Origin of the sequence: Celeribacter sp., from assembly GCF_048266405.1 — a bacterium.
In the GTDB taxonomy this organism is placed as follows: Bacteria; Pseudomonadota; Alphaproteobacteria; order Rhodobacterales; family Rhodobacteraceae; genus Celeribacter.
In genome coordinates this window covers 57672-167646 of record NZ_JBLWZO010000005.1, presented here as the reverse complement: position 1 = coordinate 167646, position 109975 = coordinate 57672, and the positions used below count along the sequence as shown (strand labels likewise).

General features: G+C 57.8%; 117 protein-coding genes and 2 pseudogenes (2 of these 119 only partly in view). 55 read left to right on the top strand and 64 right to left on the bottom strand.

All coding sequences use genetic code 11. The features are described 5' to 3' along the window. On the top strand, nt 1-233 hold the end of the coding sequence (locus tag ACN0TS_RS11710; protein WP_417259541.1) for an alpha/beta fold hydrolase. Its footprint begins 550 nt before the window's first position; 233 of the gene's 783 nt are visible here — the last part of the coding sequence; the start codon falls outside the window, past its left edge; the stop codon is at nt 231-233. An 85-nt stretch (nt 234-318) separates the two neighbouring features. Here ACN0TS_RS11710 and ACN0TS_RS11705 read toward each other — a convergent pair whose 3' ends face one another. Further along, nucleotides 319-501 carry a CTP synthetase gene (locus ACN0TS_RS11705; RefSeq protein WP_417259540.1) on the bottom strand — a complete coding sequence of 61 codons (183 nt, stop codon included), beginning with the start codon at nt 499-501 and terminating at the stop codon, nt 319-321. Nucleotides 502-668: 167 nt separating this feature from the next. Here ACN0TS_RS11705 and ACN0TS_RS11700 point away from each other — a divergent pair, with 167 nt between their 5' ends. Further along, a complete protein-coding gene (locus ACN0TS_RS11700) occupies nt 669-1010 on the top strand; it encodes a type II toxin-antitoxin system Phd/YefM family antitoxin (protein WP_417259539.1) in 342 nt (113 codons plus the stop codon). 235 nt (nt 1011-1245) lie between these two features. Here the strand turns inward: ACN0TS_RS11700 and ACN0TS_RS11695 are convergent, their stop codons facing one another. Both ACN0TS_RS11695 and lepA read right to left on the bottom strand, forming a co-directional pair. After that, nucleotides 1246-2271: a hypothetical protein gene (locus ACN0TS_RS11695; protein WP_417259538.1), complete on the bottom strand. Its 1026-nt coding sequence runs from the start codon at nt 2269-2271 to the stop codon at nt 1246-1248. Nucleotides 2272-2376: 105 nt separating this feature from the next. Beyond that, on the bottom strand, nt 2377-4176 hold the full coding sequence (gene lepA, locus ACN0TS_RS11690) for a translation elongation factor 4 (RefSeq protein ID WP_417259537.1): 1800 nt from the start codon (nt 4174-4176) through the stop codon (nt 2377-2379). 235 nt (nt 4177-4411) lie between these two features. Between lepA and ACN0TS_RS11685 the strand changes: the two genes are divergently transcribed. The 4 genes from ACN0TS_RS11685 (at nt 4412) to ACN0TS_RS11670 (ending at nt 7695) form a co-directional block, all read left to right on the top strand. Then, nucleotides 4412-5701, top strand: a complete 1290-nt coding sequence (locus ACN0TS_RS11685; RefSeq protein WP_417259536.1) for a hypothetical protein — start codon at nt 4412-4414, stop codon at nt 5699-5701. 187 nt (nt 5702-5888) lie between these two features. Next, a complete protein-coding gene (locus tag ACN0TS_RS11680) occupies nt 5889-6263 on the top strand; it encodes an arginine transporter (protein ID WP_417259535.1) in 375 nt (124 codons plus the stop codon). A gap of 5 nt (nt 6264-6268) precedes the next feature. After that, nucleotides 6269-7003 carry a DUF4336 domain-containing protein gene (locus ACN0TS_RS11675; protein ID WP_417259534.1) on the top strand — a complete coding sequence of 245 codons (735 nt, stop codon included), beginning with the start codon at nt 6269-6271 and terminating at the stop codon, nt 7001-7003. 2 nt (nt 7004-7005) lie between these two features. Further along, nucleotides 7006-7695, top strand: coding sequence for an NAD-dependent deacylase (locus tag ACN0TS_RS11670; RefSeq protein ID WP_417259533.1), 690 nt, complete (start codon nt 7006-7008; stop codon nt 7693-7695). Nucleotides 7696-7784: 89 nt separating this feature from the next. Here the strand turns inward: ACN0TS_RS11670 and ACN0TS_RS11665 are convergent, their stop codons facing one another. The 4 genes from ACN0TS_RS11665 to meaB form a co-directional block, all read right to left on the bottom strand. Next, entirely contained in the window at nt 7785-8309 is a 525-nt protein-coding gene (locus ACN0TS_RS11665; RefSeq protein WP_417259532.1) for a copper chaperone PCu(A)C, read from the bottom strand. Between the two features lie 86 nt (nt 8310-8395). Continuing rightward, nucleotides 8396-8743, bottom strand: a complete 348-nt coding sequence (locus ACN0TS_RS11660) for a hypothetical protein (protein WP_417259531.1) — start codon at nt 8741-8743, stop codon at nt 8396-8398. Between the two features lie 161 nt (nt 8744-8904). Further along, nucleotides 8905-9192, bottom strand: a complete 288-nt coding sequence (gene rpmB, locus ACN0TS_RS11655; protein WP_417259530.1) for a 50S ribosomal protein L28 — start codon at nt 9190-9192, stop codon at nt 8905-8907. Between the two features lie 294 nt (nt 9193-9486). Next, on the bottom strand, nt 9487-10464 hold the full coding sequence (gene meaB / locus ACN0TS_RS11650; protein WP_417259529.1) for a methylmalonyl Co-A mutase-associated GTPase MeaB: 978 nt from the start codon (nt 10462-10464) through the stop codon (nt 9487-9489). A gap of 183 nt (nt 10465-10647) precedes the next feature. Here meaB and hrpB point away from each other — a divergent pair, with 183 nt between their 5' ends. Continuing rightward, a complete protein-coding gene (gene hrpB, locus ACN0TS_RS11645; RefSeq protein ID WP_417259630.1) occupies nt 10648-13077 on the top strand; it encodes an ATP-dependent helicase HrpB in 2430 nt (809 codons plus the stop codon). A gap of 78 nt (nt 13078-13155) precedes the next feature. Here hrpB and gndA read toward each other — a convergent pair whose 3' ends face one another. Beyond that, nucleotides 13156-14592, bottom strand: a complete 1437-nt coding sequence (gene gndA, locus ACN0TS_RS11640; protein ID WP_417259528.1) for an NADP-dependent phosphogluconate dehydrogenase — start codon at nt 14590-14592, stop codon at nt 13156-13158. 213 nt (nt 14593-14805) lie between these two features. On the opposite strand from gndA, the gene ACN0TS_RS11635 reads away from it, so the two are divergent. After that, entirely contained in the window at nt 14806-15267 is a 462-nt protein-coding gene (locus ACN0TS_RS11635) for an NUDIX hydrolase (RefSeq protein WP_417259527.1), read from the top strand. A gap of 276 nt (nt 15268-15543) precedes the next feature. After that, nucleotides 15544-17022 carry an inorganic phosphate transporter gene (locus ACN0TS_RS11630; protein WP_417259526.1) on the top strand — a complete coding sequence of 493 codons (1479 nt, stop codon included), beginning with the start codon at nt 15544-15546 and terminating at the stop codon, nt 17020-17022. Between the two features lie 90 nt (nt 17023-17112). Here ACN0TS_RS11630 and argF read toward each other — a convergent pair whose 3' ends face one another. From argF to ACN0TS_RS11605, 5 genes are all read right to left on the bottom strand, one after another. Continuing rightward, nucleotides 17113-18036 (bottom strand): ornithine carbamoyltransferase, encoded by a 924-nt coding sequence (gene argF, locus ACN0TS_RS11625; protein WP_417259525.1) that lies wholly within the window; start codon nt 18034-18036, stop codon nt 17113-17115. 62 nt (nt 18037-18098) lie between these two features. Beyond that, nucleotides 18099-18584, bottom strand: a complete 486-nt coding sequence (locus ACN0TS_RS11620) for a GNAT family N-acetyltransferase (RefSeq protein WP_417259524.1) — start codon at nt 18582-18584, stop codon at nt 18099-18101. Continuing rightward, nucleotides 18577-19755 (bottom strand): aspartate aminotransferase family protein, encoded by a 1179-nt coding sequence (locus tag ACN0TS_RS11615; RefSeq protein WP_417259523.1) that lies wholly within the window; start codon nt 19753-19755, stop codon nt 18577-18579. Before ACN0TS_RS11615 ends, ACN0TS_RS11620 begins: the two co-directional genes overlap by 8 nt. A gap of 251 nt (nt 19756-20006) precedes the next feature. Further along, nucleotides 20007-20867: a trypsin-like serine peptidase gene (locus tag ACN0TS_RS11610; protein WP_417259522.1), complete on the bottom strand. Its 861-nt coding sequence runs from the start codon at nt 20865-20867 to the stop codon at nt 20007-20009. Between the two features lie 109 nt (nt 20868-20976). Beyond that, a complete protein-coding gene (locus ACN0TS_RS11605; RefSeq protein WP_417259521.1) occupies nt 20977-21789 on the bottom strand; it encodes an ABC transporter permease in 813 nt (270 codons plus the stop codon). Nucleotides 21790-21971: 182 nt separating this feature from the next. Here ACN0TS_RS11605 and ACN0TS_RS11600 point away from each other — a divergent pair, with 182 nt between their 5' ends. The 4 genes from ACN0TS_RS11600 to ACN0TS_RS11585 all read left to right on the top strand — a co-directional run bounded on the left by ACN0TS_RS11600 (nt 21972) and on the right by ACN0TS_RS11585 (nt 25239). Beyond that, entirely contained in the window at nt 21972-22577 is a 606-nt protein-coding gene (locus tag ACN0TS_RS11600) for a GcrA family cell cycle regulator (protein WP_417259520.1), read from the top strand. 182 nt (nt 22578-22759) lie between these two features. After that, nucleotides 22760-23710, top strand: coding sequence for an ABC transporter ATP-binding protein (locus ACN0TS_RS11595; protein WP_417259519.1), 951 nt, complete (start codon nt 22760-22762; stop codon nt 23708-23710). Then, nucleotides 23707-24468 (top strand): ABC transporter permease, encoded by a 762-nt coding sequence (locus ACN0TS_RS11590; RefSeq protein ID WP_417259518.1) that lies wholly within the window; start codon nt 23707-23709, stop codon nt 24466-24468. Before ACN0TS_RS11595 ends, ACN0TS_RS11590 begins: the two co-directional genes overlap by 4 nt. A 195-nt stretch (nt 24469-24663) precedes the next feature. After that, nucleotides 24664-25239, top strand: coding sequence for a YceI family protein (locus ACN0TS_RS11585; RefSeq protein WP_417259517.1), 576 nt, complete (start codon nt 24664-24666; stop codon nt 25237-25239). Between the two features lie 108 nt (nt 25240-25347). Here the strand turns inward: ACN0TS_RS11585 and ACN0TS_RS11580 are convergent, their stop codons facing one another. Further along, complete coding sequence (locus tag ACN0TS_RS11580; protein WP_417259516.1) at nt 25348-26553, bottom strand: cytochrome b/b6 domain-containing protein; 1206 nt, start codon at nt 26551-26553, stop codon at nt 25348-25350. Between the two features lie 164 nt (nt 26554-26717). Here ACN0TS_RS11580 and rimO point away from each other — a divergent pair, with 164 nt between their 5' ends. From rimO to ACN0TS_RS11555, 5 genes are all read left to right on the top strand, one after another. Further along, nucleotides 26718-28145, top strand: coding sequence for a 30S ribosomal protein S12 methylthiotransferase RimO (gene rimO, locus ACN0TS_RS11575; RefSeq protein WP_417259515.1), 1428 nt, complete (start codon nt 26718-26720; stop codon nt 28143-28145). Nucleotides 28146-28259: 114 nt separating this feature from the next. Beyond that, nucleotides 28260-29393, top strand: a complete 1134-nt coding sequence (locus ACN0TS_RS11570; RefSeq protein ID WP_417259514.1) for a hypothetical protein — start codon at nt 28260-28262, stop codon at nt 29391-29393. Beyond that, nucleotides 29390-31213: a hypothetical protein gene (locus ACN0TS_RS11565; protein ID WP_417259513.1), complete on the top strand. Its 1824-nt coding sequence runs from the start codon at nt 29390-29392 to the stop codon at nt 31211-31213. Before ACN0TS_RS11570 ends, ACN0TS_RS11565 begins: the two co-directional genes overlap by 4 nt. After that, nucleotides 31206-32255 carry a hypothetical protein gene (locus tag ACN0TS_RS11560; RefSeq protein ID WP_417259512.1) on the top strand — a complete coding sequence of 350 codons (1050 nt, stop codon included), beginning with the start codon at nt 31206-31208 and terminating at the stop codon, nt 32253-32255. The genes ACN0TS_RS11565 and ACN0TS_RS11560 overlap by 8 nt, the downstream gene beginning before the upstream one ends. A 55-nt stretch (nt 32256-32310) precedes the next feature. Continuing rightward, nucleotides 32311-33375, top strand: coding sequence for a hypothetical protein (locus ACN0TS_RS11555; RefSeq protein ID WP_417259511.1), 1065 nt, complete (start codon nt 32311-32313; stop codon nt 33373-33375). Nucleotides 33376-33421: 46 nt separating this feature from the next. Here ACN0TS_RS11555 and glf read toward each other — a convergent pair whose 3' ends face one another. Beyond that, the gene (gene glf, locus ACN0TS_RS11550) at nt 33422-34558 is read right to left on the bottom strand and encodes a UDP-galactopyranose mutase (RefSeq protein WP_417259510.1); all 1137 of its coding nucleotides are present in this window, start codon (nt 34556-34558) and stop codon (nt 33422-33424) included. A gap of 327 nt (nt 34559-34885) precedes the next feature. On the opposite strand from glf, the gene ACN0TS_RS11545 reads away from it, so the two are divergent. Further along, nucleotides 34886-35278, top strand: a complete 393-nt coding sequence (locus ACN0TS_RS11545) for a rhodanese-like domain-containing protein (RefSeq protein WP_417259509.1) — start codon at nt 34886-34888, stop codon at nt 35276-35278. A gap of 36 nt (nt 35279-35314) precedes the next feature. Further along, a complete protein-coding gene (locus ACN0TS_RS11540; RefSeq protein WP_417259508.1) occupies nt 35315-35743 on the top strand; it encodes a thiol-disulfide oxidoreductase DCC family protein in 429 nt (142 codons plus the stop codon). Here ACN0TS_RS11540 and ACN0TS_RS11535 read toward each other — a convergent pair. Together ACN0TS_RS11535 and ACN0TS_RS11530 are read right to left on the bottom strand one after the other, a co-directional pair. After that, nucleotides 35734-36081 (bottom strand): YigZ family protein, encoded by a 348-nt coding sequence (locus ACN0TS_RS11535; RefSeq protein ID WP_417259507.1) that lies wholly within the window; start codon nt 36079-36081, stop codon nt 35734-35736. The two genes, ACN0TS_RS11540 and ACN0TS_RS11535, sit on opposite strands and share 10 nt — an antisense overlap. Nucleotides 36082-36099: 18 nt before the next feature. Beyond that, on the bottom strand, nt 36100-36459 hold the full coding sequence (locus ACN0TS_RS11530) for a diacylglycerol kinase (protein ID WP_417259506.1): 360 nt from the start codon (nt 36457-36459) through the stop codon (nt 36100-36102). 155 nt (nt 36460-36614) lie between these two features. Here ACN0TS_RS11530 and ACN0TS_RS11525 point away from each other — a divergent pair, with 155 nt between their 5' ends. Further along, nucleotides 36615-37115, top strand: a complete 501-nt coding sequence (locus ACN0TS_RS11525; RefSeq protein ID WP_417259505.1) for a DUF4405 domain-containing protein — start codon at nt 36615-36617, stop codon at nt 37113-37115. 64 nt (nt 37116-37179) lie between these two features. On the opposite strand, the gene ACN0TS_RS11520 is transcribed toward ACN0TS_RS11525, so the two are convergent. The 4 genes from ACN0TS_RS11520 to ACN0TS_RS11505 form a co-directional block, all read right to left on the bottom strand. After that, a complete protein-coding gene (locus tag ACN0TS_RS11520) occupies nt 37180-37458 on the bottom strand; it encodes a DUF6455 family protein (RefSeq protein WP_417259504.1) in 279 nt (92 codons plus the stop codon). Continuing rightward, nucleotides 37455-37760 (bottom strand): DUF6455 family protein, encoded by a 306-nt coding sequence (locus ACN0TS_RS11515; RefSeq protein WP_417259503.1) that lies wholly within the window; start codon nt 37758-37760, stop codon nt 37455-37457. Before ACN0TS_RS11515 ends, ACN0TS_RS11520 begins: the two co-directional genes overlap by 4 nt. Before the next feature lie 181 nt (nt 37761-37941). Continuing rightward, nucleotides 37942-38658, bottom strand: a complete 717-nt coding sequence (locus ACN0TS_RS11510) for a M48 family metallopeptidase (RefSeq protein WP_417259502.1) — start codon at nt 38656-38658, stop codon at nt 37942-37944. A gap of 100 nt (nt 38659-38758) precedes the next feature. Beyond that, entirely contained in the window at nt 38759-39037 is a 279-nt protein-coding gene (locus tag ACN0TS_RS11505) for a DUF167 domain-containing protein (protein WP_417259501.1), read from the bottom strand. 172 nt (nt 39038-39209) lie between these two features. On the opposite strand from ACN0TS_RS11505, the gene ACN0TS_RS11500 reads away from it, so the two are divergent. Together ACN0TS_RS11500 and ACN0TS_RS11495 are read left to right on the top strand one after the other, a co-directional pair. Further along, nucleotides 39210-39788 carry a nitroreductase gene (locus ACN0TS_RS11500; protein ID WP_417259500.1) on the top strand — a complete coding sequence of 193 codons (579 nt, stop codon included), beginning with the start codon at nt 39210-39212 and terminating at the stop codon, nt 39786-39788. Continuing rightward, nucleotides 39788-40492 carry an EI24 domain-containing protein gene (locus tag ACN0TS_RS11495; protein ID WP_417259499.1) on the top strand — a complete coding sequence of 235 codons (705 nt, stop codon included), beginning with the start codon at nt 39788-39790 and terminating at the stop codon, nt 40490-40492. The genes ACN0TS_RS11500 and ACN0TS_RS11495 overlap by 1 nt, the downstream gene beginning before the upstream one ends. Before the next feature lie 16 nt (nt 40493-40508). On the opposite strand, the gene ACN0TS_RS11490 is transcribed toward ACN0TS_RS11495, so the two are convergent. Then, nucleotides 40509-40790, bottom strand: a complete 282-nt coding sequence (locus ACN0TS_RS11490; RefSeq protein WP_417259498.1) for a DUF1467 family protein — start codon at nt 40788-40790, stop codon at nt 40509-40511. A gap of 24 nt (nt 40791-40814) precedes the next feature. After that, nucleotides 40815-41219 (bottom strand): methylmalonyl-CoA epimerase, encoded by a 405-nt coding sequence (gene mce / locus ACN0TS_RS11485; protein WP_417259497.1) that lies wholly within the window; start codon nt 41217-41219, stop codon nt 40815-40817. Between the two features lie 161 nt (nt 41220-41380). Here mce and ACN0TS_RS11480 point away from each other — a divergent pair, with 161 nt between their 5' ends. Next, complete coding sequence (locus ACN0TS_RS11480) at nt 41381-42100, top strand: response regulator (protein WP_417259496.1); 720 nt, start codon at nt 41381-41383, stop codon at nt 42098-42100. Nucleotides 42101-42184: 84 nt separating this feature from the next. On the opposite strand, the gene aspS is transcribed toward ACN0TS_RS11480, so the two are convergent. Beyond that, on the bottom strand, nt 42185-43978 hold the full coding sequence (gene aspS, locus ACN0TS_RS11475) for an aspartate--tRNA ligase (RefSeq protein ID WP_417259495.1): 1794 nt from the start codon (nt 43976-43978) through the stop codon (nt 42185-42187). A 125-nt stretch (nt 43979-44103) separates the two neighbouring features. Next, nucleotides 44104-45210 carry a phosphatase PAP2 family protein gene (locus ACN0TS_RS11470; RefSeq protein ID WP_417259494.1) on the bottom strand — a complete coding sequence of 369 codons (1107 nt, stop codon included), beginning with the start codon at nt 45208-45210 and terminating at the stop codon, nt 44104-44106. A gap of 329 nt (nt 45211-45539) precedes the next feature. Here ACN0TS_RS11470 and carB point away from each other — a divergent pair, with 329 nt between their 5' ends. From carB to ACN0TS_RS11455, 3 genes are all read left to right on the top strand, one after another. Continuing rightward, complete coding sequence (gene carB / locus ACN0TS_RS11465; protein ID WP_417259493.1) at nt 45540-48899, top strand: carbamoyl-phosphate synthase large subunit; 3360 nt, start codon at nt 45540-45542, stop codon at nt 48897-48899. Nucleotides 48900-49505: 606 nt separating this feature from the next. Next, nucleotides 49506-50834 carry a DEAD/DEAH box helicase gene (locus ACN0TS_RS11460; protein WP_417259492.1) on the top strand — a complete coding sequence of 443 codons (1329 nt, stop codon included), beginning with the start codon at nt 49506-49508 and terminating at the stop codon, nt 50832-50834. A gap of 87 nt (nt 50835-50921) precedes the next feature. Continuing rightward, on the top strand, nt 50922-51512 hold the full coding sequence (locus ACN0TS_RS11455; RefSeq protein WP_417259491.1) for a thymidine kinase: 591 nt from the start codon (nt 50922-50924) through the stop codon (nt 51510-51512). A 4-nt stretch (nt 51513-51516) separates the two neighbouring features. On the opposite strand, the gene ACN0TS_RS11450 is transcribed toward ACN0TS_RS11455, so the two are convergent. The 4 genes from ACN0TS_RS11450 to ACN0TS_RS11435 form a co-directional block, all read right to left on the bottom strand. Then, nucleotides 51517-51858 (bottom strand): tRNA-binding protein, encoded by a 342-nt coding sequence (locus tag ACN0TS_RS11450; RefSeq protein ID WP_417259490.1) that lies wholly within the window; start codon nt 51856-51858, stop codon nt 51517-51519. Next, complete coding sequence (gene proC, locus ACN0TS_RS11445) at nt 51855-52667, bottom strand: pyrroline-5-carboxylate reductase (RefSeq protein WP_417259489.1); 813 nt, start codon at nt 52665-52667, stop codon at nt 51855-51857. Before proC ends, ACN0TS_RS11450 begins: the two co-directional genes overlap by 4 nt. Before the next feature lie 136 nt (nt 52668-52803). Continuing rightward, nucleotides 52804-53304, bottom strand: coding sequence for a YbjN domain-containing protein (locus ACN0TS_RS11440; protein ID WP_417259488.1), 501 nt, complete (start codon nt 53302-53304; stop codon nt 52804-52806). A gap of 315 nt (nt 53305-53619) precedes the next feature. Then, the gene (locus ACN0TS_RS11435; RefSeq protein WP_417259487.1) at nt 53620-53886 is read right to left on the bottom strand and encodes an accessory factor UbiK family protein; all 267 of its coding nucleotides are present in this window, start codon (nt 53884-53886) and stop codon (nt 53620-53622) included. Between the two features lie 105 nt (nt 53887-53991). On the opposite strand from ACN0TS_RS11435, the gene lgt reads away from it, so the two are divergent. The 5 genes from lgt to ACN0TS_RS11410 all read left to right on the top strand — a co-directional run bounded on the left by lgt (nt 53992) and on the right by ACN0TS_RS11410 (nt 58110). Continuing rightward, on the top strand, nt 53992-54861 hold the full coding sequence (gene lgt, locus ACN0TS_RS11430) for a prolipoprotein diacylglyceryl transferase (protein WP_417259629.1): 870 nt from the start codon (nt 53992-53994) through the stop codon (nt 54859-54861). Continuing rightward, nucleotides 54858-55928, top strand: a complete 1071-nt coding sequence (locus tag ACN0TS_RS11425; RefSeq protein ID WP_417259486.1) for a class I SAM-dependent methyltransferase — start codon at nt 54858-54860, stop codon at nt 55926-55928. The genes lgt and ACN0TS_RS11425 overlap by 4 nt, the downstream gene beginning before the upstream one ends. Further along, entirely contained in the window at nt 55925-56683 is a 759-nt protein-coding gene (gene pgeF, locus ACN0TS_RS11420; RefSeq protein WP_417259485.1) for a peptidoglycan editing factor PgeF, read from the top strand. The genes ACN0TS_RS11425 and pgeF overlap by 4 nt, the downstream gene beginning before the upstream one ends. 232 nt (nt 56684-56915) lie before the next feature. Next, complete coding sequence (locus ACN0TS_RS11415; protein ID WP_417259484.1) at nt 56916-57065, top strand: hypothetical protein; 150 nt, start codon at nt 56916-56918, stop codon at nt 57063-57065. A 211-nt stretch (nt 57066-57276) separates the two neighbouring features. Beyond that, nucleotides 57277-58110, top strand: a complete 834-nt coding sequence (locus tag ACN0TS_RS11410; protein WP_417259483.1) for a Hint domain-containing protein — start codon at nt 57277-57279, stop codon at nt 58108-58110. Nucleotides 58111-58193: 83 nt separating this feature from the next. Here the strand turns inward: ACN0TS_RS11410 and ACN0TS_RS11405 are convergent, their stop codons facing one another. Further along, nucleotides 58194-58694 carry an Lrp/AsnC family transcriptional regulator gene (locus ACN0TS_RS11405; protein WP_417259482.1) on the bottom strand — a complete coding sequence of 167 codons (501 nt, stop codon included), beginning with the start codon at nt 58692-58694 and terminating at the stop codon, nt 58194-58196. Nucleotides 58695-58970: 276 nt separating this feature from the next. Between ACN0TS_RS11405 and trxB the strand changes: the two genes are divergently transcribed. Both trxB and ACN0TS_RS11395 read left to right on the top strand, forming a co-directional pair. Then, on the top strand, nt 58971-59912 hold the full coding sequence (trxB, locus tag ACN0TS_RS11400) for a thioredoxin-disulfide reductase (RefSeq protein WP_417259481.1): 942 nt from the start codon (nt 58971-58973) through the stop codon (nt 59910-59912). Nucleotides 59913-60151: 239 nt separating this feature from the next. After that, entirely contained in the window at nt 60152-61864 is a 1713-nt protein-coding gene (locus ACN0TS_RS11395) for a bifunctional sulfate adenylyltransferase/adenylylsulfate kinase (RefSeq protein ID WP_417259480.1), read from the top strand. Between the two features lie 86 nt (nt 61865-61950). On the opposite strand, the gene ACN0TS_RS11390 is transcribed toward ACN0TS_RS11395, so the two are convergent. The 4 genes from ACN0TS_RS11390 to ACN0TS_RS11375 all read right to left on the bottom strand — a co-directional run bounded on the left by ACN0TS_RS11390 (nt 61951) and on the right by ACN0TS_RS11375 (nt 64674). Further along, nucleotides 61951-63570, bottom strand: coding sequence for a hypothetical protein (locus ACN0TS_RS11390; RefSeq protein WP_417259479.1), 1620 nt, complete (start codon nt 63568-63570; stop codon nt 61951-61953). 54 nt (nt 63571-63624) lie between these two features. Next, entirely contained in the window at nt 63625-63903 is a 279-nt protein-coding gene (locus ACN0TS_RS11385) for a hypothetical protein (protein ID WP_417259478.1), read from the bottom strand. Between the two features lie 126 nt (nt 63904-64029). Next, a complete protein-coding gene (locus ACN0TS_RS11380; protein ID WP_417259477.1) occupies nt 64030-64257 on the bottom strand; it encodes a DUF1150 family protein in 228 nt (75 codons plus the stop codon). 3 nt (nt 64258-64260) lie between these two features. Next, a complete protein-coding gene (locus tag ACN0TS_RS11375) occupies nt 64261-64674 on the bottom strand; it encodes an Hsp20 family protein (RefSeq protein WP_417259476.1) in 414 nt (137 codons plus the stop codon). Between the two features lie 188 nt (nt 64675-64862). On the opposite strand from ACN0TS_RS11375, the gene ACN0TS_RS11370 reads away from it, so the two are divergent. The 3 genes from ACN0TS_RS11370 (at nt 64863) to ACN0TS_RS11360 (ending at nt 66730) form a co-directional block, all read left to right on the top strand. Then, on the top strand, nt 64863-65081 hold the full coding sequence (locus tag ACN0TS_RS11370) for a YdcH family protein (protein ID WP_417259475.1): 219 nt from the start codon (nt 64863-64865) through the stop codon (nt 65079-65081). An 81-nt stretch (nt 65082-65162) separates the two neighbouring features. Then, nucleotides 65163-65651, top strand: coding sequence for a 5-(carboxyamino)imidazole ribonucleotide mutase (purE, locus tag ACN0TS_RS11365; RefSeq protein WP_417259628.1), 489 nt, complete (start codon nt 65163-65165; stop codon nt 65649-65651). Between the two features lie 5 nt (nt 65652-65656). After that, nucleotides 65657-66730 (top strand): 5-(carboxyamino)imidazole ribonucleotide synthase, encoded by a 1074-nt coding sequence (locus tag ACN0TS_RS11360; protein ID WP_417259474.1) that lies wholly within the window; start codon nt 65657-65659, stop codon nt 66728-66730. Between the two features lie 300 nt (nt 66731-67030). Here the strand turns inward: ACN0TS_RS11360 and groL are convergent, their stop codons facing one another. The 4 genes and pseudogenes from groL to ACN0TS_RS11340 form a co-directional block, all read right to left on the bottom strand. Next, entirely contained in the window at nt 67031-68677 is a 1647-nt protein-coding gene (groL, locus tag ACN0TS_RS11355) for a chaperonin GroEL (protein ID WP_417259473.1), read from the bottom strand. A 45-nt stretch (nt 68678-68722) separates the two neighbouring features. Next, nucleotides 68723-69010 (bottom strand): co-chaperone GroES, encoded by a 288-nt coding sequence (locus tag ACN0TS_RS11350; RefSeq protein ID WP_417259472.1) that lies wholly within the window; start codon nt 69008-69010, stop codon nt 68723-68725. A 544-nt stretch (nt 69011-69554) separates the two neighbouring features. Beyond that, nucleotides 69555-70193, bottom strand: coding sequence for an IS110 family transposase (locus ACN0TS_RS11345; RefSeq protein WP_417259471.1), 639 nt, complete (start codon nt 70191-70193; stop codon nt 69555-69557). 17 nt (nt 70194-70210) lie between these two features. Then, a pseudogene (locus ACN0TS_RS11340) lies at nt 70211-70606 on the bottom strand (transposase); the annotation flags it as partial. A gap of 82 nt (nt 70607-70688) precedes the next feature. Between ACN0TS_RS11340 and ACN0TS_RS11335 the strand changes: the two are divergent. Further along, nucleotides 70689-70802: a hexameric tyrosine-coordinated heme protein gene (locus ACN0TS_RS11335; protein ID WP_417259470.1), complete on the top strand. Its 114-nt coding sequence runs from the start codon at nt 70689-70691 to the stop codon at nt 70800-70802. Nucleotides 70803-70866: 64 nt separating this feature from the next. Here the strand turns inward: ACN0TS_RS11335 and ACN0TS_RS11330 are convergent, their stop codons facing one another. From ACN0TS_RS11330 to ACN0TS_RS11310, 5 genes and pseudogenes are all read right to left on the bottom strand, one after another. Continuing rightward, complete coding sequence (locus ACN0TS_RS11330; protein WP_417259469.1) at nt 70867-71457, bottom strand: TetR/AcrR family transcriptional regulator; 591 nt, start codon at nt 71455-71457, stop codon at nt 70867-70869. 87 nt (nt 71458-71544) lie between these two features. Then, nucleotides 71545-72465, bottom strand: a complete 921-nt coding sequence (locus ACN0TS_RS11325; RefSeq protein ID WP_417259468.1) for an MYG1 family protein — start codon at nt 72463-72465, stop codon at nt 71545-71547. Nucleotides 72466-73057: 592 nt separating this feature from the next. Beyond that, nucleotides 73058-73293: pseudogene (locus ACN0TS_RS11320) on the bottom strand (hypothetical protein); the annotation flags it as partial. Nucleotides 73294-73739: 446 nt separating this feature from the next. Continuing rightward, the gene (locus ACN0TS_RS11315; protein ID WP_417259467.1) at nt 73740-74393 is read right to left on the bottom strand and encodes a DUF2161 domain-containing phosphodiesterase; all 654 of its coding nucleotides are present in this window, start codon (nt 74391-74393) and stop codon (nt 73740-73742) included. 79 nt (nt 74394-74472) lie between these two features. Beyond that, nucleotides 74473-74646, bottom strand: coding sequence for a hypothetical protein (locus tag ACN0TS_RS11310; protein ID WP_417259466.1), 174 nt, complete (start codon nt 74644-74646; stop codon nt 74473-74475). A 329-nt stretch (nt 74647-74975) separates the two neighbouring features. Between ACN0TS_RS11310 and ACN0TS_RS11305 the strand changes: the two genes are divergently transcribed. The 7 genes from ACN0TS_RS11305 (at nt 74976) to ACN0TS_RS11275 (ending at nt 80411) form a co-directional block, all read left to right on the top strand. Further along, complete coding sequence (locus ACN0TS_RS11305) at nt 74976-75896, top strand: manganese-dependent inorganic pyrophosphatase (RefSeq protein ID WP_417259465.1); 921 nt, start codon at nt 74976-74978, stop codon at nt 75894-75896. A gap of 86 nt (nt 75897-75982) precedes the next feature. After that, nucleotides 75983-76459 (top strand): GNAT family N-acetyltransferase, encoded by a 477-nt coding sequence (locus ACN0TS_RS11300; protein ID WP_417259464.1) that lies wholly within the window; start codon nt 75983-75985, stop codon nt 76457-76459. 58 nt (nt 76460-76517) lie between these two features. Continuing rightward, nucleotides 76518-77396 carry a TIGR01459 family HAD-type hydrolase gene (locus ACN0TS_RS11295; RefSeq protein ID WP_417259463.1) on the top strand — a complete coding sequence of 293 codons (879 nt, stop codon included), beginning with the start codon at nt 76518-76520 and terminating at the stop codon, nt 77394-77396. A gap of 130 nt (nt 77397-77526) precedes the next feature. Further along, entirely contained in the window at nt 77527-77970 is a 444-nt protein-coding gene (locus tag ACN0TS_RS11290) for a MaoC family dehydratase (RefSeq protein ID WP_417259462.1), read from the top strand. Nucleotides 77971-78000: 30 nt separating this feature from the next. After that, on the top strand, nt 78001-78927 hold the full coding sequence (locus ACN0TS_RS11285; RefSeq protein ID WP_417259461.1) for a bifunctional riboflavin kinase/FAD synthetase: 927 nt from the start codon (nt 78001-78003) through the stop codon (nt 78925-78927). Then, nucleotides 78924-79382, top strand: a complete 459-nt coding sequence (locus ACN0TS_RS11280) for a YcgN family cysteine cluster protein (protein ID WP_417259460.1) — start codon at nt 78924-78926, stop codon at nt 79380-79382. The genes ACN0TS_RS11285 and ACN0TS_RS11280 overlap by 4 nt, the downstream gene beginning before the upstream one ends. Beyond that, nucleotides 79383-80411, top strand: coding sequence for a threonine aldolase family protein (locus ACN0TS_RS11275; protein ID WP_417259459.1), 1029 nt, complete (start codon nt 79383-79385; stop codon nt 80409-80411). Between the two features lie 4 nt (nt 80412-80415). On the opposite strand, the gene ACN0TS_RS11270 is transcribed toward ACN0TS_RS11275, so the two are convergent. Continuing rightward, on the bottom strand, nt 80416-81027 hold the full coding sequence (locus tag ACN0TS_RS11270; protein WP_417259458.1) for a 2-hydroxychromene-2-carboxylate isomerase: 612 nt from the start codon (nt 81025-81027) through the stop codon (nt 80416-80418). Between the two features lie 314 nt (nt 81028-81341). Between ACN0TS_RS11270 and ACN0TS_RS11265 the strand changes: the two genes are divergently transcribed. Continuing rightward, complete coding sequence (locus ACN0TS_RS11265; RefSeq protein ID WP_417259457.1) at nt 81342-82361, top strand: ribose-phosphate pyrophosphokinase; 1020 nt, start codon at nt 81342-81344, stop codon at nt 82359-82361. Nucleotides 82362-82454: 93 nt separating this feature from the next. Here the strand turns inward: ACN0TS_RS11265 and ACN0TS_RS11260 are convergent, their stop codons facing one another. The 7 genes from ACN0TS_RS11260 to ACN0TS_RS11230 all read right to left on the bottom strand — a co-directional run bounded on the left by ACN0TS_RS11260 (nt 82455) and on the right by ACN0TS_RS11230 (nt 89112). Beyond that, nucleotides 82455-82802, bottom strand: a complete 348-nt coding sequence (locus ACN0TS_RS11260) for an H-type lectin domain-containing protein (RefSeq protein WP_417259456.1) — start codon at nt 82800-82802, stop codon at nt 82455-82457. Between the two features lie 121 nt (nt 82803-82923). Continuing rightward, the gene (locus tag ACN0TS_RS11255) at nt 82924-83337 is read right to left on the bottom strand and encodes a F0F1 ATP synthase subunit epsilon (RefSeq protein ID WP_417259455.1); all 414 of its coding nucleotides are present in this window, start codon (nt 83335-83337) and stop codon (nt 82924-82926) included. Nucleotides 83338-83471: 134 nt separating this feature from the next. Then, nucleotides 83472-84896, bottom strand: a complete 1425-nt coding sequence (gene atpD, locus ACN0TS_RS11250) for a F0F1 ATP synthase subunit beta (protein WP_417259454.1) — start codon at nt 84894-84896, stop codon at nt 83472-83474. A gap of 18 nt (nt 84897-84914) precedes the next feature. Next, nucleotides 84915-85793, bottom strand: coding sequence for a F0F1 ATP synthase subunit gamma (locus tag ACN0TS_RS11245; RefSeq protein WP_417259453.1), 879 nt, complete (start codon nt 85791-85793; stop codon nt 84915-84917). Nucleotides 85794-85811: 18 nt separating this feature from the next. Continuing rightward, a complete protein-coding gene (gene atpA / locus ACN0TS_RS11240; RefSeq protein ID WP_417259452.1) occupies nt 85812-87350 on the bottom strand; it encodes a F0F1 ATP synthase subunit alpha in 1539 nt (512 codons plus the stop codon). Beyond that, nucleotides 87351-87917 (bottom strand): F0F1 ATP synthase subunit delta, encoded by a 567-nt coding sequence (locus tag ACN0TS_RS11235; RefSeq protein WP_417259451.1) that lies wholly within the window; start codon nt 87915-87917, stop codon nt 87351-87353. It lies immediately after the preceding gene. Between the two features lie 445 nt (nt 87918-88362). Continuing rightward, complete coding sequence (locus ACN0TS_RS11230) at nt 88363-89112, bottom strand: methyltransferase domain-containing protein (protein WP_417259450.1); 750 nt, start codon at nt 89110-89112, stop codon at nt 88363-88365. Between the two features lie 64 nt (nt 89113-89176). Between ACN0TS_RS11230 and gloB the strand changes: the two genes are divergently transcribed. The 3 genes from gloB to ACN0TS_RS11215 all read left to right on the top strand — a co-directional run bounded on the left by gloB (nt 89177) and on the right by ACN0TS_RS11215 (nt 93513). Continuing rightward, complete coding sequence (gloB, locus tag ACN0TS_RS11225) at nt 89177-89941, top strand: hydroxyacylglutathione hydrolase (protein WP_417259449.1); 765 nt, start codon at nt 89177-89179, stop codon at nt 89939-89941. Between the two features lie 252 nt (nt 89942-90193). Next, nucleotides 90194-92527, top strand: coding sequence for an ATP-dependent Clp protease ATP-binding subunit ClpA (clpA, locus tag ACN0TS_RS11220; protein WP_417259448.1), 2334 nt, complete (start codon nt 90194-90196; stop codon nt 92525-92527). 11 nt (nt 92528-92538) lie between these two features. Further along, nucleotides 92539-93513, top strand: a complete 975-nt coding sequence (locus ACN0TS_RS11215; RefSeq protein ID WP_417259447.1) for a peptidoglycan DD-metalloendopeptidase family protein — start codon at nt 92539-92541, stop codon at nt 93511-93513. A 26-nt stretch (nt 93514-93539) separates the two neighbouring features. Here the strand turns inward: ACN0TS_RS11215 and ACN0TS_RS11210 are convergent, their stop codons facing one another. The 3 genes from ACN0TS_RS11210 to ACN0TS_RS11200 all read right to left on the bottom strand — a co-directional run bounded on the left by ACN0TS_RS11210 (nt 93540) and on the right by ACN0TS_RS11200 (nt 97058). Further along, nucleotides 93540-95183 (bottom strand): peptidoglycan -binding protein, encoded by a 1644-nt coding sequence (locus ACN0TS_RS11210; RefSeq protein ID WP_417259446.1) that lies wholly within the window; start codon nt 95181-95183, stop codon nt 93540-93542. Between the two features lie 3 nt (nt 95184-95186). Beyond that, complete coding sequence (locus tag ACN0TS_RS11205; protein ID WP_417259445.1) at nt 95187-96401, bottom strand: biopolymer transporter ExbB; 1215 nt, start codon at nt 96399-96401, stop codon at nt 95187-95189. Nucleotides 96402-96509: 108 nt separating this feature from the next. Then, on the bottom strand, nt 96510-97058 hold the full coding sequence (locus ACN0TS_RS11200) for a gamma-glutamylcyclotransferase (protein ID WP_417259444.1): 549 nt from the start codon (nt 97056-97058) through the stop codon (nt 96510-96512). Between the two features lie 80 nt (nt 97059-97138). On the opposite strand from ACN0TS_RS11200, the gene ACN0TS_RS11195 reads away from it, so the two are divergent. Beyond that, nucleotides 97139-98140 (top strand): DUF2125 domain-containing protein, encoded by a 1002-nt coding sequence (locus ACN0TS_RS11195; RefSeq protein ID WP_417259443.1) that lies wholly within the window; start codon nt 97139-97141, stop codon nt 98138-98140. Between the two features lie 3 nt (nt 98141-98143). On the opposite strand, the gene ACN0TS_RS11190 is transcribed toward ACN0TS_RS11195, so the two are convergent. From ACN0TS_RS11190 to ACN0TS_RS11160, 7 genes are all read right to left on the bottom strand, one after another. After that, nucleotides 98144-98926 carry an extensin family protein gene (locus ACN0TS_RS11190; protein ID WP_417259442.1) on the bottom strand — a complete coding sequence of 261 codons (783 nt, stop codon included), beginning with the start codon at nt 98924-98926 and terminating at the stop codon, nt 98144-98146. After that, nucleotides 98926-99849: a prephenate/arogenate dehydrogenase family protein gene (locus tag ACN0TS_RS11185; RefSeq protein WP_417259441.1), complete on the bottom strand. Its 924-nt coding sequence runs from the start codon at nt 99847-99849 to the stop codon at nt 98926-98928. Before ACN0TS_RS11185 ends, ACN0TS_RS11190 begins: the two co-directional genes overlap by 1 nt. Beyond that, the gene (hisC, locus tag ACN0TS_RS11180; RefSeq protein WP_417259440.1) at nt 99846-100934 is read right to left on the bottom strand and encodes a histidinol-phosphate transaminase; all 1089 of its coding nucleotides are present in this window, start codon (nt 100932-100934) and stop codon (nt 99846-99848) included. The genes ACN0TS_RS11185 and hisC overlap by 4 nt, the downstream gene beginning before the upstream one ends. 223 nt (nt 100935-101157) lie before the next feature. Further along, nucleotides 101158-101778 carry a 30S ribosomal protein S4 gene (gene rpsD, locus ACN0TS_RS11175; protein WP_417259439.1) on the bottom strand — a complete coding sequence of 207 codons (621 nt, stop codon included), beginning with the start codon at nt 101776-101778 and terminating at the stop codon, nt 101158-101160. Nucleotides 101779-101990: 212 nt separating this feature from the next. Beyond that, entirely contained in the window at nt 101991-103049 is a 1059-nt protein-coding gene (locus ACN0TS_RS11170; RefSeq protein WP_417259438.1) for a Hint domain-containing protein, read from the bottom strand. Nucleotides 103050-103239: 190 nt separating this feature from the next. Then, complete coding sequence (locus ACN0TS_RS11165; RefSeq protein ID WP_417259437.1) at nt 103240-103845, bottom strand: DUF6161 domain-containing protein; 606 nt, start codon at nt 103843-103845, stop codon at nt 103240-103242. A 3-nt stretch (nt 103846-103848) separates the two neighbouring features. Further along, complete coding sequence (locus ACN0TS_RS11160) at nt 103849-104571, bottom strand: hypothetical protein (protein WP_417259436.1); 723 nt, start codon at nt 104569-104571, stop codon at nt 103849-103851. A 166-nt stretch (nt 104572-104737) separates the two neighbouring features. Between ACN0TS_RS11160 and ettA the strand changes: the two genes are divergently transcribed. The 4 genes from ettA to ACN0TS_RS11140 all read left to right on the top strand — a co-directional run bounded on the left by ettA (nt 104738) and on the right by ACN0TS_RS11140 (nt 108426). Beyond that, on the top strand, nt 104738-106393 hold the full coding sequence (ettA, locus tag ACN0TS_RS11155; protein ID WP_417259435.1) for an energy-dependent translational throttle protein EttA: 1656 nt from the start codon (nt 104738-104740) through the stop codon (nt 106391-106393). A gap of 164 nt (nt 106394-106557) precedes the next feature. Then, complete coding sequence (locus ACN0TS_RS11150; protein ID WP_417259434.1) at nt 106558-107172, top strand: type VI secretion system-associated protein TagO; 615 nt, start codon at nt 106558-106560, stop codon at nt 107170-107172. A 371-nt stretch (nt 107173-107543) separates the two neighbouring features. Then, nucleotides 107544-107891 (top strand): hypothetical protein, encoded by a 348-nt coding sequence (locus tag ACN0TS_RS11145; protein WP_417259433.1) that lies wholly within the window; start codon nt 107544-107546, stop codon nt 107889-107891. Then, complete coding sequence (locus ACN0TS_RS11140) at nt 107881-108426, top strand: DUF6680 family protein (RefSeq protein WP_417259432.1); 546 nt, start codon at nt 107881-107883, stop codon at nt 108424-108426. Before ACN0TS_RS11145 ends, ACN0TS_RS11140 begins: the two co-directional genes overlap by 11 nt. Before the next feature lie 368 nt (nt 108427-108794). Here ACN0TS_RS11140 and ACN0TS_RS11135 read toward each other — a convergent pair whose 3' ends face one another. Beyond that, nucleotides 108795-109208 carry a BrnA antitoxin family protein gene (locus ACN0TS_RS11135; RefSeq protein ID WP_417259431.1) on the bottom strand — a complete coding sequence of 138 codons (414 nt, stop codon included), beginning with the start codon at nt 109206-109208 and terminating at the stop codon, nt 108795-108797. 23 nt (nt 109209-109231) lie between these two features. Then, the gene (locus ACN0TS_RS11130) at nt 109232-109357 is read right to left on the bottom strand and encodes a hypothetical protein (RefSeq protein WP_417259430.1); all 126 of its coding nucleotides are present in this window, start codon (nt 109355-109357) and stop codon (nt 109232-109234) included. Between the two features lie 148 nt (nt 109358-109505). Here ACN0TS_RS11130 and ACN0TS_RS11125 point away from each other — a divergent pair, with 148 nt between their 5' ends. Beyond that, the gene (locus tag ACN0TS_RS11125; RefSeq protein ID WP_062220053.1) at nt 109506-109712 is read left to right on the top strand and encodes a cold-shock protein; all 207 of its coding nucleotides are present in this window, start codon (nt 109506-109508) and stop codon (nt 109710-109712) included. A gap of 136 nt (nt 109713-109848) precedes the next feature. Here ACN0TS_RS11125 and ACN0TS_RS11120 read toward each other — a convergent pair whose 3' ends face one another. Continuing rightward, nucleotides 109849-109975 carry the end of an alkylphosphonate utilization protein gene (locus ACN0TS_RS11120; protein ID WP_417259429.1) on the bottom strand. 383 nt of this gene lie beyond the right edge of the window, so only the last 127 of its 510 coding nucleotides appear in the window; its start codon lies beyond the right edge, outside the window — the gene reads right to left on this strand; the stop codon is at nt 109849-109851.

Here is a 109975-nt window from a genome sequence, read left to right as displayed (position 1 = left end):
AGATCGTGGGCTTTCCTGAGGTCGCAACACAATACGATGGCCCCGCCTTTTTCGTGTCGGGCGGCGAAAGCACCTATGTGTCACGCGACCATAGAGACGCGACTAAAGCATTGTTTCCTAATGCAAAATTCGCATCTATTCCCGGCACGGGCCACTGGCTTCACGCGGAAAAACCGCGCGAATTCGAGGCGGCGTGCCGCGCATGGATGGACGCGATTGACGCGCGGAGCTAGGCGGACATGGCCCCTCCCCGCGCCAGAAATCACGCAGATTTTGCGGCGCGACGGACGTGAAATCCGCAACTAAAAATGGTGTGATTTAGAGATCGACGATCTTTTTCGAGATCACCCAAGTCACTGGAATCGCTACAACAAATCCAATGGCCGCAGCCGTCAAAATGGGTTTGAGCGTGTCCATTCCGATGGTCAGGGCCACCACCACGCCAACCCCCATCAACGTCGTTGCAATCAGGGAAAAAAGAATACCGGCAAGCCTGTTCATGGCTGTCTCCTATCTCTCGTGTTCGCGCATCCATAGGGGTAGCGACAGGCCGCCTGACGTGCCTTGATCTAAAACAATCGTCAAACGGAATGCGTACGCCATTGTGACACGATGTTTAAACTTTTGCCCGACTTTGTGACCCGATGTTGCAAAAGGGACAGAGCATTATGGCCTACATTGGAATCAAATTGAGCCAGTTGCGCCCACGGCTGACCACGCTTTTGGAGCGCGTCACACAGGGCGATCACGTCATCATCCGCCGCCACGGACGCGCGGTCGCCGCCATCGTGCCGATGGTCGATCTGGAACGCATCTGGGATCACCAAGACGAAGAAGAAAACGGCCCCCGCAACCCGCGCACAGGCCGCCGTCCGGGGCGAAGCATCGGGCCGTGGGACAGAAAACTGGCCGAGGCCGACGCAGAACGTGACGCCGCACGACGCGAAGGACGCGACAAGAAATGGGTGGCTTTTTGGGTCTGGGTGCGGTCGCTGCAAAGCAGCGATTGAACGCCGTGGGGCGGCGTTCAAAGCACCCAGACGCGTTCGCACACTTGCGAACGCCGGTTTAGGTTCGCCAACGCTCGGAAGCCAAAACAGCAGTTAACGGCCCGCTCGCAACCTTATGGTGTCTTTAAAATATGACACCCCAGCGCCTGACCCGAGGGTGGGTGCTGAAAGCGCCCGCCCTGTGGGGCGGGTCGGGCGCTGGCCGATGCTTTGCGGGCCTTCGCCTGACATCAAGTTAGAAAGTGATTTCCCCTTTGAGAAAACTGCTCACGCTTTTGAACTCAATGTTCTTCACTCCAAGGCGCTCTTTCACCTTAAATGCGAGCTTTTGCGTGTCCACGATGCATTGTTGAATTCGGTCAACATCAGAAAGGTCCAACTGCATTGATACCACGGTTCCCGCTATTCTCGATCGGAAGTCTTCTATGGCACCGCCTCTCTCAATCAAAATTGCCTGATTTCCAGATGCCATAGCAAATTTTCCCAACTGGCCAAAAAGACGATGTGCAAAGAAGAGCCCGTGCCCCGTGTTATCCCAATCAGACCTTTGATGAGCTTTCTTCTTTTTGTGTCGCCAAGCCTTAGAGGATATCCCCGGCATCAATGACATATAAAGAGCTTCTCTATCAGAAAGGCCTTCCAGTCGCGGATTCTCGGCCAATGATTCCGCAAGCCCCATACCTCGATCCGAAATACAAATCTCGACAGTTTGTTTTGTAGGCCAGTATTGTGCGCAGAACATAGCACCACTAACCCCAGCATGCTCAAACGTGTTCCTGAAAATTTCCCTAAAGGAGTCAGCTAACGCATTTTGTAATTCTGGTGAACGCAACTGCGATACAACCTCGGCTATTTCCGCACTTCTGATCTGAATTGCATCCCCGAACTCAATACCTTTTTCCGCTGCAAGGCTTTCCAACCTTGTTCTGCGAAGTGCGCTCATTGGATGGTAAGTACTTCCTCCAAATGCGCCTTGAGGATAAGGATTCCCTTTCAAATTCAAGGCTTCTGAGAAACCAAGATTGTTTGCATAGTCGTGCTTTCTTAGGCCAGTATAGAATATCTGCTCCGTTTTGAATTTTCGGGCTCTGGCTCTGCATGTTTTTGCAAACATGGTCATGCTTGTTGGTGTAAAAAACCTTAACTTCTCGGTGCCAAACTGCACTTTCTCTTGCTGCGGGATGTCATCAACTTCACAAGAGAATGCACACAAGTCTCGGAAGCGAATACTTGTGGGAAACTCAACTCTTTTAAACGTCAATTGAATACTCGCATGCAGAAATTTACTTTTTCGCCTCACTCTAAGCCACTTGAGCTTACCCAAGAACATATAGTAAAAAAAGCCCCGCAAAAGCGGGGCCTTTTTTTAATCATCCATTTTCAACGCGTTAATAAACGCTTCCTGCGGGATCTCGACACGCCCGAACTGACGCATCTTCTTCTTCCCCGCCTTTTGCTTCTCAAGCAGCTTCTTCTTGCGCGTGGCGTCGCCGCCGTAGCATTTGGCGGTCACGTCTTTGCGCAGCGCCGAGAGGGTCTCGCGGGCGATGACTTTGCCGCCGATGGCCGCTTGGATCGGGATTTTGAACATGTGGCGCGGGATCAGGTCTTTGAGCTTTTCGCACATGGCGCGGCCACGCATTTCGGCGCGGTCGCGGTGAACCATGGTGGAGAGCGCGTCCACGGGTTCGTCGTTCACGAGGATGGACATTTTGACGAGGTTGTCCTCGCGGTAGTCCATGAACTGATAGTCGAAGGAGGCGTAGCCCTTGGTGATGGATTTGAGACGGTCGTAGAAGTCGAAGACGACTTCGTTGAGCGGCAGGTCGTAGACGACCATGGCGCGGGCGCCTGCGTAGGTGAGGTCCATCTGGATGCCGCGGCGGTCTTGGCACAGTTTGAGGACATCACCGAGGTAGTCGTCGGGGACCATGATGGTGGCCTTGATGCGCGGTTCTTCGATGTGGTCGACATGGGTGAGGTCGGGCATGTCGGCGGGGTTGTGCAACTCCTGCACCGTGCCGTCGCGCATGAAGATGCGGTAGATCACCGAGGGCGCGGTGGTGATGAGGTTGATGTCGTATTCGCGCTCAAGGCGGTCACGGATCACCTCAAGGTGCAGCAACCCGAGGAAGCCGCAGCGAAAGCCGAAGCCAAGCGCTGCGGAGGTTTCCATCTCGGAGGAGAAGGAGGCGTCGTTGAGTTGCAGTTTCTCGATGGCGGCACGCAGGTCTTCGAAGTCGTTGGCGTCCACGGGGAAGAGGCCACAAAAGACCACGGGCACGGAGGGCGCGAAGCCCGGAAGCGCTTCGGCGCAGGGCTTCTTCTCGTGGGTGATGGTGTCGCCCACCTTGGTGTCGCGCACCTGTTTGATCGAGGCGGTCAGAATGCCGATTTCCCCCGGGCCAAGCTCGGGGATATCGACCATCTGCGGCTTGAGGACGGCGAGTTTGTCGATGCGGTAGGTGGCGTTGGTCTGCATCATCTTGATCTGGTCGCCCTTTTTGATGGTGCCGTCGATCACGCGGATCATCACGACAACGCCGAGATAGGGGTCGTACCAACTGTCGACGAGCATCGCCTTGAGCGGGGCGTCGCGCTCGCCCTCGGGGGCGGGCAGACGGGTGACGATGGCTTCCAACACGTCGGGGATGCCCAGACCGGTTTTGGCGGAAATCTCAATCGCGTCGGAGGCGTCGATACCGATCACGTCCTCGATGTTGGTGCGCACGGCGTCCACATCGGCGGCGGGTAAATCAACCTTGTTGAGAACGGGGACGATCTCGTGGTCCGCGTCGAGCGCGTGATAGACGTTGGCCAGCGTTTGCGCCTCGACCCCTTGGGAGGCGTCCACCACCAGAAGCGAGCCCTCAACGGCCTGCATCGAGCGGCTGACCTCATAGGCGAAGTCGACGTGGCCGGGGGTGTCGATCAGGTTGAGGATATACAGCTCGCCGTCATTGGCGGTGTATTCGATACGCACCGAGTTGGCCTTGATCGTGATGCCGCGCTCGCGTTCGATGTCCATGCTGTCAAGCATCTGCGCCTTCATATCGCGATCCGCCACGGTGTTTGTGGACTGGATCAAGCGGTCGGCGAGGGTCGATTTCCCATGGTCGATGTGGGCGACGATGGAGAAGTTACGGATGTTTTTCAGCTCGGTCATGGGAGGCCCTTGGACGGATGCAAATGGAGCGCGGTCAACTGTGCGGTCAGGGCGCAAAACACTCCCGACGCGCGCGCGTGAATTTAGCTGATTTCTATGGGGGGAAAGCGGGGGAAAGGCAAGGCCTGTGCGATTGGCAGGCTTAACTTTAGCCGCATCACCGCAGGCGCGGCTTGCAATCTCGCCCTCACATCGCCAATTTACCCAAAAGGGCGCGTAGGTGTGAGGGTGTGGTATGGCCGACGACTTTGATTTTGAGGCGTTTCAGGCGGAAATCTTGGCGTGGGCCGAGGGCGTTGACCAAGAGACGCGCAGTGCCTTTGCCTTTAACGCCTCGGCGCGAGCTTTAGTCGAGATCGGCGGATCACCGCGCTCTATGGCAGACACAGGGTCTTCATTTGATATTGCGCTGTGTCGTGCCATCCTCACATCAGCGGCTGCGAGCAAATTGCCAACCGCTGATGTGCTGCATGCCGCCAATTCCGCCGCCGATTCCGCCCAATCCGGCGCCCGTTCCGCCCTTTTCGCCGCCGATTCCGCCTATTCCGCCGCCCGTTCCACCCATTCCGCCGCCCATTCCGCCCGTTCCGCCCGATCCGCCGCCCGCTCCGCCCGATCTGCCGCTCTTTCCGCCCGCGCCACCCGTTCCGCCACCGACTTACTCGACACTGCGGGCATTGATGCGCTGTTTGCGGCACCGCTGTGGTTGGATGTTGGAATGCCTGAGGTGGTTCAGGCCCAATGGGAGGCCTTGCGCACAGACTGGTCCACCTCCCCCGCGATGGCGTTTTGGACCGATTGGTACGAAGGACTGCTTGTTGGCCGCACGCCTGATTGGGACCTGTGGGAACAGATCGTTTTGATCGACGATGAAGTGTGGAACAGTGGCGAAGAGGCGGTTGCTGCGGCGATTGAGGGGATACAGGAAAAGCTACGTGAGGAACGCGCTAAGCCGTTTGAAGATCATGCCCGATCCCTCTTGTCTCGCGCGTCTGCCTTGTCAAAACAAGCGGATCAACTTTCCAAGTGCATTGAAGAGGCACTCAACAAAATCAATGAGGAATTGGGCTTTCCGAACCAGACACCCGACAGTCTAGAACCGCTCTACAAAGTGCCACAAATTTTGCGTAGCATAAGTCTGGAACTGACATCGACCAATTCAGACGACATGCGCGTCAAAGAACTGGCAAAGCTTTCCCAAGCCCTAATTTGGACAGTGAATGACCTGAACGAACGCCTAAAACGCGCGAACAATATAATGCCAAAGCACGTCAAAAAGAGATGGCATGAAAGTAATGCGTGGAGTGGGGTGGCAACCAATACAATCACAGCTTTGCTAACATCCGCCGTGACGATTTTTGCGGGTTCTTCGGGCGACACGTATAATATCGACCTGCACGTTCTGAACGACAGCGGCATTTGTTTGGAAAGCATCGAAATGGAGCCCCCAAAGCCTCTCGCACCAAAGGGATCTTCAAAAGAGCCCCCTGAAAACATTCCAGAACACAAGCGTAGGCAAGTTTAAACGCCACGCCTTTGGCGTGACGAGCAGTCACATGTCGATGCGTTGCATCGGCGGATTAGACCACAGGTAAACGTGGGCGAGTAAGCTTTTGCCGTCCCCAACAAACCGTGAATTGCCCCCGCGGTGATTTTCACGCATACTGGGGCAAATCACGCCAGAGAGCGGACATATGGGCAGAGGGCAACTCATGGGTATTACGACTTCCACCACCGTTACCAAAACATTCAAGGGCATCGTCTTGGTGTCCTGCTTGGCGCTTGTGGCCTCTTGTGGGCAGCGCGGGACTGTGAGCCGCGGGGCATCGACCCTGTCTTTTGCCGCGGGACCGATCTATTCGGCCTGTATCGCCACAAAACGCAAGGCCGCGACCCCGTCCACCTGTGGCTGTGTGCAGGCGGTGGCGCATCAAAAGCTGTCAGCGAGCGAACAGTTCAAAGCGGTGGCCTTCTTCAAAGACCCGCATAAGGCACAAGAGGTGCGTCAGTCGGACAACCCGTTCAACGAGACCTTCTGGAAGCGCTACAAGGCCTTTGGCGCCTCGGCGGCAAGCACCTGTGGCTAAGGCCCGTGGCCAAGCCTCGAAACCTTTATGACCCTCTGAACACGCTCAAGCCCGTTGGGCGCGAGATCTGGATTGCCGACGGGCCGCCCGTGCCGTTTTACGGCGTGGCCTTCCCGACGCGCATGACCGTGGTACGCATCGGGGCGCAGCTTTGGGTGCATTCCCCGATTGCGCCTGATGAGGCGCTATTGGCGGAGATGGCCGCGCTTGGCGAAGTGGCGTGGCTGATCGCGCCCAACCCGATCCATTATGTTTCCGTGGCCGACTGGGCGAAGCGGTTCCCCAAGGCGCAGGTCTACGCCGCACCGGGTGTGGCCGCGCGAGCGCGAAAGTTCGCGATTGCCTTCCCGCCGCATCAGGTATTGAGCGACGAGGCTCCTGCGGCGTGGGCGAGCGACATCCGTCAGCGCGTGGTGGCAGGGCATCGGTTCTTGCACGAGGTGGTGTTTTTTCACGAGGCGTCACAGGTGTTGATCCTCACCGACCTGATCGAGAATTTCGAGGCTGCGAAGGTCAGCCCGCTCAAGGCGGCATTGTTTCGCATGGCGGGGATTTTGGACCCCGATGGCAAGGCCCCGCTCGATATGCGGTTGTCGTTCAAGTCAAAGAAGAAAGCCCGCGCGGTGATGCGAGAGGTGATCGCATGGGCGCCCGAAAAGGTGATTTTGAGCCATGGGCGGTGGTATGACACCAATGGCACAGCAGAGTTGAAACGCGCTTTTGCATGGTTGGGAGTGTAGAGATGAGTGGTGGAATTTTCATTTTGTCGGGTGCGGGATTGTCGGCGGAAAGCGGGCTGAAAACCTTTCGCGCCGAAGACGGCTTGTGGGAGGAACACCGCGTCGAGGATGTGGCGACGCCCGAGGCCTTTGCTCGCGATCCTGCCTTGGTTCAGCGGTTCTACAATGGACGGCGCGCAGCGGTGGCCGCCGCGCAACCCAATGCGGCCCATGAGGCGCTCGCACAGCTGCAAGCGGCCTATGATGCGCCCGTGCATCTGGTGACGCAGAACATCGACGACCTGTTGGAACGCGCCGGCGCAGCGGCTGTGATCCATATGCACGGCGACGTCACATTGGCGCTCTGTGCGGATTGCGGGCATCGGTGGCGCGCGCCGGTGGAGATGGCCGTGGGCGAACAGTGTCCTGCCTGTGACGCACCCGCAGCCCGTCCCGACATCGTCTGGTTCGGTGAAATCCCCTATCACATGGACCGCATCCAAGCGGCGTTGGAGGACAGCGATCTGTTTGTAGCCATCGGCACATCGGGCAATGTCTACCCTGCGGCGGGCTTTCGACAACTGGCGCAACAGTTGGGGATCAAGACGTTGGAATTGAACCTCGACGCCTCGGGTGCTGCGTTCGACGAGGTGCGCACGGGGCCCGCCTCAAAGGTTGTGCCCGCATGGGTCGCGGAGGTTCTGGCGCATTAAGGTCCTCTCCCGAACCGCGCCGTTAAAATGAAAACACCCGCCACGTGATGCACGGGCGGGTGTTCTTTTATCATCAGGAAAGCTGCGGCTTATTTGTCGCCCATTTTGTCATGGTCCATCTTTCCATGATCCATGTCGCCGAGGTCCATTTTGCCATGCTTCATGCCCATACCGTCTTTGCGCTCCAGATCGACAGGAATATCAACGGTGATGTCGCCTGCCTTTTCAAAGGTCAGGGTCACGGTCACTGTATCGCCCTGCTCGAAGCCCTTGTTGAGGCCCATGAACATAACGTGATCGCCGCCACGGGCCAACGCGTGTTCGCCACCTGCAGGGATGGTGAAGCCTTCGGGGACGTGCATCATTTTCATCACGCCATCGCCCATGTCTTTGTGGGTGTGCAATTCAACCACTTTGGCCACATCGGATGTGGCGTCGATGAGTTGATCATCCTCGGCCCCTGCGTTGTGAACGACGAAAAATGCAGCGCCCGCTTTGGCGGACATGCCCGAGGACCGCGCATAGGCGTCTTCGATGGTGATGTCGCCCGCAAAGGCAGGAAGAGCGAAAGCAAGGGCAGAGAGGCCCGCGAAAAGGGTCGTTTTGAGTGTCATAGGTCTGATCCTGTAAAAATGCGCGTCCTCCCATCGGGTCAGGGCGCGGCGTATCTGGTGTCTGTGTGGAAATGCGTGGTGTCAGATCAGACGACAGGAGGTCCACGTGCGAGCGGGGTCAGCGTCTGTGCGGTCCGACGCAACGTGACGCTTTGGTCCGCGCGAAGCGGTGTGACGCGGGATTGGGGCGCCGAAAGGACAAAGGCGCTGCCCGCATCCGCGAAGACACTCATGGCGCAATCGGGACAGATTTTCGGGGGGCCGACAGGCTGCCCGTCATCATCAATCAGGACCGTAATCGGCCCCGTGCCCGTACACAGAACCACAGCCCCCGTGGCGTCGCGCATGGTTCCGCGCGTCACGGCCATTGTCTGGCTCGTGGCGAACAACAGAACCGCAAAAACGACGGCTATGAGAGGGCGTAAACTGCGCATGGGCGGACATTACGAGGGAAGCGTGTGAATGAAAAGACTGTGCCCTGCGACCTTTCGCGCATCGGCAGACTGCGGCTTAGACGCAAAACAGCGGACAAGCGAAAACCCCGTGCGGGCGCGCCACACGGGGTTTTAAATCTGTCGAGATCGAAAAAGACGGCTTAAGCGGCAGAAACGGCTTTCGCGATGTCTTTTTTGATTTTCAGAGCTGCATCAGAAAGCTCTTCGTCTTTGGCTTTTGCAAGGAACGCGTCGAGGCCACCACGGTGGTCGACGGTGCGCAATGCAGCCGCAGAGATTTTCAGCTTGAAAGAGCGGCCGAGTGCATCCGACATCAACGATACGTCGTTGAGGTTCGGAAGAAAGCGGCGGCGGGTACGGTTTTTGGCGTGGCTGACATTGTTGCCAGTCATCGGGCCTTTACCAGTCAATTCGCAACGGCGTGCCATGTGGTCATCCTCGTCTTACAGTCGGGGGGCAGCAAGGCGCGGCCCGCGGGTTGTTCAAAGTCCTGTCTGGATCGGCGCTCTCTATGAGCCGCATTCGGATGGAAATCAAGTGCAACCACACCCAAGTTCCCACGAAAACCACCGATTTAAACAGAAATAGGCCCAGCACAGGTGCGGAGCCCGAAATTCAGTTCGCGGTGGATAGGCGATAGCGGGAGAATCGTCAAGCCCTCGCGGTGCGTGACGCGGGGGATTCGCTTCGGATTCGCGGGTGGCGCCGAAACTGCGCGGGGCCTAGCCGTGGCGCAGCGCCTCAAGCACATCGCGGGCGGCGTGGCTTGGCGTGATCTCGCCCGAGGCCACCTGCCCCGCCAGATCGTCGATCATGGATTTGAGCGGCTCACGAGCCAGTTGGCTCATCAGGCCGTGGCGGATTTCCTGAGCAAACCAGTATTTCGCCTGTTCGGCGCGGCGGCGGTCGAAGTGCCCGTGGTCGCGACGCCATGAGATCAGGGTCTGCATATCGGTCCATGCCTGCTCCAAGCCGTCCTCTTCGAGAGCGGAGACAGTGGTGGCCTTGGGGAAGCCTTCGGGGTCATAGGGGCGCTTGCGGATGAGACGTAGTGCGCCCGCGTAATCGGCGCAGGTGCGTTTCGCAGCGGCTTTAAGATCGCCGTCGGCCTTGTTCACCAAGATCATATCAGCAATTTCCATGATGCCGCGTTTGACGCCCTGCAACTCGTCACCACCCGCAGGGGCCAAGAGCAGCAAGAACAGGTCGGACATTTCCGAGACCACGGTTTCGGATTGGCCGACGCCCACGGTCTCGATCAGGATGATGTCGTAGCCCGCTGCTTCGCACAGGCTCACGGCCTCACGGGTGCGCCGCGCCACACCGCCCAGTTCGGACTGCGAGGGCGAGGGACGAATAAAGGCGTGTTTTTCGCGGCTGAGCAATTCCATGCGGGTCTTGTCGCCCAAGATCGACCCACCCGAGCGAGACGACGAGGGATCAACGGCCAGCACCGCGACCTTATACCCCTCGCGGATCAGCATCATGCCGAAGCTCTCGATAAAGGTGGATTTGCCGACACCGGGCGTGCCCGACAGCCCCACCCGCATGGCCACACGGCCTGCGGATTTGATCGCGTCCATCAGCACAATCGCCTGTTCACGATGATCGGGGCGGGCACTTTCGACCAATGTGATGGCGCGTGCGAGGGCGCGACGGTTGCCTGCGATCACCTGTGCGGCCAATTCGGTGGGGTCCATAGGCGGGCCTCTTTGTCTTTTGCTTTGGTCTGCCAAAGCGATAGGGGGATGGGCAAGGAATGCCCGATGCCACCGCCCCTGTCCAGTGTGGCATTTTGCATCGCGGGTGCCGCACCGCGTGATTTTGAGTGCCACACCATGACGGTGCTTTTTCTTCGGGCCGCAATCGGGGATAAGGGCGGCATGGATAGATTGCCGATAGATGATGTGTTGGACGATGTGGTCGCGGCTGTGACCTCCGCCGGTCGTGTGGTGTTGATGGCTCCTCCGGGGGCAGGGAAAACAACCCGCGTGCCACTGGCCTTACTGCCGCATGTCACGGGCCGGATTTTGATGTTGGAGCCACGTCGTCTGGCCGCGCGGGCCGCCGCCGAACGCATGGCGCAAACCTTGGGAGAGACGGCGGGCGAGACCGTCGGCTACCGTATGCGCGGGGCGAGCAAAGCATCCAAAGCCACCCGCATCGAGGTGGTGACGGAAGGCATCCTGACCCGCATGTTGCAAAGCGACCCCGAGTTGAGTGGCGTCGGCTGTGTCATCTTTGACGAATTTCACGAACGCTCTTTGAATGCCGATTTCGGACTGGCCTTGGTCCAAGAGGTGCGCGGGGCGCTGCGTGACGATCTGGCCGTGGTGGTGATGTCGGCAACGCTCGACGCGCAACCCGTGGCCGATCTGCTCGACGATGCTCCCGTGGTACTCTCCGAGGGTCGCGCCTTTCCCGTCGAGACGCGGTGGCTCGCGGCACCCGTTCCCAAAACGACGCGACTGGAACAGGCCACCGCCGACCTCGTGATCGAGGCGGTCACGGCGGAGCATGGATCGGCTTTGGTGTTCCTACCCGGTGAGGGGGAAATCCGCCGAGTAGAGGGATTGCTCAAAGGCCGCGTGCCTACGGATTGCGCCGTGCGGCCGCTGTTTGGTGCGATGAAATTTGCCGAGCAACGCGCCGCCATTGCGCCCTGCCCCACGGGGCGCAAGATCGTGCTTGCCACCTCCATCGCAGAGACCTCTCTAACCATTGAGGATGTGCGCATTGTGATCGATGCAGGCCGCGCCAGACGCGCACGGTTTGACGCCGCCTCTGGCATGTCGCGCCTCGTGACCGAACGGGTGTCCAAGGCCGAAGCCGAGCAACGTCGAGGCCGCGCGGGGCGCGTGTCCGAGGGCGTGTGCTACAGACTTTGGACCAAGGGCGAAGAGGGTGCATTGGCGACATTCCCGCCCGCCGAGATCGAAACCGCCGACCTCACGGGCTTGGCCTTGGAACTGGCGATGTGGGGTGCGAGCGAGGACGATCTGGCGTTCCTGACCCCGCCGCCCGTGGGGGCCTTGGCCGAGGCGCGGGCGCTGCTGCACGGGCTTGAGGCCTTGGACACCGCCCATCACATCACGGCCCACGGACGGGCTTTGGCGGCAATGCCGCTGCATCCACGACTTGCACATATGTTGCAAAAAGCGGGGCCAAAGGCGGCAGAACTGGCGGCCCTCTTGAACGAACGCGATCCGTTCATCGGCGCGGGACGCAACGCGGGCGTGGACCTCGCAACACGCATCGCCGCCCTGTCGCGCCCTGATCCCCGCGCCGATCGCGGCGCGGTGGAGCGGATCAAGCAAGAGGCCAAACGCCTGCGCCCGATGGCGGGCAGCGCCGCGTTGCACGATCTGAGCCTGGGCGCGATGGCCGCCCTCGCCTACCCCGACCGTATCGGATTGCGCCGCAAGGGCGACCAAGCCCGCTTTGTCATGTCAGGGGGCAAGGGGGCTGTGATGGATGACGCCGATGCGCTTGCAGGCGCACGTCTGATCGTCGTGACAGACACTGACGGGGCACCACGAGAGGCACGGATCAGACAGGCGGCACAGATTTCAGAGGCCGACATTCGCGCCTTGTTTGCGGATCAGATCGCATGGCAAGAGGTCTGTCAGTGGGACAAGCGCGCAGGCCGAGTGGTGGCGCGCAAACGCGAGATGTTTGGCGCTGTCTGCCTTGATGATCGCCAATGGCCCGACGCACCCAAAGAGGCGGTGGCGCGTGGGGCGCTTGATGGCATTCGCCACATCGGTCTGCCGTGGAGTGCTGCCGCCAAACGCTTTCAGGCGCGGGTGATGTTGATGGGGGATGATTTCCCCGACCTCTCCGAAGAAGCGCTGATACAATCCTTGGAGACGTGGCTCCTGCCCTATCTCAAGGGCGCAAAAACCGAAGCGGCGCTGCGCAATCTCGACATTACCGACGCGTTGCGCGGGATGCTTGATTGGGATCAGATGAGCCGTTTGGACCGCGAGGTGCCGGGATCATGGACAAGCCCCTTGGGCCGCAAGCTGCCGATTGATTATAGTGGCGAGGCCCCCGAGATCACCGCCCGCCTGCAAGAAATGTTTGGCACGACCACCCACCCCACCGTCGGCGCGCGGCGGGTGCCGTTGCGGGTGACGCTGACCTCGCCCGCGCATCGCCCCGTGCAGGTGACGATGGATATCCCTGCGTTTTGGACCACCTCCTACGCCGATGTGCGCAAGGACATGCGCGGAAAATATCCCCGCCACCCGTGGCCCGAAGACCCGACACAGGCCGATCCGACACTGCGGGCGAAACCGCGCGGGACGTGAAATGTTGCAGATAGACAAATAAACGGCGCTCGGAGGTCTCTCCCAGCGCCGTTTTTGTTGGAATTGTGTACGTCGTGCTTAGTCGGTCAAAGCCGCCGAATGCGCGACGTCGGACGCCCAAGGACCATGATGGCCCTTGCCGCCATCGGTGCGTTCAAAGCTGTGCGCACCAAAGAAGTCACGCTGACCTTGGATCAGGTCAGTGGTGCCGCGCCCCTTACGCATGGTGTCGAAATAGGCGAGCGCGTTGGAGAAGGCGGGAGTTGGCAGACCGCGCAACGCAGCCGAGGCCACAACGCGGCGCAGTGCCGAGGAGCCTTCGCGCATGATCTGCGCAAAGCGCGGTGCGAAGATCAGTTGCGTGTGGGGCAGACCTTCGCGCACAGCGGCGGCCATGTCGTCGAGCAATGCGGAGCGGATGATACAGCCCGCACGCCAGACCTCGGCGCAGGACGCCAGATCGAGATCCCATTTGTATTCCTCGGACGCCGCAGCGAGCAGTTTGATGCCTTGATCGTAGGCGATGATTTTCGCGGCCAAGAGTGCCTTTTCGAGATCGGAATCGGCGAGGACTTCGGCACCCGCTTGTGGTGTGATGTCGGCGAAGATCTCTTCGCCCGCTTCACGGGTTTCTTTCTCTGCCGACCATGAACGCCCCGCCACGGCGGCCTCGATGGTGGAGGGCGATTGACCCAGTGACAATGCCTCAATCGCGGTCCAGCGGCCTGTGCCTTTCTGACCCGCTTTGTCGACGATCATATCTACGAGCGGCTTGCCGGTTTTCTCGTCAACGGCCTGAAGCACCTTGCCCGAAATCTCGATCAGGTAGGAATTGAGCGGGCCTTTGTCCCAGTCTTCGAACAGCTTGCCGATCTCGGCGGTGGGGCGTTTGTCGCCGTCGCGCAGCAGACCATAAACCTCTGCGATCATTTGCATGTCGGCGTATTCGATACCGTTGTGCACGGTTTTCACGAAGTGGCCCGCGCCATCGGGACCGAAATGGTCGGCGCAGGCTTGGCCTTTGTGCTTGGCAGAGATTGCCTCAAGGATGTCACGGATCACCTCAAAGGAGGCCAGATCCCCCCCCGCCATGATCGACGGACCAAAACGCGCGCCCTCTTCGCCACCAGAGACACCCATGCCGATGAAGTTGAGACCGTCACCTTTGAGCGCGGCTTCGCGGCGGCGGGTATCGTGGAAGTTGGCGTTGCCCGCGTCGATGATCATGTCGCCCTTGTCGAGATGCGGTTTGAGATCTTCGATCACCGCGTCCACGGCACCAGCGGCAACCATAATGATCACGGCGCGCGGTTTGGTGAGCGAGGCTGTCAGCGCCTCAAGGGTATGCACAGGCGTGAGGCGCTCGGCCAATTCACCCGCGGAAGCCACGAAGTCATCGGTGACGGAGCTTGTCCGGTTATACACTGCGACGGGGAAACCGTTCTCCGCAATATTGAGAGACAGGTTAGCGCCCATGACGCCAAGACCGATGAGGCCGATACGAGCCTGTGACATTATATAGGGTCTCCTTTTGTCGCCCATGCGGGCGATACACATCTGGTATAATGAGATTATCGACGCGAATTTGCCGCCAAAGCCACAGGTATACAAGTGGATACCACACCCGAATCATCGCGATTCGCCGCATGATCTTGATTTTTACCAAAAAATAGCTATATTGAGGTTTAATCACAAAGCGCAACAAAGCGCACACACACAGGTTTCCTAATGGTAACGATATTAAAATCCTTCTGGGAAGGCGTCTTTACGCCTTTGTTCCGTCGCCCCAAGCGGGTGCAATCTGCGGCTCTTTGCTATCGCAAGGGCGACCGTGGGAAAAAGGAAGTGCTTTTGATCTCGTCGCGCGGAACGGGACGTTGGATCTTGCCCAAAGGCTGGCCCATTGACGGCAAAGACGGCGCAGGTACAGCCGCGCAAGAAGCGTGGGAAGAAGCTGGGGTTCAACCCGCGAAGGTTAAAGAGACCCCCTTGGGCCAATACAATTACGACAAGCAGTTCGACAACGGGGCCACGGCACCCGTCACCGCCACGGTCTATTCGATCAAGGTCGAGGGTCTGGCGGATACCTTCCCCGAATGCGACGAACGGACCCGTAATTGGGTCGCACCCGAAGCCGCAGCCGAACTGGTGGACGAACCCGAACTCAAAGACATCCTGCGCTCGTTTTAAGACCGCGCAGGATGATTCCACGCGGCACACCACAGGCTGACATATTGGCCTGTGCCCTGCCCCGCTTCCCCTCTGGTTATTCTCATATTACCCCTGCAAATGCCGCGCCGGTGCGTCACTCGCAGGCGTATTCGTGTCAAGTTTCAACTAATGCTTGATCGCGCGGGCCGCGCAGGTTAGCGCTTCGCGCAATTGGTCCGGACACGGGACGTGTTTGCGACAGACGTTTGGCGACCCCCACGGGGGCGTGAGACGCGCCACGACAGGGGACAAAGTATGAGCGGGAATACCGACAAACAGTGGGCCACACTGGACAAAGACCTCAACCGTATCAGTCAGGTTGAATATGGCCTCACAGTTGTGGCGCGTCCGATGGTTGGCTTGGGTGTCGCTCTGGCCTTTATCATCATTGCGGGAATCGCCGCGGCCTTCCTGTTCGGCGGCCAACCCGGAAGCGCTATCATCATCGCCGCAGCGGCGTTGGGCGCCTATATGGCAATCAACATCGGCGCGAATGATGTGGCCAACAACATGGGCCCCGCCGTCGGTGCCAAGGCCCTCACGATGGGCGGCGCGATTGTCATCGCGGCGCTTTGTGAAAGTGCGGGGGCCTTGCTCGCAGGTGGCGACGTTGTATCGACCATCTCCAAGGGCATCATTGATCCTGCCGCTGTTGCCGACACCAGTATCTTTGTCTGGGCGATGATGGCCGCGCTTTTGTCCTCGGCGCTTTGGGTGAACCTCGCGACGTGGATCGGAGCGCCCGTCTCCACCACCCACTCTGTTGTGGGGGGCGTAATGGGCGCAGGGATCGCCGCCGCAGGGTTTTCCGCCGTCAACTGGACCTCCATGTCGCTGATCGCGGCCTCTTGGGTGATCTCTCCGGTCTTGGGCGGCGTAGTGGCGGCAGGGTTCCTTGCCTTCATCAAAGCAAAAATCATCTACCAAGAGGACAAAATCGCCGCTGCCCGCAAATGGGTGCCTGTCCTGGTCGGTATTATGATGGGCGCATTTGCGGCCTATCTCGCTGTGAAAGGTCTCAAAAAGATCATCCAGATCGACCTGCTCAGCGCCTTGATTATCGGGGCTGTTGTCGGGGCGGTATCCTATGTCGTCTCCGCGCCTTTGGTGCGCAAGCAATCCGAGGGACTTGAGAACCGCAACAAATCGCTCAAGGCGCTGTTCGGCCTGCCGCTGGTGATTTCCGCAGCCTTGCTGTCCTTTGCTCACGGGGCCAATGATGTGGCCAACGCCGTGGGCCCGCTTGCCGCAATCGTCCATGCCCAAGAGTTCGGTGAGTTCGCAGGCAAAGTGTCCATCCCGCAATGGGTCATGGTCATCGGCGCCTTCGGCATTTCCTTTGGTCTGTTGTTGTTCGGTCCGAAACTGATCCGCATGGTTGGCAGCCAGATCACCAAACTGAACCCGATGCGCGCCTATTGTGTCGCGCTGTCGGCGGCGATCACGGTGATTGTGGCCTCATGGCTGGGCCTGCCTGTATCCTCCACCCATATCGCCGTGGGCGGTGTGTTCGGGGTCGGTTTTTTCCGCGAATGGCACCACAACCGCCGCGCTCGCGAAAACTCGGCCAAGCGCGCGCCTGAAATGCGTATCGCCGCCGAAGAACGCCGCCGCCGCAAGTTGGTTCGTCGCTCGCACTTTATGACCATCGTGGCCGCGTGGGTGATCACCGTTCCCGCCGCTGCGGTCTTGTCAGGGGTTGTGTTTTACCTGCTGACGCATCTGTTCCACTAAGGCGCCTCGGGTTCAGCCCGATAGACCCAGACAGAAAAGGCGCATCCTCACGGGTGCGCCTTTTGAGTTCGAATTGAGGGGGTCTGCGGGTTATTCAACACACCATTGCATCACGGCTTTTTGCGCGTGCAGACGATTTTCCGCCTCATCAAAGATCACCGATTGCGGCCCGTCCATGACGTTGTTTGTCACCTCGTCGCCACGGTGCGCGGGCAGGCAATGCATGAACAGCGCGTTCTCATTGGCCTGCGCCATCAGCGCACGGTTGACACGGTAAGGGCGCAACTGGTTGTGGCGGCGTTCACGGGCAGAAGCCGGATCATGCATCGACACCCATGTATCGGTCACAACCAGATCGGCCCCTGCAACGGCCTTATCCGCATCGCGTTCAATCTCGATCTTGGAGCCTTTGCCGCGGGCTTCCTCAATGAACTCCATCTCGGGATCAAGCGGCTTTGGACCTGCAAAGGTCAGATCAAATCCGAACTGGCCTGCGGCGTGGATGAACGACGCGCAGACGTTATTGCCATCACCGAGCCAGACGACTTTCTTGCCTTTGATCGAGCCGTTGTGCTCCTCGAAGGTTAGGATATCGGCCATGATCTGGCACGGGTGGGTGCGATTGGTCAGGCCGTTGATCACGGGCACGGAGGCATATTCGGCCATCTCCAGAAGCGTCTGTTCCTCAAATGTGCGGATCATGATCATATCGACGTAGCGCGACAACACGCGGGCGGTGTCGGCAATGGTTTCGCCGTGACCAAGCTGCATGTCAGAGCCAGACAGCACCATGGTCTGCCCGCCCATTTGGCGCACGCCCACGTCAAAAGAGACGCGGGTGCGCGTGGACGGCTTTTCAAAGATCAGCGCGACCATTTTGTCCTTGAGCGGCAATACATCGTCCAAGGCGGCTTTGGGCTTGCCTTGGCGGGCAGTCTTCGTGGCCTTTGCTGCCTCGATGATGCGGTGCAACTCATGGGAGTCGATTTTGTTGATGTCGAGGAAGTGTTTCATGGCTCTTGTCTTTCTTACTATCGGGCGCGACGCGCGCGCCGCTCTCTATCTGTGTTCGCGTGTCAATTGGGGCGTGTCATGACGGTCACGGGATCGCCCTCTTCACCAATACAGGTCTTTCGTTGCACGAAGCCCGCCGCCGCATAGGCACGGATCGCACGGGTGTTGTCGGGGGCAGGATCGACCGCGACGAGCGAGTAATCGGCCAACAAGGCATCGCAGCGCTGACGCAGGTAGCGCGCCGCGTGTCCTTTGCCGAGGAACGCCACATCGCCCAAAAACGTGTCGAGCGCGCGGGCGCGCCGCGGCAAGTCGGCGTATTGTGGCATTTCCCATTCATGCACGCCGTAGTCCTGCACATAGGCGAAAGGGGTGCCCCCCTGTTCGACCACGCGCATATCGACGCGGCCCGTGCCAAACTCCTGCGCCACGAGCGCCCATTCCGTCTCCCCGTCCTGCCACCAGCCGCCGATGTGCGGCGCGGCAAGCCACGCGACAAAAAGCGGCTTGTCGGCAGGGGTCAGGGGTCTGAAACGGTAATCAGCCATCGCCGCGCACCGCCTTCGCCGCCGCATCAAGACGTTTAACGGCCTCGGCGATGTCCTCGTCAGAGATATTGAGGGCGGGCAAGAGGCGCACCACATTGTCAGCCGCAGGCACGGTCAACAGACCTTGCGCGTAGCCTTTTCCCACCAGATCGGCAGGCGCGATTTTGAGTTTGAGGCCGAGCATAAGCCCCTGCCCGCGCACCGCCTCGAACACATCGGGATGGGCGGCAATCAGACCTTCGAGCTTTTGACGCAACAGCGCGGATTTGCGGTTCACCTCGGCCAGAAAATCGGGATCGGAGACGATTTCCATCACTTTGAGGCCGATAGCACAGCCCAAAGGGTTGCCGCCATAGGTCGAGCCATGCGTGCCCGCGACCATACCGCTCGCCGCGTCTTCGGTGGCCAGAACCGCACCGAGCGGGAAGCCCCCGCCGATACCTTTCGCGACCATCATAATGTCGGGTGTAACACCTGCATATTCATGGGCGAAGAGCTTGCCTGTACGAGCGACACCGCATTGTACCTCATCGAAAATCAGCAAGGTGCCAGTCTCGTCACACAGCTCGCGCATGGCCTTGAGATCGGCATCTGGCACAACGCGAATCCCCCCCTCGCCCTGAATAGGCTCGATCAGGATTGCGGCAGTTTTATCCGTTACGGCGGCTTTGAGCGCCTCGGCATCACCGAAAGGCAGATGCACAAACCCCGGCATCAAGGGGCCAAAACCATTCACCATTTTCTCGGCGCCCGATGCGGCAATCGCACCAGTGGAGCGGCCATGAAAACAGCCGTCAAAGGTAATGATTTCAACCCGCTCGGGCGCACCTTTGTTGTGGTGGTATTTACGCGCCATTTTGATCGCCAGTTCGGCGGCTTCGGTCCCCGAGTTGGTGAAGAAGCAGGTGTCAGAAAAGGTCGCATCGACAAGCTTGTCGGCAAGCGCCTGTTGCGCGGGGATTTGGTAGAGGTTGGAGACATGCCACAGCGTGTCGGCCTGTGCTTTGAGCACGTCTGCCAATTCGGGATTGGCATGGCCGAGCGTGTTCACAGCGATGCCCGCACCCAGATCGAGAAAGCGTCGACCATCCGCCTCCACAAGCCAGCTGCCTTCGCCTTTGACAAAGGAAAGCGGTGCGCGGTTGTAGGTCGGAAGAACGGACGTAATCATCGGTAGGGTCCTTTGGGATGCAGAAAGCCTTTTGAACGCCCGACGGGGCAAGACTGTCAACGTTTGAGATGGGTTTTTAAGGGATTTGCGCCTGTTTGGCGCAGGTTGTGCCATGCGGGTCACGCACAGACACAGATGAACGGACGCGGATCGGCGCGTTAGCGTCGGCGTCGGGCGATGGTGTTATGATCTGTCATCGTGTTCATGGCGTCGCGTTTACGCCTGTACAGACGGCTCTGTCAAAGAAAAACTCATTTCGACGAAAGGAATTTCGCCCCACCGACCGAACGCGTCCCCACGGATGTGCCCGACTTGGCCCCGCCCACCGTAATGCGGCGCGTGACCACAGGTTTGAGCGCCTGTTGTGGCGCGCCGAGGGCAATCTCGCGTTTGAGAGTGGGGATGATGTCGATCACATCCATGCCAACGCCGATCCTTTTATTGCCTTCTTGGCGCAGTGCAGAGACCACGGAGACCACGGCCAAGCGCCCACCGTCATAGGCCAGAACGGGTGAACCGGACGAGCCATAGGTGATGTCGCAATCGAAGGTCATCACGCCGCTTTTGAACTTTTTCAGCACGTTACAGGCACGTTGAATTGAGAGGGTCGAATTGCGCCCGCGCCCGTAAGAGGCAACCATGAGTTCGCCGCGCGAGGTGCGCACACGGTGGATTTGGAACGGTTGGATCAGCGCACGGGCCACGGGTTTATCCAACTGGATCAGCGCCACATCGCGGGCAATATTGGCCGTGCTGATACGGCCGTCTTCTTCCTGTTTGAACCCTGACGCATAGGCCACGGCACGCCCTTTGGAGGCGGCGATATAGTCCCCATTGCGCAGGCCTGCGCGGAACGTGATTTTGTTGGCGGCGATCTTTTGCCCGTTATCATCAAGCACACAGTGCGCCGCGGTCAGCACAAGATCCTGTTCGATCAGCGCCCCCGTGCAGGTGCCATGCCCCGCCATATCGAGACGGCCAACGGCTTCCCATCCGATCAACTCGGCGCGACGGTCCACGCGGTCCAACTCGGACGGCAGGCTATCTGCGGCGAGGACCGCATTCGCAGAAAATACAGCAATGAGGGCACAGAGAAAGGAAGCGATACGCATAGGTGTCCCTTGGGTTTGTGAAAAGAACCAAGGGCAAGATCGCGTCAGAATGGGGCAAGAGTGAGGAGGACGCGCGGCGAAGACGGGAAATTCCCCACCGCGCACCGGATCAGGATTTGAGCTTCGTGCCGCGTCTGAACAGCACCCAGACCCACAAGACCACCGCCGCAGTCACGGAAGAAACCACCGCGAGGCCGAGCCACGGCGAGCTGTCCGATTGCCCGATCACGCCATAACGCACCCCGTCGATGAGATAGAATACGGGGTTAAGATGGGTAAGAACGCGGAACCAATGCGGCAGGTTTTCCACCGAATAAAACGTTCCCGACAAGAACGACAGTGGCGTGATGATAAAGTTGGTGATCGCTGCCATCTGGTCAAATTTCTGACTGACAACCCCCGCCATAATTCCGAGCCCGCCGAGCAAAAGTGCGCCAAGCGTGATGAAGGTCAGCGCAAAGAACGGATGCGCGAGGCCAAGCCCGACGAACAACGCCATGGCCGACCAGATCGCCACAGCAACGATCAATCCACGCACCAATCCGCCCGCGAGATAGCCCAGAACCAGTTCGATAGGCGAGAGCGGCGGCATGAGCGTATCGACGATATTGCCCTGAACCTTTGAGATCACAAGCGACGAGGATGTGTTGGCAAAGGCATTCTGGATCACCGTCATCGTCAGGATGCCGGGGGCCAGAAAGTGGATGAAGGGCACGCCCATCACCTCACCACGGCTCGGACCTATGGCAAGTGTAAAGATGGTCAGGAACAGACCCGCCGTCACCAAAGGCGCGGCCAGTGTCTGAGTCCACACGGCAAGAAACCGGCGGATTTCACGGTGCGCCAAAGTGCGCAATCCAAGCCAGTTGACGCGACCGAACCGCCGCACACCCATCGCAATCTCGTTTGTGCCTGTTTCCATCACCGAAATCCTCTGATAAACCTTATGTCTGTCCCGTTTGCGTGCTTGTAACCGCTCGCACGCCGTTTAAATAGAGGGACAAGAGAATTCTACAAACAGTGCGCGCGCACAAGTGTGTTGCGTGACTGAATGTGACAGATTGCGGGGCCACCGCGATTTATACAGATGCTAAGGAAGACACTATGTCCTGGACCGATGAACGCGTCGAGATACTGAAGAAAATGTGGGGCGAGGGTCAATCCGCCTCGCAAATCGCCAAGGAACTCGGCGGTGTGACGCGAAATGCGGTCATCGGCAAGGTGCACCGTTTGGGTCTGTCCAATCGGGCTGGATCGGGAGCCGCCGCCAAAACGGCAGCACCGAAAGCCAAACCTGCGACCCCTGCCGCAGCGAAGGCCAAGCCCGCCGCGCCAAAGGCCAAAGCGAAACCCGCAGCGGCCAAGCCCGCCGCGATGGACAATGAGCCCAAAACAGAATCAGCGACGCCAAAAGCCGTACCGCACAACCGTCGTCAGATCATTCCCGCAGGCCAACCCCTGCCACCTCAGCCCTCGACCAACGAAATTCCTGCCGAGGCTTTGGCCAAGGTGAACGAAGTCGAGAAGAAGGCCAAGAAAATCTCCGTGATGGATCTGACCGAAAAGACCTGTAAATGGCCAATCGGGGACCCCGCCACGGATGCCTTCTGGTTTTGCGGCCTGCCTTCGCAACCGGGCAAGCCCTATTGCGAGGCCCATGTCGGCGTGGCGTTCCAGCCGATGTCGGCGCGCCGTGACCGCCGCCGCTAAACCCGCACCACAACAATCAATGCCAAAGCCGTCCTTCGGGGCGGCTTTTTTATACGCCCTCAAAGCGCGAAAACGCGTACCCTTATGTGCGCGGGCGACGGGCGTCAATTACATCACGGTGGTTCAAAATCACATGATGCCCCCCTATCTTGGCAGGACGCACTGAACAGAAAGGCCCGCACATGGCCCCTATCATTTCCATCAAAGAGCTGACCAAAAGCTATTCAAACGGGTTTCAGGCGCTCAAAGGCGCCACCCTCGACATTGAAAAAGGCGAGATCATCGCCCTGCTCGGCCCCAATGGCGCGGGCAAAACCACCCTGATCGGCGCGGTCTGCGGCCTCGTCAAAATCACGTCGGGATCAGTCACCGTCGGCGGATTTGACGCCGTGACACAGCCCCGCGACGCGCGGCGCATGATCGGCCTCGTGCCACAAGAAATCGCCCTCGATATATTCGAGACCGTCTGGAATTCGGTGAAATTTTCGCGCGGGTTGTTCGGCTGTCCTCCCGATGATGCCTATCTCGAAAAGGTGCTTAAATCCCTGTCCTTGTGGGACAAAAAGGATGAACAGAACCGCGCCCTTTCGGGCGGGATGAAGCGTCGCGTGATGATCGCAAAGGCGCTAAGCCACAATCCTGAAGTCTTGTTCCTCGACGAACCAAGCGCGGGGGTCGACGTTGCTCTTCGCCGCGACATGTGGGAGGTGGTACGTGGATTGCGCGAGGATGGCGTGACCGTCATCCTCACAACGCACTACATCGAGGAAGCCGAGGAAATGGCCGACCGCGTGGCCGTCATCAACAAGGGTGAAATTTTGCTGGTCCAAGACAAGGATGCGCTGATGCGCGCCTTTGGCAAGAAACATCTGGTGATGGACCTCAGCGCGCCGCTTGCCGCGCTGCCTGCGGGACTTGAGGCCTATGACCTCACCCTGTCAGAGGACGGCACGCAATTGACCTACGCCTATGACATCAATGCGGAGCGCACCGGGCTGACGCGGATGATCGCGGATTTGGCCGAGCGCGGCGTTTCCGTCCATGATCTGGCCAGCCGCGAACACTCTCTCGAAGAGGTGTTTCTCACCTTGGTTGAGGACGCGCCCGCCGCGACACAGGAGGCCACAGTATGAACTGGCTCGCAATCAAATCCATCTATCGCACTGAAATGTTGCGTTTCTTTCGCACACTCAGCCAATCCATTATCTCGCCCGTTCTCTCCACAGTGCTGTATTTCGTCGTCTTTGGCGCGGCCATTGGCGGGCGCATCGATACTGTGAACGGCATCGAATATGGCGCTTTCATCGTGCCGGGTCTGGTGATGCTCACCGTGTTGCAAAACGCGCTTTCCAATGCCTCCTTCGGGATTTATTTCCCGAAATTCACCGGCACGATATTCGAGCTGTTCACCGCACCGATCAACTACGTCGAGATTGTGATCGGCTATGTCGGGGCGGCGGCGACCAAATCGCTGTTCATCGCGATCATCATCCTGATCACTGCGAACTTCTTTGTCGATCTGCCCGTGGCGCACCCGTTTTGGGCCGCGGCGTTTTTGATCCTCACCGCCATTAGTTTCTCGCTGATGGGATTCATTATCGGGATATGGGCGGGCAATTTCGAGCAGTTGCAAATCTTCCCGCTGTTGATCGTCACGCCGCTCGTGTTCTTGGGCGGGGCGTTCTATTCCGCCGATATGTTGCCGGGCGTTTGGCAGGTCGTGGTGAAATTCAATCCCGTCCTCTATCTGATCTCGGGGTTCCGGTGGTCCTTCTTTGAAGTGGCCGACGTGCCCGTGGCGGTCTCCATCGGGGCCATCACGCTGTTTCTGGCGATCTGCTTGGGCTTCATCGGATGGATTTTCAAAACGGGCTGGCGGATAAAAGAATGATCTAGGGCGGAAAACCGAAACAGTTTCCTATTTTACGCACAGAATTGTGCGCAGAAATACCAATCAACCGAAACTCGTGTGCGCGGGCGAACAGACTTTGTTTGCCCGCGTCGAATTGTCTAACGGCGCAAAAGACCTAAATCTCTGGGTAGTGCAACCAAACGCAATGCAACCCAACAACAAATGAGACATTCAATGAAAACGCTTCTCCTCGCTTCCGTCGCCGCTCTCGGCCTGTCCTCCGCCGCCCATGCCGAAGCTGTCCCCTATGTGTTCGACGCTTCGCACAGCCAGATCGTGTTTGAATACAACCACCTTGGATTCTCCAACACCGTCGGCGTGTTCTCGGGCTTTGATGGCAACATCCAGTTTGACGAAGAAGACCCTGCGGCGTCCTCTGTCGAGGTCTCCTTTCCCACCGATAGCCTCTATACAGGCTGGGACGAACGCACCACGCACTTCCTGAGCGGTGACTTCTTCGGCGCCGAAGAGAACCCGACGATCTCTTTTGTCTCCACTTCCATCGAGGTGACAGGCGAGAACACGGGCGTGATCACGGGCGACCTGACCCTCAACGGCATCACCAAGCCCGTGTCGCTTGACGCTGTGCTGAACCAGAAGGGCGATCATCCAATGGCAGGTAAAGCATGGCTCGGCTTTGACGCGACAACCACCGTGCTGCGTTCCGAGTTCGACATGGGTATGTTCACACCGTTCGTTGCAGACGAAGTGGCCGTGAACATTTCCATTGAGGCCATGCGCGCCGAATAAGCCGCCAGTCTCGTATAACGGCTCAAACAAGATAGGCCGCTCCTGCGAGGGAGCGGCCTTTTGTGTGCGTGAGGTAGAGGTGGGCTACGCCGCGTGACGTGTTGCGCCCTAGTCGGCGCGGGTGGCGGTGAGGTTTACCGTGACCGTGACGCCAAAGCCCACCGTGCTTTCATCGGTATAGCCCGCGCCCATCCCGAAATCGCGGCGGTCCAGTTCGACCGAGCCCGTCATCGTGGCCACATCCCCGTCGACCAACAGCTCAAACGGCAAGGTTACGGGCACAGTCGCGCCCGCAAGGGTCAGATTGCCTACGGCGTGATGGGCCTCGCCTGTGCGGGTGATGTCGGCGGCAAAGGTCGCGGTGCTATAGGCCGCAACGTTGAAGAATTCCTCGCTCTTGGCATTATCCGTCACAGAGCCGAGGGTGAGCGTGGTGGTGTCGATATTGACCGTCACAGCCCCGATGCCCGTGGTGTCGTCATAGGTGATCGCGGCGGACCACGTGTCGAAATGGCCTTCGACGGGGGTGCCCATTTGCACGACGGAGAATGTCAGATCGCCATTTTGCACTTCCCATGTCGGCCCATCGGCGGGAACGACAGATGCCGCCTTGCCCGTCACTTCCGCCCTTGCACCCTCTGCCTCAGGCGCGGGGGTGGAGGGGGCGGCAAAGAGGGCCACGCCCAGAACAATAATCCAAAGACCCACCGCCAAAAGAGGCGCGGCGCGTCCGTGCGTGGCGGAGGCATCGCCCGCGTCCCGTCCGTGGCTCATCCGTGCCAAGGTCGCGTCCTTATCGATGATTTGGTGTTTGAGTGCGCCCGCGATATGCGCCGCAATGCTCAGAATGATCACCCACGCAGACAGGCCATGCACGGCCCCCGCAGTATGAGCCACGGCCTCGGATTTCGGCACGAAGGGCAAGCCCTGTCCGAACGGCCACCAGATCGGGGCAAAGCCGCTCTCGGCGGCGTGCATCACCCATCCCGACAGCGGCATGATGAGGATCGCACCATAGAGCGCCCAGTGGACCACTTCGGCGGCGAGTGTCTCGGCTCGGCGTTCCGGGTGTAGCGGCACGGGGCGCGGTTGTGTCACCGCCCAACCGATGCGCAAGATCGCAAGCAACAGCACCGTAATGCCGATGGTTTTATGCGCCGAGTAAATCGTTTGTAGGCGGGCAACCGTGTCGGCATTGCGCGGCGTGTTATCCCCGATTAGGCCAAGGGCAATGGCGGTCAGGATCAGAAGCGCGATGCTCCAGTGAAAGAAACGAGCAAGCGAGCCGTAGCGCGTAGCGGTGTTGGTCAACATGAGGTGGTCCATCTGATATGTATTTATTGGCGAAGGTACGTTGTGATCCGTGCCTCTGCATCCTTTGTGCGCGCACAGAAACTGTGCAATGCGGCGACATCCGTGCGGAATACACAGAACCGCTCTCCCTTCCCGCGCGACCACATTGCGGCTAAAAGCGGTCCATGAGCACAAATCCTCCGAATCTCCGCCCCGATCTGGCCCCTAAGCCTATGTTTGATGTCACCGCCCGCGACGGTCAACCGACCATTGGCATGGTGTCCCTTGGCTGCCCAAAGGCCTTGGTCGACAGCGAACGCATCCTGACGCGGCTGCGTGCAGAGGGCTATCAGATCGGGTCCGATTATGCGGGCGCGGATGCGGTGATTGTGAATACCTGCGGGTTTCTGGATAGCGCCAAGGCCGAGAGCCTTGAGGCCATCGGTGAGGCGCTGAACGAGAACGGAAAAGTGATCGTGACGGGCTGTCTCGGCGCGGACCCTGAATACATCACAGGCGTTCACCCCAAGGTTCTGGCCGTGACTGGGCCGCACCAATACGAGCAGGTTCTCGACGCGGTGCATGGCGCAGTGCCGCCCGCGCCCGATCCGTTTATTGACCTGTTGCCCGCAAGCGGTGTGAGCCTGACACCGCGCCATTTCAGCTATCTAAAAATCTCCGAGGGCTGCAACCACGCCTGTAAATTCTGCATCATCCCCGACATGCGCGGCAAGTTGCAGTCGCGTCCCGTTCATGCGGTGCTGCGCGAGGCGGAGAAGCTGGTGGAGGCAGGCGTCAAAGAGTTGCTCGTGATCTCGCAAGACACCTCAGCTTACGGGCTTGACCGTCGCTATGACACCCACCCGTGGGCCCCGAAAAATGGCGATGCCCGCGAGGTGCGCAGCCACATCACTGACCTGACACGCGAGTTGGGACAGTTGGGTGCTGCGGACGATCTTTGGGTGCGCTTGCACTACGTCTACCCCTACCCGCATGTGCGCGAGCTGATCCCGCTCATGGCGGATACATCGAATGCGGTTTTGCCCTATCTCGACATTCCCTTCCAACACGGCCACCCCGATGTGCTCAAACGCATGGCGCGTCCGGCGGCCTCGGCCAAGGTGCTCGACGAGATCGCGGCGTGGCGGGCCGATTGCCCCGAGATCACCCTGCGCTCGACCTTTATTGTTGGCTATCCTGGGGAGACCGAAGCCGAGTTCCAATATCTGCTCGACTGGATGGACGAGGCACAGCTCGACCGTGTGGGCTGTTTCAAATACGAGAATGTCGCGGGCGCTCGCTCGAACGCGCTCCCCGATCACGTGGATGAGGCCGTCAAACAAGAACGTTGGGAGCGGTTCATGGAGAAGGCTCAGGCCATTTCCGAAGCCAAATTGGGGGCCAAAGTCGGCCAGACCATGCAGGTTATCGTGGATGATATCGACGAAGACGGCATCGCCACCTGCCGCACCAAAGCCGACGCACCAGAGATCGACGGCAACCTGTTCATCGACGAAGGGACCGAGGGCCTGAGCGTTGGGGATTTGGTGCGCGTCGAAGTGGACGAAGCGGGCGAATACGACCTTTGGGGGCAACTGCGCCACGACGGATAAAGCCCCCTCCCCGTCGCTCAAACTGTGATCTCTTAACCTTTCGCTCATATCCCCGAGGGTATGATTGGACAGGTGTAGAACGCACATTCGAGAGATCGACGGGGAGCCTCGGGAATGAAGGCCATTTTTTACATCGGGCACCACAAGGTTGGCTCGACGTCCTTACAAAAGTTTTTGTCTGAAAACGCCTACGCGCTGCTAAAATCAGGCATTTTATACCCCGCCGTCGAAAGCCGCGGATTGGCGCATATGACCCGCAATGCACTTGCGGGGAAAGATACGGAAACCGACCTGCCGATCAACCTGCGCGAGCCACATAACGCCTTGGCCTTTCGAATGCTGTCACAGCTCGAGGGCGTAACGGTGCCGCCGTACCATAAAGAGCTGCCCGCAACGCCACAGATGAAATTTGCGCTGCGCAACCAGATTGCCGAGTTGGAGCCGCATACGGTGATCCTATGCTCTGAGGTGATGTCGAATTTCGGGGTGTTAGCCCCCGATATGATCGACCAGCTTATGCGGATGTTCGACACCTCGGATCTCGATCTTTACTGCACACTGCGCCGTCCCGACGACTACCTTGCCTCGTGGCACGGTCAGCGGTTGAAGTTTAACCACAAGATGCGCCCCTTGCGCGGGGGGGCAACTGCAAACTATTTCGAGGGCATCCATTTCGATTATGAAAAGATGCTCCGCCCTTGGGTCGAGAAATGCCCACATGCGACCCTACATATACGTTCCTATTCGGACGTCGTGGCCTCGGGTGGTTCTGTTGAAGATTTTGTGGCGCAGGTGCCTGTCACCTTTCCAAAGAAGCTCAAGACAACTGCCTCTGCGAACCCCTCCATCCCGCGGGCCCTGATGGAGTTTGCCCGCATCGGCAACCATAACCTGTCTCCCGAAGACGCTCATTTCCTGCGCCAGTTTCTGATCCGCGCAGGCAGTTCGATGGACATCCCGCCTAATGGCGAGGTTGAATTGTTCGGCGCCGAAAATCGCGCATTGATGATGGACGCCTTCGCGCCCATTCATGCCTACCTGTCCCAAATCACCGGCAAGGACGCATTTTTCGCTGATATTGCAGACATGGCTCATGTGCGCCCTGTGTCCGAACGTGAGGCCAATGAACAGGGGCTGCGCCAGATTCTTATGGCACTTCAGCACACCACCATCCCCGACAACATCCGCGCCTTTTTTGAAACATTCGAATTCTCGGACGAGTACCAATTACCGGAAACGCACTTATGACACGCACAACTCTCCAATCCCTGATGTGGCCCGAAGTCGGTTTGAACACCGAAGTCGACACCTACATGCGCCTGTTGGAGGGATCTGCCTTCTCACTACGCGATCAGAAGATTCTGTTTGGGGAGAAAGGTCAGGCAGAGTTCAGCACCTATGCAAACCTGTTCAACATCGGCAAATGGAAACGTTGCTGTGCGCTCAACGATTTGGCCCTCACGCTTGAGGGGGAAGGCACATTTGAACTCGTTGTCTTCAACGCACCCCGTCATCGCTCGTGGCGTCTTTTGGCCAATGAGGTCATCACTCTGAAGGCAGGCGAGCCTTTGACCACCACGCTCGACATCTCGGGCACGGCTTTTTCAACATCAGTGATCTTCTTCAAATTGCGAGCCTTAAGCACGGACGGGAAACTGTCCGCAGCCCGTTGGGAAACAGAACAAGCGCCCCTACGCACGCCCGAATTGTGTCTCGCCATCACGACGTTCAAGCGCGAAGAAGCCGTGGCCAAAACCGTTTCGCGCTTTAATCAGTTCTTCGAGACATCGCCCTTGGCCGATCACATCCACCTTGCTGTTATCGACAACGGCCAAAGCACGGACTTGGGCTCAACCGACAATATTACCGTGATCCCCAATGAAAATCTGGGCGGCTCGGGCGGTTTTGCACGTGGCCTGCTTGAGGCCAAATCACGCGGGGCGAGTCATTGTTTGTTTATGGACGATGACGCCTCAACCCATATGGAATCCATTGAGCGGACATGGATGTTCCTCGCCTATGCCACCGACCCAAACACAGCCGTGGCAGGGGCGATCACCGATGCCGATGTAAAATGGCGGCTATGGGAAAACAGCGCGGTCTTCAAAACAGTGTGCCAACCAAAATTCTGCGGTTTGGACCTGCGTGACCAGCACAGCGTTCTGGCGATGGAATACGACACGACCCCGCGCCGTGCGCCCAATGCCTATGGAGGATGGTGGTATTTCGCTTTCCCCGTCGAAAGCGTGGAGCATATGCCCTTCCCCTTCTTTGTGCGTGGGGACGACGTCAGCTTCAGCCTCGTGCATGACTTTGACATCGTCACTCTGAACGGTGTTGTGTGTTTTCAGGATGACAACTTTTCCAACAAGGAATCCCTACACACGCTCTACCTCGACTTGCGCAGCCACCTCGCGCATCACATGGCGATTCCGCATATGGATATCGGGCGCAAGGCCACTTTGAAAATCGCCGCGCGATTTGTGCTGCGTTCCATCGTCCAATGCCATTACGAGACAGCTAGGGCGCTCAACATGTCCTTTGCCGATTTCATGGAAGGCCCAGATTTCTTCGCGAAAAATGCAGATATGGCCAAGCGTCGCGCCGATCTGACCGCGATCCGCCATGACGAAACTTGGGTTGATACCGTGTCCCTGCCCGAGCCAAGCAAACGCCGGTTCAACCCCGACAAAGGCTGGCTGCGCAGGTTGATGAAATTCACGTTGAACGGCCATTTTATTCCGTTGTTCAAACGCTTTGGCGACCATGTCGTCATCGACGCAGGATTGCGCGGCCAACTCCACGCCATATGGGGTGCAGCTCAAATCACCTATGTCGACACCGACAATCGCAAACACATGACCGTGCGCCATTCAAAGCGCAAAATGGCCCGCGAACTGTGGACCTTTCTACGGCTTGCATGGACGTTCTGGCGCAGCTACGCGCCCCTAAAAAAATCTTGGCAGTCGGGGTATTCAAACTTCGCAAGCGAGGCATTCTGGCAGGAGAAGCTGGCACCATCCCTAACCAATGGAACCCACGCAGAGCCGGAGGTCGAACATGCATAAGCCCAAGACAGGCCGTTTGATCATCCACGCGGGAGACCACAAACTTGAATCCACAGAGCTTCAAACAGCTCTCGCAACACAGCGCGTGTCTCTGGTCGGCCAGTCGCTATATTACCCGGGAAACAGCGATCACACCTCGCTATACCATCAGTGGAAGCAGAAAGATGCGTCCACACTCAACACCCTGTCCCGAGGCATTCAAAATGTGTCCGCTGACGTGACTATCCTTTCCGGTGAATGGCTTGAGGACGCGCCTGCACGGTTTTTGAAATCCGTTCTGGACGGCCATCTGGCCGCGACCTGTGAGGATTACAAAATCATCACCTATGTGCGACCTCACGCGGCGCGTTTCATTGCGACGCGCGTAGAACAAATCAAATCCGGTTTCCACCCCGAAGAGACGCTTGATCAATTTTTCGAACGCAGCCTCGCCAACAAACGCTTCTTTTATGCGCCCCGCTACACCGATTGGCGCAGCACATTTAACGATGCGTTCGTCGTCCGGCCACTGATCGAAACCCAACTTCAGGGCGGTTCAATTGTGACCGATTTCATGACAACCATTGCGGATGGGCAGCCCTTTAAAGTGGCGGAAATGGCTACAACCGATCCGAAGCTCAATCTGCGCGACTTGATGGTTCTAAAACTGGTCCACAGACGCACCAAATCGCTAGATCGCGCCGATCATATCGGTTTAGGACGATCCATAGCACGTCACATGAGAGCCTTGGGCAGCTTCGAAAGCGAGCCTTTGCGGATACATAAGTCATTGGCGGAAGCGATTGCCAAAGCCTATCGCGAACACGCGCAGACCGTGGACAGGCTCCTGTTTGGTGGCAAAAAGGTACTCGAGGCAGAGTTGGATCGCGCCATTGATACCGCGCTGCCTCAGCCACAAAGCCTACGCCCTGCCGACCACCTGAGCGCAGACGAGCGCCGCACTATTCTGGCCTTGGCGGACATGGTGCATGAATTGAGCGGAAACGGAAAGAATTGGAACTTCCATTTCCGCAAAACCCACGCCGCGGCATTGGCAAACTAATTTCAACGCTCATCAAGCCCGCACAACCCGTTGATTCAGATCAGGGATAGGAATTATGGCCCTCGGCAAAACAAAAACTTTGGTACTTCACACTGGCGACCATAAAACGGGATCAACCTCGATCCAATACGCATTGGCGGCGGGGCGCATCCGCCTCACGGGCCGTACGCTGTGCTATCCCTCACGCCTGGCCCATAACCATCTTGCGGTGAGATTTAGAAATCCCCAAAGCCCTGATGCCGCCGCACAATTTAACCCATTGGCCGAAACCATTGGCAAAAAAGCAGCAGACGTCTCAGTTATTTCGGCAGAGCACCTTGAGGGCGCAAAACCCGAAAACGTCAAAACTGTATGGAACACCTACTTCACCAAAGTAGCCGAGCAACTTCGCATCGTCTCATATGTACGCCCTCACGCATCGCGCACGGTTTCCACCTGCGCCGAAGTGATCAAAGTCGGGGCCTTTATGGGCGACTCGCTTGAAGAGTTTTTCGACAAGCGCAACATGACAAAGCGCTTGAACTATACGCCACGTTGCCAATCGTGGCGTAAGGAGTTCGGGGAGGCCTACACGCTGCGCCCCTTTGTGCGAAGTGAGTTGCATGAGGGATCGGTCGTGGCAGATTTCCTCAAGTCGGCGCTAGGCGACACCGATTTCACAATCGAAACGGGAAAATCAGCCAATGAGTCTTTGTCCCTGAAAGATCTGATGGTCATCAAACTTGTGCATCAGAGTTTTCAAGACCAATCCACTCATGTGCGGTTGGGAATGGGATGGGCCCTCGCCCGTCACCTCAATGCGCATGAAAGCTCAAAGGGTGAAAAGCTTGCCCTGCACAGATCACTGGCAGAAAAAATCGCCACGGTCTTTCGAAATGATGCAAAGGCGATGGATGCGGAGTTCTTCGACGGTCGCCCGCTTTTGCAAGACGCCCTCGACCGCTCAGTTGAGACCTCCATTGCCGAACCACAAAGTCTGCGCATTGAGGATCACCTGAGCCCCGCTCAACAACGCGATGTCGCCGCGATGGCCCTGACCATGCGAGAGATGTTCGACAATGGGAGCGGTTGGCAGGGCTATTTGCGAGAAAACAAGATCAAGGCCATTAGCTCGCTTTAAACCGCCTGTCCCCGCCCGCGGCACACTTTCTGTAAGAAGGGTGGAGTTAGAGCGGGGAAATGACAAAGGCTGGGGTCTGTTTGCCCTGCGCCAGGAACACATCCGCCGTGTCGAGCGCTTCGCGGATGGTCACATCCATATCGAGATAACGGTAGGTGCCCAACCGCCCGACAAAGGTAACGCCACGCGTCTCTTCGGCCCGTTTGATGTATTCGGCCAAGAGAGCTTTCTCTTTCACCTGACGAATGGGGTAATAGGGAATGTCGTCGGGACCGCAGTCCCGTGAGAACTCACGATAGCAGACCGATCCCTCATGGCTTTCCCACGGCGAGAAATGCTTATGCTCGGTGATGCGGGTATAGGGCACATCGACCTCACCGTAGTTCATCACAGCGCACCCTTGGTAATCACCCTCAAAGTTGAACTTTTCGAAATCGAGCGTGCGGTAGCCAAGGCGGCCCAGTTCGAAATCGAAGTACCCATCAAGGGGGCCAGAGTAGAACACGTGATCAAAACCGGCAGCAGCGTCGCGATCGAATTCGGTGTTCAGATGCACAGTAATCCCGTCGTGATCCAGAATACGTTCGATCATCGCGGTGTAGCCGTTTTCTGGCATCCCTTGGTATTTATGGAAGAAATAGTTGTCGTCGTAGTTAAATCGGACGGGAAGGCGTTTCAGGATCGAGGCGGGAAGTTCGGAAGGTTGAATGCCCCACTGTTTGATCGTGTAGCCTTTAAAAAACGCTTCATAGAGGTCATTGCCCACCAAACGCTGGGCCTGTTCCTCAAACGTCTGAGGGTCGGTAATCGTGGTGTCCGCCTGTGTCTCGATAAAGGCCTTTGCCTCATCGGGACGCATGGTCTTTCCGTAGAACTGATTGATCGTATGCAGGTTGATCGGCAGGGAAAACACTTGCCCTTGCGATGTGGTTTTTACACGGTTTTTGAAGGGCATGAAGGTTTCGAACCCGTTGACGTAATCCCAAACCTCGGCGTCATCTGTGTGAAAAATATGCGGCCCATAGACATGAACCATCACGCCCGTCTCGGGGTCGCGCTCGGTGTGGCAATTGCCGCCGACATGGGAGCGGCGTTCAACGACTGTAACTTCGTGACCTGCCTCTGCGAGCTTCCGCCCGATCACAGCCCCCGACAGCCCCGCGCCGACCAACAAGACTTTCATACCCACCTCGTTTGTCCAGTGTTTCGTCCTGAGACAATGTGGCGGGACTTTGGTTTCAAAGCCGTTAACCAAGAACAGAAAATGAGAGGAAAATGGCGGCGTGTAAGTTAGGTCATCTTGGGGAGGAGGGGGGGGCGTTTTCAATAAGATACCAAATAATCTATGAAACTCTATTTGCTCCTGCTGAGTTCGAGACTGAGAGTGAAGGAACATTTTGCATCGTAATTGCCTGACTGAGTGCCGCCGTTCACAATATGTGCAGACTCGGGTGCTCCTCTTGACGTCGCTGAGAACCTTCCTCACTCTCCCAACCAAACGGAGATCCCCATGACCAAGACATACCAAGAGCTGCTCACTGAGGCCTATGACCAGATCACCACGATTCCGACCGAGATTGCGGTGGACTTGGTGGACGATCCTGACACCTTGATTGTCGATCTGCGCGACAGGCGGGAGTTGGAGCGGGAGGGCAAGATTGCGGGGGCGTTTCATTGTCCGCGCGGGATGCTTGAATTCTGGATTGATCCGAGCAGCCCCTACCACAAACCCGTCTTGGCGGAGGCAAAACAGATCGTGTTTTACTGTGCCTCTGCGTGGCGCTCGGCCTTGGCCACCAAAACCGCGCAGGACATGGGGTTTGACAATGTCGCCCATATCGAGGGCGGGTTTTCGGCGTGGCGCGACGTGGGCGGCGCGGTGGAACAGGTCGCCGCAAAATAGCGTGGGCTTTCGACCCATCCGCGCTAGATGAGCGTCATGACACAGACCGACACACATCCCGCAGAGCCGCCAATGTTGGGCCAAGACACCCCGAAAGACACCGCCGTGTTGTTCAATGCGCAGTGTCCGATCTGTTCCTTCGAGATTGGGCATTACGCGGCCTATGCCGACAAAAACGCCCTGCCGATCCGCTTTGACGACCTCAGTTGCGCCGCACAGGCATGGGGTATTGATGCGGATCAGGCGGCGCGGCGGTTGTACGTGATCCATGACGGGGCGCTCATGTCGGGGATGCCCGCGTTTCGGGTGCTTTGGGCGCAGATGCCGCGCTTCCACTGGCTGGCGCGGATCACGGGGTGGCCGATTGTGCGCCCTGTGACGGTGTTCCTCTATGATCGGGTTTTGGCACCGACCATCTATCGGTGGCATATCCGGCGTCAGGCCCGCAAGACGCGTCAAAGCTGATCAAGGTAGTGGCGCACCGCCGTTTGCACGTGGCGGAAACGATCCCCGCCGAGGTGTTTGCCGCCATACCACCGCGTCACCACAACGATATGATCGGTGAGCCCTTCGCGCTCCAACATCCGCACGATCACCATGCCCGCGCCGCTTTCGCCGTCATCGTTTTTGATCGGGCCGTCTGCGCCGATAAGGCCCCATGTGTTGTGGGTCGCTTTGGCGAACTTCTTGGTCTTGCACAGGGTTTTGACAAAGGCTTTGGCCGCATCGGCGTCGGGGCAAGGCCCACCCGAGACGGCGTATTTCGATCCACGGTCGGTAAGGATATTGTCGAAAACCTGCATGGGGTCTGTGTAGCGGGGTCAGCCGATGAGTACCACCACCCACGCCACACCCACCGCAAGCGAGGTCACGAACACGCCCGCCGATCCTGCGTCTTTGGCGCGTTTGGCGAGCGGGTGTTCCTCGGTCGAAATGTAATCCACGGCGTCCTCAATGGCGGTGTTGAACAGTTCAGCGACAAGCACCAACAGCCCAAGCGCGAGGATCAAACCTCGTTCCCCCGCCGTCAGATCAAGCACACAGGCCAGCAGCGCCGAGGCGAGATTGGCCCAGACCCAAGAGCGAAAAGAATGTTCGCCCACCCAAGTGGCGCGTATCCCCTGAAGGCTCCAGATCGTGCGCAAGATGAGCCGTTTGTAGGTGTAGATCAGCTTTTGCATTCTGCCTGCCTCATTGTCCGTGTGTCGTGGCGCATAGGTTCGGAAATGGCGATGCTTGGCGCAAGGTTTTTTTAGAATTTTCTCCGGCACGCGCGACGGGATATGCGGGCCAAACCGTATAATGGGCATAAGAAATTCATAGAAAGCCGAAAGCCATGTCTATCAATTCAACCCTCCGCAAATTCGCGACACCACTCACCGTTGGGACCTTTCTCGTCACGGGCGTGACGGGAACGCTGTGGTATTTTCACATCGTCACCGATGCGGGTCGGTGGCTGCATGAGATCATCGGGTTGGTGATGATGGGAGCGGTGGCGTTGCACCTCATTCTCAACTGGCGTGCCTTTCTCACCTATTTCAAACGTCCCATCGCGCTTGTCTTGATGATCGGGTTTCTGGCCATGACCATCGGCGGCTACGTGATGCCTGAATCCGAGACAGAGGGCGGACCTCGCGGCGGCGCGGCAGCCATCATGATGCTCGGTGAAAAAGACCTCGCGACACTCGCCCCAGTCTTTGGCGTCGATGCTGACGGCCTTACCAGCAAAATGATCGCTGCGGGTTATGAGGACGCAACCGCGACAAGCACTGTGATTGATCTGGCTGGCGCAGAGCCTGGCAAGCTGTTGAGCGCCTTTGCAGTGATGGGCGAATAGACCTAACACAGACCAAGAACGGCCCTACACATGGCGGGCCGTTTTGCGTGCGATAGGATTGGAATCAGCCCGCGGCCTCACCCGACTGCGCCACCCGCAGGTAGTTCAACTCTTGGGTGTTGAGGCAATAATCGGGAGCAGCCTTTTGCGTCCCTTGGTGCTCCAGAAGCCACAAAATACACGGATCGTGTTTTGAACACCGTTCGCAGCGCGAGATCATCTCCGACAGTTCCGTGGCAGAGATATCGCCAGAGTTGACGGCCGTGGTAACATCGGTGCCAAGGCGCTCGGCCATGCCATGCAACAAACAGGCTTTTCCGGGTTTGATCGCGTCATTGATCATCGCTTATCTCTCCTTGCCCGCGTGGAGGGGGTTGCCTCAACACGCGCCATTTGTTCAAGCGCTTCCTTGTTTCGACAGTAACACGGGGCCAATCGTGCGCCCGTTTGCTTATGCGCTGCGATGAACTTGCTACAGATGTCGGGTGAGGAGCAGCTCTGGCAGCGATAAACGCGGTTGATCATCTCGAGCGGCGCGATGTCGCCACGGCGCACCGCCCCTGCCAGATCAACCCCGAGTGTTTCGGCCATCTCGCTCAAAAGCATCGAATGGCCTCGAAAGGTCGGATTTACAGACATTGGCATATCGGCCCCCTAACGTCGTCAGGCTATGGCCCGACGTTGCGCGGTCAAGACACCACGGGGATGGGTTGCGGACCTTGATCCGTGTCAAAGCCACCCGTTTGAAGCGGGGTTTGGCGTGATTTGGGCGGGATTGGTGCGTAGCAGGACAACGCGGCGTGGGCACAATAGGGCTGTGCCCTGCCTACATATTCGCCATCGTTCGCTTTACGGTCTCGATTCGTTGCGCATTTGGCGGGTGCGAGCCCAAGAACTGATCGCCCGGATCAGGAATACGCGCAAAATACTGTGCCCCGCGCACAGGGTTGTAGCCCGCACGGGCGGCAATGATGGTGCCCAACTGATCGGCTTCCAATTCATAGGCCTTGGAGTAGGTGCGTGAGCCAACCGTGGCGCCAAGGTTTTGCAAGGTTTGCAGGCTCTGCGCATCCGCGCCAAGCGCCGCGCCAAGCAGACCTCCGATCACCGCACCCGCAACAGCGGTGTCCTGTGTCCGTCCAAGGTGGCCGCGAATATGGTGCGCCGCCTCATGGCCCATGACAAAGGCCAATTCGTCAACGTTATGGACATCGGCAATCAATGCGACGGTAAAGGTGATGGTCGGTTGCCCGCTCTCCGTGACCGATTGATAGGCATTGGCGGGCGCATCGGCGCGACGATCCACAAGGATTTTGTAATCGCAATTCGCCTGTGGCGCACGGGCCCGACATTCGGCCTCGGCCACCGGTTCCATCCGGGCCACCACCGATGTGAACTGTGAAACGGTCACGCCCTTGCCCGTATTCGAGACGGGGTTTTCGGAGGGCTGCGGAGTAGAGGACGGTGGCGTTGAAACAGGTGTCACACAGGCCGACAGGCCAAGCGCGACACCAAAGGCAAGAACAAGACGGGAAGTGATCATGTGTTTGTCTACTCGAACTGCGTTTCCAAAGACGTAGTGTAGGCAGGTCAACGCCCCATTGCCAATCGCGAAGTCGTGACAACAAAGGACGGATCGCGCCCTAATCGCACAAGCGAAAAACCTTATCGCGCGAGGTTTCCCCTCGCACCAAGGTCAAAGTCGATTTAGCCCGCCCCATGGATTTTGCAAGCAGCTTAACCACCGCTTTGGTGGCCTTCCCGTCCTCAGGGACAGTCGTGACATAGACGCGCACAGCGGGGCCATCCTGACCTTGCTCCACCACGACCGTATTGCGTGAGGCTTTGGGTGTGACGCGCACCGACAGTTGGCCGTCCTTAACCGCATCATTGAGCGCCGTTTTCAATTCCGCTTTGTCCAATGGAGCATCCTGCGTGTTGCGATGTTGTATGCGATGTGGCCGATTATACGCCTGCGATTTGAGATAGGTAGCTTGAAATCACCTGTAAAAGCCACGACATAACAAGGCAGATAAAACCACGCACCGCACATCGCTTGCGAACACTCGCAACGTGACCGCAAAGGGACGCCCTATGCCGACATCAAACCCCGCCGCCCTCGACTTTTTGCTCACGCGCCGGTCACGGCCCGCAAAAACGCTCACCACACCTGTGCCAACGCGAGTGCAATTAGAGCCGATCCTGACTGCGGCAGCCCGCACACCCGATCACGGGAAACTGGAACCATGGCGCTTTATTGTGTTGGAGAACGCCGCCCTTGATCGTTTGGCCGATGAGGTGGTGCAATTGGGCGAGACGCTCGACTATCCCGCCGACAAGGTCGAAAAGAACGCCAGACAATTCGCGGACGGCCACCTCGCCGTTGTCGTTGTGGCCTCCCCCGTAGAGAGTGAAAAAGTTCCGCAGATTGAACAGCTCTATTCCGCAGGGGCCGTGTGCCTATCGCTTCTGAATGCCGCATTGGCCTCGGGATGGGGTGCTAACTGGCTATCGGGATGGGCCAGCCATGAGCGTCGTTTTTGTGAGGACGCACTTGGCCTTGCGCCCCATGAACAAATTGCGGGTCTGATCTACATCGGCACCGAAAGCTGTGCCCCGCCAGAACGCCCGCGTCCTGATCTGGGCGCCATTACCGAATGGGTAAGCGACTGATGTTTAGCGATTTTGCCAAGGCCTTGGCGCAGATGACAGACCCGCGTTTCCGTGCGGTCTTGGGTAAGGGGATCGGGCTGGCCCTCGCGCTTTTGATCGCCGTTTATATCGCCTTTGTCTGGGTGTTGGGGTTGTTCCTACCTGACACTGTGACGCTACCTTGGATTGGGGAAATCGGCCTCGGCCTTGCCCTCTCCATCGGCTCGTTCTTTGTGATGATCGGGCTATCGGTATTCTTGATGGTGCCTGTAGCTTCGGCCTTCACAGGTATTTTTCTCGACGAAGTTGCCGAAGCCGTAGAAGACCGCCACTACCCTGCACTGCCCCCAGCACCGCAGATGTCTCTGTCCGATACGATCATGGATTCGCTCGGATTTATGGGAGTATTGATCGCAGCCAACATCGTGGCACTTGCGCTTTATCTGCTGCTCAATATCGCCGCGCCGCTGATCTTTTGGGGGTTGAACGGCTATCTGCTGGGTCGCGAGTATTTTCAGATGATCGCCATGCGCCGCTTGGGCCGCGAGGGCGCAAAGGCCGCGCGAAAGCGGCACATGGGCGAGATTTGGGTCGCGGGCGCACTGATGGCGGTGCCGCTGTCGATCCCGCTTGTGAACCTGCTGATCCCCGTTTTGGGCGTTGCGACCTTCACACATATGTTCATGCGTCTTGAGGGGGACACGCCCCGCCCTACGCCGCGCTAGGCCCGTAGGTAGGGTCTTAGCTATCGGCAACAGACGGCAGGCGCGCGGTCCAGTCCAGATCGTGCCATGTCAGATCAGTTAACGTGATGAACGTCACCAGACATACCCAGATCACGCAGGTGACGAGGGTCACAATCACGGCCTTGCGGCGCGGATTGTAATTGGCTGGCGCCCCGTCATGGGTGCCTTCGACTTTCTCGCCCATGTCGCCTTGGGTCTTTAACCCGATGGGAAGCGCGATGAGCATGGTCATAAACCACGTTACCGCAAATAGAACTATTGCTGATGTTATCGCCATCGCGTTTCCCTCTTTGTCAGGTTCTTAAACTTGTTCTAGTTCGATCAAGCAGCCATTGAAGTCTTTGGGGTGCAAAAACAACACGGGTTTGCCATGTGCGCCGTTTTTTGGCTCGCCTGAGCCCAAAACCCGCGCTCCGTCGGCCTTGAGTCGGTCACGGGCCGCAAGAATATCATCGACCTCATAACACATATGATGGATGCCGCCCGCAGGATTCTTCTCCAGAAAGCCATTGATCGGAGAGTCGTCACCCAGAGGATAGAGCAATTCGATCTTGGTGTTGGGCAGCTCAATGAACACCACCGTGACGCCGTGATCAGGCTCGTCTTGGGGTGGATTTACCTTTGCGCCCAAGGTGTTTGCGTATTGCGCGGATGCGGCCTCAAGATCGGGCACTGCAATCGCAACGTGGTTGAGACGGCCAATCATGTCTCTCTCCTCTAGATAAAGCTCTCTAGGGGTAGGTTATCACCCCTCCCCCCAATGCTCGCAAGCGGCAAAGGCGCGCAGGGGCTAAAATCCACGTTAGGTTAACGGAGCGTTCACCATTCCTGCGTTTAGATTGGACAACCCAACCGGAGACCTGCCCAATGTCCGATATATTCGATGAATTTATACCCCCCCAAAAACCGACGCCACAGCGCCCGCTGCTTGGCCTTACTGTCCTTGTGGTCGAAGACAGCCGCTTTGCCTCTGAGGCTGTTCGCCTGTTGTGTCTGCGCTCGGGTGCTCGCATTCGCCGCGCGGATAGCTTGATGGCTGCGCACAAACATCTGGGGGTTTACCGCCCCAATGTGGCGATCGTGGATCTCGGCCTGCCCGACGGATCGGGCGCGGATCTAATAGACGAGTTGATCCATATGCACTCCCACGTGGAATGCGTCATCGGCATGTCGGGCGACAGCGATGCGCGCGCAACGGCTCTGGCAGCAGGGGCGCACGGATTTATCGAAAAGCCCATCGCCAATCTCGGCGCGTTTCAGGAAATGGTGTTAGATGCCCTGCCCGAGAGCGCTCGACCAAGCGGGCTACGGGCAGTCAACGACGAGACAATCGACCCCGACCCCATCGCGCTGCAAGACGACTTTTCCCATGTTGCGGACATCCTCACCGCACATAACGGTGACGAAATGCTCGACTACATCGCGCAATTCCTTGCGGGAGTTGCCCGCACGGCGGGCGACAGCGAAGTGGTCGAGGCGGCCCAGACCCTTGCGCGGCACCGTGAGGCGGGCAAACCCTACCGCACCGATGTGGCGCGTATTGCGGGACTTGTCCAAAATCGCATCACCATGAGCCAAGCGAGCTGAGCAGGCCTTAGTCGCCAAAGGCAAACGGCGCGAAGGTTGCCCCTCGCGCCGTTGTATTATTCGCACCGCCAAATCGGGACTGCGTCAGTCTTCGCGCGGGATGACGCGCAGGCTCAATTCGCGCAACTGTTCGTTTTGCGGATCGGACGGTGCGTTCATCATCAGGTCTTCGGCGCGTTGGTTCATCGGGAACATGATGACTTCGCGGATGTTATCCTCATCAGCGAGCAACATCACGGCGCGGTCGATTCCAAGGGCGCAGCCACCGTGGGGCGGTGCGCCGTATTGGAAGGCATTGACCAAAGCACCGAAGCGTTTGCGCACTTCCTCTTCGCCGTAACCCGCAAGTTCGAAGGCCTTGAACATGATTTCCGGCTTGTGGTTGCGGATCGCGCCAGACACCAATTCGTAGCCGTTACAGGCAAGGTCATATTGCCACCCCAAAACGTCGAGCGGATCGCCGTTGAGCGCATCCATTCCGCCTTGTGGCATCGAGAACGGGTTGTGCTCAAAATCGATTTTGCCAGTCTCTTCGTCCTTCTCGTAGATCGGGAAGTCCACAATCCACGCGAACTGGAAGCTGTCGCGCCAGTTTTCGTCTTCGGGCGCTTTGGGTGTTTCTTCCCAGATCACTGTACGCGCCTTGCCCGCAACACGTTCAAAGGCTTTAGGCTTGCCGCCGAGGAAGAAGGCCGCGTCGCCAACCTCAAGGCCGAGTTGTTGACGGATCGCCTCGGTGCGCTCTGGCCCGATGTTCTTGGCCAATGGGCCTGCGGCTTCCATGCCCTCGCCCTGATCACGCCAGAAGATGTAACCCATACCGGGCAGACCCTCTTGTTGCGCGAATTTGTTCATGCGGTCACAGAATTTGCGCGAGCCGCCTTTAGGGGCTGGAATGGCGCGGATTTCGGTGCCTTCATTTTCGAGCAAGGAGGCAAAGATCGCGAAGCCTGAGCCACGGAAATGCTCAGACACGTCCTGCATCTTGATCGGGTTGCGCAGGTCGGGTTTGTCAGTGCCATACCACAGCGCCGCGTCCTTGTAGGAAATTTGCGGCCAGTTGCGGTTGGCTTTGCGGCCCTTGCCGAACTCGTCAAACATCCCCGCGATCACGGGTTCCATCGTGTCGAAAATGTCCTGCTGCGTGGCAAAGGACATTTCCATGTCGAGTTGGTAGAAATCGGTGGGCGAACGGTCGGCACGCGGGTCTTCGTCGCGGAAACACGGTGCCACTTGGAAATACTTGTCAAAGCCGGACACCATGATCAGCTGTTTGAACTGCTGCGGTGCCTGAGGCAGGGCATAGAATTTTCCTGGGTGCAGACGTGACGGCACGAGGAAGTCGCGCGCACCCTCTGGCGAAGAGGCCGTGATGATCGGAGTCTGGAATTCATTAAAACCTTGATCCCACATGCGTTTGCGCAGATCGGCCACTACTTTGGAGCGCAGGATCATGTTTTGCTGCATCGCCTCGCGGCGCAGGTCGAGATAGCGGTATTTCAGGCGGGTTTCTTCGGGGTATTCCTGATCGCCAAAGACGATCAGCGGCAGTTCCTCGGAGGAGCCAAGCACTTCGAGATCGCGCACAAAAACTTCGATTTCGCCTGTGGGCAACTTATCGTTGACCAGCTCTGGATCCCGCGCTTTGACGTTGCCGTCGATGCGGATACACCATTCCGAACGCACCTTTTCCATGTCCTTGAACACAGGGCTATCGGGATCGCAAAGCACCTGAGTGACGCCGTAATGGTCGCGCAGGTCAATAAACAGGATGCCGCCGTGGTCACGGATGCGATGCACCCAGCCCGACAGACGGACGGTATCGCCGACGTTGGATTTGTTCAGTTCGGCGCAAGTGTGGCTACGGTAGGCGTGCATGTAATCATGTCCCTTTGGTCGATGTCTCTGTGACGTTCTGCGTCACGGACGCTTGCGCCGATACACAATTTGAGAGGCGGAAAGTCAAGCCTGTAACGAAAATCTCACGGGACGGACAGTGGCACTTAGGCTGCGTAGGCCTGTCCGAAGAACGCCGAATCTCGTTGAACACGGCGCTGCATCATCCAGTACAGGCCTGTCATAACGACAACGGAGGCGTAGCCGTCTACCGCGTAATGCCATCCCAGATAGACCGAAAGCACCATAAACACACCGACAATCACGACACTGGCAAGACAGCTTGTGACCCGTACAACGTGACGCAACGGCGCGGCAGGCAGGACCGTTTGCAAATCACGGCCAAGACGCAGGATGTAAAGCCCGACCACAGTTGCCATGCCGACATGCACGGAGGGAAATGCCGAAATCCCCGATGCAGCTTGGCTTTGGTCTTCGGCATATGCATGCCAAAGCACGTCGCGCACGGAATGAAGCATGGACGCATCATCACGTGCCAACATGCCCATGACTGCGGCATGATCCGACGGCGAGATGCTTGGCAGGAGTCCTGCAAAAATAGGCCCCGCGGACATAAAGACCACAGCGATAAAATTGCCCAAAACGACCCAGCATGCCGCCCAAAGCAAGGTGAACGTCCGCGCACGTTGTTTGCTTGTGTCGAAGGCCACCAGAAGCACAGGCAAATAGGTCGCAAAGAATACCCAGCCATTGAAATAAAACGTTGAGAGGTTTCGAGTAGACGCAAAGGACAGCCACTCAAGAAAATCGCGCGGGTTCATTCCGAAATGCAGCATCTTATCCAGTTCCGTAAACATCGGATCTGCCCAAAACGAATTTACCAGCGGGAGTTTGTTTTTCACCAAACTGAACATGAAGGTGAAGACAGTGCAGTAGACAATGGCAACCATAACCTCGCGCAGCTTCCCCAAATCCATGTTCCTGATACGGCACAGCCAAACAAACCCCACGCAGAGCAGGACAAGCGCCCACGCAGGCACCAGAAGCATCGCCAGTGCAATGAATTGCGGGAAAGCAAACACAAAGCTCTGGAATACCTCGATCGGATTATCACCCAATGCGATCAGATAGATTATCCCCAATGAGATGTAAGCGGCAGTAATAAGTCCTAGAAGATTCACAACGGACATCTCGCGCAGTCCCGCGCTTAAAGCCGAGACACGCACACGAGACGTATTAGAAATTAGCTGCATTTTGACGCCCCTCATCGCGATTAGTAGTTTGATATTCTGAAACAAACACGTGTTTTGGCACAGGCTGTTTCACATACTGCTACAGACCGAATGCGGCGAGAAATGGCCTTAGATTTTGGAAAAAGTGAGGCACGGACATACGATGCGTCATTTTCAACGGCTTTCCCAAAAACGAAATCGCAAAAGCACGATGAAGATTTGCGATGGGAAATGGCGCAAAAAACCTGTGCTCCCCCTTGCGCCGACGGCCGTCATAGCTATAACCCACGACAATTTGCTCGCCCCCGCATAGGGACTGGCAAAGCTGCTTAACATCATTGGGGTCCGCCATGCCAAAGAGAACCGATATTCAATCGATCATGATCATTGGAGCGGGGCCTATTGTTATTGGCCAAGCCTGCGAGTTTGACTACTCGGGCGCCCAAGCCTGTAAGGCGCTGCGCGAAGAGGGCTACCGCGTCATTCTGGTCAACTCCAACCCAGCGACCATCATGACCGACCCCGACATGGCCGACGCGACTTATATCGAGCCGATCACCGCAGAGGTTGTCGCAAAAATCATCGAAAAAGAGCGCCCCGATGCGCTCCTGCCCACGATGGGCGGTCAGACAGGCCTCAACACCGCGCTCGAACTGGATGATCTCGGCATACTGGAAAAATTCAATGTTGAGCTGATCGGGGCCAAGCGTGAGGCCATCGAGATGGCCGAGGACCGCAAGCTGTTCCGCGAGGCAATGGATCGTCTGGGCATCGAAAACCCCAAAGCCACCATTGTGACCGCGCCCAAACTGGGCCACGGCTCCTATGACATCTCCGCAGGTCTCAAAATGGCGATGGATGCGCTCGAAGAGATCGGCCTGCCCGCGATCATCCGCCCGGCCTTTACCCTTGGCGGTACCGGCGGTGGCGTGGCCTATAACCGCGACGATTACGAACACTTCTGCCGCTCGGGCATGGAAGCCTCCCCCATGGGGCAAATCCTCATCGACGAGAGCCTGCTCGGGTGGAAAGAATACGAGATGGAAGTTGTGCGCGACACCGCCGACAACGCCATTATCGTCTGTGCGATTGAGAACGTTGACCCGATGGGCGTCCACACGGGCGACTCTGTCACCGTGGCGCCTGCGCTCACGCTCACCGACAAAGAATATCAGTTGATGCGGACCCATTCGATTAACGTGCTGCGCGAGATCGGTGTGGAAACGGGCGGTTCCAACGTTCAGTGGGCCGTGAACCCCGTTGATGGCCGCATGATCGTGATCGAGATGAACCCGCGCGTGTCGCGCTCGTCTGCACTGGCCTCCAAAGCCACCGGCTTCCCGATTGCCAAAATCGCCGCGAAACTGGCCGTGGGCTATACGCTCGACGAGTTGGACAACGACATCACCAAAGTGACGCCCGCATCCTTCGAGCCAACCATCGACTATGTCGTCACCAAGATTCCGAAATTCGCCTTTGAAAAATTCCCAGGCTCCGAACCAAACCTGACCACCGCGATGAAATCGGTGGGCGAGGCAATGGCGATTGGCCGCACCATCCACGAGAGCCTGCAAAAGGCGCTCGCCTCGATGGAATCAGGCCTCACAGGGTTTGACGAGATCGACCTGCCCGATATGCCTCAAGCAGCGCAAATCGTGGAGACTGAGGGCGGCAAAGACAGTCTGCCGTTTATTCTGTGCGGCAGTGACGAAGAGGCTCAACGCCAGATCGACAAGAGCGTTACTCGCGAGTTGGCGAAAGCCACGCCTGACCGTTTGCGCGTCATTGCGCAGGCCATGCGGTTCGGGTTCACCGATGACGAGATTAATCAGATCAACCGCTACGACCCGTGGTTCCTTGCCCGTATCCGCGAGATCATGGTGATGGAATGCGAATTGCGCAAAAACGGTCTGCCCGTTACCGAAGAAGGTCTGCGGGCCGTCAAGATGATGGGCTTCACCGACGCACGTCTGGCGCATCTGACAGGTCGCGATGAGGCCAATGTCCGCCGCGCCCGCAAGAACCTCGGCGTCAAAGCCGTATTCAAGCGCATCGACACCTGCGCCGCCGAGTTCGAAGCACAAACACCCTATATGTATTCCACCTACGAAGCCCCGATGATGGGCGAAGTGGAATGTGAGGCGCGTCCGTCGGACCGCAAGAAAGTCGTGATCTTGGGGGGCGGCCCGAACCGCATCGGCCAAGGGATCGAATTCGACTACTGCTGCTGTCACGCCTGTTTCTCGCTCACTGCGCAGGGTTACGAGACCATCATGGTCAACTGTAACCCCGAAACCGTGTCCACCGACTACGACACCTCGGATCGTCTGTATTTCGAACCGCTGACCTTTGAACACGTGATGGAAATCCTGCGCGTGGAGCAAGAGAACGGCACACTGCACGGCGTGATCGTCCAATTCGGCGGCCAGACCCCGCTGAAAATCGCGCAAGCGCTGCAAGATGAAGGCATCCCGATCCTTGGCACATCGCCCGACGCGATTGATCTGGCCGAGGACCGTGAGCGGTTCCAAGACCTCGTAAACCGTCTTGGCCTCAAACAACCGCATAACGGCATTGCCTCGACCGACGAACAGGCGCTCGAAATCGCCGCCGACATCGGCTTCCCATTGGTGATCCGCCCATCCTACGTTCTGGGTGGTCGCGCGATGGAAATCGTGCGCGACATGGATCAGCTCAAACGCTACATCCGCGACGCCGTGGTTGTGTCGGGTGATAGCCCTGTGCTGCTCGACAGCTATCTGTCAGGGGCCACCGAGATCGACGTTGACGCGCTCTCCGATGGTGAAACCGTCCACGTTGCCGGCATCATGCAACACATCGAAGAGGCGGGCGTCCACTCGGGCGACAGTGCCTGTTCGCTGCCGCCCTACTCGCTCAAACCCGAGATCATAGAGGAATTGAAACGCCAAACGGTTGAACTGGCTCTGGCGCTCAATGTTGTCGGTCTGATGAACGTGCAGTTCGCGGTCAAGGACGACGTGATTTTCCTCATCGAGGTCAACCCACGCGCCTCGCGCACGGTGCCGTTTGTCGCCAAGGCTGTGAACTCGCCCATCGCCTCCATCGCCGCGCGCCTCATGGCGGGTGAGAAAATGGCGAACTTCGACCTTGTTGATCCGTCCCAAACAGGGCGCTTTGCCGTCAAAGAGGCTGTTCTGCCCTTTGCCCGCTTCCCTGGTGTCGACACGATCCTCGGGCCGGAAATGCGCTCCACGGGCGAGGTCATGGGCCAAGACACCACCTTCGCCCGCGCCTTCCTCAAGGCACAGTTGGGCGCAGGCACCGACCTGCCGTCTGGCGGCAAAGTCTTCGTCTCCGTCAAGGATTATGACAAAAAGCCCAAGATGGTCGAAGCGATCCAAACGCTGTCCGATCTCGGCTTTGAAATCGTCGCCACCCGTGGCACGGGCAAATTCCTCAAGGAAAACGGCATCACCGCGACCGTGGTGAACAAGGTCTACGAGGGACGCCCGAACATTGCTGACATCATGAAGAACGGCGAGATTGCCTTGGTCCTGAACACGACCGAGGGCAGCCAAGCCATCGAAGACTCCCGCGAAATCCGCAAAGTCGCGCTCTACGACAAGATCCCCTACTTCACCACCGCAGCAGCCTCCCACGCCGCGGCAATGGCGATCAAGTCGCGGGTCGAGGGCGAAATGGACGTTATGAGCTTGCAAGAGTTGTAAGGCCTGCGCCCATCAGAACACGACATCAAACGCCCCGCCATTTGGTGGGGCGTTTTCTTGTGAGATCCGATCTATCGGTCTTCCAACAGCCAAAGCAAAAATATTGCAACCAAAGGGCTAAAGAATATGGAGACGATCAACCACTTGTATGGATCACGCCCTCTATCTTCGGCCATTTGCATAGGAAGCCTCACACAGAGCAGGAATATCGCATATAGACCAAGCAGGGCCGAAACAATCCCGAACAATGTCCAAAATACATCCATATAATCCACCTCAGCTTTTTGACGCAAAGCGCCCGCAGCTAAATCAAAGCGATGCCGATGGTCAATCCAATTCCCTTGACTTATCTCCTCAACTCCCCCATGTGTCCCTTACAGACGTCCCATGCTGCCGCGTGAGCAGCCGCGTATGTGTCCATGACGGACCGCGCCGCAGACGTCGCACTCTGGCCACTATTGGCCACCAGATCCCAAAATCACGCATGGGTTCGGCGGGAAGACGAGTAGGGCAATCGGCCCTCTTCGGTATCCTTTCCCGCGACCATCAAAAGCGCCCCGTTATGGGGTGCGTCATGCTGTGTGGGTTTCCCACCAAAGGACGTTTATGACTGATTTTTCTATGCTCGGCCTCCAGCCGCGCCTTCTCAAGTTGTTGAAAGAAATGAAACTTGAGACCCCGACCCCAATTCAAGCCCGTGCCATTCCCGAAGTGATGAATGGCCGCGACGTGATGGGCCTTGCCCAGACCGGCACCGGCAAAACACTGGCTTTCGGCCTGCCGCTGTTGCACATGGCCCTGACCGAAGGCTCCAAGCCATCGGCAAAGACGGCTCGTGCGCTGATCCTTGCTCCAACCCGCGAGTTGGTGAACCAGATCGCCGACACGCTGTTTCCCTACATCAAAGACACGCACCTCAAATTGAACCGCGTTGTGGGTGGCACCTCGATCAACAACCAGATCAAGCGCCTTGAGCGTGGCACGGACATTCTTGTCGCCACCCCCGGCCGTTTGATGGACCTGATCGACCGTCGTGCCATTACCCTGTCCGAGACATCTTTCCTCGTGCTTGATGAAGCCGACCAGATGCTCGACATGGGCTTCATCCATGCGCTGCGCAAATTGGTGCCGATGCTCGCAAAAGAGCGTCAGACCATGCTGTTCTCGGCCACGATGAGCAAACAGATGAACGAGATCGCACAAAGCTATCTCACATCGCCTGTCCGCGTCGAAGTCTCTCCAGCGGGCAAAGCCGCTGACAAGATCGACCAAGAGGTCCACTTCATCCCTGCCGGCGACAAATTCGAAAAGCTCAAAGAGATGCTTGCAGGCCACCGTGGCGATCTCGCACTTGTGTTCTCACGCACCAAACACGGCGCGGAACGCATGTCCAAGCAGCTTCAAAAAGCGGGCTTTAACGCGGGTTCCATCCACGGCAACAAATCGCAAAACCAACGCGAACGCACCATTAAAGAGGCGCGCAACGGCCAGATCGAAGTCCTCGTGGCCACCGATGTGGCGGCCCGCGGCATCGACATTCCCGCCGTGCGTCACGTCTACAACTACGAATTGCCCAACGTGCCCGAGAACTACGTGCACCGCATTGGTCGTACCGCACGTGCGGGTCGTGATGGCAAAGCCGTGGCGTTCTGTGCGCCCACCGAGTTGGACGATTTCCGTTCAATCGAGAAGGTCATGAAAATCCGCATCCCCATCGCGACAGCCGCGTCATGGGCCGCAGATGATCAAAAAGCCGAACCCAAACCCAAGCAGCAAGGCCGTCGTGGTCATGGCGGCGGCGGTGGTGGTGGTCGAGGTGGCCCACGTCGCTCTGGTGGAGGCGGCAAGCCTCAAGGGGCACCAAAAGCCGCCAACGGTGGAGGGCGTCCGGGACAAGGCCGTCGCCGTTCGGGCGGCAGCAAGTCACACGGCTAAACTGATTGCAGGCGCGAGGGGAAACCTTCGCGCCTTTTTCGTCTGCCCCTCTTGATCGCAGCACGCGCGTGGGGCACACCTGCGCCCATGGCAAAGCTCTATTTCCAATACTCGACCATGAACGCGGGCAAATCGACCCTGCTGTTGCAAGCCTCTCACAACTACCGTGAGCGTGGCATGGACACCTATTTGATGACCGCGCAGTTCGACAACCGCGCGGGCGAGGGTCGCATTGGCAGTCGCATCGGCATTGGCGAAGACGCGGATACCTTTGGCGAGGGCGAGGATCTCTTTGCCAAGATCAAAGCCCGCTTGGATCAAGGGCCCGTGGCCTGCATTTTTATCGACGAGGCACAGTTTTTGAGCCACGATCAGGTCTGGCAACTGGCGCGTGTCGTCGATGATTTGGGCGTGCCTATCATGACCTACGGGCTACGCGTCGATTTTCAGGGACATCTCTTTCCCGGCTCGGCAGCCCTTTTGGCCCTCGCCGATGAAATGCGCGAAGTGCGCACCATCTGTCATTGCGGAAAAAAAGCCACGATGGTCGTGCGCACCAATGAAGCGGGCGACGTTCTCACCGAGGGCGCACAGGTCGAGATCGGCGGAAACGAGCGCTATGTCTCGCTGTGCCGCCGCCACTGGCGCGACGCAATGGGCGACCGCGCCGACCCGTAAGCGGTTAGTGCAACCGCCCGCCGATGGGCACCTCTTGGTCAGGGCGCGCCAAGACGACCTCGCCATTCTCATCGGGAAACCCGAGTACGAGAACCTCCGACATAAAACGGCCAATCTGGCGTGGTGGAAAATTGACCACTGCCATCACCTGCGTGCCGATCAGGGTTTCAGGCGCATAATGCACGGTAATCTGGGCCGACGATTTTTTCTCGCCAATGTCACCGCCGAAATCGATCCACAGTTTGATCGCGGGTTTACGGGCTTCCGGATAGGGTTCAGCACGCACAACCGTCCCGACCCGCACATCCACCTTTAGAAAATCGTCGAATGCAATTTCGTCACTCATTGTCCAAGCTCCGCGTCACGCGCCATGGCCGCCTGAATGGCGCGGTCAAGTAAGGGGGGGAAACCGTCTTTTTCATTCATCAATACCCGTAGCGCCTCGGCGGTCACGCCATTGGGTGAGGTTACATTGATGCGCAATTGGGTCGGGGTTTCCTCCGAATTCTCGGCCAGATGTCCCGCCCCTGCAACGGTCGCCCGCGCCAGTTGCAGCGCCAGATCAGCCGATAGACCCGCCTTTTCACCAGCGGCAGCCATGGTCTCGATCAGGTGGAACACATAGGCAGGACCGCAACCCGACACCGCCGTGAGGGCCCGCATCTGGCCTTCGTTCTCAAGGCGCACCACCTGCCCCACGGCCTGTAGCAGCGTGTCGGCAAGGTCGAGCTGCGCGGCGCTCACAGCCGCATTGCCCACAATCCCCGTGATGCCGCGTCCGACGGCGGCGGGCGTGTTGGGCATGGCTCGCACGATGGGGGTGTCCGCGCCGAGCATGTCCTCGTAATTGGCGAGCGTCAGACCCGCAGCGACGGACAGAAATACGGTGGAGCCATTGCCCAAAGACGTCAACGCAGGCAGCGCCTCGGCCATCTTTTGAGGCTTGACCGCGAGGAGTACCACCGCAGGGTTGTCGGGCAGGTCAGTGTTGATGTTGACACCCGTGGCCTTCACCCACTCGGACGGGCGCGGTGCCAAGACGGTCACAGAGGAGGCAGGTAAGCCTCCGTCAAGCCATCCCATGAGCATCGCCGATCCCATTTTTCCGCAACCGAGCAACACCAAACCGCGTGTTTTTACATCATCCATAGACATGGCACGTCCCACTTTTCATTTCGTCGATTAAAAAAGCCCCCTGCGGGACAGGGGGCACTTTAGCGGTTCAAATCACGAGCGCAACGACAGTGGCGGATCACAAATGCACAGCCACCGTGAGGGCCACGCAAAGGTCTCAAGCGCGACCGTAGGCCTCGCGGATCGCGATATCCATCGCGTCCTTCGGGGTGCGATCCGACCATGCCGCCAGTTGAAACGCGGGGTAGAACCGTTCGCAATTACCGACTGCCGATCCGATCAAACGATCAATTTGCTCTGAACTGACCAATTGGCCGCCCGAAAGCGGCAGGCCAAAACGGAACACCATAAGGCTTTGCTCGCTCCAATAAGAAAACGCCCCCGTCCAACATTGATCGTTGGCGTGGTTCAGCACTTCGTAAATCTTGGGCAGCTTGTCTTCAGGTGGCTCCATCTCGAAGGTGCAGATCAGGCGTAGCGTCTCGTCGTAGTCCGACCACGCCAGAGTGATGGAATAGGTCCGCCACTGCCCCTCGACGGCCATTGCGATCTGGTCCTCGGCGACGCGCTCAAATTCCCAATCGTTATACTCGGCGAGGGTCTCGACAAGGTCGATGGGGTGAATGTCTTCGGAGATATCATGCTCGATCAGCGACATTAACGGCCTCATGTTTGTTTGCTCAAATGGCCGTGCGCAAAGTCCCCACAGCGCCACTAAGACTTGGTGCCTGCTCAAGGGGCTGATGTTTTATCATTACCCCTTACTAGATATGGTGGTCCGAAAGAGGCTCAGCTGTAAAGAAAATTCTTCACTTTATCCCCAGTAATCGACGTTCCTCCACAGGTTTGCTGGCTTTTCCACAGGTTGAACCGCCCCCTGTGGACGGGAGAGCCGCTATTGACGCAAAGGCACAAAAAAACGGCTCCGAAAACCGGAGCCGCTCTAAATCTCGTGTCGGTAGAGCCGAGAGTGTTACTTCTTGGTTGTTTTGGTAACGGTCTTTTTACGTTCCAACGCATCGAGGCGCTTTTTCAGCTCCTCGTTCTCTTCGCGGGCTTTTTGCGCCATCGCGCGGGTCGCGTCGAACTCTTCGCGGGTGACGAAATCACGGTCCGAAAGCCAACGATCCACCAAGCCTTTCAAGGCGGTATCGGCTTCGTCCTTTGCCCCTTGCGCCACGCCCATCGCGTTGGTCATAAGTTGCGAAATGTCGTCGAGGATTTTGTTGCGCGTCTGCATGAGCCCATTCCTAAATGTCTTTGTCACTATATGGGGCGTCTGGCGGCAAATCACAAGGTTGACTTCCTTGCGCGCAAATAGACAGATGCGCCTATGTTGACATTTATGCCCGCCGTTTTGAATTTCCCCGAGGTCTCGCCCGTTCTGTTCGAGATCAATCTTGGCCCGATCCATTTTGCCCTGCATTGGTATGCCCTCGCCTATATCGCGGGGATTGTCATCGGGTGGTGGCTTGTCGTGCGGGCGTTGAACACCGCACGCCTGTGGGCCGAGAACACCGCGCCGATGAGCCGCGAAACCGTCGATGATCTGCTGACATGGCTGATCCTCGGTGTCATTCTCGGCGGGAGGCTGGGCTATGTGCTGTTTTACAAACCCGCCTACTTTCTGGCCAATCCGATCGAGATCCCGATGGTCTGGCAGGGCGGCATGTCTTTTCACGGCGGGTTCTTGGGGGTTGTCTTAGCGGCGTTTCTCTATGCGGGGCGCCACGGGATCAACCGCCTGACCTTGGCCGACACGCTAGCAATGGCGACCCCCGCGGGGCTGATGCTCGGACGGATCGCCAATTTCGTGAATGCCGAACTTTGGGGCCGCCCCTCGCTTGCCCCTTGGGCGGTGATCTTTCCCGGAGATGCCGCGCAAAGCTGTGAAAACGTCGGCACACTATGCGCCCGCCACCCATCGCAGCTTTATGAGGCAGGGCTAGAAGGCTTGCTCCTTGGCTCGCTCTTGCTGCTGCTCGTGTGGCGCTTTGATGCGCTCAAGCGGCGCGGGTTGATCGCAGGATTGTTTTTTGCGGGCTACGGCATCTCGCGGTTTATTGTCGAATTCTACCGCCAAGCTGACGAACAATTCATCACACCAGACAACCCGATGGGCACGGTCGCGCTCAACATGTCGATGGGACAACTCCTGTCGCTACCGATGATAGCACTCGGGATATTCCTCGCCGTGAGGGCCCGCAAAGCATGACGCCCCTTGCCGACATCCTCGCCCGCCGCATCGCCAAGACGGGGCCGATCTCGTTGATGGAGTTTATGGCAGAGTGTCTACTGCACCCCGAACATGGCTATTACACCACCCGCGATCCTCTGGGGGCAGCGGGAGATTTCACCACTGCGCCCGAGATCAGCCAGATGTTTGGCGAGCTTTTGGGCCTCGCGCTCGCGCAATCGTGGATGGACCAAGGATGCCCTGCGCCATTTACACTGGCCGAAATCGGACCGGGACGGGGGACGTTGATGGCCGATGTGCTACGCGCCACCAAAGCGGTGCCAAACATGCACGCGGCGATGCAAGTCCATTTGATTGAGGCCTCCCCGACCCTCAAAGCAGCCCAGCGCGACAAACTCGCGGCATATGATGTAACGTGGATCGACGAGGCGAGCGCCCTGCCCGATCAACCGCTGTGGCTGTTGGCCAACGAGTTCTTTGATGCCCTGCCGATCCGTCAGTTCACCCGCGACGCGCATGGATGGCGCGAAACACAGGTGGCACTGGAGGGCGAGGCCTTGGTCTTTGGGCTTTCCAACCCTGCGCCCATCGCGGCGCTCGATCACCGTTTGGCCGACACCAAGGTGGGCGATGTGGTCGAGGTCAGCCCCGCAGCTGTCCCCATCACCGACGAAATCGCAAGGCGGATAGCGTCCAATGGCGGTGCTGCAATCATTGTCGATTACGGTGACTGGCGCTCGCTTGGCGATACTTTTCAGGCCCTTGAAGCCCACAAAATGGTCGACCCGCTCGCCCGTCCGGGGCAGGCCGATCTCACCGCCCATGTGGATTTCGAGGCCTTGGCCCGTGCCGCCACCGATGCAGGCGCAAGCGTGTCCAAAATGATTTCCCAAGGCGAGATCCTTTCGCGTCTCGGGATTGGAGCACGCGCCCAAACGCTTGCCCAAAATCTGGACGGTGAGGCGCTCGAAACCCATATCAAAGCATTTGAACGGTTGACCTCGGACGCGGAAATGGGAACGCTATTCAAAACCATCGCGATTGCACCAACGCCCTCGCGTTTGCCCCCTGGATTTGACACATGAGCCTCGACATCATTCGCTCTGATCTGCTTGACGGTGTTCAGCATGGATTTTTCACCCGCAAGGGCGGGGCGTCCTCTGGCGTGTTCGAAGGATTGAACTGCGGCTTTGGCTCGTCGGATCAGCGCGACATCGTGTCGATCAACCGCGCCCGCGTCGCCGATGCGATGGATGTGACGCCCGAAAATATGTGCTCGGTCTTTCAAGTCCACTCCGCCGATGTGGTCACGGTCGATGGTCCACAATCGGGCGAGGCGCCCCGCGCAGACGCGCTTGTGACCGCGACCAAGGGATTGGCCCTCGTGATTCTCACCGCCGACTGCCAACCTGTGCTGTTTGCCGACCGCGACAACGGTGTGATCGGTGCAGCCCATGCGGGATGGCGCGGTGCGATTGATGATGTGTTGGAAAACACCATCGCCGCAATGGTGGCGCTCGGAGCCAAGCGTGACAGCATTACGGCGGTCATCGGTCCGTGTATTTCGCAGCGCGCCTATGAGGTTGGCCCCGAGTTCCTTGACGACTTTCTGGCTGCAAACGACGAGAACGCACGGTTCTTTGCCAATGGCGATGGCGACCGCTACCTGTTCGACCTGCCCGGTTTCGGACTGCATAAGTTACGCGAGGCAGGCGTTGGCGTGGCGGAATGGACCCGCCATTGCACCTACCACGATGCGGAGCGGTTCTATTCCTACCGCCGCTCGGTACATCGCAAAGAGGCCGACTACGGACGGTTGCTTTCTACGATTCGATTGTAGGAATTCGCGCGACACTGCCACATTTGTGTCAGAAACAGTCCTGTCCATTTAACCCTGATTGTTCATCAATTCGCGCATATCCCTTGTTTTATTGCCCCAATCGCGCGACACCCGCGCAACCGACAATTTTCGGAAAATGGTCCAAATCGTCAAATTTCGGCCTCACCCTACGTCCATACTGTCCTCAACAGATAGCAAATCCGCTCAGTGTGGCACGAGAAAAGAGACAGATATGACCAAGACCAAAAAACAAGCCCGTTGGATGACATCCATGATCAACGAGGCGAAAAAGACTGAGGTCACTCTTCCGTGGCACCGCGCACTTCGGGCTGCAAAACGCGCCACGGAATCACATGTAAAACCCCGCGCAGCGCGGGCGTAAATCTCCGATTCGCACCGTATCGGCCCGATCCTCCGACCTGTTGAAAACCTCCCATTCATACAGGGTTCGGAAACAATGCAGGGCGGACCCGTTAGATTGGTTCCGCCTCTGTGTGTAATTCGCGATATATTTTGACAATAAGGGCATTTTTCTGCGACCGTTGAGCCTATCACAAGTCGGTGGGGGCCGTTCGTGATTGCAGGACCGACCTATGCCGCAGCCCCTCGCCAGAGTTTCCACCACAGAGCAAACTCTCGAAACACCCCGATCCCACCATCTCTCTCATGGAACCGCGCGTCCCGCGACGCCGACATGGACCGTGCGGCGCAAGCCCGTCGCGAACCGTCCGACGCTTGCGATGCGGCGCTTCAACATCATGTGGTTGGCCGAAAACGGGGACATCATGGACAACACTCTAAGTGCGCCCGCGCTGCCTGCCTTTGAAGCCGCCTTTAACGCCTTTGGTCGTGGCTCTTTGGTCCAGACCACCAATGGGCTCACGGCCGTCGAAGACCTTCTTCCCGGCGACATGATCGAAACCGCAGAGGGCGACACGCTTCCCATAACTTGGATCGGCTCGGTCGAACTGGACCACACAGGTCGCCGCAGCGAAGGCGCCACACCCGAAAAACTCTACCGCCTGACGGGCGACGCGCTTGGCTTTGGCCATCCTACCCACGATCTAATGCTAGGTGCGGGTGCGCGATATTTGCTGCGGGCAGAGGCTTTGAAGTCCTATCTGGGCACCGCCCATGCTCTCGCACCCGTCTCCGCGATGGCCGATGGCCTGTCGATGATCGAAATCACACCGATCTCCGCCGTGCGCTGTTACCACATCTGCTTGCCCCAGCACCGTTTGATCCGCGTTAACGGCGTTGAGTTGGAAACCTACCACCCCGGCATCGCTGCGAGCAGTCAGCTCCAAGGCGATTTGCGCGCCCGTTTCATGTCGCTGTTTCCCCATATGGAAAACCTTGGCGACTTTGGTGCGATGGCCCATCCCCGCCTGACGCCTACCGACCTGATAGAGATCGGCTTGCTTTAGGCGCGCAGATGCCCACAAGGTTCAAAAACGACAAAACCGCGCCTTAGAGCGCGGTTTTCTTTGGGATCGTATGGTGACTGGACTTACGGCTTTTGCGCCAACCGCGCCTCAAGCACATCAAACGGGACACCCGGTTCGTCCTTGGCCCCTCGAATCACAAGCGAGGTTTTCACACTCTCCACATTCGGCGTCGACAGCAATTCGCCCGTCAGGAAGCTTTGAAAGGTCGACAGGTCAGGGGCGATACATTTGAGGATAAAGTCCACTTCACCGTTGAGCATATGGCACTCGCGCACAAGCGGCCATTCGCGGCACTTGTCCTCAAAGCGAGCCAGATCTACCTCGGCTTGGCTTTGCAAGCCCACCATCGCAAAGACCTGGACCTCAAACGACAAAGCCCGCGCATCCACAACCGCATGATAGCCTTTAATATAACCGTTCTCTTCGAGCGTGCGCACACGGCGCAGACAGGGCGGTGCGGAAATGCCAACGCGTTTTGCCAACTCAACGTTGGTCATCCGCCCATCCGCTTGCAGCTCCGCAAGAATTTTACGGTCAATCTCATCGAGTTTATGGGCGGGCATTTCCGTCTCCGAGGTCGCGGCCAATTATGGCATGATTTTCGAAACATGTGCGTGAATGCGTCAAAGCGCAATTATCTTTCGCATTTGAGCAAGAAAACTTCAAGGCCAATTCATCACACAGAGTTTTGTACCCGATGTCATGCGGCATGTCATCGCGCAGGGTTTGCGCCGAGGTTGCTGCGTGTCTATATCGAAGGCAACCGACGTCATAAACCCTAAAAACAGACATCTTAAAATCCTAAATACAACAGACACTCAAAATACAAGAGGCCCCACATGGCTGAGACGAAACACACCAAAGTCCTCATCATCGGCTCTGGTCCCGCAGGTTACACCGCAGGTATTTATGCCTCACGCGCAATGCTCTCCCCGATCCTTGTCCAAGGCATCGAGCCAGGCGGACAGTTGACCACAACCACCGAGGTGGAAAACTGGCCGGGTGAAAGTGAAATCCAAGGGCCCGATTTGATGGTCAAAATGCAGGACCACGCCAAGGCAATGGGCTGTGAGATCATAGGCGACATCATCACCGATCTTGATACAGATGTGCGTCCCTTTGTGGCCAAGGGCGACAGCGGCACGACCTATACCGCCGATGCCGTGATCCTCGCCACTGGCGCGCGCGCCAAATGGCTCGGCCTGCCCACGGAAGAAGAGTTCAAAGGCTTCGGCGTATCTGCATGTGCAACATGTGACGGGTTCTTTTACCGCAACATGGACATCGTGGTGATCGGCGGCGGCAACACCGCTGTTGAAGAAGCCCTGTTCCTGACCAATTTCGCCTCCAAGGTAACGCTCATCCACCGCCGTGATGAATTGCGCGCAGAGGCCATCCTCATCGACCGCTTGATGAAGAATGAAAAAATCGTGCCCCTATGGGATCACGAATTGGTCGAAGTCTTTGGTGACGAAATGCCTAAGGGCGTCAACGGCGTGCGCGCACGCCACGTCAAAACAGGCGAGATTACCGAGATCCCTGCCAAAGGTGTCTTCGTGGCCATCGGCCATGCCCCTGCTACGGAACTAGTGAAGGATAAGCTGGAATTGCACAATGGCGGCTATGTCAAAGTCAAACCCGGCTCGACCGAAACTTCAATTCCGGGCATTTTCGCCGCAGGCGACCTGACCGACCACAAATACCGCCAAGCCGTCACATCCGCGGGTATGGGCTGTATGGCCGCCCTTGATGCCGAACGGTGGCTATCCGAACAGGATTAAGCCCTGACGGAGAACAGAAACGATAAAGACGAAAGGCGGGTATTATCCCGCCTTTCGTAACTTTGACGGCCCTATTTTTCTTGTGAACCGTTATAATTGAGGAATTCGCGCCTCAAATTGAATTTCTGCAGGTGCAGCATATTGATTTGCAACACGACCCTGCGTTAAGGCAGCGCAACCCTCCGAATAGTGCCGGAGTGGAGTCGCATTTGAAAAGTCTTGCCGGAAAGGCCATTAGTATGTCCGAAAACCTCGCCCCTGTACCCGAGCTTTTTGTCTCTCACGAGAGCGCACAAAAGCTCAAAGTGAAAGCTGCCGATCTTGTAAGTTGGGATTTGACCCCCCGCCAGATTTGCGACCTTGAGTTGCTGATGAACGGTGGCTTTGCCCCGCTCAAGGGCTTCCTCACCGAAGCGGACTACAATGGCGTGGTCGAGAACATGCGCACGGCCGATGGCACGCTCTGGCCCATGCCGATCACACTCGACGTATCCGAAGAATTCGCAGAAGGCCTGACCGAGGGTCAGGACATCGCGCTTCGTGACCAAGAGGGCGTGATCCTCGCCACGATGACCGTGACCGACAACTGGGTGCCGAACAAATCCAAAGAAGCCGAAATGGTCTTTGGCGCGGACGACGACGCCCACCCCGCCGTGAACTACCTGCACAACACCGCCGGCAAAGTGTACCTCGGTGGTCCTGTCACGGGTCTGCAACAGCCCGTCCACTATGATTTCCGCGGCTCGCGCGACACGCCAAACGAATTGCGGGCCTATTTCCGCAAACTCGGCTGGCGTCGCATTGTTGCGTTCCAGACACGCAACCCATTGCACCGAGCTCACCAAGAGCTGACCTTCCGCGCCGCGAAAGAAGCACAGGCCAACCTGCTCATCCACCCCGTTGTCGGCATGACCAAACCGGGTGATGTGGATCACTTCACCCGCGTGCGCTGCTATGAGGCGGTTCTGGACAAATACCCTGCCTCCACCACCACCATGTCGCTCTTGCCGCTTGCCATGCGTATGGCTGGCCCACGCGAAGCCGTGTGGCACGGCCTGATCCGCGCCAACTTCGGCTGCACCCACTTCATCGTCGGTCGTGACCACGCAGGCCCAGGCAAGAACTCGCAAGGCGAAGACTTCTACGGCCCCTATGATGCGCAGGACTTGTTCCGCAAGCACCAAGAGGAAATGGGCATCGAAATGGTGCCGTTCAAACATATGGTTTGGGTCCAAGAGCGCGCTCAATATGAGGCCATCGACGAGATCGAAGACAAAGACAAGATCACCATTCTGAACATCTCCGGCACCGAATTGCGTCGCCGTTTGGCCGAAGGTTTGGAAATCCCCGATTGGTTCTCCTTCCCCGAAGTGGTGAAGGAACTGCGTCGCACCAAGCCACCTCGCTCTCAACAAGGCTTCACAGTATTCTTCACGGGTTTCTCCGGCTCGGGAAAATCCACCATCGCAAACGCATTGATGGTCAAGCTGATGGAAATGGGCGGTCGTCCTGTAACCTTGCTCGATGGCGACATCGTGCGCAAAAACCTGTCGTCCGAATTGGGCTTCTCCAAAGAGCACCGCGATCTCAACATTCGCCGCATCGGCTATGTTGCCTCCGAGATCACAAAGAACGGCGGCATCGCTATCTGTGCGCCCATCGCGCCGTACGCCGCGACCCGTCGCGCCGTGCGTGAAGACGTCGAACAGTTCGGTGCCTTTGTTGAAATCCACGTCGCCACCTCCATCGAGGAATGTGAAAAACGCGACCGCAAGGGTCTCTACAAACTCGCACGCGAAGGAAAAATCAAGGAATTCACAGGTATTTCCGATCCTTACGATGTGCCTGCGAACCCTGAGTTGCGTGTTGAAACCGTTGGCCACGACGTGGACAACTGCGCTCACCAAGTGATCCTCAAGCTCGAAAGCATGGGCCTCATCTCCGCTCAGTAAGCGGTATCGGTTACACCAAACGAACAAAGCCCCGCTCCTTTGAGCGGGGCTTTGTTTGTGGTAGCGGGGACAGTCATCTGCCGCGTTTATTCCCCAGCGACATCTTCCCATGACAACGCGTCATTGCGCGGTGTGTGTAATGGATGAAGCTTCGCAGGCGTCAGCTCATTGCCCTGCTTGTCGTAAGTCCGTGGCGTGAAGATACCGCGCCGCACGAGGTCGCGCACCCCGCCGCGATACGGCAGATTGGACAGGCGCGGATCGGCCAGACCGATGAACTTCTCATTGACCACACGCCCGAAACGCACATCAACGGGCAATTGGAACGTCAACTCGATCAAACGGCGATCCGAGAACGGGTTGATGTAAAAGTTCTTGTCGAAGGCATAATACTTCGTACTTGAGACGTGCAGGAACAGTTCAAGGAAAATGAAGTCATAGACGATGTCTTGCGCCGACTGCGGCAACGCGTTTTTCCACGCGAGATATTCGGGCGTCCACTTGTCCACGATCTCCTTGGACGGTTCGGCCATCAAGAACAGCGACCCGATTTCGTTCTCCAGCCCGAGTTCCAGCTTCTCTTTGCGATTGGCAAAACTGCGCCACCAGATTGCCCGTGTCAGGTCCATTACATTGCCCCGCAAATGCACGGCACCTTCAGGTTGAAGGCGCGCCAGATCGGTGCGCACAGGCGCGGTCGGCAATGCCACCCGCGAGGTCCGCAGCCAGTATTTCCGCGAACGGTTGCGCGCGTTCATCTTGTCCCTACCGAAAGCCGCCTTGGCGTGGTCGGGATGGTAACGCGTGAAAGGAATGTCGAGAATCTTGGCGAGATACTCACCCGCCGCCGCATCATGTACCGCGTACTTGGTGTGCTCGAAGCAAAAGAACTCTTTGACTTTATGGTGATGCCCCGCGAGGACGGCCAACAGCTTGCGTGAATCCGTGCCGCCAGAAATGGGCAGAACGCACTCATAGTTGTCGACAAGAGCCACCGTAATCTCGCGCAGGCGCGACACCAACTTGGCAATGATTACATCATAATCCCGCGGCTCCGCTTTCGGAAAGCTGTCGGGCAATGGCCAGATGCGATGCAACGCAAATCCGTCGAGATCGAAATAGTGGCTCGGCAAACAAAACTTGGTTTCATGATCGAGAGAATGACCGAGGATGAAGTTCTTTTCGACATCATCAGGGAGCTTGGACGTGGCAATGTGCTCGGATGCGAACATCGGATCGTATTCCACATCGCGGTCCAGCGTCAAAAACACCGATGCCGCCAGCAGCCGCGTGCGCGGGTTGTAGAACGAGGTCATATGCGCGACGGCATCAAAGTAAGCGCGCTGATACGTCCCCGTGTCGATCACGGCCGTGAACCGCCCGCCCGTGTAGTTGATGAACGCCTCGAACGCCTCAAGGAACCCTTTCGAGCGGGTGTTGAACTGTTTGAAACTTTCAGCCGAAATGATTGCCCCGTCGGGATCCACACCAATGCCCACGAACACGCCAAACAGCCGATCTTTGGCGTCACGCATCTCCGTGAACTTGAGGGCTTGGCCGTAATAAAACGTCCAATTGCGCAACGACAATTTGTCAAATCCCTGCGGATCAAGTGCGTCGTTTTCGCTAAACACCCACTGGTTTGCAAATACGTCCTCGGGAGAGAAACCGTGTACTCCACAGGCTTTGATCGCGTTCAATTCCATGTCGTAACCCCGTCACTCATTGTGCCGACCCATTTCCGGCCCGCATGTCTTTGGTCAAAAGTGCGAATTTACAGGACGTTGTGCAATCCCTAATCGCAAGAGGTCTTGCGAGGATGGGTCAACGGCGCTCGTCGGCAACAGGTTTAGTGCGGCTTGTAACCTGCGTATTGTGCCAAACCGATCAAACCCGCCTGTCGCACGACGGCGTTTTCCATGCCCGTCACGCGCAAGGCAAATGCCGTCTGACACGATGAAGTTGAACGCAAAGAGAAGAAATATCAGCCAGTGCAGACCGATCTGAACTGGCTCGTAACGAGAAACAGAAGATGACATTAGACCCTCATGAGTTGCTGCAACTGTCGGGTCGTCTATCGCATGACAACCTGATGCCAATCTTACGAAAAAGGCCCCCAATGCGGGAGCCTTATGTTTTATTTGGTTAGAGAGGGTTATGCGCGATCAATGCACGCTCATCGGCGCGTAGTCGTGTTCGCGGGCCAGTGCGAAGGCCAAGGTCTTGTTGGCCACTAGGGCCAGTCGCTGACCGTCGGCGTCATGCACCGAATACAAGTGATCCAAGCCATGCACCTGCTGGCGCACATCGTCGGGCAGGTCACTCACCGCAACGGCACGGACATAAACGATTTTTCCACCGTCACCAAAGATATTGGGATAGGTCGTATCCATGTTTCACCCCTTTTTGATCTGAATTGTTTGCACAACGCGTTCGGGTTCGCATCGGGTCAAATCGACATGAAGCAATCCGTTCTCCATATGCGCACCCGCAACATCGACGCCTTCGGCGAGGACGAACGACCGTTGGAATTGTCGCGCCGCTATTCCGCGGTGCAAGAAGACACGGCCCTCGGCCTCATCGCTCTGTCGCCCGCGGACTACCAACTGCCGATCCTCGACCGTAATCGCCAGATCGTCCTCGGAAAATCCCGCAACAGCAAGCGTGATACGAAACGCGTTATCCGTCGTTTGTTCAATGTTATAAGGCGGGTAGCCCCCTGTATCGGCTTTCGCCGTCCGTTCGACAAGGCGTTCCAACTGGTCAAACCCCAACAAGAACGGATGGGTGGCAAAGGTCACTTTGGTCATAAACACGCCCTTTCGTTAAAGCGACAGTGCAGATTTCGGTCCCTCATGAGGCAACCGTGTTACTAAAGATATGGGGAGCTTTGGCGGCGCTTCAAGAGAGATTTGTGCAAACGATTTGTATTGCTTTGAGAATAAGGGATTCGGGCCTATATTGAGTGTTCAAGATCCTTGCGCCAAGAGAGCCAATAATGAACATGTCCACCCGAATGGAACAGATTGAAGTGCTCCGCGTCGAAATCGAAGTTCTCAAGCGCGAGCACCGTGATCTCGATGAGGCCATTCATGCCATGCAGGAACAGGGCCACCTCGATGCCCTCCGCCTACAGCGCCTCAAGAAGCAAAAACTGGCGCTCAAGGATAAGATCGAAGCGCTCAACGACCGCATCAATCCCGACATCATCGCCTAAGGCCGCAAGAGCCGCACTTCCCGTTGCCTCCCCCCCGCAAGCCGCTATAGTGCGGGCTCTTATCAGCCTAGCGGGGACAGCATAGTGAGCGTCAAAGTCGGCATCATCATGGGCAGCCAATCGGACTGGCCCACCATGAAAAAAGCAGCGGAAGTTCTCGATGAATTGGGCGTGGCCTATGAGACCAAAATCGTCTCGGCCCACCGCACGCCTGACCGGCTATGGAGCTACGGCAAAGAGGCCGCAGGGCGAGGACTCAAAGTGATCATCGCGGGCGCAGGTGGTGCGGCGCATCTTCCCGGAATGATGGCCTCGAAAACCCGCGTTCCAGTGATTGGCGTGCCCGTGCAGACCCGTGCGCTCTCTGGCGTCGATAGCCTCTACTCCATCGTGCAAATGCCCAAGGGCTTTCCCGTGGCAACAATGGCCATTGGCGAGGCAGGGGCCGCAAACGCGGGCCTGATGGCGGCTGGCATTCTGGCGACCGCAGATGAGGCTCTAGGCGAACGGCTCGACGCATGGCGTGACGCCCTGTCCGCCTCCATCCCCGACGCTCCCGTAGACGAGTAAGTGACATGACAGACGTTCTTCCCTCTGGGGCAACCATCGGCATTCTGGGCGGCGGTCAGCTTGGCCGTATGCTCTCCGTGGCCGCCTCCCGCCTTGGCTTTAAAACCTGCATCTTTGAGCCGGGTGCAGATTGCCCTGCGAGCCACGTCGCCAACACTCATATCCAAGCCTCCTACGAGGACGAAGCCGCATTGAAGCAATTCGCGGCGGCCTGTGATGTTGTGACCTATGAGTTTGAAAACGTCCCCACGTCGGCGCTTAATCTTATCGAATCCATCGTACCAATCCGCCCGAACCGTCGTGCCCTTGCCGTGTCGCAAGACCGCATGAGCGAAAAGGCGTTTTTGTCCGAACTGGGCCTTAAGGTCGCCCCCTTTGCCGCCGTACATGATGCCGACACGCTCGCAGCGGCCATCACTCAGGTTGGCACCCCTGCGATCCTGAAAACCCGCCGCTTTGGCTATGACGGCAAGGGACAGGCGCGGATCATGTCGCCCGACGACGCGGACGCCGCCCTTGCCGATATGGCAGGCGCCGACGCCGTATTGGAAGGGTTTGTCGCGTTCAGCCATGAGGTTTCCGTGATTGCTGCACGCGGCCAAGCGGGGGATATTTCCTGCTTTGACCCGGGTGAAAACGTCCACCTCGACGGGATTTTGCACACCACCACGGTCCCTGCCCGCCTCACCCCTGCACAGCGCACCGATGCCGTCTTGCTCGCCGCGAAAATCCTCAACGCGCTGGACTATGTGGGCGTGATGGGCGTCGAGTTGTTCGTCACCAAAGAGGGCCTAATCGTCAACGAGATCGCACCGCGCGTGCATAACTCGGGCCATTGGACCCAGAACGGCTGCACCATCGACCAGTTCGAGCAACACATCCGCGCCGTTGCAGGATGGCCGTTAGGAGACGGAAAGCGCCACTCCAACGTGGAAATGCTCAACCTCATCGGGGACGACGTGGACCGCATTCCTGAATTGGCCAAGAACGGCTCCGTGGGCATTCACCTCTATGGTAAGGCCGAGGTCAAAGCGGGCCGCAAAATGGGCCATGTGAACACCATCACGGGTTCAGCATAAGCGACCGCCATCGGCAATTCACTTGCTCGCGCCTCTATGCGCTACTTTTGTGCCAAGGCACACTCGCCCCGCCTAGCCGCGCGGGCGTACTTAATGTTTGTTGACCAGTCGCCGCATAGCGTCAGAGGCAAAACATCTCCCCATTACAACGCATTTGGTATCATGCTGAAATAGCACACGACTCTCGTGTCTAGCGACAGATGCCAAAATGACGAAAGGGCCGCCCGAAGGCGACCCTTTGTTTTGTCTGTGGACGCGGATGCGCTCCACTCCAATGACGTAAACGTCTTTGGAGATGGCTTACATCATGCCGCCCATGCCGCCCATGCCGCCCATGTCGGGCATGCCGCCACCGGCACCGCCGTCTTTGGATGGTTTCTCAGCAACCATTGCTTCCGTGGTAATCAAGAGACCGGCGATGGAGGCCGCATCTTCGAGAGCTGTACGGGTCACTTTGGCAGGGTCGATCACACCGAAGGAGAACATGTCGCCATATTCTTCGGTTTGAGCGTTAAAGCCGAAGGACACGTCATCGCTTTCGCGAATTTTACCGGCAACTACAGCGCCGTCGACGCCTGCGTTTTCAGCAATCTGACGCAGTGGAGCCTCAAGCGCACGGCGCACAATGGCGATACCAGCGTTTTGATCAGCGTTTGCACCAACCATGCCTTCGAGCACTTTGCCCGCTTGCACCAGAGCAACACCACCACCGACGACGATGCCCTCTTGGACAGCAGCGCGGGTTGCGTTCAAAGCGTCATCAACGCGGTCTTTGCGTTCTTTCACTTCGACTTCGGTCATGCCACCAACGCGGATCACGGCCACACCGCCAGCGAGTTTTGCAACACGCTCTTGGAGTTTTTCGCGGTCGTAGTCGGATGTGGTTTCTTCGATTTGCTGACGGATCTGAGCAACACGTGCTTCGATCTCTGCTTTCTCGCCATTGCCTTCGACGATGGTTGTTTCGTCTTTGGTGATGGTGATTTTCTTAGCGGAACCGAGCATGTCCATTGTGACGGACTCGAGTTTCATGCCGAGATCTTCGGAGATCACCTGACCGCCAGTGAGGATCGCGATGTCTTGCAACATGGCTTTGCGGCGATCGCCGAAACCAGGAGCTTTAACAGCTGCGATTTTCAGGCCGCCACGTAGTTTGTTAACCACGAGAGTTGCCAGTGCTTCACCTTCAACATCTTCAGCGATGATGAGAAGTGGTTTTTGCGACTGGATGACCTGCTCGAGGAGCGGAACCATTGGCTGCAAGGAGGAGAGTTTTTTCTCGTGCAGCAAGACGATGCAGTCTTCGAGTTCTGCGATCATTTTGTCGGAGTTGGTGACAAAGTATGGGGACAGGAAGCCACGGTCGAACTGCATGCCTTCGACCACGGTGGTCTCGGTTTCCATGCCTTTGTTCTCTTCAACGGTGATCACACCGTCGTTGCCGACTTTCTGCATCGCGTCTGCGATCTGGCTGCCGATTTCAGCTTCGCCGTTGGCGGAGATGGTGCCGACCTGAGCGACTTCAGCCGAATCGTTTACAGGGCGCGAGGCGTCTTTGATCGCTTGAACCACTTTGGTGGTTGCAAGGTCGATACCGCGCTTGAGGTCCATCGGGTTCAGACCAGCAGCAACCTGCTTGAGGCCTTCTTTGATGATGGCTTGAGCGAGAACGGTCGCAGTCGTGGTGCCGTCACCGGCTTCGTCATTGGTGCGCGAGGCCACTTCTTTGACCATCTGTGCACCCATGTTCTCGAACTTATCTTCGAGATCGATTTCTTTCGCCACAGACACACCGTCTTTGGTGATGCGAGGGGAGCCGAAAGACTTTTCGAGCACAACGTTGCGACCTTTCGGGCCGAGCGTCACTTTTACTGCGTCTGCGAGGATGTTCACGCCTTTGAGCATGCGATTGCGTGCGTCGACGTCAAACTTGACTTCTTTAGCCATTGTTCACTCCTGAATTCAGGTAAATTTTGATAGGAAAGAGGTCGCTTACGCGATGATGCCGAGGATGTCGGACTCTTTCATGATGAGAAGCTCTTCGCCCTCAACGGTGATTTCAGTGCCCGACCATTTGCCAAACAGGACACGATCACCTGCTTTGACGGATGGAGCAATCAATTCGCCGCTGTCTTTGCGGGCGCCTTCGCCAACGGAGACGATTTCGCCTTCGGAGGGTTTTTCTTTGGCGCTATCGGGAATGATGAGGCCACCAGCGGTTTTTTCGTCGCCTTCTGTGCGGCGAACAACAACGCGGTCGTGAAGCGGTTTAAATGCCATCTTCGAGGTTCCTTACTCAAAGTTTCTGTTTCGGTCCCGCCCCTCTCGGACGGGGAAATAGGGTATTAGCACTCACCATGAGTGAGTGATAACGAGCCATAGGTAGGGAGGGTTCAGGGGCGTGTCAACCAGAGGATCCGCAAAAATGTTTACAGCAAATAGACTTCTTTGCAGAAGTGATCTTAAACCCATTGAAATGAAGCACGGTGCAGCGAATGGCATGTGTGGATGGCTCCTGCATAGCAAGACATTTTTGATCAGATTTGTGCATTTGTCAGAAGCAGTCATGCGTTCCCATTGCCGGCAGGCGATTGCGAAGCAATCTGCCGAGAGGGATCTGTTTGCGCGGTTTTGACCGCTGGCCCTCCCTCTCGGGACATTGCTTCGCAATACACTGTCGGGCAATGGATGGGTTCCGCAAACCAAGTTCCTATCAGCTTTACGGGCTGTTATGCCCGTGCCATTCGGCGGAGTGTCTTGGCTTCGGCGGCAGATTTATGCACCATCATCTCGCGGGTCTTGCTAACTCGTTGTTCCTTTCGTCTCAGGCTACAGTGCTTGGGCTGTAGGGTTCGTTGCGGGTCAGGACAGCCCAGACGATCCGAGCGGTCTTGTTGGCCATGGCGACGGTTGCGACACGCGCAGGTTTGCGTTCAAGCAAGGATGTAAGCCATTTGCTGGCTAGCTCCGGGTGGGATCGTGTTTGTCGAACGAGTGATGTCATACCAACGACAAGCAATGATCGCAGATACTGGTCACCCATTTTGGTGATCCGCCCCAACTTCTCCTTACCGCCGCTGGATTTGTTGGCAGGCGTTAAACCCAGCCATGCTGCGAACTCCCGGCCGTTTTTGAATTGGCGACCATCTCCAATGCTGGCGATGATCGCAGAAGCCGTCACCGCGCCGACGCCGGGTATAGTGCGCAGCAAACGGACACGCGCATCTTCTTTGGCCACTTGCTTGAGGCGCTCTTCATACCATCGGACCTGCTTATGCAGAGCCATGAGCTGTTCTGACAGGTTGCGGATCACCTCGTTGGCGATGTCTGGCAAGTCGAGCACTTCACCAAGAGTGATGTCCTCAGCAAATCCAATCACACGGGCCAGCCCTTTGGGAATGAAGATGCCGAACTCCGCGACCAGACCACGCAGATTGTTGATGAGTTGCGTCCTTTGGCGCACCAAAAGGTCACGCGCCCGATGCAGCGCGCAACGGTCGTTTCGAATACATGCCGCAGCAGATCGCTTGCGCGGAAGCGCCCGTGGCGGTTCTTCGAAAAGGTTGAGTGATCTGGAATATGGTCGTTGAGATCGAGGCGACAGAACCAGCGATAGGCGAAGTTCAGATGAACCTCTTCGCACAGGCGGCGTTCGGATCGGATGCCGAAGCAATAGCCCACCAGCAGCATGCGGATCAGTAGTTCAGGATCGATGGATGGGCGGCCCGTGTGGCTATAAAACTCGGCTAAATACTGGCGGATGTCGCTTAGATCCACAAACCGGTCAATCGAGCGCAGCAGATGATCTTGCGGAACATGATCTTCCAACGAAAACTCATAAAACAGCGCTGCCTGTACTTCCTGCTTCGGTCCCATTATCACAAAAATTCCCAATCAATAAGGAAATTGAATCAGCGAATGGGGACTCAATCAAGGAAGAGTTTTTCAACAGAATCGGATGCGCGCGGATTACGCCGCCAGTTCCGATGCTCTGATTGCCTCCAGCCAAGTGGTTGCTACACATTTTGCAACCGTCGCGGCTGCCAATGGCTACTGGCGCGAAACCTCATAGTACGCCGTTGAAGATCTCCCCCGTCTTACGAAGTGCAAACCAAACCAGTCGCAGTAGTTTTGGATTAGGGTTTAGGGATCAAGGTTTCTGTCATCAGAAGCGTTGAGGTCAACGCCCCGTCATTTTGTGACAGGCTCGCGACCAAACTGGCTCCGAGCCATTGGTGATAGATGGATTGCGCTGTCCCAGCGGGATCGGCCATTGGCACGATTGATCCGTCCGCAATGCCCTGCTCAAGCGTTCGGGTTAATTGTGCGATGATTGCAGTCACCCCCCGATCCAGAATCGCACTCATATCTGTTGAGAGATCAGCGACCTCGGCTGACAGTTTCACCACAAGGCAACGATCCATCGGATCGCCGCTGCTTTGGCGGCGATGCCAATCGCGAAAGTAATTCAGAAACCGTGTTCGGCCATCAATGTCAGGATTCGCCAAGGTCGCCCCAAGCCGCTCCTTGTAGTCCGCGACAAAGGCCTCAAGCAGGGCGCACCCATAGGCCTCTTTCGATGCAAAGTAATGGTAGAATGACCCTTTCGGGACACCTGCCGCCTTAAGCAATTCGCTGAGGCCAACACCCGTGTAGCCGTGCAATGCGGTGAGACGTCGGCCCGTTGCAAGGATGTGATCTTTGGTGTTGAGGGCTTTTTGCGTCATACTCAGGAGGTAGAGGCCACTAGACCAGTTGTCTAGTGGCGGGGCCGTTTTTCTGTTTGGCGCTGCCCAACGGACACAAGCGACGGATCAGGACAGAGCCTCAGCCACCGCAAGGTTAGCCATTTCCATAATCGCCTCGCGCGAATTGGCGACGGCGATGAAGCGGGCGTTGTGACAGAACTTCGCCCCCTTCACACCACTTGCAGCCTCAAGGTCCGCACCGTTCAACCCTGCCCAAGCAGCAGGCAGGTCAGCGCGTTGATCAAAGGTATCGTTGGACAGTTTGATCCCGTTCAACGTCCAATCATCACCACGCGGAATGACCACGAACAGAAAATGATCGGCTTCAGCCTTATCAAGTGCAGAGCGATAGGGCATACCCATTGGCAACTCAAGGATCGGAGAGGTGCCCGCCTTGGCGATGGCCTCCATGACAAGGCTTTGCGCGCGGGCCTTCGCCGCAAGATTACGCACCATTGCCTCGACAAATCCACGGGCGACGCCCAAAGCCACGAAGAAGGCATCATCATCCGCCGTTGGAGAAGGATCATCAAACACGGGCTTCAAACTGCCAAGAAGCGACGGCAAAGTCAGGATCGACAGCGGCCCTGCGACAGACGGCTCCATCGCCCCGTTGTCCAACAGATCAATCGGCAGCACAAACTTGGCGTCGAAGGTGGCATGGATCGTCTCGATGTCATCCGCAGGCACGTCCATCGCCGTCAGATAGTCCCGCCCGTAGTGAGCCCAGATCAGTCCGAAGGAGCTATAGGGCTGACCATCCTCGCGCAGCGGGTTGGGGCGTTGATGGTGATCGAAAATCTGTGCCTCGGCACTATAGTCGCCACCCACATCATAAATGATCTTATCTGCGGCGGGCGTAATCCATTGACGGTCACGGCTACGCATTACCTGCGCGCGAGGAAAGAGACGCGTGAGCACAACAGATGACAGCACTTCATCCGCATGAAATCCGCCGGAATGGGTGACAAGATGGGTGATGGTCATGTGAGCGCTCCAAAAGGGCCGATACAAAGGTCGGGAAAAGGAAAAGGCGACCAACATGGCCGCCCCTAAAAAGTGTCATGGCTGTTTGCGAGTTCTCAACCGGATCAGGAACAAGACACTACTCCATCCAGTCCACTCGATTGACGAACCGCAATTGACCCAAATGTGAATCGGGGCAAATCTATCTCGAAGAAGCCCTTAAAGGCAAGCGAAAACAATGGGTTATTTTTGTCTCCTTTATAGGCCGAGCAAAGATCTCGCGAAAATCGAGTCAAGATTCCGCGAAACTCACAAAAAGGCAACAAAAAAGCCCGCCAAAGCGGGCTTGGTACGTCATGTTTTGATGTCGACTACGCGGAATCTTTCATCTCAACCAGAGAGCGGACCTCAACATATATTGCACCGATGCCGAGAATATCGCCGCTGCGAAATAAAGGTTAATACGCTGCCGTTGACACGTCCCCCACGATCCAGGTGCAATTTCCGCCAATTGCCGCAATGAAAAACGTCATTGGGTCAGAAAAGCCAGCAACTTAACAGTACTGTGCTACCCAAAGTGTCCCCAGTCAGGGCTAGGTTTTCCGCATATTGATCACACAGACGGGCTGGATGCGTCTGGCAATTTCATCAGCGATCCCGGGACTTTGTTTCCGATAGCGCTGTGCGGTCATTCTTCGTTGTAGTCTCTACCGCTGCCCGACAGGGTTATGCTGAGCATGATCCCGAGAGGGGCCAAGTCTCCAACTTTTCGGCGGTACCTTCAAGCCCCATGAACCAGTGGGCGTTCAAACATTCCTGGCGGAATTTGCCGTTGAACGCTTCGATGTATTCATGAGTTTCCGCTCCTCTCCAAGCTCAGGAAAATCTAGCGGAAAACTCTAATCAAAAACGAGGACGTTTTTAGGGATCACAGCAAACCTGAACAGAGCTAACCTAAACTAGCGGACTCTAAAGGGAGCAGGTCAGTTGGGACTAATTTCTTACACCATATACATGGTGCATATTCCTGTTAGAGCGACAGGCTATTTTATCTGGCCAAAAATTTCTGGGAGTCTGTCCGAGGCATGGAGCGAAACGATATTTTTCATGACATGCATTGTCGTGACACTTCTTCTAAGCTCAGTAATTTTTCGCTTTTTTGAGGTTCCAATGCGAAATAAACTTAGGGGGCGCTAAGCTAATCGTTCCAAAACCGACTGCGTGTTGAACCGTTCAACAAACCGAACATTGATTTACACATATCGAAGGTCGGCTAATTCCCGCATTGCCGCCCTTCACCCCCGAACCCCATAGACGCCCTTCTCCACTTTCTCAAACCACCCGTAGTGGTCCATGCGCATGATGGTTGTGGCTTTCTCGACGCCTGTGGCATTTGCCACATCCGCGCCCTTGCTCGGGCCGTTTGCAATGAGATAGTCGCGGCATTTCTCGGCGGCTTGGCGGTAGGCTGTCACCCGTGCGCCGCGCACGCCTCCCAAGTTCGGGTCCCCCTCGCGGGCGTTAAACTCTTTGAGCAGGCTGTCTTTACGGGCTTTGACTTTGCGTGGGCGAAACTCGGCGGGATCGGCGTGAACTTGCACCGCATCCACCGTTGGCCCCGCCGCGAGATCGACGGAGATCACCCCGAGGCCCAGACGTTTGGCCAGACCCACATTGGCTTTAAACGCCTTCCACCCTGCGCGGCCAGACCATCGTGGCACGGCGAGGTAAACCTGATCTGTGATCCGTTGGCGCGCGATGCCCTGTTGTAAAAGGATCAGTGAAAACCCGAGCTTCAACTCGACAATCACAGGCGGCTCATCGCCGCGCCGCCCCATCACATCCGCGTCTTTGATCTCCGCCTTCACCTCGTAGCCGAGCCCCTCAAGGAAGGCTTTCACGGGGAGATAAAGATCGCTCTCTTTGGGCTTGGGCGCGGGTTTAGACATGGCCCAGTTGTAGCCCAGACCGACCGCCATATCAAAGGGGGAAGCGCGGCACGCCTCCCCCTCATCCGAGTGTCGAAGATTAGCCCCGCCCGCGCGATTTTCCGGGCATCGGGATGGGCTTTATCTTCTTGGCAAACCCTTTCTCCTGTCCCTTGGTTTGGACCTGATGAAAGGGATTGCGAGATGGGGTGACGCTTGGGATAGCCACAGGTTTTGGGGCCGCCAAGGCGGGTGTTTTGATTTTGCGGGTCATGTGAGACTCCTGAAAAAATGGAACGTCAGGCGCGCAATGCACGCCACTGATCACCGCGAACGCGGCTTATCCGTGCTTGTCCATTGACAGAGTCCTCCTGAAGAATGCGAGCGGCCTTGCATGATCCATCTGGGTCACGCGCGGCGGGTGATGGCGGGATTAAACCTGCTGATCCATTGTCAGTGCACTCCTTCAGTTGAACCGCAATGTTGCCATGAGAGAGGGCCTTACGTCAAGTTTGCCGCCAACGCGCCGCGACAGGGGCGTGACAAGCCATGCTGCACTGCCTATAAGGCGGGCAAAATTGGTACTCTAGATAGGACTTCCCCATGACAACGCTCGTTTTCGGCCACAAATCGCCCGACACTGATTCCACTGGCTCGCCCATCATCTGGGCGTGGTATCTCAACGAGATCAAAGGCGAAAAAGCCGAAGCGGTGTTCTTGGGCGAGCCCAACACCGAAGCGGCGTTCGTGTTGGAAAAATGGTCCTGCCCAAAACCGCGCATCGTGGACACATTTGAGGACGGTCAAAAAGTTGTCATCGTCGACACCAACAACCCCGCCGAGCTGCCCGCTAACGTCAACGATCTCGACATCACCGCGATCATCGACCACCACAAACTTGTGGGCGGCCTTGAAACCTCTGGCCCTATCGATATCACCATCCGTCCGCTCGCCTGCACCGCGACGATCATGGTCGATCTGATGGGCGACGACGCCGACAAGATGCCCGATTGGGTCAAGGGCTTGGTGCTGTCGTGCATCCTCTCCGACACACTCGAATTCCGCTCGCCCACCACGACCGACCACGACAAGGCACTGGCCGCAAAACTGGCCTCCGAATTGAACCTCGATCTGAACGCCTATGCGTCCGAGATGTTCGAAGCAAAATCCGACATCTCTGCGTTCTCCGACGCCGAGCTGATCCGCATGGACAGCAAGGAATACGCCGTAGGCGACACCAAGTTCCGCGTCTCCGTTCTGGAAACCACCGCACCCAAAATCGTACTCGACCGCAAAGACAGCATCATGGCGTCCTTCGCCGATGTGGCCAAAGAGGACGGTGTGGACGAAGTGTTGTTGTTCGTCGTGGACATCCTCAAAGAGGAAGCCACCCTGTTCGTGCCCAATGATCTGGTCAAAGGCGTGGCCGAGAAAACATTCGGCGCCACTGTCGAGGGCAACACTGTTGTCCTGCCTGGCATCATGTCGCGCAAAAAGCAGATCATTCCAAACCTCAAGGTCTGATCGACACACAAACGCCGCGATGGACTTCGCGGCAAAGATAGGTTTCAAAGGGGTGCCGCGAGGTGCCCCTTTTTGTTGGAGACCCCATGCTCAAATCCCCCGACTTTATGCGCCCGATGGCCCGTGGCGAGGAACCCGCCGTTGATGCGTTGATCACGGCCGCGTTCAACGGCAAGGCCGAAGTGCAGCGCGTCGCGGATCTGCGCAAATCACGGGCCATTGCGGGGGAAATGGTGTTGCCGATGGACGGCGGAATTATCGGCTACGCGGCGCTGTCGCATATGATCGCGCCCAAAGGCTGGATCGCGCTCGGCCCCGTCGCCATTCACCCCGACCATCACGGACGCGGGTTCGGGCGGCGCTTTGTAGGGATGATCGCGCAATGGGCGCAGATGTCGGGCCAAACGGTTGTGATTCAGGGCGACCCTGCGTTCTACGCGCGTTGCGGATTTGCCCCAATCGCCGACGGGTTCACCTCTCCCTATCCGCTCGACACCATCCAGATCGCAGGCCCCGCCAAGACCAAGGAAAAGGCCCTCACCTTCCCAAAGGCCTTTCGCTAACCCTTTCCTTTCACCCCCTGTCCCCTACCTATTCGCCGCACGACAAACGGAGCGCCCCATGACCCAGTTGATCCAATCCCTATCCGAGATGTCCAACCGCTATGATGCGTTGTTCGTTGATCTGTGGGGCTGCGTCCACAATGGCGTCACGGCCTATTCCGAGGCTGTTGCAGCCCTGCAAACCTACCGCAAGTCGGGTGGCAAAGTGGTGCTTGTAACCAACTCGCCACGTCCATGGCGAGCCGTGGCCGAACAGCTTGTCGGCTTTGGCGTGCCCACCGATGCCTATGACGCGATTGCCACCTCAGGCGACAGCGCACGCGCCGCGATGTATCTCGGGGCAGTAGGATCAAAAGTCTACCACATCGGCTCCCCGGGCGAAGACGCCGTCTTTTTCGCCCCGATGGATCTTGTCGCCGATCAGGCTGTAGAAATCACCCGCGTATCGTTGCAAGAGGCCGAGGGCCTTGTTGTCACTGGCCCCGAAGACTCGATGGCCGATCCCGACGTCTACCGCGCCGATTTTCTCTACGCGAAACAAAAGGGCCTGAAACTGCTCTGCGCCAACCCCGATATCGTCGTGGACCGTGGCGAAACACGCGAATGGTGCGCAGGCGCATTGGCGGGGCTTTATACGGAAATGGGTGGCGAGAGCCTTTACTTCGGCAAGCCCCATCCGCCGATCTATGACCTTGCCCGCCGCCGGCTGGCCAAGATCGCGCAGGTGTCCGACGACAACATCCTGTGCATTGGCGATGGCATTGGCACCGACGTGATGGGCGGCATGGGCGAGGGGCTTGATACCTTGTTCATCACTGGCGGCCTTGCGGCAAGCGAGTTCGGAAGCGACCCCAAGCATCCCGATCCCGCTCGGCTCAAGCACTGGTTGGCCGAGCAAAACCTGTCCCCCACGGCTGCGATCTCGTTTCTGCGCTGATCGACAGCAGAGTCCCGTCGGTCATAAATTTGCCAAACATGGCCTATTTGGCAAATTTTCTTGCGCGACATATTGTTTCGCTGTGAATTTTCATCTATGCTGCACCGCAACATGGACGAGGATTTTCACAATGTTGGATAATATGCTCCGCGGAACAATCTGTATTGAAGACATCGAAGTCGGCATGACCCGCTCCCTGCGCAAGGTCGTGACGGATCGCGATATCGAACTCTTTGCCGAAGTGTCTACCGACCGTAACCCCGTCCACCTCGATGATGACTATGCCCGCGACACGATTTTCGAGGGCCGCATCGCCCACGGAATGCTCACAGCGGGGCTGATCTCGGCGGTCATCGGCGAACAGCTTCCCGGACATGGCACCATCTATCTGGGCCAGACGTTGAAGTTCATGGCCCCTGTCCGCCCCGGCGATACAGTTCTGGCCGAAGTCACAGTGACCGATATCATCCATGCAAAACGCCGTGTTTCCCTTGAATGTCGCTGCACCGTAGGTGATACCGTGGTGCTGAAAGGCGAAGCCACCGTGCTTGCGCCAAGTGCCAAATTCGACTGATGCGCGGGGCCGCCCCCGCGAGGGAGCGCCATGCAGACCCATACCCATTGGACCGACATCCCCGACGACGCCCGTGGCGCCTCAGCGGCGATTGGAAACTTTGACGGTGTTCATCGTGGCCACCGCCATGTGATCGACCTTGCCCGCCCGCATGGCCCCCTTGGCATCGTCACTTTCGAGCCGCACCCGCGTGAATTCTTCGCCCCCGGTGCGCCCCCCTTCCGCCTGATGAACGCCGATGCCAAAGCCAGTCGATTGGCCAAACTCGGCGTCGAGCATCTGTTCCAACTGCCGTTTGACGCGGAAATGGTCGCAATGACGCCCGAAGAATTCGCCCGTCAGGTGATCGTTGAGGGGCTTGGCCTCAGCCATGTTGTCGTCGGTGCGGATTTCTGTTTCGGCAAAGGCCGCATTGGCACCGCCGCCGACCTGCAACGCTTCGGCGCACAAATGGGGTTTGGCGTGACCATCGCAGACCTTCTGGAAACCGAAACGGGCGTCTCGTCATCCTCAGCCATCCGCGTGGCATTGGCCGAAGGCCGCCCGCAGGACGCCGCCGATATGCTCGGCCACTGGCACCGCATCGAGGGCATGGTGGCCCATGGCGACAAGCGAGGCCGCGACCTCGGCTTTCCCACCGCCAACATGTCCATCGACGGGCTGCACGCGCCCAAATTCGGCGTCTACGCCGTGCTTGTCGATATTCTCACAGGCCCGCACAAAGGCAGCTATCACGGCGCTGCGTCCTTGGGTGTCAAACCCACCTTCGGGGCCAATACGCCCTGTCTGGAAAGTTTCCTGTTTGATTTCGACGGCGACCTCTATGACGAGACGTTGTCGGTGGCCTTCGTCGAGTTCCTACGCCCCGAAGAAAAGTTCTCCGACCTCGACGCCCTCATCGCCCAGATGGACGCCGATTGCGATGCCGCCCGCCAAATTCTGGGCGATCTGGAATGACCCTGCGCCCGAATTTCTGGCAAGAAATCCCCTTGGCCAAAATGAACGCCGAGGAATGGGAGGCCCTATGCGACGGCTGCGGCAAATGTTGTCTCAACAAGATCGAAGACGCCGACACGGGCGAGGTCTTTCTGACCCGCGTGGCCTGTCGCCTGCTCGACGATCAGACCTGCCAATGTGGCCAATACGAGATCCGCAAACGCATCGTGCCCGAATGTATCGTGCTCAAACCCGAAACCATCGACAAACACGCATACTGGATGCCGCAGACCTGCGCCTACCGCCTGCTGCATCAGGGCAAACCCCTACCCCATTGGCATCCGCTTTTGACGGGCGATCCGCAATCGGTGCATGACGCGGGCGTGTCCGTGCGCGGCTTTACCGTTCCGGAATTCGAGGTGGACGAAGACGAGTGGGAAGGCCACATTATCGAGGAACCAATAGGGGACAGCTGAATGTTTTTCGCCTCCGATAATACCTCCGCCGCCCATCCCAAAGTGATGGAAGCCCTCATGCTCGCCAATGACGGCTACACGCCTGCCTACGGTGCCGACCCCTTTACCGATGTATTGACGGAACGCGTGCGCGAGATGTTTGGCGCCCCCGACGCGCTCGTCTATCCGATGGCCTCGGGCACAGCGACCAATGCCGCTCTTTTGGCTGCCATGTCGCCGCCGTGGGGCGTGATCTATTGCCACGAGACCGCGCATATCGAAGTGGACGAACGCGGGGCGGCGACCTTTTACGCAGGCGGCGCAAAACTGCGCGCCCTGCCCTCCCTCGACAGCCGCCTCAACAGCCAGACCCTAGCGACAGCCATCGCCAAAGACCGCGCAGGCCACGACATTCACGCCATGCCCCCCGCAGCCGTTTCCATCACCAACCTGACCGAATATGGCGAGGCCTACACCCCCGCCCATATCGAAGCGCTTGTGGATACCGCCCGTTTGCCGATGCATATGGATGGGGCACGTTTCGCCAATGCGATTGCCGCAACGGGATGCAGCCCGTGGGAAATGACCCGCGAAATGTCGACGCTGTCCTTGGGCGGGACCAAAAACGGTGCGATGACCGCCGAACTGGCCATACTGTTTGACCCCGATCTCAAAGACGCCTTTGAAAGCCACCGTATGCGCGGCGGTCACAATGTCTCCAAAGCGCGGTTCATCTCGGCGCAGATGCTTGCGTGGTTGGAGGATGATCTGTGGATTGAGTTGGCCACCCACGCCAATGCGATGGCCACACGCTTGGCCGACGGACTTGAAGAGCGCGGAGCCGAGTTGGATTACGCCGTTGATGGCAACATGATCTTTGCGCGGATGCCGCTTGAGGCGCACCGACAGGCATGGCGCAAGGGCGCGGTCTATCATCCGTGGGAAGATGTCACTGGACTGGCCCCAGACGCCCCTGTGTTGGCGCGTCTGGTCACAAGCTGGTCCACGACCGAAGAGGACGTAGACGCCCTCCTCGCCGCCTTAGACTGACGCGCTACAGCGTGCCGAGATAGGTGTCGAGCTGGTCGAGGCGGTCCTGCCCCCAAAACCGCTCGTCCGTATCGGTGACGATGTAGAACGGCGAGCCGAATACACCCGCGGCCAATGCGGCCTCGGTATTCTTGGGATAGGTTTCGGCCCCCGCCAAAAGCCCCGTCATCGACAGCATCGGATCGAACCCGCCCGCTTTAAGCGCATCGGCGATCACCTCGTCTTGCGCAATGTCGCGTTCCTCTTCCCATGTGGCGCGAAACAACGCGCAGATCAGCGCCGACATATCGCCTTTGCCCGTGGAGTTGAGCGCCTCTTGCGCCGCGATAATCGCGTAGGACGCGGGGGCGGCGTTGGTCGGCCAAAACGCGGGCTGCTCGTTCATCGTGAGACCCAGAGCATCGCGGATGCGGCGCAGCTCTTGCATACGGTAAATCTTGCGCCCTTCGGGACGGTCGGCAGGTTTGGGCGCGCCCAGACGATCAAACAGCGCCATAATGTCAAAGGGCTTATAGGTGATCTGCGCCCCGTGCTTGGCCGCGATCTTTTCCAAACGGTCCCCTGCGAAGTAGGTAAAGACGCTCAGAGGTGAGAAATAGTAGTCGATATGAGCCATGCTGGTCTCCAGATTTGCGTTTCGCTCAACCTAGGCCACATACCCCACCAAAGGAACCCGTCGCCGCCGTGCGATCTGGCAACACAGGGTGTCGCTCATCGCTCACGCCCCTAGAAAACGGATCGCAGGAGACCGAAGAATTGTGGGCTATGGGCATCATGCCCCTTATTTAACGTGCGAACAGACCTCTTTAGCGCTAACAAGAAGGAACAGACGCGGACGGACATAGACGGTAGGGCGTCAGAATGCTAATCGGAACGCGTGTCGCGAATCCGTGGCGCGCTTGGCCAAACACACCACGGGAAATGCTGCTCATGCCCTCAACATCCGTACCAAAAATCATCTCCGGGAATGCAAACCGCACACTCGCCAAAAGCGTATCGCGGCGACTGTCTATGCACCGCGGCATGTCGGTCGATCTGTGCGACGCCCGTGTGGAACGGTTCAACGATGGCGAGATTTTCGTCGAGGTCTACGAAAATGTGCGCGACGAGGACATGTTTATCCTCCAACCCACATCCAACCCCGCCAACGACAATCTGATGGAATTGCTCATCATCGCAGATGCCCTGCGCCGTTCAAGCGCGGGTCGCATCACTGCGGTGGTACCCTATTTCGGCTACGCCCGCCAAGATCGCCGCATGAAAGCCCGGACGCCCATCTCCGCCAAACTCGTGGCCAACATGATGGTCGAGGCCGGCATTGAACGCGTGTTGACGATGGACCTGCACGCCACCCAGATCCAAGGCTTCTTCGACATTCCCGTCGACAACCTCTACGCCTCGCCCGTCTTTGCCCTCGACATCAAAGACAACTTCAAAGGCGCGATGGACGACATCATGGTTGTCTCCCCCGACGTTGGCGGCGTGGCTCGTGCCCGCGAATTGGCCAAACGCATCGACGCACCGCTCTCCATCGTGGACAAGCGCCGCGAGAAAGCGGGCGAAGTCGCCGAGATGACCGTGATCGGGAATGTTGTGGGCAAGAAATGTATCATCGTTGATGACCTTGTCGACACCGCAGGAACACTCTGCAAAGCCGCCGAACACCTGATCGAAGCGGGAGCAGAAGAGGTCCACGCCTATATCTCCCACGGCGTTCTGTCAGGCCCCGCAGTCGAGCGCGTTACCGCGTCAAAGCTAAAGTCCCTCGTGATCACTGACAGCATCGAGGCCACGCAAGCCGTCAAAGACTGCCCGAACATCCGTATCGTGACCATGGCGCCACTCTTTGCTCAGGCCATCATCAATACGTGGAACGGCACCTCCGTGTCGTCGCTGTTCAACAACAAGACCCTCATGCCGCTCTACGAGGGGCTCTACCCCACCGAATAAAACGGCATTTGTTTGCGACTCGAAACGACAAAGCGCGAGGGAACTCCCTCGCGCTTTTTTCTATGCCACCCGCCCGCGCAACGACGCTGCACGTTACAAATCCCAGTCATCCACATGGCGCACCGCGCCGATGGCCAACCAATCGGCCCGGACCCGCGCCACACGCGTGTCTTCCCATGTCTTAAAGACAATCACAAAGCCACTCTCACTCACCATTTCGGAAGAGATGTCGACGCGGTGATTGGTGGCCCGATCCATATCGAGCATCGACAGGCTGACGTGGACGCTAGGCGCTTGCGTGAATTCCTCGTCAAATTCCACCACACGCCGCATTTCGCGCGGGCCGGTGCCGGTCCACATTTCGCCGTCATCTTGAAAGTCCGAGAACAACAGGAGCGACCCCTGCTCGATCCCCAGTTGGTGCGTCTTGATACGTTTCATCTCGCAAAGGTTCCCAGTCACCAGTTACGCAATCATACTGTCATTAAATTCTTAAAAACAAATGGAAAAGGCCCACAGCATTGCTACCGTGGGCCTTTTTGAAAATCATGTCGTCAAACGTTTAGCCGAGATTGGAGTGGAACCCCATGTCATCGGCAAGGTGGACGAGATCCGCGAGGAATTTCTCGGTCATGTGATGCTCATCGGGATGGGCATCTTCGTGGGCTTTCGTTGCCTGCGCAACGAGGCTCGACACCACCTCTTGGGACATTTCTCCGCGGGGCAAAGCCATTTCAGCCAGAACAGACACGCTGTCCGCAGCCACTTCGGCAAAACCGCCAACAACGATGAACTGCTCATCACCGCCCGTGCCCTTTACGGTGAGAACACCGGGACGGATGGTCATGATGGTGGGCGCGTGGCCTGCCATTGCAGTCAGATCGCCTTCAGCACCTGGGATCTGCACCTCGGTTGCCGAAACGGAAGCAAGCTTGCGTTCTGGTGAAACGAGGTCGAATTGGATCGTATCAGCCATGGATGGCCTCCTTCAAAACGTTTTGCCCTAAGTCACGCTCACAATACTTGGGCAAAACCTGCGCATCGTATTGTCCGCGAGCGATTCGGAACTGCGCCGGTCTGGCGTGATCCCGAACCGCTTGGGGTTGCGTCTTAGGCAGCTTCAGCAGCCAGTTTTTCGGCTTTAGCGAGCACTTCGTCGATGCCACCAACCATGTAGAACGCAGCTTCGGGAAGGTGATCGTATTCACCTGCCACAACGGCTTTGAACGACTTGATTGTATCTTCGAGAGGCACCTGAACACCGTCAGACCCTGTGAAGACTTTCGCAACGTCGAACGGCTGGGACAGGAAGCGCTCGATTTTACGCGCACGTGCCACGGCCAGTTTGTCTTCTTCGGACAGCTCGTCCATGCCGAGAATGGCGATGATATCTTGCAGCGATTTATAGCGCTGAAGAACCCGCTGAACGTCTGTAGCCACTTTGTAGTGCTCTTCGCCGATGATCAGTGGATCAAGCAGACGCGAGGAGGAACCAAGTGGGTCCACAGCAGGGTAGATGCCTTTTTCCGAGATCGAACGATCGAGAACGGTCGTCGCGTCAAGGTGGGCGAACGATGTGGCCGGCGCAGGGTCGGTCAAGTCATCGGCAGGCACGTACACGGCCTGAACGGAGGTAATAGACCCGTTTCTGGTCGAGGAAATACGTTCCTGCATGGCGCCCATGTCGGTCGCCAGTGTTGGCTGATAGCCCACAGCGGATGGAATACGACCCAAGAGTGCGGACACCTCAGAACCAGCCTGTGTGAAGCGGAAGATGTTGTCGACGAAGAACAGAACGTCGGAACCTGTGTCATCGCGGAACTGCTCGGCCAGGGTCAGACCTGTCAAAGCAATACGCATACGGGCACCTGGAGGCTCGTTCATCTGACCGTAGACCAGCGCGATTTTCGACTCTTCGAGGTTATCAGGAACGATAACGCCGGATTCGATCATTTCGTGGTAAAGGTCGTTGCCTTCACGGGTCCGCTCACCAACACCAGCGAACACGGACACACCGGAGTGCACCTTCGCAATGTTGTTGATCAATTCCATGATCAAAACGGTTTTACCAACGCCGGCACCGCCGAAGAGGCCAATTTTACCACCTTTGGTGTAGGGCGCGAGAAGGTCGATCACCTTGATGCCCGTTACGAGGATTTCAGTCGCAGTGGACTGCTCTTCGAACGCAGGTGCATCACCGTGGATCGCGCGACGTGCTTTCGCATTCACTGGGCCTTTTTCGTCAACGGGGTCGCCGGTGACGTTCATGATACGGCCAAGGGTTGCGTTGCCGACAGGAACAGAAATCTGTGCGTCCAGATCGGTCACAGCCTGACCGCGAACGAGACCTTCGGTCGCATCCATAGCAATGGTGCGCACGGTGTTCTCGCCGAGGTGCTGAGCAACCTCGAGGATCAGACGGTTGCCGTTGTTGTCGGTTTCAAGGGCGTTGAGAATGGCGGGGAGGTCGCCGTCGAACTGAACGTCGACAACGGCGCCAATCACCTGCGTGATTTTGCCAGTAGCTTTTGCCATGTTTCGTTACTCCGATTCTTAGAGCGCTTCCGCGCCCGAGATGATTTCGATAAGCTCGTTGGTGATGACGGCCTGACGCGAACGGTTAAATTCGATGGTCAGCTTGTCGATCATTTCGCCTGCGTTGCGTGTCGCGTTGTCCATAGCGGACATGCGCGAGCCTTGCTCGGAGGCGGCATTTTCCAGAAGAGCCGAGAAGATCTGTGTGGCCACGCCGCGCGGCAGAAGGTCGGACAGAATGCCTTCCTCAGAGGGTTCGTAGTCGTAGACAGTTGTGCCTGCGTCTGCGTCCTCAGCCGTTTCGTATGCGGCAGGGATGATCTGCTGAGCGGTCGGGATCTGAGACACAACGTTGACGAACTTCGCGAAGAAGATCGTTGCAACGTCGAACTCTTCGGCATCGAACCGCGCCAGAACGTCTTTGGCGACATCCTGTGCATTCGCATAGCTCAGGTTTTTGACTTCAGAGAAGTCAACATGAGCCACCATTTTGTCCCCGTGCTCGCGCTTGAGCTGCTCACGGCCTTTTTTACCAACAGTCAAAATCTTGACCGTTTTGCCGCTTGCCTGAAGCTCGGCGATACGTGTGCGGGCGAGTTTCACAATGTTGGAGTTAAACCCACCGCACAGACCGCGTTCGGCTGTCATCACGACGAGCAGATGCACGTCGTCCTTGCCCGTCCCGGCGAGAAGCCGGGGCGCGCTGTCGGAGCCACCGACCGAGGCGGAAAGCGCACCCAGAACCGCGTTGAAGCGTTCCGTGTAGGGGCGCGATGCCTCAGCCGCATCTTGGGCGCGGCGCAATTTTGCAGCCGCGACCATCTGCATGGCCTTCGTGATCTTGCGCGTGGATTTCACGCTCGCAATCCGATTTTTAAGATCCTTGAGGTTAGGCATTGAAGCTTTCCCCTAATCTTACGCGAAAGTCTTGGCGAATTCGTCTAGAACCGCTTTGAGCTTGTCTGCTGCATCACCTTTGATCTTGGGATCGTCGTTGGTGATCCAAGCAAGAACATCAGCGTGCTGATTGCGCAGGAACTCAAGCAATTGAGCCTCAAAACGACCAACGTCTTTCACATCGACTTTGTCGAGGTAGCCGTTTGTACCAGCGAAGATAACGCAGACGATTTCAGCGTTGGACAGTGGCGAATACTGCGGCTGTTTCATCAGCTCGGTCAAACGGGCACCACGGTTGAGCAATGCCTGTGTCGACGCGTCAAGGTCGGAGCCGAACTGCGCAAACGCAGCCATCTCACGGTACTGAGCGAGCGACAGTTTCACCGGACCAGCAACCGAAGACATGGCCTTCGTTTGCGCCGAGGACCCAACGCGGGACACGGACAGACCCGTGTTCACAGCAGGACGGATGCCTTGGTAGAACAGTTCGGTTTCCAAGAAGATCTGACCGTCGGTGATCGAAATCACGTTGGTTGGAATAAACGCGGATACGTCACCACCCTGGGTTTCGATGATCGGCAGAGCCGTCAAGGAACCGGAGCCGTTGTCTTCGTTCAGCTTCGCAGAACGCTCGAGCAGACGGGAGTGGAGGTAGAACACGTCACCTGGGTAAGCTTCACGTCCTGGTGGGCGGCGAAGAAGCAAGGACATCTGGCGATAGGACACAGCCTGTTTGGACAGGTCATCATAGATGATCAAAGCGTGCTTGCCGTTATCGCGGTAGTATTCTGCCATTGCAGTTGCGGCGTATGGTGCCATGAACTGCAAAGGAGCAGGGTCGGATGCCGTAGCAGCCACAACCGTTGTGTATTCAATCGCGCCAGAGTCTTCGAGCTTTTTCACAAGCTGGGCAACAGTGGAGCGTTTCTGACCGATCGCAACGTAGATGCAGTAGAGCTTCTTGGACTCATCGTCACCAGCAGCGTCGTTGTAAGACTTCTGGTTGAGGATGGCGTCGAGTGCCACAGCCGTTTTACCCGTCTGACGGTCACCAATGATCAGCTCACGCTGGCCACGTCCGATTGGGATCATAGCGTCCACAGACTTAAGGCCCGTTGCCATTGGTTCGTGCACGGATTTACGTGGGATAATGCCTGGCGCTTTCACGTCTGCAATACGGCGCTCGGAGGCTTTGATCTCGCCTTTGCCGTCGATCGGGTTACCCAGACCGTCAACAACGCGACCCAAAAGCGCGTCACCCGCAGGAACGTCCACGATGGAGTTCGTACGCTTGACAGTATCGCCTTCTTTAATGTCGCGGTCGGACCCGAAGATCACGATCCCGACGTTGTCGCTTTCGAGGTTAAGCGCCATTCCGCGGATACCACCGGGGAATTCGACCATCTCACCGGCCTGCACGTTGTCGAGACCATAAACGCGTGCGATACCGTCACCGACGGAAAGAACGCGGCCAACCTCAGCAACTTCGGCATCTTTGCCAAAGTTCTTAATTTGGTCCTTCAGGATCGCAGAAATCTCTGCAGCTTGGATACCCATTTATCCGACCTCTTTCATTGCATTCTGGAGGGAGGCGAGCTTGGCAGCAATCGACGTATCGATCATCTTCGAGCCCACTTTGACGACAAGACCACCGATGAGGGATTCATCAACAGTCGCATTAATGTTCACATCTTTTCCGAATTGAGCCGACAGCGCTTTCGTCAGTTTATCTGACTGCGCTTTGGTCAACGCTTTTGCGGAAACGACGTCCGCCGAAACCTCGCCGCGCTCGGCGGCGAGCATCTCTTTGAGTGCTTCTACCAGTTGCGGCAGAACAAAGAGACGACGGTTTTGCGCCATCATGGCCAACGTATTGGACACGATTTTCGACAATTTTGCTTTTTTGGAGATTGCCGTGATCGCGTTTTCCAAATCTGTACGAGACAGAACTGGAGACGAAATGAGATCACGGAAATCAGCGCTGTCTTCGAGAGCCGAAGACAGGGACGACACGTCGCCCTCAAGCGCCTTGATTGCTTTGCCATCTTTGGCCAATTCGAAAACGGCCGTTGCGTAGCGTGCGGCAATGCCGCGGGAGATCGAAGCTGGTTCGGACACGTCCACCCTTCCGATGTCTTTGGCCGTTTCCCGACGCAGTATATCGCATTAGGAGCAGGCAGCTTGAACAACCCATGCAGAACGCATGGGAGGTAAAATCGGCGTGGGTGTAACAGAGCCTTACCCGCCTCGCAACCTTGTTGCGCGGGTTTAGCGCCAACACAGATCATGTGGCTATTGATACATTTCAATGACTTAGCCAATTTGGGGCCCAAAAATTCTAAAAAATATGTAATTTTGCGCATGTCAAAACGGCGGAATCAGGCGAGTCACCCGTTTGGGTGAGCTTGGAGAGGCCACGATGCCGCGTAACACAGGAGCGCGCGCCTTCCGATCCCGACAACAATACTCACCCTGTTTTGGGATGTGCGCCGCCACAAAAACAGATTGCGTCAATTACCCCAAACCTGTTGAGCCACCCTCAACCTAAACCGGCTTCGCCACACGATGTTTAAACCGGCTTCGCCTCGGGCAATCCGCCGATCCCCCCAAGCACGCGACTTGGCCGCTTGGTTGTGACGGGCGATCCTGTGCCTGTCTGCGCATAGACCTGTTTGGAGACCTCAAGGATGATCACCCCGCCCGCGAGCGCGGTGGAGACTTTGCGGCCGAACTTTTCCCATACAGGCCCCGAACGCAGCCAGAAGCGACGATGCGAGGGCGGCTGAAACAGCGCGGCGCGGTGGCGTTCGGAGACAAAACCCGCCTGCTTGAGTTGGGTTTCCAACTGGCCGAGCGAATAGGGCCGCCCGTAGCCGAACGGCGTGGCATCCGAGCGCGACCAAAGCCCGCCACGGTTGGGCACGATAAACAACGCCCGCCCACCTGGCCCGAGCACCCGCCAACATTCCTTCAACAGCGCGGATTGGTGGTCCGAGGTCTCGAGCCCGTGCATGACGATGAGCTTATCCACGAATCCCGTTTGCATCGGCCACATGGTTTCGCGGCACAGGGTCGACACGTTGGGCAAGCCCGCAGGCCAATGCATCACGCCCTGCTGATCGGGCATCAAGGCCACAACGCGCCGCGCATCCGCAAGGTAGGGACGCAGCAGCGGCACCGAAAACCCGAAGCCCGCAATGGTTTGACGCGAGGCATCAGGCCACAATTCGCCCACGCAATCACGGATCGCCCGTTGCGCAGCCCGCCCCAAGCCTGTGCGGTAATAAAAATTTCTTAGCTCTACGACGTCGAGATGCATTGCAATACGGTGGCCTAGGGACAAGTGTTAAGAATAAGAATGACCCAAAGTCGGAGAAAACACCATGCTAGAGATCGTCACCGTTGCAGCCCTATCGGACAACTACGATTATTTGGTGCATGATCCCGACACAGGGCGCACCGCTGTCGTCGATGCGGCTGAGGCGGAACCGATCCTTGATGCGCTTGATTACCACGGATGGACCCTCACCGATATCTGGCTCACCCACCACCATTGGGACCACATTGACGGGGTCGCCGACCTTGTGAAGGAGACAGGCGCAAAGGTTCTTGGCGCGAAGGCCGACCAACATCGCCTGCCCAACCTCGACACGGTTGTCGAAGCGGGTGGCAGCTTCGCCTTTGGCGCCCACACCGTCGAGGTCATGCCCGCCGACGGCCACACGATCGGTCACGTCGCCTTTTACATTCCCGACGCCCATGCGCTGTTTTCGGCGGATAGCCTCATGGCCTTGGGCTGTGGTCGCCTGTTCGAGGGCACGCCCGCGCAAATGTGGGAGACTTTGCAGCGGTTCAAAGCGCTCCCCCCCGAGACGATGGTTTACTCGGGCCACGAATACACCGCCTCCAACGCCAAATTCGCGCTCACCATCGAGACGGGCAACACCGCGCTGCACGACCGCGCCCGCGCCGTCGAGGCCGCCTTGGTCGAGGGAAAGTTCACCGTCCCTGCCCCGCTTGCACTAGAGCTTGCAACCAATCCGTTTTTACGTGCTAATGAGGACAGCGTAAAAGCCGCTATAGGGATGAGCGGAGCCGATGATGTCGCGGTTTTCACCGAAATCCGCGCCCGAAAAGACGCATTCTGACGCCGCGCGCCCCAAAGCCCCCGCGACCGTTGCGTTAACGGGGCAAGGCCCAATTGGGCAAGACAGCACAACCAGCGGCCCCAAATGCAACAAAACCGCACAAAAGCGGGCCGTTCACGAAAATTTATCGCGGTTTCGCGAATTTCCTCTTGAAGTATACGCGTTTCAATCAAACTTTAAGAGTATCAGGACACAGTTGTTGCAGGCCCCGTTGGGCCTCCCAACAGCCCCAGACGAAGGAGCACTGTCGACGTGCCGTCATTTTCAAACACCCTTGAGCAAGCGATCCATGCCGCCTTGGCGTTGGCAAATGCCCGTCAACACGAATTGGCTACGCTAGAACACCTCCTCCTTGCCCTCATCGACGAGCCCGACGCGGCCCGTGTGATGCAGGCGTGCAATGTGGAACTCGAGGAATTGCGAAAGACCCTTCTGGAATACATCGAGGATGACCTGTCGACACTCGTCACCGATGTCGAAGGGTCCGAAGCCGTTCCGACAGCCTCGTTCCAACGCGTCATCCAACGCGCCGCCATTCACGTCCAGTCCTCTGGCCGCACCGAAGTGACGGGCGCGAACGTGCTTGTGGCAATCTTTGCCGAGCGCGAAAGCAATGCCGCCTACTTCCTGCAAGAGCAGGACATGACCCGCTATGACGCCGTGAACTACATCGCGCATGGTGTGGCCAAAGACCCCGCCTTTGGCGAAAGCCGTCCCATCATGGGCGCGGATGACGACACCGATGGCGCTCAACAACAATCGACCGTCGACGGTGGCGAGGCCAAGGAATCCGCCCTCGCCAAATACTGTGTCGATCTGAACAAAAAAGCTGCCGAGGGCGATGTTGATCCCCTCATCGGCCGCAACGACGAGGTCGAGCGCTGCATCCAAGTGCTGTGCCGCCGTCGCAAGAACAACCCGCTTCTCGTGGGCGATCCCGGTGTCGGCAAAACCGCCATCGCCGAAGGTCTTGCCAAAAAAATCATCGAAGGGGCCACGCCCGACATCCTGTCGAAAACCACGATCTATTCGCTCGACATGGGCGCATTGCTCGCAGGCACCCGCTATCGCGGCGACTTTGAGGAACGCCTCAAGGCCGTGATGAAGGAGCTTGAGGATCACGACGACGCGATCCTGTTCATCGACGAAATCCACACCGTGATCGGTGCAGGCGCCACCTCTGGCGGCGCGATGGATGCCTCCAACCTGCTCAAACCTGCGCTTCAGGGCGGCAAGCTGCGTTGCATGGGCTCGACCACCTACAAAGAGTTCCGTCAGCACTTTGAAAAAGACCGCGCTCTGTCGCGTCGCTTCCAAAAGATCGACGTCAACGAACCTTCCGTAGATGACTCCGTGAAAATCCTCATGGGCCTCAAGCCCTATTTCGAGGAACACCACGATATCCGCTACACCAACGACGCGATCAAAACCGCCGTCGAACTGGCTGCGCGCTATATCCACGACCGCAAACTGCCCGACAAAGCCATCGACGTGATCGACGAGGCAGGGGCGGCACAACACCTCGTGGCCGAAAGCCGCCGCCGCAAGACCATCTCCCCCAAGGAGATCGAATCCGTCGTCGCCAAAATCGCCCGCATCCCGCCGAAAAACGTCTCCAAGGACGATGCGGAAGTACTCAAGGATCTCGAAGCCTCGCTCAAACGCGTGGTCTTTGGCCAAGACAAGGCCATCATCGCCCTGTCCTCGGCCATCAAACTGTCGCGGGCGGGTCTGCGTGAGCCTGAAAAGCCCGTGGGCAACTACCTGTTTTCCGGCCCCACGGGGGTCGGCAAAACCGAAGTGGCCAAACAGCTTGCCGATACGCTTGGTGTCGAACTGCTGCGTTTCGATATGTCCGAATACATGGAGAAACACGCCGTGTCGCGCCTCATCGGTGCCCCTCCCGGCTATGTCGGCTTTGACCAAGGCGGGCTGTTGACCGATAGCGTCGATCAGCATCCGCATAGCGTGCTGTTGCTCGACGAGATCGAGAAGGCTCACCCTGACGTGTTCAACATCCTGTTGCAGGTGATGGACAACGGCAAACTGACCGACCACAACGGCCGCACAGTGGACTTCCGCAATGTGATCCTGATCATGACCTCCAACGCGGGTGCCGCCGAACAGGCCAAAGAGGCCATCGGTTTTGGTCGCGACCGTCGCGAGGGCGAAGATTCCGCCGCGATCGAGCGCACCTTTACGCCCGAGTTCCGCAACCGTCTGGACGCAGTGGTCTCCTTTGCTCCGCTGCCCAAAGAGGTCATCATGCAGGTGGTCGAGAAGTTCGTGCTGCAACTCGAAGCGCAGCTCATGGACCGCAATGTCCATATCGAACTCACACCCAAAGCCGCCGCATGGCTCGCCGACAAGGGCTACGACGACAAGATGGGCGCACGTCCCCTTGGCCGCGTGATCCAGGAATACATCAAAAAGCCACTGGCCGAGGAATTGCTCTTTGGCAAACTCGCCAAGGGCGGTGTGGTCAAAGTCGGCGTCAAGGATGGCAACATTGATCTGCGGATCGAAAAACCCGACGCCCCCCGCATCGGGCGTTCGAAAAAGCCACCTCTTCTAACGGCGGATTGATCGCAAGCGACATGATCCGTTCCGCTCTCATTGGCACATTAATCTGCTCCCTCGCTGGCCCCGCGCTCGCGAGGGAGCCGCTTTTAAACCCGCCGATTGACTGCACCTTGGGCGAAAGCTGCTACATCCAGAATTTTGTCGATACCGACCCGAGCCACGGCGCGGCCGATTTCACCTGCGGCTCTCTCACCTATGACGGCCACAAGGGCACCGATTTCGCCCTGCCCACCTTGGCCGCGATGCAGGCAGGCGTCGATGTGCGCCCTGCCGCGCCCGGCACCGTGTTGGCCATCCGCGACGGGATGGAGGACCATCTCCAATTCGGCCCCGACGCCCCCGATGTGACGGGACGCGAATGTGGCAACGGTCTTGTCATTGATCACGGCGACGGATGGACCACGCAATATTGCCACATGGCCAAAGGCTCGATCAGCGTGATCAAAGGACAACGCGTCACCAAAGGCACCACACTCGGGCAGGTCGGTCTGTCAGGTCAAACCCAATTCCCCCACGTCCACCTCACCGTGCGCCACAAGGGCCAAGTCGTCGATCCCTTCAACCCGAGCGGTCTCATCGCCTGTGGCGTGGACGCGCCACGCGGTGACACGCTGTGGCAAAACCCCATCGCCTATCAGGCGGGCGGGGTGATCTCGGTGGGTGTGTGGGACGCGGTGCCTGACTATGACGCGATCAAAGCCGGCACGGTCAACGCCGATGTGCTGCCCGCCACATCGCCCGCCCTCGTTGTGTTCGGCTATGCCTTTGGCGCGCGGGCGGGCGACACCATGCGCCTGACACTCACAGGGCCCACGGGCGAGGTTGTCTCGCAAGACATGGCGCTCAACAAAACGCAGGCCCTGCTGTTTCGCGCATCAGGCAAGCGCGGCACGTCTTGGCCCACAGGCACTTACAAAGCTGAGGCCACCTTGCTACGCGACGGCACCCCCATCGACAGCATGACGCGCGACATCGAGATCGTGAACTAATCTCGCCGCCCCAAAAGGGACGCGGATTATTTCTCTGTGAGTTTCAATTCGATACGGCGGTTCTGCGCGAGGGCTTCGGGCGAATCTCCCGTGGCCACGGGTTGGAACTCCCCGAACCCTGCCGCGACCAAACGGCTCGCTGGGAACCCCAAGGTTTCGCTCATATAGCGCACCACCGACAGGGCACGTGCCTGCGACAATTCCCAGTTATCGGCGTAGCGTCCCGCCCCCGACAGCGGGGTGTTGTCGGTATGTCCATCCACGCGGATCACCCAATCAATCTCTGGCGGAATGTCCTGCGCCACATCGTTGAGAATGCCCGCAACCCGCGCGATCTGCGCCCGCCCGTTCTCGCCCAAATCCGCCGAGGCAGGTTCAAACAACACTTCGGAGGAGAACACGAAACGGTCGCCCACAATGCGCACCCCGTCGCGATCCCCGAGGATTTCCCGCAAGCGGCCAAAGAATTCCGAACGGTAGTTTTCGAGCTTCTTCGCTTCTTCCTCCAGACGAATGCGCTCCGCCTCTTCCAACTCCGCGCGGCGTTTTTCCTCGGCTGCGACTTGGGCCAAGGCCGCGTTGAGCCGCGAGGTCAGCGCATCAATCTGCACGTTGTCTTTCGCGTCTGCCTCTTCCCGCGCATCCAAAATCGCCTGCAACGAGGCCAACTGTCCGCGCAACTCCGTGACCTGCGCGTTCAGCAGCGCAACCTTGCGCGCGCCCTCTGCCGATTGCACCTGCTCGCTTTCCAGTGCCGCCTGCGCCGTGGCCAAAAGTGCGGCCTGCTTTTGCGCATCGGTCAACTGCGTGTCCAACTCCGCCTTCAGATTGTCCCGCGCTGCCTCTGCGGCGGCCAAGAGTGTCAGGGTCTCTTCGGCGTCCTTGCGAACCTCCTCAAGCGCGAGGGTCATCGCGGTCAATTCATCACTGGACGATTTGAGCTTGTCGCGCAGCGCTTCCAAAGCGGCGGCATCCGCCAAACGGGCTTCCTCGGCGGCAGACAATTCTTCGAGCTTGGCCGACAGGGTCGCCTCGCGGGCATCCGCCTCAGCCTGCATATCCGCCAACATCGCCTCGACGGCCTCACGCCGCGCCGCCGCCAGTCGCGCCTCTTCGCTTGCCGCGTCGATCTCGTCACGCGCTGCGGCCAAGGCCAGTTGCATCGCGTCTTTTTCGGAGATCACCTTGGCATTGGCGGCTTCCAGTTCGGCCACGGTCGCCTTGAGCGCCTCGCCCTCTTCCCGCGCGGCATCACGGTCGGCCAACAGGCTTGCGACCTGCGCTTCGAACGAGGCAATCCGCGCCGCTTGGGCTTCGGCTTGCGCATCAAGCTCGGCATTTTGAGATTGCAGCGAGGCGATCAGCGCGGTTTGCGCCTGCGCGATAGACCGCGCCTCGCTCAATGTCGCCCGCATCGTTCCCAGTTGGTCCTCAAGCCCCGCCGTGCGTTGCTGCTCCAAACCCAAGGCTTGCGACAGCGCACTGACCTCGGCGGTGAGCGCATCCAGTTCGGTTTCCTGTCCCGTGATGGTGTCGCGCAGCATGGATTGCATGATCATGAAGATGCTCAAAACGAACATCAGCACGAGCAAAAGCGCCGTCATCGCATCCACGAACCCGGGCCAGATCGAGCCGGACATACGTTGCGAGGAACGGCGCAAGACGGCCACCGATCAGACCTTTGGCCCGATGATCTCGCGCAGGGTGCGCGAGATACCCGCGATTTCGCGGCGCACCTCGTTGAGGCTTTCCTGACGCCCTGCCGAGATCTCTTCGAGAATACGCAAAAGCTGCACATCAATGGAGCGCAGCCGCATCCGGCTTTCCGCGTCGGAATTGAGGGCATCCCCCGTCTCCGCTTCGCGTTGTTCCAGAGTAGCGATGAGGCGTTCGTTGCCCGCGATCACACGCTCCTGCCCCGCGATCACACGCTCCAAGGCATCCGCATCTTGGCGCGGCGCGTTGTTGCTTTGCTCGGCGTCCAGACGTGCCACAAGCCCCTCAACCGCCGTGGCCAGTGTTCCAAGGCGCTCATCCACCACCGCCCGCGACATATCGGACTGCATATAGATGTTTTGCAGCGTCTCCATTTGTTGGCTCATATGGTCCAGAACCGCCACGGCACCCGACATCTCACCACCCTCACCCTCAGCCGCGGAAAAGCCGATGCGGGTGAACGACGACAGCCATTCTTCGAGTTCACGGAAGAAGCGGTTTTGACCATGCGAGGCAAACAGTTCCAACATGCCAACGACCAATGAGCCCGCGAGGCCCAAAAGCGACGAAGCAAAGGCCGTGCCCATGCCGCCAAGCTGTTGTTCCAAGCCGCCCATGAGGCGTCCGAAAATGTCCGTAGCACTTTCCCCGTCATGCGGCGCGAGAGAACGGATGGTGTCGACAACGGCGGGCACCGTCGTGGCAAGCCCGTAGAACGTCCCCAAAAGACCAAGGAAGATCAACAGGTTGGTGATATATCGCGTGATGTCGCGCGCCTCGTCGATCCGCGTCGCCACGGAGTCCAAAATGGACCGCGCCGAGCTTGACGAGATCTGACGACGGGCCTCGCGGTCACGCATCAAGGCGGCGAGAGGAGCCAAAAGGCGCGGCGCCTGTTTGCTCCCGTCATCGGGACGCACCCCTGCAAACCGCTCGATCCAGTTGACCGAGGCGACCAGTTGGATCACCTGCCAGAAACAGGCGAGAATGCCGATGAAAAACACCACGGCGATAAAGCCGTTGAGATAGGGGCTGGCGAGAAATACGGGGGCCACACGGGGCAGCGCAACGTAGAACCCCGACCCTGCAAGCCCCAACACAATCACCATCATGGTGAATTGTCTCACGGGTTGCGAGAAATGCAGCTGTGCCTCACGATCGGGTTGGTCCATTCGGCCCTGTCCTGACCTGTCGTTTCTATTCACGGGTAGGATAGGCAAGGATTGGTATCCTGCCAATACGCGATTTCGTGTTTGGAGCAGAGAGTTTACACCTGCGTCTTATTGAGCAAGGCGCAGGCGGACCAGATCGGCCAATTGGTCGAGATCACGGTCCTCCATGCCCAATTCGGCCAGATGCAGCGCGGTGTTGAACAGGTAGTCACAATTCGGCCCGCGCCCGCCACAGGCTACGGCAATGACCTCAGCCTGACGCTCAAGCGACAAGGGGCCAGTGTATTGCACGTGATCGCGATCCACGACATAGGCGAGGCTGTCCACGCGCCGCCCGTCATCGAGGTCCAAGGGCACCGTCATCTCCTGATAGGCAGAGGTCACCAATTCGCGTTCGCGCAAACGCGCAAGGGTCTCGTCGGCCTCGGCCTCATCCACGTGATAGGCCAATCCACGGCATGACGCGCCCGCCTCCGCATCAAGTGCCAGAACCAATCCAGGCACTTCGGGGGAGCCACGGTGATGCAGCGACCACATGCAAAACGACCGCGCAAATCCCGTCAGTGTCGCGGGGAGACGCGCATCATAAGTGAATTCGGGATTCCACATGAGCGAACCATAGCCGAAAACCCAAAATCCCTTGTCGTGACTGCTCATCGTGCCCACTTTCTTCTTGCTATGCGGCCCGTTAAACACCACGACACGTCAAATGTAAAAGAGCGGAGATCAAAATTCCCATGCGCAAAATCCTTTGGCTGATCCTCATCGCTGCCCTTGTGTATAGCGGCTACTGGCTCGTCGGCGCAAAGAGCACCGAACGCGCGATTGCGGGATGGATTGCGGCGCGTGAGAGCGAGGGGTGGCAGGCCGAGTATGACGATCTCAGCACGGGCGGTTTCCCTCTGCGGTTTGACACCACAATCACCGCGCTATCCTTGGCCGACCCCGAAACGGGTGTGGCCTACAACGCCCCGCGCCTCGAGTTCAAAAGCGCGAGCTATGCGCCAACAGCACTCAGCGCGGTCTTTGCCTCTGGCGCGACCTTTGCCACGCCGTTGCAGCGCATCGACGTCTCCCACGACCGCGCCGATGCCGACCTCTTTGTCGACGCAGGCCCGAACCTGACCTTGGATGTCGCGGCCTTTTCGCTTGAAAACGTCACCCTCACCTCCACCCTTGGATGGGGCGTCACACTGGCCAATGGCTCCTTCAACACCAAGCGCAGCGCCGACAATCCGCTCACTCATGACATCCGCTTCAGCGCCCGTGACTTCATCCCCAACGACGGGTTGATGAGCGCCTTGAATAAGGATGGCATCCTGTCGGATCGCTTCGAGACCCTCGACATTGCCGTGACCGCAACCTTTGACGCGCCGTGGGACATTCACGCCCTCGAAGGACAGCGCCCCCAACCCACGCGGATCGACATAGAGACCTTCGCGGCACAGTGGGGGACGCTGGATTTACAGATCGCAGGCGGCTTTGACGTCGATGACCGCGGCACGCCAACGGGCAAGATCGCGCTCAAGGCCCGCAACTGGCGCGAGATCATCGAGATTGCCACCGCCACCGGATTGATCCCCGCCGATATGAAATCGCTCGCCCTGCGTGCGGGTCAGGTCTTGGCGGGATTGAAAGGCAATGCGGACACCATCGACGCGGAAGTGTCGCTCTCGGACGGGATGATCCTTTTGGGCTTCATCCCCATCGGCCCCGCCCCGAACTTCTCCATCCGCTAGGCTCTAACGGCAATAGCTGCCCGAGCGATAGCGGGCGGTGTCAAAATGGAAATGGTCGCGGTGGAACCGATTTGCATTGGGGCCAAGCACCGTGCCAAACGGACCACAAGCCGCCTTGTGCATCTTGGTGAGCGCCTTGCCCTTTTGCCCCTTACCCCAGTCGTTCAGAACGGACACACGGTCGCCGTTCTTCAACAGCACCCCGCCAATATCCACCGCACGGCCACGGCCATGTTCGGACACCTTTGCCCCGGGTTGGTTGTTGCGCGTGCGACAAGCGTAGCTGGCCATGACGTAAAGCCCTGACGCCCCGCCGCCCATCCGTCCGATGGCAGGTTTCGCCCCCTTTTCCACCCACGAATGCAGCGCCTTTGCCGTGGTGCAATCAATGGTCGCGGGCGTTGTCAGCCTCAGCCCTGCGACCTCCGTCACCCGAACAGGCGCATCCAGACCACAGCCTTTAACGCGGGCGGGAATGGCGCTTGCGGCCTGCCCGCGAATGCCTGCAACACCGCAGACCGATCCCTTTTTGCCATAGCTGACCTTACGGGCCACCGTCGCGGCCTGCGCCTTTTCGGCCAAGCCCTTGGGACGTTTTTTGGGAAGCGGCGATTGCGTCACAGGCGGGGTCGAGGGCACCCAGTCGGCCTCGGGCGGCTGCGGGATTTCGCGACCGATGTCGCCCTCAGGGCGCAAAACGGGAATGGGGGAGCGCGACAGCTCCGCAAAAACAGGCAGCGCGATCACACAGAGCGTCGCCGCAAGGAGGCGGTCCCTGCCCCGCATCACTCCGCCTTTTTGACGCGCCCGAAATCAGGCGCATCGGTGTCTTGGCCCGCTTCGATAATGCCGCGCCGAATGCCGCGTGTGCGGGTGAAATAGTCGTGCAAATGCGCGCCGTCGCCCTGACGGATCGCCCGTTGCAGCGCAAAAAGTTCCTCGGTGAACCGCCCCAGAACCTCCAATGTCGCCTCTTTGTTTTCCAAAAACACATCGCGCCACATGGTCGGATCGGAGGCCGCAATACGGGTGAAATCGCGAAAGCCCGCGGCGGAAAACTTGATCACTTCCTGATCGGTCACGCGGCTCATGTCATCGGCCACCCCCACCATCGTATAGGCGATCAGGTGCGGCGTGTGGGATACGACCGCGCAAACGAGATCATGGTGCTCGGCATCCATGCGCTCGGTGTTGGAGCCAAGGATTTTCCAGAACCGTTCCAGCTTGGCCACCTCGGCCTCATCGGCATCGGCAGGCGGCACGACAAGGCACCACCGTCCGTCAAACAATTCGGCAAAGCCCGAGCGCGGCCCCGAATGTTCGGTCCCCGCCATCGGGTGTGTGCCGATGAACGACACGTCTTTGGGCAGAAGCGGCAACACCGCCTCGAACACCGATTTCTTGACCGACCCCACATCCGTGACCAAAGCGCCCGCCTTCAACGCAGGGGCGATTTCGGCCATCACCGCGCCCATCGCGCCCACGGGCACGGCCAGAACGATCAGATCGGCGTCTTTGACCGCCTCGGCGGCACTGTCACACACGTGATCCACGAGATTGATTTCGCGGGCCGTGTCGCGTGTGGCCTGTGAGCGGGCATAGCCCGTGATTTCCCCGACAACACCCGCACGGCGCATCGCCAGTGACATGGACCCCGCGATCAGGCCCAGCCCGATAAGGGCCACTTTGTTGTAGAGGATCTCGCTCATCTGTTCGTCTCTAGAAATTGCCCGATGGTATGCGCCACGCGGCGGCACGACGACTCGTCGCCCACGGTGATCCGCAAACAATTCGGCAAGCCGTATCCTGCGACACGGCGCACGATCAGACCATTGGATTTGAGAAACTCGTCACAGGCCTCGGCTTCGGCTTGAGTGGGGAAGCGCGCAAGGATGAAGTTGGCACAGGAGGTGTCGGAGGGCACCCCGTGTTCCATCAGTGCCTCGGCCAGCCACGCCCGCAACCGCGCATTGTCGGAGCGGCATTTATCGACCCATGCGGTATCGCGCACCGCAGCTTCGGCAGCGGCCAATTGCGGCTCGGACAGGTTGAAGGGGCCGCGCACACGGTTCAGCACGTCGATGATCTCTTTGGGACCATAGCCCCATCCGACCCGCACACCGCCAAGACCGTAGATTTTGGAGAATGTGCGCGTCATCACGATGTTGTCGTGCGACTCGACAAGCGCCGCACCACCGTCAAAGCCCTCGACATATTCCGCATAAGCGCCGTCCAGCACCAACAGGGTTTGCGGGGGCAACCCCTCGGCCAGACGCGCCACTTCGGAGGTGCCGATCATGGTGCCTGTCGGGTTGGCGGGGTTGGCGATAAACACCAGTTTGGTTTTCTTGGTACAGGCCGCGAGGATCGCATCCACGTCAACGACCCGCTCGCGCTCGGGCACGCTCACAGGCGTGGCACCTGCGGCGAGGGCCGAAATCTTGTACATGGAAAATCCATGCTCGGTGTAAAGAACCTCATCGCCCACACCCGCATAGCATTGGCACAGGAAGGTGATGATCTCATCAGAGCCGACACCGCAAATGATCCGTTCGGGATCGAGGTTGTGAATCTCCCCGATAGCGCCGCGCAGGGCCGCGTGATCGGTGTTCGGATAGCGATGCATGTTATGCGCCGCGCGTGAAAACGCCTCTTTCGCAGATTCAGGTGCGCCAAAGGGGTTTTCGTTGGACGACAGTTTAACGCTGTTTTCAACGCCTGCGACTTTGCTCGCGCCCCCTTGATAAGGGGCGATATCGAGAATTCCGGCTTGAGGTTTGATCTTGGCAGACATGGGAGCTCTCATCTTGGGTCGGCAAACTCATAGCGGGGCAATCGCGACAAGGCCAGATGGCACAGCGTTCCGTCAGAAAATGTTGCCCTCACGCCTCTGCCCGATTTACGCACGGGGCATCGCGCGCAGGCACGCCACAACGCACAGGCCCGATGCGAATGGCACAACGAAAAAGGCCGCCCCCGATGGAGCGGCCTTCGATCTTGGATGGGATCGGCTCAGATTAGTTCTGAGCGTAGAATTCGATCACGAGGTTTGGTTCCATCTGAACCGCATATGGCACATCGGACAGACCAGGCTTGCGCACGAATGTCGCGGTCAGCTTGGAGTGGTCAACGTCGATGTAGTCAGGCACGTCACGCTCAGCGAGTTGTGTCGCTTCCAGAACAACAGCGAGTTGCTTGGAGCGGTCACGCACTTCGATAACGTCACCCTCTTTAACACGGTAGGAAGGGATGTTGACGCGCTGGCCGTTCACGGTGACGTGGCCGTGGTTCACGAACTGACGGGCCGCAAAAACGGTGGCCACGAATTTCGCGCGGTACACAACAGCGTCGAGACGGGATTCGAGCAGGCCGATGAGGTTTTCACCAGTATCGCCTTTGATACGCTCGGCGTCGGCAAAGATGCGACGGAATTGTTTCTCGGTCAAATCGCCGTAGTAACCTTTCAGCTTCTGCTTGGCGCGCAACTGAAGACCGAAGTCGGACAGTTTGCCCTTGCGACGCTGACCGTGCTGGCCGGGGCCATATTCACGACGGTTGACTGGGGATTTTGGACGACCCCAGATGTTTTCACCCATGCGGCGGTCGATTTTGTACTTGGCAGACGTGCGTTTGGTCACGATCTGGATCCTTTCAATATATATGAAAGGTGCTGTCCTTTCCCGCGGGAGCATCCCCTTGGGCGACAGGCATCCTCTTGCGAGGGCCACCAACACCAATAAATAGACCGGCACGCATCTCTGCACACCGGATGGCGGGCTTATACAAGGCGCGCGCACAGAGTCAAGCGCACAGCGCGCGAAATTCCCTCACCCCGACGCACGCGCGTGGATCAGGCCGCCGCGTGCAGCAAAATCGCCGCCTCCGCCGAGGACAACGTGCGCCGCGCCGCAGGTCCATAGGCATCGCTATAACTCGCCAGATCGGGAAAGGTCTCGATCAAACGGTGCTTTTGCTCCACCGCCAGATCATCCAGATCGGTAAAGGCAGGATGGAAACTTTCGGTCTCCAAGCCATTGGCGAACACCACTTGGTGCCGCTCGAACATTAGATGGATATAGTTGAGTTCCTTGAGCGAGCGATCCACGATGATGGTGCGATCATTGACCAGATCCTTGGCCGCGATCAAAACCTCATCGGTCCCGAACAAATCCTGCGCCGCAGCGCCCGCGAACAGGAACCGATGCTGCGGCGACACGATCAAATCGCCATCAGGCCCGCCACTGCCAAAGGCCGAGGCCCGTAAGCGCACAGGCCGCAGCTCAGGCATGGCATACAGACGCGCCCCCGTGATCCGACGCCCGCCGATCCACGCAAGCCGCTGTGGCCCGTCATCCTTGGTCTGCACCACATCGCCCTCGCGCAACTCTTCGACAAGCCGCGCCCCGTCAGGGGTCATGATCTGCGTGCCGGGGGTAAAACAAATCACCCCGCCCGTTTTGACCTCATGCGCCTCGGGCGCGGTGGCCACATGGGACGCGATCACCCACAGATCCACATCCGCAGGCGGCATCGCCCCCAGACACATCACAAGCGGCACACCCAGAACGGGCGTGTCGATCACGGTCATTTCGTATTTTTTGACGCCATCGGTCACATCGAACCCGCCGTCAAACAGCCGGTCCCTGACCCCTTGGAACTGGCCGTCTGCCTCTTGAGCCACATGGCCGATCAAGCGGCGCACTTTACGCGCCGCGCGTTGATGGAGTTCGGTTTGTCCAATCGCCTGATCCAGCAAAAGCACCTCGCGCGGACCATCCACGCACACTGCTTCCCCCGACCAGCGCCACGTCGCACCGATCGTTAACGCCGAGAGCGGCGCAGTCTCAAGGCCATCGACCTCAATCTGCGACCATGCGATGACAAACGTGCTGAGAAAGCCCGTTTCCATGCCTGTATTACTGCCTTTTCGTTTTTTTATTACAGCTAAGGTAGCACAGCGATGACGGCCTGTGAATCCCCTTTGATCACAACGGGTTTAGCCCAAGCCGAGCGCCGCAAATGGCACGGACGCAAAGGGCAGTCAGAGGGCTAGACCCCGCGCCCCCTGCTCCCATAGAGTGTCAGAGAGGAATTAGCGCCTAAGGTCGACTGAATTGCTTCGCCAGAATTGCCGCCGCAGAAACGTCCAACCCGCTCTCATCATCCTTGATGATCCCGTCTTGTGTGGGCCTGAATAACGCCGCCAAGACAACCGCCTCGCTGTCCCTACTCACCTCTTCGTCACGTCGCAAAGAACGGTACGATTGCGCGAAGGCTTTCTTCTCGGCGGCATCAAGCATCAAATGCCTTTCGCTCAAGAATACTTTGTATTGCAGGCGGATGATCCAGAGAAGAATGGACATCGTTGTTAATATCCCGCCAATCAGCAACGGCCCTTTTGCGGAAAATTCTTCATCGGCGTTGGTAAAGCTTTCCGCAATGTGGGTGCCAAAGCACACTGGCACACAGATTGCGATCACAGCAGTTACGGCCGCCAGACCTACGAAAAACTTAAATGCCGATTTAGACGCCGCACGGTGCTGTTTTTCTCGCAAATTCCATAGGCGTACGGGCGCTTGAAATTTCATATCCTCAAAGAACAGCTTTTTAACGCGCTCATATTCCTTTTGGTTACGTTCGTTTTGCGACTTACCGCTTATTGATATTTGGCGAATATCTTCAAAGTAGCGTTCTTTGGTTTCCAATATTTACTTCTCAATGTCAGCAAACATTTCATGCTCAACACCTCGCATTTCATGCGCTTCAGCATTTCGCGCCTCCATTTCCGCCGAAAATTCTGACGATTTCTCATCTTTCAGCGTATCAAAGTCATCGGACAGTGCCGCCCGCAACTCTTGGAGTTTCTCAACCTCTTCCTGAACCGCAGCTAACTGTGCGTCCAGTGACCGCTTTACGCCTGAAATCTTCTGCGCAGAAACCTTGGCGAATGGCATTGATTCAACAACTTGCGCCGCGGGGAGAAATTTTTTCGCTCGTTCAATAGCTTTTAACAAGTCTGAACTGACTGGCACGCGAGAAAAATTGCCAAAAAAGTAGACGTACGTGTCACGTGCCTGTTGAAACTTCTCATCTTCAAAAAAGCCCAACATAAGACGCCCGATTAGGCTATCAGACGGCGGCGGCAAATGGTATTGGCGTGGATCCCTGCGAGTGTTCCTCTCCTCGCCATCTTCCAAACTTCTCAAAACTGGTTCAAACGGCTTTTCAAGAGCTTTCGCGCTGAAACTCCAAGCGTGACTTAGCGACAACCCGTTTAGTTTTTGGATCAGAGGGTTATCAACCACAATCTCCTCAAGAAATGGCGACCATATCTCTTTCTCGGCTTCGAGAAACTTCCTCGCTTGGCTTGCATTGGAAAACTTTCGTGTCTGCTTATCAGCGTAGGTGATTTCAAAAAAAATTTGGGGCATTTCGATCTCAAAATAATATTTAAGGGACTGGGAGCCACGTTAGGCGACAATCACGATAATATTCAATACGTGAGGGATGCGAGAATATATCCCCCCTTTCCATCCCCCCCTCTCCCACGTTAAACCACCCGCCAAACCCACATTCCCTCCAACGGAGCGCATTCTCATGGCAGCCAATAAATTCGTCTACTTCATGGACGGCGTCACCAAAGCCTATCCCGGCGGCAAGAAGGTGTTTGAAAACATCCGCCTCAACTTCCTGCCCGGTGTGAAAATCGGTGTGGTCGGCGTCAACGGCACGGGTAAATCCACGCTGATGCGGATCATGGCAGGTCAGGACAAGGACTTCCAAGGGGAGGCTTGGGCCGCTGAGGGCGCCCGCGTCGGCTATCTGCCGCAAGAGCCCGAACTTGACCCGTCGCTCGACGTGCGCGGCAACGTCATGCTCGGCGTGGCGGAGAAGAAGGCCATCCTTGATCGCTACAACGAGTTGGCGATGAACTACTCCGACGAGACGGCCGAGGAAATGGCCCAGCTTCAGGACCAGATCGACGCCGAGAACCTGTGGGATCTCGACAGCCAGATCGACGTGTCGATGGAGGCACTGCGTTGCCCACCCGATGACGCCGATGTCACCTCGCTCTCGGGCGGTGAGAAACGCCGCGTGGCTCTGTGCAAACTGCTGCTCGAAGCCCCCGATATGTTGCTCCTCGACGAGCCGACCAACCACCTCGACGCCGAGACCATCGCTTGGCTGCAACAGCACCTTATCGAGTACAAAGGCACGATCCTGATCGTCACCCACGACCGTTACTTCCTCGACGACATCACGGGGTGGATTCTCGAACTCGACCGCGGCGCAGGCATCCCCTACGAGGGCAACTACACCTCATGGTTGGAGCAGAAAGCCAAGCGCCTGTCGCAAGAGGCCCGCGAGGACAAGACCAAGCAAAAGACCCTCGAGCGCGAGCTTGAGTGGATCCGGCAGGGTGCCAAAGCCCGCCAAGCCAAACAAAAGGCCCGTATCAACGCCTATAACGAACTGGCCTCCCAGTCCGAGCGCGAAAAGGTCGGCCGTGCGCAGATCGTCATTCCCAACGGCCCGCGCCTCGGCTCCAAGGTGATCGAAGTCAACGGCCTGAAGAAAGCCATGGGCGACAAGCTGTTGATCGAAAACCTCGATTTCTCCCTGCCCCCGGGCGGCATCGTCGGCGTGATCGGCCCCAACGGCGCGGGTAAATCGACCCTGTTCAAGATGCTCACGGGCGAGGAACAACCCGACGAGGGCACCATCGAATACGGCGACACGGTCAAACTGTCCTACGTCGACCAGTCCCGCGACGACCTCGACCCCAACGCCAATGTGTTCGAGGCCATTGCCGACGGTCAGGACATCATCAAACTGGGCGATGCGGAAGTGAACGGGCGGGCCTATTGTTCGACCTTCAACTTCAAAGGCGGCGACCAGCAAAAGAAAGTCGGCGTGCTCTCGGGCGGCGAACGCAACCGCGTCCACATGGCGCGTCTGCTGCGCTCGGGCGGTAACGTGCTGCTGCTCGATGAGCCGACCAACGACCTCGACGTCGAGACCCTGCGCGCCCTCGAAGACGCGCTGACCGAATTTGCAGGCTGCGCCGTGGTGATCTCCCACGACCGCTTCTTCCTCGACCGTATCTGTACCCACATCCTCGCCTTTGAGGGCGACGCCCACGTGGAATGGTTCGAAGGCAACTTCGAGGATTACGAAGAGGACAAGAAACGCCGTCTTGGACCAGATGCGCTTGAGCCCAAACGCCTCAAATACAAAAAGTTCTCACGGTAAGACCCCGCAAAAAGGCAACGCAAAAAGACCACGCAGAGGCGCCTTCGGGCGCCTTTGTCATGTGCGCAGCGTCACCCCACCACAGCCCCGCAAAACGGCTAGACAATCGCGCGGCGGACCTTTTAACCTTTCCCCGATCGCCCGCAAGATACTGAAAGGTCACAATGAAGCCCACCCTGTCACCTACCGCCGCCGTCGCACTGGCGCTCTCGGCCAGCCTGATCACCCCCGCACATGCACAGGACGAATGCGCCGCTATCGCAGATGACAGCGTCCGCCTCGCCTGCTTTGACGCCGCACACAACGGAGAGAGCACATACAGCGTGCAATCGGACAAATACGGCTTGTGGCGAGTTGAGTTCGAAACCTCTGCGGCAACGGGCGAAACAGATGTCTTTCTCAAACTCGACAGCAGCAACGACATCCCCGGAATGTGGGAAGGGGACCACCCCGCCACGCTTGTGCTCAGGTGCATGGATTACACGACAGCCGCATACTTCGGCCTCACGGGCCACACCATGACAGACGCTCAAAACAAGATCGAATTTATAATAGATTACGATGAAGTGTGGGGCATGTCGACGTTGGCCAGCACGAGTCATACGTCCCTCGGGCTTTGGTCGGACCAATCCGCAATACCCTTTATCGAACTGTTGATCGGTCACGACTCGCTAATCGCCAGCCTCACGCCCACAGGCGAAAGCCCCGTTAAGGCAGAATTCGAGATCACCGGCCTCGACAACGCCATCCACCACCTGCGCGACGCCTGTGATTGGTAGGGGGGGGGTAGCCCGAGCCAACCCCACTTCCGCGCATTTGAAGGCGACGTGCATGTGAAGTGGCTCTAAGGAAACTTCGAGGATTACGAAGAGGACAAGAAACGGCGGTTGGGACCGGATGCGCTTGAGCCGAAGCGGCTGAAGTGTAAGAAATTTTCCAGATAAAATCTGGGAAATTTCCTTTGGTCACTTAGGTAATGAACATGCAAAAGCGCCCTTCTGGGCGCTTTTTTCGTGAGGACACTGTGTGGGGTGGCATGTCTTGCAAATCCCTGCGGCGCATGAAGAGTCAATATTAGGACACCCCTGCCCATTTGACATGTTCTGCTATTGTTCTTACAATGGACTGCAGTGGCACGGAGTAGTAACTAATGAGTTTTGAGGGAATATACACAGCTTACATGACAGGCGTGGCTGGAAGCGGGTTGGGAATGTTCGTTTTCAAAGAAGGCCAAATTTCTGGAGCCGATCTGTCTGGACTTACTTTCAGCGGCAAATATTCTGTTGAAGGCGAGTTGGTTTCAGGAATAATTCACTACGAAATGCCTGCAAATAGCGTTTCAATCACGGGAGCCGAGTTTCAAAGACCGTCAGGCGTTATAAGTGTTCCGTTTGAGTTGCCTATCGAAATTGATCCCGAGAAAACTTACCGCATTAACACTCCGATTGGCCCAATTAATACCAAGTTTAAAAAGAGTATTGGATTTGATGAGCGATAGTTTGTACGCATACGTGTCAATTACTGCCATTCTGGCGGGGCCAATTTTGGCCGTTTTGGTATCAATGTACATTTCAAAGCGAGGAGCGCAAAAGTCACGCCGCATCGCTGTGTTTAGAGACCTGATGGAGACACGCGGCATCAGACTTGATCCAAAACATGTCGGAGCGTTGAATGTTGTAGAGTTGGAGTTTTACGATGTCCCAAGAGTACGTGATGCTTTTAGAAAATACGTTGAGCACCTTTCCGCACCACAACCTGAAAAATATGAAGATCAAAATCGTTTCTTCGAGACCAGATCCGATATATTCGTGAACCTTTTGCAAGAAATTGGAAAAACTCTCGGATATAAGTACGATAAGCTGGATTTGAACAGAAACAGCTATGTTCCCCAGGGTTGGGACGCAGATCAAACATTGCATCGAAATAATGCGCACCTCCTAAACTCTCTCCTTAGTGGAAAATCTGCGCTACCAATTACGAACTCATTGCAAAACTCATCTCAATTTCCTGAAGCACCAAAACTCGACGGTTAGCGCCTGACCCGAGGGGCGGTGCGTGAAACGCGCAGCCCCGTGGGGGCGGGTCTGGCGCGTCAAAGATGCTGCGCATCTTTGAAAACCCTCAACCGACACACGTCATCACATACCGTGGTTTTTACGAATATGGCGGGTCAGGCGTTCGTGCGGAACACAGTCCCCCAGACTGTTTTCTTGTCGCCCTCACTCTCGCACCTTGCTTCGCGACATGCTGTCAGCCCTACGCTTGGCCCCGCCACGCGACGGCGTCAAAGATGCGTTGCATCTTTGAAAAAGGCTAACGAGGAACACCGCGTCCAATCTCACCTCACTCTCAAACAAGCTGCGCCGTCGGCATCGCGAGGTCGGTTCGGGCGTCCCGCCCCTCACTCCGTGCGCTTCCAGACCTCCATCGCCTCGTCCATCGTCGCGCCGCGACTAAGGGCCTCGTTGAAGGCGTCGAGTTTGCGGTTGGTGATATTGACCTCCGCGATCTTCATTTGCGCATAGGTGCCGAGGATGTGGTTGATGCGGGTCTGGTAGCCGTGGCCTTGGGCGCGAAAGAATTTGGCGATGCTTTCATCAAGGCGCAGGGTGATTTTCACCTTTGGCTCGTGGACCTCGAAATCCTCCTCGATCGTCGCCCAGGCCTCGGGCACGATTTGCGACACGTCCCAGTCGAGCGGCGCATGTTCGCCAAGGCGCTCGGCGTGGCGCTGCAATCGGTCAATCGCCCGCTGTTGGGTTTTGGTCAGCCTAAGCGGGCGGCGGCGCGGTGTATCTGTGTATCGGCGGGTCATGAGCAAACGGTGGCACAGAGGCGTTAACAGGCGTCGAAAGCACCGTGCGCGGGGTCCGACAGGAAGCCGACAAATAGCCGACGGGAGGCCGCAGCGCATTCGGGCAAAAAATGCTGCCCCGCAGCACGGCGCGAGATTTTACTATGCAAACGATGCGAATCCTGTCATAAGGTCCTTGCTACGTTACCTCTATCGACCCTTCTGTTCTCCTTCCAAGGCTACAGTCATCGATCGACCACTGACTATGCCAAGTCGCTACAATCATGTGAGCGGCACACAATATCTAGGAGATACACGATGGCTAATGGCACCGTGAAATGGTTTAACTCTACTAAAGGTTTCGGCTTTATTGAGCCCGAAGGCGGCAACAAAGATGTGTTCGTTCACATCTCCGCAGTCGAGCGCTCCGGCCTCACCGGTCTTGCTGATGGCGCGAAAGTGACTTTCGACATCGAAGCTGGCCGCGACGGTCGTGAATCTGCCGTGAACCTTTCGCTGGCATAAGCGTCCCGCGCCGTTATCGGCGTGACGTTTAAGACATAAAAACACCCGCAGGAGTTAATCCTGCGGGTGTTTTTTATTGTGTTGTTTGAATAAGATAGATGCGGGACGCCGCGCAATGCGCCGCCCCGCGCCGATCTTATTTCTTCTTGACGAACTCGGTGAGGATCACGATCCGTTGGCCCTCAACACGGCCTTCGATGTGACCTGCATTATCCGCCACCAAAGAGATGCCGCGCACCGCTGTGCCGCGCTTGGCAGTGAAG

What these genes read in the sequence shown, in the direction of transcription:
- ACN0TS_RS11705 (WP_417259540.1), bottom strand. Translation starts at nt 501, where the DNA reads ATGAACAGGCTTGCCGGTATTCTTTTTTCCCTGATTGCAACGACGTTG.
- ACN0TS_RS11700 (WP_417259539.1), top strand. Translation starts at nt 669, where the DNA reads ATGGCCTACATTGGAATCAAATTGAGCCAGTTGCGCCCACGGCTGACC.
- lepA (WP_417259537.1), bottom strand. Translation starts at nt 4,176, where the DNA reads ATGACCGAGCTGAAAAACATCCGTAACTTCTCCATCGTCGCCCACATC.
- ACN0TS_RS11685 (WP_417259536.1), top strand. Translation starts at nt 4,412, where the DNA reads ATGGCCGACGACTTTGATTTTGAGGCGTTTCAGGCGGAAATCTTGGCG.
- ACN0TS_RS11680 (WP_417259535.1), top strand. Translation starts at nt 5,889, where the DNA reads ATGGGTATTACGACTTCCACCACCGTTACCAAAACATTCAAGGGCATC.
- ACN0TS_RS11670 (WP_417259533.1), top strand. Translation starts at nt 7,006, where the DNA reads ATGAGTGGTGGAATTTTCATTTTGTCGGGTGCGGGATTGTCGGCGGAA.
- ACN0TS_RS11665 (WP_417259532.1), bottom strand. Translation starts at nt 8,309, where the DNA reads ATGACACTCAAAACGACCCTTTTCGCGGGCCTCTCTGCCCTTGCTTTC.
- ACN0TS_RS11660 (WP_417259531.1), bottom strand. Translation starts at nt 8,743, where the DNA reads ATGCGCAGTTTACGCCCTCTCATAGCCGTCGTTTTTGCGGTTCTGTTG.
- rpmB (WP_417259530.1), bottom strand. Translation starts at nt 9,192, where the DNA reads ATGGCACGCCGTTGCGAATTGACTGGTAAAGGCCCGATGACTGGCAAC.
- meaB (WP_417259529.1), bottom strand. Translation starts at nt 10,464, where the DNA reads ATGGACCCCACCGAATTGGCCGCACAGGTGATCGCAGGCAACCGTCGC.
- hrpB (WP_417259630.1), top strand. Translation starts at nt 10,648, where the DNA reads ATGGATAGATTGCCGATAGATGATGTGTTGGACGATGTGGTCGCGGCT.
- gndA (WP_417259528.1), bottom strand. Translation starts at nt 14,592, where the DNA reads ATGTCACAGGCTCGTATCGGCCTCATCGGTCTTGGCGTCATGGGCGCT.
- ACN0TS_RS11635 (WP_417259527.1), top strand. Translation starts at nt 14,806, where the DNA reads ATGGTAACGATATTAAAATCCTTCTGGGAAGGCGTCTTTACGCCTTTG.
- ACN0TS_RS11630 (WP_417259526.1), top strand. Translation starts at nt 15,544, where the DNA reads ATGAGCGGGAATACCGACAAACAGTGGGCCACACTGGACAAAGACCTC.
- argF (WP_417259525.1), bottom strand. Translation starts at nt 18,036, where the DNA reads ATGAAACACTTCCTCGACATCAACAAAATCGACTCCCATGAGTTGCAC.
- ACN0TS_RS11620 (WP_417259524.1), bottom strand. Translation starts at nt 18,584, where the DNA reads ATGGCTGATTACCGTTTCAGACCCCTGACCCCTGCCGACAAGCCGCTT.
- ACN0TS_RS11615 (WP_417259523.1), bottom strand. Translation starts at nt 19,755, where the DNA reads ATGATTACGTCCGTTCTTCCGACCTACAACCGCGCACCGCTTTCCTTT.
- ACN0TS_RS11610 (WP_417259522.1), bottom strand. Translation starts at nt 20,867, where the DNA reads ATGCGTATCGCTTCCTTTCTCTGTGCCCTCATTGCTGTATTTTCTGCG.
- ACN0TS_RS11605 (WP_417259521.1), bottom strand. Translation starts at nt 21,789, where the DNA reads ATGGAAACAGGCACAAACGAGATTGCGATGGGTGTGCGGCGGTTCGGT.
- ACN0TS_RS11600 (WP_417259520.1), top strand. Translation starts at nt 21,972, where the DNA reads ATGTCCTGGACCGATGAACGCGTCGAGATACTGAAGAAAATGTGGGGC.
- ACN0TS_RS11595 (WP_417259519.1), top strand. Translation starts at nt 22,760, where the DNA reads ATGGCCCCTATCATTTCCATCAAAGAGCTGACCAAAAGCTATTCAAAC.
- ACN0TS_RS11590 (WP_417259518.1), top strand. Translation starts at nt 23,707, where the DNA reads ATGAACTGGCTCGCAATCAAATCCATCTATCGCACTGAAATGTTGCGT.
- ACN0TS_RS11585 (WP_417259517.1), top strand. Translation starts at nt 24,664, where the DNA reads ATGAAAACGCTTCTCCTCGCTTCCGTCGCCGCTCTCGGCCTGTCCTCC.
- ACN0TS_RS11580 (WP_417259516.1), bottom strand. Translation starts at nt 26,553, where the DNA reads ATGTTGACCAACACCGCTACGCGCTACGGCTCGCTTGCTCGTTTCTTT.
- rimO (WP_417259515.1), top strand. Translation starts at nt 26,718, where the DNA reads ATGAGCACAAATCCTCCGAATCTCCGCCCCGATCTGGCCCCTAAGCCT.
- ACN0TS_RS11570 (WP_417259514.1), top strand. Translation starts at nt 28,260, where the DNA reads ATGAAGGCCATTTTTTACATCGGGCACCACAAGGTTGGCTCGACGTCC.
- ACN0TS_RS11565 (WP_417259513.1), top strand. Translation starts at nt 29,390, where the DNA reads ATGACACGCACAACTCTCCAATCCCTGATGTGGCCCGAAGTCGGTTTG.
- ACN0TS_RS11560 (WP_417259512.1), top strand. Translation starts at nt 31,206, where the DNA reads ATGCATAAGCCCAAGACAGGCCGTTTGATCATCCACGCGGGAGACCAC.
- ACN0TS_RS11555 (WP_417259511.1), top strand. Translation starts at nt 32,311, where the DNA reads ATGGCCCTCGGCAAAACAAAAACTTTGGTACTTCACACTGGCGACCAT.
- glf (WP_417259510.1), bottom strand. Translation starts at nt 34,558, where the DNA reads ATGAAAGTCTTGTTGGTCGGCGCGGGGCTGTCGGGGGCTGTGATCGGG.
- ACN0TS_RS11545 (WP_417259509.1), top strand. Translation starts at nt 34,886, where the DNA reads ATGACCAAGACATACCAAGAGCTGCTCACTGAGGCCTATGACCAGATC.
- ACN0TS_RS11540 (WP_417259508.1), top strand. Translation starts at nt 35,315, where the DNA reads ATGACACAGACCGACACACATCCCGCAGAGCCGCCAATGTTGGGCCAA.
- ACN0TS_RS11535 (WP_417259507.1), bottom strand. Translation starts at nt 36,081, where the DNA reads ATGCAGGTTTTCGACAATATCCTTACCGACCGTGGATCGAAATACGCC.
- ACN0TS_RS11530 (WP_417259506.1), bottom strand. Translation starts at nt 36,459, where the DNA reads ATGCAAAAGCTGATCTACACCTACAAACGGCTCATCTTGCGCACGATC.
- ACN0TS_RS11525 (WP_417259505.1), top strand. Translation starts at nt 36,615, where the DNA reads ATGTCTATCAATTCAACCCTCCGCAAATTCGCGACACCACTCACCGTT.
- ACN0TS_RS11520 (WP_417259504.1), bottom strand. Translation starts at nt 37,458, where the DNA reads ATGATCAATGACGCGATCAAACCCGGAAAAGCCTGTTTGTTGCATGGC.
- ACN0TS_RS11515 (WP_417259503.1), bottom strand. Translation starts at nt 37,760, where the DNA reads ATGCCAATGTCTGTAAATCCGACCTTTCGAGGCCATTCGATGCTTTTG.
- ACN0TS_RS11510 (WP_417259502.1), bottom strand. Translation starts at nt 38,658, where the DNA reads ATGATCACTTCCCGTCTTGTTCTTGCCTTTGGTGTCGCGCTTGGCCTG.
- ACN0TS_RS11500 (WP_417259500.1), top strand. Translation starts at nt 39,210, where the DNA reads ATGCCGACATCAAACCCCGCCGCCCTCGACTTTTTGCTCACGCGCCGG.
- ACN0TS_RS11495 (WP_417259499.1), top strand. Translation starts at nt 39,788, where the DNA reads ATGTTTAGCGATTTTGCCAAGGCCTTGGCGCAGATGACAGACCCGCGT.
- ACN0TS_RS11490 (WP_417259498.1), bottom strand. Translation starts at nt 40,790, where the DNA reads ATGGCGATAACATCAGCAATAGTTCTATTTGCGGTAACGTGGTTTATG.
- mce (WP_417259497.1), bottom strand. Translation starts at nt 41,219, where the DNA reads ATGATTGGCCGTCTCAACCACGTTGCGATTGCAGTGCCCGATCTTGAG.
- ACN0TS_RS11480 (WP_417259496.1), top strand. Translation starts at nt 41,381, where the DNA reads ATGTCCGATATATTCGATGAATTTATACCCCCCCAAAAACCGACGCCA.
- aspS (WP_417259495.1), bottom strand. Translation starts at nt 43,978, where the DNA reads ATGCACGCCTACCGTAGCCACACTTGCGCCGAACTGAACAAATCCAAC.
- ACN0TS_RS11470 (WP_417259494.1), bottom strand. Translation starts at nt 45,210, where the DNA reads ATGCAGCTAATTTCTAATACGTCTCGTGTGCGTGTCTCGGCTTTAAGC.
- carB (WP_417259493.1), top strand. Translation starts at nt 45,540, where the DNA reads ATGCCAAAGAGAACCGATATTCAATCGATCATGATCATTGGAGCGGGG.
- ACN0TS_RS11460 (WP_417259492.1), top strand. Translation starts at nt 49,506, where the DNA reads ATGACTGATTTTTCTATGCTCGGCCTCCAGCCGCGCCTTCTCAAGTTG.
- ACN0TS_RS11455 (WP_417259491.1), top strand. Translation starts at nt 50,922, where the DNA reads ATGGCAAAGCTCTATTTCCAATACTCGACCATGAACGCGGGCAAATCG.
- ACN0TS_RS11450 (WP_417259490.1), bottom strand. Translation starts at nt 51,858, where the DNA reads ATGAGTGACGAAATTGCATTCGACGATTTTCTAAAGGTGGATGTGCGG.
- proC (WP_417259489.1), bottom strand. Translation starts at nt 52,667, where the DNA reads ATGTCTATGGATGATGTAAAAACACGCGGTTTGGTGTTGCTCGGTTGC.
- ACN0TS_RS11440 (WP_417259488.1), bottom strand. Translation starts at nt 53,304, where the DNA reads ATGTCGCTGATCGAGCATGATATCTCCGAAGACATTCACCCCATCGAC.
- ACN0TS_RS11435 (WP_417259487.1), bottom strand. Translation starts at nt 53,886, where the DNA reads ATGCAGACGCGCAACAAAATCCTCGACGACATTTCGCAACTTATGACC.
- lgt (WP_417259629.1), top strand. Translation starts at nt 53,992, where the DNA reads ATGCCCGCCGTTTTGAATTTCCCCGAGGTCTCGCCCGTTCTGTTCGAG.
- ACN0TS_RS11425 (WP_417259486.1), top strand. Translation starts at nt 54,858, where the DNA reads ATGACGCCCCTTGCCGACATCCTCGCCCGCCGCATCGCCAAGACGGGG.
- pgeF (WP_417259485.1), top strand. Translation starts at nt 55,925, where the DNA reads ATGAGCCTCGACATCATTCGCTCTGATCTGCTTGACGGTGTTCAGCAT.
- ACN0TS_RS11415 (WP_417259484.1), top strand. Translation starts at nt 56,916, where the DNA reads ATGACCAAGACCAAAAAACAAGCCCGTTGGATGACATCCATGATCAAC.
- ACN0TS_RS11410 (WP_417259483.1), top strand. Translation starts at nt 57,277, where the DNA reads ATGCCGCAGCCCCTCGCCAGAGTTTCCACCACAGAGCAAACTCTCGAA.
- ACN0TS_RS11405 (WP_417259482.1), bottom strand. Translation starts at nt 58,694, where the DNA reads ATGCCCGCCCATAAACTCGATGAGATTGACCGTAAAATTCTTGCGGAG.
- trxB (WP_417259481.1), top strand. Translation starts at nt 58,971, where the DNA reads ATGGCTGAGACGAAACACACCAAAGTCCTCATCATCGGCTCTGGTCCC.
- ACN0TS_RS11395 (WP_417259480.1), top strand. Translation starts at nt 60,152, where the DNA reads ATGTCCGAAAACCTCGCCCCTGTACCCGAGCTTTTTGTCTCTCACGAG.
- ACN0TS_RS11390 (WP_417259479.1), bottom strand. Translation starts at nt 63,570, where the DNA reads ATGGAATTGAACGCGATCAAAGCCTGTGGAGTACACGGTTTCTCTCCC.
- ACN0TS_RS11385 (WP_417259478.1), bottom strand. Translation starts at nt 63,903, where the DNA reads ATGTCATCTTCTGTTTCTCGTTACGAGCCAGTTCAGATCGGTCTGCAC.
- ACN0TS_RS11380 (WP_417259477.1), bottom strand. Translation starts at nt 64,257, where the DNA reads ATGGATACGACCTATCCCAATATCTTTGGTGACGGTGGAAAAATCGTT.
- ACN0TS_RS11375 (WP_417259476.1), bottom strand. Translation starts at nt 64,674, where the DNA reads ATGACCAAAGTGACCTTTGCCACCCATCCGTTCTTGTTGGGGTTTGAC.
- ACN0TS_RS11370 (WP_417259475.1), top strand. Translation starts at nt 64,863, where the DNA reads ATGAACATGTCCACCCGAATGGAACAGATTGAAGTGCTCCGCGTCGAA.
- ACN0TS_RS11360 (WP_417259474.1), top strand. Translation starts at nt 65,657, where the DNA reads ATGACAGACGTTCTTCCCTCTGGGGCAACCATCGGCATTCTGGGCGGC.
- groL (WP_417259473.1), bottom strand. Translation starts at nt 68,677, where the DNA reads ATGGCTAAAGAAGTCAAGTTTGACGTCGACGCACGCAATCGCATGCTC.
- ACN0TS_RS11350 (WP_417259472.1), bottom strand. Translation starts at nt 69,010, where the DNA reads ATGGCATTTAAACCGCTTCACGACCGCGTTGTTGTTCGCCGCACAGAA.
- ACN0TS_RS11335 (WP_417259470.1), top strand. Translation starts at nt 70,689, where the DNA reads ATGCGCGCGGATTACGCCGCCAGTTCCGATGCTCTGATTGCCTCCAGC.
- ACN0TS_RS11330 (WP_417259469.1), bottom strand. Translation starts at nt 71,457, where the DNA reads ATGACGCAAAAAGCCCTCAACACCAAAGATCACATCCTTGCAACGGGC.
- ACN0TS_RS11325 (WP_417259468.1), bottom strand. Translation starts at nt 72,465, where the DNA reads ATGACCATCACCCATCTTGTCACCCATTCCGGCGGATTTCATGCGGAT.
- ACN0TS_RS11315 (WP_417259467.1), bottom strand. Translation starts at nt 74,393, where the DNA reads ATGTCTAAACCCGCGCCCAAGCCCAAAGAGAGCGATCTTTATCTCCCC.
- ACN0TS_RS11310 (WP_417259466.1), bottom strand. Translation starts at nt 74,646, where the DNA reads ATGACCCGCAAAATCAAAACACCCGCCTTGGCGGCCCCAAAACCTGTG.
- ACN0TS_RS11305 (WP_417259465.1), top strand. Translation starts at nt 74,976, where the DNA reads ATGACAACGCTCGTTTTCGGCCACAAATCGCCCGACACTGATTCCACT.
- ACN0TS_RS11300 (WP_417259464.1), top strand. Translation starts at nt 75,983, where the DNA reads ATGCTCAAATCCCCCGACTTTATGCGCCCGATGGCCCGTGGCGAGGAA.
- ACN0TS_RS11295 (WP_417259463.1), top strand. Translation starts at nt 76,518, where the DNA reads ATGACCCAGTTGATCCAATCCCTATCCGAGATGTCCAACCGCTATGAT.
- ACN0TS_RS11290 (WP_417259462.1), top strand. Translation starts at nt 77,527, where the DNA reads ATGTTGGATAATATGCTCCGCGGAACAATCTGTATTGAAGACATCGAA.
- ACN0TS_RS11285 (WP_417259461.1), top strand. Translation starts at nt 78,001, where the DNA reads ATGCAGACCCATACCCATTGGACCGACATCCCCGACGACGCCCGTGGC.
- ACN0TS_RS11280 (WP_417259460.1), top strand. Translation starts at nt 78,924, where the DNA reads ATGACCCTGCGCCCGAATTTCTGGCAAGAAATCCCCTTGGCCAAAATG.
- ACN0TS_RS11275 (WP_417259459.1), top strand. Translation starts at nt 79,383, where the DNA reads ATGTTTTTCGCCTCCGATAATACCTCCGCCGCCCATCCCAAAGTGATG.
- ACN0TS_RS11270 (WP_417259458.1), bottom strand. Translation starts at nt 81,027, where the DNA reads ATGGCTCATATCGACTACTATTTCTCACCTCTGAGCGTCTTTACCTAC.
- ACN0TS_RS11265 (WP_417259457.1), top strand. Translation starts at nt 81,342, where the DNA reads ATGCCCTCAACATCCGTACCAAAAATCATCTCCGGGAATGCAAACCGC.
- ACN0TS_RS11260 (WP_417259456.1), bottom strand. Translation starts at nt 82,802, where the DNA reads ATGAAACGTATCAAGACGCACCAACTGGGGATCGAGCAGGGGTCGCTC.
- ACN0TS_RS11255 (WP_417259455.1), bottom strand. Translation starts at nt 83,337, where the DNA reads ATGGCTGATACGATCCAATTCGACCTCGTTTCACCAGAACGCAAGCTT.
- atpD (WP_417259454.1), bottom strand. Translation starts at nt 84,896, where the DNA reads ATGGCAAAAGCTACTGGCAAAATCACGCAGGTGATTGGCGCCGTTGTC.
- ACN0TS_RS11245 (WP_417259453.1), bottom strand. Translation starts at nt 85,793, where the DNA reads ATGCCTAACCTCAAGGATCTTAAAAATCGGATTGCGAGCGTGAAATCC.
- atpA (WP_417259452.1), bottom strand. Translation starts at nt 87,350, where the DNA reads ATGGGTATCCAAGCTGCAGAGATTTCTGCGATCCTGAAGGACCAAATT.
- ACN0TS_RS11230 (WP_417259450.1), bottom strand. Translation starts at nt 89,112, where the DNA reads ATGCATCTCGACGTCGTAGAGCTAAGAAATTTTTATTACCGCACAGGC.
- gloB (WP_417259449.1), top strand. Translation starts at nt 89,177, where the DNA reads ATGCTAGAGATCGTCACCGTTGCAGCCCTATCGGACAACTACGATTAT.
- ACN0TS_RS11215 (WP_417259447.1), top strand. Translation starts at nt 92,539, where the DNA reads ATGATCCGTTCCGCTCTCATTGGCACATTAATCTGCTCCCTCGCTGGC.
- ACN0TS_RS11205 (WP_417259445.1), bottom strand. Translation starts at nt 96,401, where the DNA reads ATGGACCAACCCGATCGTGAGGCACAGCTGCATTTCTCGCAACCCGTG.
- ACN0TS_RS11200 (WP_417259444.1), bottom strand. Translation starts at nt 97,058, where the DNA reads ATGAGCAGTCACGACAAGGGATTTTGGGTTTTCGGCTATGGTTCGCTC.
- ACN0TS_RS11195 (WP_417259443.1), top strand. Translation starts at nt 97,139, where the DNA reads ATGCGCAAAATCCTTTGGCTGATCCTCATCGCTGCCCTTGTGTATAGC.
- ACN0TS_RS11190 (WP_417259442.1), bottom strand. Translation starts at nt 98,926, where the DNA reads ATGCGGGGCAGGGACCGCCTCCTTGCGGCGACGCTCTGTGTGATCGCG.
- ACN0TS_RS11185 (WP_417259441.1), bottom strand. Translation starts at nt 99,849, where the DNA reads ATGAGCGAGATCCTCTACAACAAAGTGGCCCTTATCGGGCTGGGCCTG.
- hisC (WP_417259440.1), bottom strand. Translation starts at nt 100,934, where the DNA reads ATGTCTGCCAAGATCAAACCTCAAGCCGGAATTCTCGATATCGCCCCT.
- ACN0TS_RS11170 (WP_417259438.1), bottom strand. Translation starts at nt 103,049, where the DNA reads ATGGAAACGGGCTTTCTCAGCACGTTTGTCATCGCATGGTCGCAGATT.
- ACN0TS_RS11160 (WP_417259436.1), bottom strand. Translation starts at nt 104,571, where the DNA reads ATGCCCCAAATTTTTTTTGAAATCACCTACGCTGATAAGCAGACACGA.
- ettA (WP_417259435.1), top strand. Translation starts at nt 104,738, where the DNA reads ATGGCAGCCAATAAATTCGTCTACTTCATGGACGGCGTCACCAAAGCC.
- ACN0TS_RS11150 (WP_417259434.1), top strand. Translation starts at nt 106,558, where the DNA reads ATGAAGCCCACCCTGTCACCTACCGCCGCCGTCGCACTGGCGCTCTCG.
- ACN0TS_RS11145 (WP_417259433.1), top strand. Translation starts at nt 107,544, where the DNA reads ATGAGTTTTGAGGGAATATACACAGCTTACATGACAGGCGTGGCTGGA.
- ACN0TS_RS11140 (WP_417259432.1), top strand. Translation starts at nt 107,881, where the DNA reads ATGAGCGATAGTTTGTACGCATACGTGTCAATTACTGCCATTCTGGCG.
- ACN0TS_RS11135 (WP_417259431.1), bottom strand. Translation starts at nt 109,208, where the DNA reads ATGACCCGCCGATACACAGATACACCGCGCCGCCGCCCGCTTAGGCTG.
- ACN0TS_RS11125 (WP_062220053.1), top strand. Translation starts at nt 109,506, where the DNA reads ATGGCTAATGGCACCGTGAAATGGTTTAACTCTACTAAAGGTTTCGGC.